Genomic DNA, 113508 nt, shown 5'->3' with positions numbered 1-113508 from the left:
TAGTGCGCGTTCGTTCTTGGGCTGTTGAGACTAAACTTAAACCATTAGGTTTTATCGGTTACAAAGTAGGTATGACTCATGTCATGATTAATGATGCTCGTGCGAAATCAATGACAAAAGGCGAACGTATTTCCATGCCTACTACTATTATTGAATGTCCTCCTATGGTTGTTGCAGGAGTAGTATTTTACGGAAGATGGGGGACTGGTGTACGTAAAATTGGTTGCGTTCTTTCTCCTAAATTACACAAAGATTTAGCTCGTGTTCTTCCTTTACCAAAAAATAAATCTCACTCATTCGATTCCATTAAAGAATTTAGTGATGTACGTCTTTTGGTGCATACTCAACCTTCTTTAATCACTGTTGAAGCTAAAAAACCTAAAGTTCTTGAAGTTGCTCTTGGTGGTGCTGTATCTGAAAAACTAGCGTATGCTAAAGATATTCTTGGTAAAGAACTTAAAGTTGAAGATGTCTTTGAAGTAGGAACTCTTGCTGATGTCCATGGTACTACTAAAGGAAAAGGGTTTCAAGGTACTGTTAAACGATATGGTGTTCCTATTCGACAACATAAAGCGGAAAAAACCAAACGTGGTATTGCTACGTTAGGTTCTTGGTCACCTAAACGTGTTGAATTTACTGTTCCTCAATCAGGAAAAATGGGGTATCATTCCCGTACTGATTATAATAAACATATTCTTAAGATTGGTTCTGATGGTGCAGCAATTACTCCTGCGGGTGGTATTGCTCATTACGGCATTCTTAAACAAACATATGTTCTTATCAAAGGCTCTGTTTTTGGCTCTGCAAAGCGTCCTGTGCTTCTTACGCGACCAATTCGGGCAAAAGGTTTTACGAAAGAGGTACCTGAGATTGTTCACATCTCTCATTAATCATGAAAATCGCTATCCTTAACAAAGAGAAAAAAGAAGTAGGTCATCACGACTTACCAGTTCAATTTAATGAAGAATTCCGTCCTGATTTAATTCAACGGGCTGTTGCTGCATATGCAAGTGCACAACGTCAACCTATAGGTGGTTCTCCTTTAGCTGGTCTTCGTCATTCTTCAAAGTTAAGTAAACGCCGTCGTAATTATCGTGGCTCATACGGTTTTGGCATCTCACGTGATAATCGTAAAATCATGTCTCGACGAGGTATGAGAATGAATTGGGTGGCAGCATATGCTCCTCATGTACGTGGCGGTCATCGTGCTCATCCTCCTAAAGCTCAGAAAGATCTCGTTGAACAAATTAATGTTAAAGAACGACGTAAAGCTATTCGCTCCGCTATTGCAGCAACTATGGATTTGGCAGTAGTAACTAAACGGGGTCACAAAGTTCCTACAGGTTACCCATTTGTTATTGAAACCTCATTTGAATCAATTTCCAAAACAAAAGATGTTGTTAGTGCACTTACTGCTCTTGGTTTTAGCGAAGAACTTGAACGCAGTGGAGTGAAAAAAATTCGTGCAGGCGTTGGTAAATTGCGTAGCCGCCCTTATAAACGTAAAAAAGGCGTTCTCGTAGTTGTTGGTGAAAAATGCCCTCTGCTTCATGCAGCACGCAATATTGCTGGTCTTGACATTGTTTGTGCAAATTCCCTTAATGTTAATTTACTTGCACCTGGAGCATTACCTGGACGAGTTACTCTCTGGACTGCTTCTGCACTTGAAATATTAGAAAAGAAACGTTTATTTATCTAAACCATGGCAACTACTACTCAAACACAAACTCAATCGGATCGTTTTGCATCATTGCGCGAAGCTGGCTTTGATCCTCATCAAGTGTTGCATCATCCTCTTTCCACAGAGAAATGCATTCGACAAATTGAGTTTGATAACAAACTTTCATTTGTGGTTCATTCAAGAGCTACCAAGTTAGATGTAAAAGTTGCAGTAGAAATGCTCTTTAAAGTTAAAGTATTAAAAGTTAACATTCAAAATTCCATTCGAGGAGAAAAACGAGCTGTTGTTCGTTTACATCCTTCGACGCCAGCGTCAGATATTAGTTCTGACTTGGGATTAATTTAGGTATTAAAAATGGGTAAAAACTTAGTTCAACAACGCCGAGGACGCGGCTCACCAACATATCGATCTGCTAGTTTTAAATTTGAGGGAGCAGTTAAATTGTATGACGGTGAAGGTGCTGGTCAAGTTGTCGAATTAGTTCATTGCGCAGGTCACAGTTCTCCTCTTATGAGGGTTGCTTTTAATTCAGCTACTAATTTGAATTCTACTCTTGCTTTTGCTCCAGATGGTATCAAAGTAGGGGATATAGTTCAAGCAGGTCAAGATGCACAAGTTAGTGCTGGGAACATCCTTTTACTAAAAGATATCCCTGAGGGTACTCTTATTCATAATATTGAACTACGTCCGGGAGATGGCGGAAAATTAGTTCGTGCAAGTGGTGCTTTTGCTCGTATTGTTTCTCGTGGACAAGAAGGTGTTCGAGTTCTTCTTCCTTCACGTAAAGAAAAATTATTTTTACCGACTTGTCGTGCTGCAGTTGGTGCTTTAGCTGGTGCTGGTCGACCTGACAAGCCCTTCCTTAAAGCAGGTAATCGCTATAAGAAAATGCGTGCACGCAATAAACTCTATCCAAAAGTATGTGGTATTTCAATGAACGCAGTAGACCATCCATTTGGTGGTAAATGCTCTCACATTAAAGGACGACCTACTCAATCACCTCGTGGTGCTCCACCTGGACGTAAAGTTGGTAAGATTGCTCCTCGACGAACAGGACGCAAGAAATGAGCAAACTAGCTCATTTCTGCGCAGAAAACAAATCGAAGTTTGTTTTCTTGTGTAAGAAATGAACAAACTGGAATAATTAAAAATTAAATCGAATAATAATTCAAACTTAAGGTGCAAACAAAATGGCAAAAGGATTCATGTGGAAAGGACTTACGGAAGATCAAATTGTTAAGCTAGATCTAACCACTTTTGCAGGAATGATTAATGCTCGTCATCGTCGCACACTTAAGCGTGGATTTACTCCAGAACAAAAGAAATTACTTGCCTCTCTTGATGCAGGCAAAGATAATATCAAAACTCATTGTCGTGACATGATTATCCTTCCAAAGATGGTAGGTAGAACACTTAAAGTATATAATGGGAAAGAATTCATTCCTGTTTCCATTACTGCAGAAATGCTTGGACATTACGTAAGTGAATTTTCCCATTCACGAAGAGTTGTTGCACACAGTGCAGCAGGTATTGGCGCAACGCGCTCAAGTAAATCTGTTTCAGCGAGGTAAACTCGATACATTACGATCGACAAAAAATAACACATGGCAAAAACCATCGAATTGGATGCAAGTAAATGCGCAAGCGCAAAATCATTTAACCTTCCTATTTCCTCTCGTCAGAGTACAGAAATTGGTCGCTTCTTGCGTTATCGAAGCGTAGAATTTGCAACACGAACACTCCAAGAAGTTGTTGCTTTGCGCACTCCTGTTCCTTACCGACGCCATGTATTTGATTTAGGTCATAAACCTGGTATTGGCCCTGGTCGTTTTCCTCAAAAAGCAGCTAAAGAATTTTTACGAGTTATACTTGGTGCGCAAAAAAATGCTCAGTTTAAAGGTCTCAATACTCAAAGTCTTAAAATTGTTAAATTAATTTCCCATAAAGCTTCGATTCCGCCTATGGCTGGTCGTCACCGTCACGCAGGTCGTCGAACTCATTTAGAAGTTGTCGTAGCAGAGATGAAATCTGCTCCAAAAGCAAGTTCAAAGTCAGCTACTCCTAAAACCTCCAAAAAGGCAGCTGCTCCTAAAGCAGCAAGTGAAGGTGTACAACAATGATTGAGAGAGAATTCATCGCACAGAAAACAAAAGAGTTTTACATAAAGAAATTCGTTCGTGAGCGCCTTAAAAATGCAGGTATTTCCCAAGTAACTCTTAAGAAAATTCCGTTAGGTGAAAAAATAATTGTTCACGCAAGTCGACCAAGCGTCATTGTTGGTTCCAAAGGTGGAAATATTCGCGATTTGACTAAGATGCTTAAACAAGAGTTTAAACTTGAAAATCCTCAAATTGAAATTACAGAAGTAAAAGATATTTTCCTTGATCCAGTAATCGTTGCAGAACGTATTGCTTCCTCATTAGAGCGGTTTGGTTCAGCTCGTTTCAAAGGTATTGGTCATAAAGTCATGCAAAATGTGCTTGGTGCTGGTGCTCTTGGAGTTGAAATTATCATCTCTGGTAAAATTCCTGGTGCTCGTGCAAAAAGTTGGCGTTTTTATCAAGGTTATTTGAAAAAATGCGGAGATGTAGCAGTAGTTGGTGTTCGACATGCTCGTGCTAGTGCAGTCCTTAAAACAGGAGTTATTGGCATTAAAGTTTCCATTATGCCTCGGGATCTTATACTTCCTGATCATATTGATATTTTACCTGAACCAGTGGAACAAATAGAAGCAATCACTGAAGCAGCAGGTGCTTTAGACGAGGATCAAGCTAAAAAAGCTTCTCCTAAAAAAAGAGCTCCTGCAAAAAAGAAAACATCTTCAGAAAAAACTGATAAAGCTGACAAAAAAGCTCCACCTCGTAAAACAACCAATACTAAAGCATCAGCTTCCCCTGAAAATGCAAATGAAAATGCTGAATTAAAAGGTGAAGAAGCATGAGAACTACTAAAGAAATTTCCTCTCTCTCAGTAACAGAGATTCGTGCTCGTCTCGAAGAATTTAAAAAGGAACTCTTAAAACTTAATACTCAGGTCGCTTCAGGAGCAAACACTCAAAATCCTGGACGATTACGACAATTAAAGAAAAATATTGCTCGGGCATACACATTCCTATCAATGAAAGAAGAAGAGGTTTCCTCTAACAAATAAACATGGTCGGTGTATGTAACCAATGTGGATTGCCTTCGGACCTTTGTGTCTGTGAAGCAATTGCTCGTGAACAACAAAAGATCACGGTCAAAATTGAAAAACGAAAATTTGGAAAGAAGTATACAGTCGTTTCCGGGATTCAAAAGGAAGTAAATGTTGACGACCTCTTCAAGAAGCTCAAATCCAAATTCGCCTGCGGGGGGACTGCGAAAACCGGTCAAATCGAACTTCAAGGCGATCATAAAATTCGTATCAAAAAAGCACTCATCGAACTCGGTTTTCCCGACGAGACCATTGAAATAGTTTGATGTCAAGCTTAAAACTAATCATCATCAAAATTAAACATCATCAAGCATCAAAACAATTGTTTTTGGTGTAGGAAACACAATTACGGTAGCTATGGTATACAAAGGCGAACTAATCGGTCAGAATGTACTCATTCACGACTTGAATAGTGGTTGTCAATGGCAAGGTCGAATTATCGATGAAACCAAGCATACTTTATGTGTTACAAAGTTAACAAAATCTCTTCGAGTTTTTAAAAAAAACATCGAATTGAGTTTAGTTGATCAAAAACAAACTCTCAAAGGGGTTGACTTAATCCGTCGTCCTGAAGAGCGAATGAAAGAGTAAAAAATTACAGTTAAAAAAATACAAAAAAACAATCAAAAACAACCTGCCTTTATGGGGGGAATTCAACAAAATGAAACAAAATGTGTTTGGCATCAAGGCTCCAGTGAAGTCTGATCAGTACGATAAAAAGTGCCCTTTTTACGGAGAAATTAACGTAAAAAAAGAATTCCTTACAGGAGTTGTTATCAAAAAAGATACTAATCGCTCAGCAACAATCGAGTGGCACAATTCAATTTCAGTGCCAAAGTATGAACGTTTTACTACTAAACGATCTCGTATTCGTGTTCATAATCCTGCAAGTATTAATGCTCAAGTTGGTGATCAAGTTCGTGTTGCACGAACTCGCCCTTTAAGTAAAACAAAGCATCATGTTATCATCCAAGTATTACGACATGGTTCCGTTGCTGCGTCAACTCTTGCTCAACAAGAACAACAGCAACAAGTGAAAGAACTTAAAGAAAAGCAAAAGAAAGCAGAAAAAGTTGTCAAGAAAGATCGTAAAGAATAAATCATGAGTTGATGATTAGACTCATTGATTCATCAATAGATAAAAAATATCAATAAGTAAAAATAAAAAATTCAAACAAAAAACAATTAGGAGTGTAAAATTTCACCATGAAAGCATTAAAAGGTCGTGTTGTGCGAGCAATTCCTTCGCAAGCGTGGGTTAACACCTGTGATAACTCTGGTGCAAAAGTACTCAAAATTGTTTCCGTTAAAGGGCAAAAAACAAGTATTGGTCGAATTCCAGTTTGTGGAGTTGGTGACTTTGTACTTGCTTCCGTTAAGAAAGGTAAATTAGAAATGCGTAAAACTGTCGTTCCTGCTATCATTGTTCGTCAAAAGAAAGAGTATCGTCGTCCTGATGGAACTCGTATTTGTTTTGAGGACAATGCTGCTATTGTCTTAAAAGATGATAAAGGAAATCCAAAAGGAACTATCTTTAAAGGTCCTATCGCAAAAGAAGTTGCTGAACGCTGGCCTGCTGTTGCAAAAGTTGCAAGTATGGTGGTATAAGCGTATACAGGTGAACTATGACTCAATTAAAATTTTCAACATCCTGGAACAAAAGTATTCAAGCTCGTAAGCAACGTAAGTTCCGCTATGCTGCACCTTTACATGTTCGTCAAAAATTTGTTCATGTTCATCTTTCCAAGGATTTACGAGCAAAACATGGTGTGCGAAGCACACAAATCCGTAAAGGAGACAAAGTGCGTGTTTTACGTGGTCAATTTAAAAAACGAGAAGCGCAAGTAGAACGCGTCTCTCTTCACTTTAGCAAAGTCTATCTTAGCGGTCTTGATGTTGTTAAACGGGATGGCTCAAAAGTTCAAGTAGCTCTTGAACCTTCAAATTTAGTCATAGTAGAATTAGATTTGAAAGATAAACGACGAAAAGAAAAACTCGAAGCTGCTAAAACTAAAACTGTAATTCCTCAGTCACAATCAAAGCCAGTAAAAACAGTGGTTAAGAAAGCCACTACGGTAAAAAAATAGTTAAGAATAATCAAAAATAATTAAAACAAACACTAAAACGATTCAAAATGAAAAATCACTTAAAACGCATTGCATCGCCTCGAGCTTGGGTTATTGCTCGTAAGCACCGAACATTTACCCTTCGTCCTCATCCTGGTGCGCATCCTCAAAATATGGGGTTACCTTTAGGTGTAATACTTCGGGATATGTTAAAACTTGCAACTACTATGTCTGAAGTAACTAAATTGCTTCATGCAAATGAAGTTTTAGTTGATGGACGTCGTCGTCAAGATCATAGGCATTTGGTTGGTCTTTTTGATGTATTAACTATTCCCTCTCTTCAAAAATATTATCGTATGAGTGTTGATGAGAAAGGTCGATTAGTTCTCCTTTCTATTCCTGTTGCAGAGAGTACTACTAAAGTATGCAAAGTTCTTGGAAAGAGTGTTGTTAAAGGTGGCAGTGTAATGCTTCGTTTACATGATGGTCGAACTGTTCCAAGCTCAGCTAAAATTAATATCGGTGATAGTGTTGTTATCTCTCTTCCGGATCAAAAAATTACAGAATCAATCGCTTTAGGTGAGGGCGTTCACATTTTCCTTGCCCAAGGTAAGCATGCAGGTTCTCAAGGAACTGTTCGTTCACTTAAAGAGACGCAAGCAGTATATGCTGATTCAGAGAATAATGAAGTACGCACTTCAAAACAATACCTTTTCGTTGTAGGAAAAACGAAACCACTTTTTAAGGTGGTAGCATAAGACTATGGCAAAAGCAACAATGACTCGCGATTTGAACCCCATGAGGGAGATTCGTATTACTAAATTGACTCTTAATGTTGGGGCAGGAAAGAATGAAGATCATCTTAAAAAAGGTCTTAAATTACTTGAGAAACTATCTCCACTTAAACCTGTCAAAACAACAACTTCCAAACGTATTCCTGGTTGGGGCCTACGTCCTGGTTTGGCAATTGGGTGTAAAGTAACTGTACGTAAGGGTGCAAAAGAATTACTGAAACGTCTCGTTGTTGCAAAAGAAAATACTTTGTTAGCTCGAAATTTTGATGCTCAAGGAAGTTTTTCATTTGGTGTGCCTGAATATATTGACATTGAAGGATTAGAGTATGATCCTGAACTTAAAATCATGGGGTTAGAAGTTGCAGTAACTTTAGAACGCCCAGGTTATAGTGTTAAAAAACGGAAAATTCATACTTCCTTAGTTGGAAAGAAACATATCATCACTAAACAAGAAGCAATTGCATTTGTGCAAGGTTTAGGAATTAAAGTTCAAGAAGAACAGTAAGAAAATAGCAGTAAGAAAATAATAATATAACAATTAGGAGATTACAATGACAACAAGCGATCATCGGAAAATGTTTACGCAACTGGATGCTAAGCCAGTTAAGAAGGCGAAATACCTTAAGTTTAACTCCCTTCGTAAACGATCTTGTGGTAAAGCTCTTCGTCACTGTAAAAATTGTGGACGTCTTGGCGGTCACATCAACAAATATGGACTCAACTTGTGTCGTCAATGCTTTCGTGAAATGGCACTTGAACTTGGGTTCAAGAAATATAATTAGGTGAATCAAAATGCTCAATGATCCTCTTGCAGCGGCCCTCTCAAAGGTTATCAATGCTGAACGCGTTGGAAAACGTGAGGTTGTTATTAAACCTGCATCGTCTTTAATTAAAAGAATCCTTACACTTATGAGTGAGCACAATTATATTGGCTCATTTGAAGAAATTGAAGACGGTCGCGGTGGCGCTCTTAAAATCTTATTGCTTGGTAATATCAATAAATGTGGTGTTATCAAACCTCGTTTTTCAACAAAATCAAATGGTTTTGAAAAATGGGAAAAACGTTATTTGCCTGCAAAAGATTTTGGAATCCTCGTTGTTTCCACTCCACAAGGCATTGTAACTCATTTCAAAGCAAAAGAACAGAGTACAGGTGGCAAGTTACTTGCATACTGTTACTAAATTGAGTCATTAAAATGAAAGAAGATATTACTCGACAAATTCCACTGGAAAAAGGCGTCAATGCTACTATAGTTAATAGTGTGTTAACTCTTAAAGGACCTAAAGGAGAAGTTTCACGTGACTTACGTCATCCTCGCGTAGCAGTACGAGTTGAAAGTGCAATGATTGTGGTCTCTGCAGTTAAAGGAACAAAAAGAGAGAAGACCGTAGTAGGTTCATTTGAATCACATGTTGCTAATATGGTTAAAGGCGTAGTTGAACCGTTTGTTTACAAACTTAAAATTTGCTCTGGTCACTTTCCTATGAATGTAGCAGTAGTGGGTCAAGAATTTGTGGTTAAAAATTTCCTTGGTGAAGCTGTTCCTCGTCGTGCTAACCTTGTTAAAGGAGCTACTGTTAAGATTGAAGGAACTGAAATTACTGTTACAAGCTGCGATAAAGAACTTGCAGGTTTAATGGCTGGTCGTATTGAACAGCTCTGTCGAATTACTAATCGTGATCGACGTATTTTCCAAGATGGATGTTATATGACTGAAAAAGCAGGTAAGAGTGCATAATCATGACACAAACAAAACAATTATTAGCTGTACGTTCAAAATCGAATGCTCGTAAGCCTGCTTTCGTTGTTAAAGAATCACGTTTTGTTAAACGTATTAAATTACGTTGGCGTAATATGCATGGTCGTCATTCTAAAGTCCGTCAAATGCATAGTGGTCGTCCTGCTCGTCCAACTCCTGGATATGGTGCTCCTGCCGCTGTTCGAGGTTTACATCAATCGGGATTAACTCCTGTTATTGTTGCCACTCCAGCTCAATTAGTAGCTATCAAACCAGCTCATGAAGGTGCTGTACTTGCAGCAAAACTGGGTGCAAAAAAACGCCTTGCTTTAGTTACTCTTGCTCAACAAAAAAATATTGCTCTTTTAAATATTAAAAATCCAACGAGTTTAATCGAAAAGATTAAGAGTATGGTTTCAACTCGGCATAGTGCTCGCACTGTTCGTACTAGTAAAAAAAGCAGGCAAGAACAAGAGAATCGCCGTCGAGCAGAAGAGAAAAAAACATCTTCCGAAGAGAAAAAACAAACTGCAAAAGCAAAGAAAGCTCAACAGAGCTCTTCTGATGTTGCTGAACAATAAAATACCATATAAACAATAACTATAATGTGTGAATCCCATGACGAGCAAAAAACGATTAGCCGCAGAAGTCCTTAAAGTAGGTCTTGACAAAGTTCGTATCCGAACTGATGCACTAGAAGATGTTTCCAAAGCAATTACTCGTTCAGATATTCGTGGACTTGTAGCTGTTGGTAAAATTTATGCAGCAACGCCTAGTCTTCAATCTCGTGGTCGTGCTCGTCATATTGCTGAACAGAAACGAAAAGGTCGTCAGAAAGGTCACGGTACTCGTAAAGGCGCTGCGTACTCAAGAGTTACACGAAAAGACCGTTGGATGGCACGTATTCGTACTCAACGTGTATTCTTGCGTGAATTACGTGAGAAAGTGATTATCACTCCTAAAACGTATCAAGCTCTTTACCGAAAGTGTAAGGGCGGTTATTTCAGGAATCGTCGTCACATTAAACTTTATATCACTGAACGTAGCCTAGCTCTACAAAAGAAACAGGAAACTTCAGAGAAACAAAAATAAGTTTAAGATCAGTATAAAATAAGTGTTTAACTAAAAACCAAATTAAAAAACAAAATTAAGAAAGTCAAATAATTAACAAAATCAAATTAAATATCGAGAAAACTAAAATGACTCATCCAAAAACAATTCATTTCCGTCGTAAACGAGAAGGACGTACTAATTATAAGAAACGTCTTCATCTACTTTTAAGTGGAAAACCACGAGTAGTAGTGCGTTTCACAAATCAACAAGTGATTGCGCAAGTTCTCAATTTTACAGGTCAAGGAGATATTGTCGTTACAGGGGTTAGCTCATTTGAACTTCGTAAAATGGGTTGGAAATATTCTTGCAAAAATATTCCTGCTGCATATCTTACTGGTGTTTTAGTTGCTAAACGAGCTTTGGCTGCAGGATGCTCCTACGCCATTCTTGATACTGGTTTACTTTCTCCTCTCCACAAAGGGCGAGTGTATGCCTTCTTAAAAGGAGTTTTAGATGGGGGATTAGAAGTGCCTAATACTGAAGAAGGGATTTTTCCTTCTGAAGAACGTCTTAGTGGAAAACATATTGAAAATTACGGGCATGCCCTTGCTCCAAAAGCAGCAGCATATACTCATCAATTTTCGCAATATTTAAAAAACACAGCAAAGCCTGAAAATATCTCTGCTGCTGTTAAAACAGTAAAACAAAAAATTCAAGGTCAATAAGAATGGGTAAAGAAGAATCATCTCAAAAAAAACGAACACGCCGCGACAATCGTAGTCGTGACGACGCCGCTTCACGTGATGCAGCACCACGCGCAGAATGGAAACCGGTCACTGAATTGGGCAAAAATGTTAAAGAAGGTAAAATTACCGATATCGATCAAATTTTTGATAACGGTCAAAGAATCCTCGAATCTGAGATTGTTGATACGTTACTTCCAGATGTCACTGAAGATCTCCTTTTAATTGGTCAAGCTAAAGGTAAGTTTGGCGGTGGTCAACGTCGTATTTTCCGTCAGACTCAAAAGAAAACTAAAGAAGGTAACAAAATCCAGTTTACAACGTGCGCTGTTGTTGGTAATCGCAATGGATATGTTGGTGTAGGTATGGGTAAAAGTAAAGAAACCGTTCCTTCTCGTGATAAAGCAAAACGTCAAGCTCGACTTAACTTAATTCGTATCCGTCGTGGATGTGGTAGTTGGGCAACTGATGCTCGCGAAGCTAACTCTATTCCTTTCCAAGTAACTGGTCGTTGCGGCTCAGTTCGAATTACATTAATCCCTGCTCCTCGTGGTACAGGTTTATGTGTTGAGAAAGAGTGTGCAAAAGTTCTTTCTCTTGCTGGTGTTCGAGACGTCTGGAGTAAAACCTCTGGTCAAACCAAAACAAAACTCAATTTACTTAAAGCTCTTCTTGATGCTCTTCACAAACTCTCAGAGGTTAAAATCCAACCTGCAGATGTTGCAAAATTAGGTATCATTGAAGGAAGAGTTAAAGAATAATAAAAAAATAATTACAATAACTACAAATTAGAATAAACATACGAGATAATTACTATGGCATCACGCACTCAATCAACATCTGTACCTGCAACCAAAGCAAGTGCTAAGACTAGCGCACCAGTTGCAAAAAAAGCTTCTACTCCAGAGGGCATCTCAAATGCTTCAAAAAATGCTTCTAAAGCAGGACAATTAGTCGTTGTTCTTGTTCGTGGTTTTGTTGATATGCCAGAACCTATTTTTCGAACTCTTTCCATGTTGCGTCTAACTCGAAAAAACTTTTGCGCAGTAGTTCCTAATACTGCAATTTACCAAGGTATGATTACTAAAGTTAAAGATTATGTTACTTGGGGGGAAATTAGTCCAGAAACATTTGCTGAACTTGTTCGCGTACGCGGTCAAGCATTTATCTCTCGTAAAACTGATGCTAAAGAATTATACTCTTATAAAGTGCTTACTGTTAGCGGAAAAGAATACAAACCCTATTTTCGTCTTAATCCTCCTCGTAAAGGGTTTGGTCGCAAGGGTATCAAAGTTGCTTTCGTTGCTGGTGGCGCATTGGGATATAGAGGAGAAAAAATTAATGATCTTATCATGAGGATGCTTTAAAATGGTAGTACGCAGACGTAAAAAAGTTGGACATTATCGAGGCTCACATCGTACTCACGGTGGTGGTCATCCTAAAAAACGCCGTGGAGCTGGATCTCGTGGTGGACGCGGTAATGCGGGTACTGGTAAAAAAGCTGGTCAGAAAAAAGCAGGAATGCGTTACAAATTAGGTTCACGTGGATTTTTACCTCGTCGTGGTCAAATTCCAGATCGTTCTATTAATGTAGGTGTACTCTCTTCTCGAGTTGCTCGTCTTGCACGTGAAGGAAAAATCACCAAGCAAGGTGAACTTTATATAGTTGATCTTTCTTCATTAGGCTATACAAAACTGTTGGGAACTGGAACTGCATCTTGTAAGATGAAAGTGACGGTTGAGCATGCAAGTGCAAAAGCAACAGAACGTGTAAGTGAAGCAGGTGGGGAAGTTATATCCACTGCTCCTGCAGCAGAATAAAAGAGGAAGAATAATTCCTAGTCTTTGCAGAGAAAGCGTGTTTGATTATTTTTAGGCGCTTATGTGAAGATACTTAGAATTAATCTGATATTTGGTGTGAACAATGACATTCCTAGAGAAAGTGTATTCTATTTTTCCTGAAGTTGCGGGTCCAGCGCAAAAAAAACTGCCTTTTGGTGATAAATTAAAGTGGACGTTAGTTACACTGGTGCTCTTTTTTCTGTTAGGGTTAGTTCCTCTTTTTGGTTTGGGAGAAAACGCATTGCAACAGTTTGAATTTTTGTCAATTATTCTTGGCGCTTCATTTGGAAGCATCATTTCTTTGGGTATTGGTCCGATTGTGACTGCTTCAATTGTGTTGCAGTTACTTAATGGGACTGGTATTCTCAAATTTGATTTATCTAGTCATGAAGGACGACGTAGTTTTCAAGGTTTGCAGAAAATTATGTCGGTATTTTTCATTATTTTCGAAGCTATGATTTATGTTTTCATGGGTGGTCTTGCCCCAACTCCTGTTGGGGGAGAGATTGCTAGCGGTGTTGCAATGACTTCATCGTTATTTTTGCAGTTTGAAATCTTACTCATTATTCAGTTAATTATTGGCGGATTACTCATTATGTTTATGGATGAAGTTGTTTCAAAATGGGGTTTTGGTTCTGGTTTAAGTTTGTTTATTGCAGCAGGCGTTGCGCAACAAATTTTTATTCGAGCATTCAATTTTCTGCCTTCACCAACCAATCCAGATGTGGCAGCAGGGGCCATTCCTGCGTTTGTTCAGTTTATCTCTCAAGGTAATGTTACTGGCGCAATGTTGCAGCTCGCTGCTGTTGTATCAACATTAATTGTGTTTGCGGTGTGTGTCTATGCGCAAGCAATGAAAGTAGAGATTCCTCTTACATTTGGCAAAGTACGTGGTTATGGTATGCGTTGGCCACTTAACTTTTTGTATACTTCCAACATTCCAGTCATTTTAATTGCGGCATTACTCGCCAATGTACAATTGTTTGCTCGTTTGTTAGAAAGCTGGGGATATCCTATTTTAGGTACGTTTGCAGGGCAGAGTCCTGCAAGTGGAATTGTGTATTGGATTAGTCCGCCTAATCTTGTTGCAAGTTTAATTCAGGGGAGTTTTACTCTTTCACAATTGGGTCAAGCTGCTGTCTATATTGTGTTGATGGTTGCTGGTGCAATTATCTTTAGTATATTTTGGGTGCAAACGGCAAATATGGATGCTGGTAGTCAAGCTCGTCAAATTATGGCTTCAGGATTACAAATTCCTGGATTTCGCCGAGATGAACGTGTTCTTGAGAAAATTTTGGAACGATATATCTGGCCATTAACGATTGTTGGTGGGGCATCGATTGGAATTTTAGCTGCGTTTGCTGATCTTACTGGTGCGTTATCAAATGGGACAGGTATTTTGCTTGCGGTTATGATCGTGTATAAGTTGTACGAAGAAATTGCCAAACAACACATGATGGACATGCATCCTGCTCTTAAGAAGATGATGGAGTAAAAGATAAAGTAAAAATAGTTTTTTTTAAATTCTCTTTTTGGTGTTTGTCATCTTTCTTTTTTTGCGTTTTTCTTTAATAAAGCTTAAAAGTCGTTATCAAACATTCATTTTTTATGGTTAATTCTGCGTTTCATTATGGTATGATCGGTGAGAGTGATGCAATGAAGATAGTCTATGATGGGATAGATCGAGTTGCTTCAAGTAAAGTGACGGTCTACATCGTAGGAGAAAGTGGTACTGGTAAAGAACTGGTTGCAAAGGCACTGCATATGCAGGGAAAACGCCGTGAGAAACCGTTTGTTGGGGTCAGTGTCGCCGAACTTGGTGAGGGTGATTTACTTGAATCACACTTATTTGGCGTTAAAAATAGAGTAGCAACTGGTGTTGAACAACGTAATGGGCTCTTTACTCAAGCTGAAGGGGGAACTTTATTTTTGGATGAGATTGCTGAGATGAGTCCTCAGGTTCAGGTCAAGTTATTAAGAGCAATTCAAGAGCATGCAATTGTTCCCGTTGGGGGAGATTATAGCAAACCAGTTCCGTTTGATGTTCGTTTTGTTGCAGCATCGAGTCGACCATTGGAGGATTATGTTCGAAAGGGTACTTTTCGACAAGATTTGTATTATCGTCTTCGACAAGTTTATCTGTTTCTTCCAGCTTTACGTGAACGCGGTGATGATATTTGTTTGCTCGCAGATCATTTTCTTGCGAAGGCAAATCAGCAAGAAGAAAAGTCAATACGGTTTGCTGATTCAATGTATCCTTGGCTATTAAGTCAAGAGTGGCCAGGAAATATTCGTGAGTTAGAGAATACAATTTATGGCGCTGTGGCGTGGAGTCGGGAATCTGTTCTTGCGCCAACTGATTTTTTATCGTACAAACCTGTAGTTGCAGAGTCTGTTTCCCAAGATTCGTTTGTTCAAAGTATTCCACCTACAATGACTCTTAATCAAATTCAAGAAAGAATTGGAACATTATCAGATCGTATTTTGGGTCAAATCATCCAGATTCGTCTTGCATCTTTTGAAGGGAATGTTGCTCAGACGGTTCGTTCTTTAGATCATGAACGGTCAAATTTTAGGCGGTTATGCAGGAAATTAGGTGTTGTTCTTCCTAGTGATCGGGTGGATTAGATCTTCTATTTTGTTTCTATCACCGCAATCTTTTAATAGGACTTGTTTGGTTTTCTTTTTATGTCTGATGATACTACTCTGCGAATGCCGACACTTCCTGATGTTACTCGTTATGCTCGGACAGGAAGTTTATTTGTCCCTTTACCGCTTGAATCGATTACTCCAACACCTGCAGAGGTTGATTCAAATTTAGATTTATTACGAGGGACAGTTCGTTCTAGTGCAAAAGCATTTTCTTCTTTGCGAGACATTGCGTATCAGGTCCCTCATCAGTATGAAAATGGGATGTTTTTTCATGATATTCCATTTCATTTTAATGCGAAAACTGGTTTAATGGAAAAATTGAATGATCCTTGCTCTTCTAGAGGGGGATATGTTGTGGCTCAACTTGTGTTTTATCATAATTCTGCTTTACAAAGACCACAGGCAGAAAGTACGGATTTAGAGTTAAAGATATTGGATGGTGCAGATAGTGGAATTGTCCAAGCAGTAGTACTCCCAAATTCAGGATTTCGTACTCATACGCGTGCGTCTGCTGAAGCAGAATATGGCGAAGCTTTGGGTGTTTTGGCAACGACGTTTACTCTTTATAATGATCAAACTGCTCGAGATGTTAGAGGATTACGAGAGGCGATAGAACAAGGTCGCCAATCTCGTTAATCGTAGTCTCATCCACCAACAATTTTATAAATACAAAGACGTGAGTTGTGATTATGTCATTTTTAGACCCAGTTTTTAATCCTATATTTCAACCACTCTTACGAACCATTGGTTCGTTTTGGACTATTTTTATTATTGCTGTTGTGTATTCTGTGTACGCAACGTATGTGTATAAGTATCTCACAAATCAGGTTCGTCTTAAAGAGATTAAAGATCGTCAGAAAGAGTTGCAGAAGGAGTTGCGTGCAGCGGGTAAAGAAAATCCTGAGAAGATGATGAGTATTCACAAAGAACTTATGTCGCTTAACAAAGATTACATGTTTCAGGCGTCGTTTAAGCCAATGGTGATGATTGCGACTATGATTCCTGCATTGATCATTTTTACATGGATGGCCGGCGCGCTTGCGTATGAACCAATTGTTCCAGATCAAACGTATACGGTGTTGGCTCAATTTGCTCCGGGTGTTGGAGGAGAGACAATGTTGCTGGTTGCTAATGGCACTCAAGTCATGGGGAATGCATCTGTGCCTATTGTTGCAGGTGAAGATGCGGGTCTTGCACGATGGAATCTTAAAAGTTCGCAAGGGTTACATAATCTTACTGTGCGGGTGGGAGAACAAACTCAATCTAAAGAAATTTTAGTTGTTTCTGATGAACATACTTATGCTCCTGCAGTAACTATGTTTGCAAAATCTGACATTAAGTCAATAAGTATTGAGTATGCTAAACTTCAACCTTTAGGAAGCACGTTTAACATTTTTGGTTGGTATCCTGGCTGGTTAGGGATTTATGTAATTCTTTCGTTAATCTTGAGTATTGGATTGAGAAAAGTGTTCAATGTGTATTAGATTATTATTATTATTATTATTATTTCTGTTTAAATTTGCAAAACCTTTATAAAAACCCCATGTTCTTTCGTACTATCTCCTTCATGGAGGGTATCGATACGGCAACGGCGATCAAGAATGACTCATCAATGGGACTCTCTTTTTCTCTGGTTGTTAGTTAGATTAAAAAACAAAATAAACAACTATAGGTGAACACACATGCCACGAGGTCAATATAAATCAGGGCGTTTTAATAAGATTAAAGTTAAAACTCCTGGCGGTAAAACAGTTATTCATTATCGAGAGTCAAAACCTGCTAAAAAAGTATGTAAAGTATATGGGACAGTTTTAGCTGGTGTTCCTCATGCGAGTGCAACACGCACACGTAATATGCCTAAATCACATAAGCGACCTGAACGTCCTTACGGTGGAGTGCTTTCTTCTAAAGCTATGCGTGAAACATTACGCGCGAAAGCTCGCAGTACTGCATCAAGCAAACGAGGTGAAGCATAATGGCACTTTTTGAAGTTGGACGCGTTTGCATGAAAATTGCAGGACGTGATGCAGGTAAGCACTGTGTTATTGTTGAAACTGTTGATGATCGTTTTGTTGTTGTTGATGGTCAAACTCGACGTCGCAAAGTAAACATTCTTCACTTAGAACCTCTTGGTCAAACTCTTTCACTTGGAGCAAAGGCGTCTCATGAACAAGTCGTAAAAGCGTTTAGTGGTCTTGGTATTACTGTTGGTACTTCAAAACCTCGAGCAACTCCTGCTCGCGTTTTACAACAACGTAAAGGTACACAGAAGTCTGCTGCAGAAGAGAAAGCACCTATCAAAGAAGCTAAACCTGCTGCGAAGAAAGCAGCTCCTAAGAAGAAAGAATAGGTTGGAAAGCATTCTTTCTTTTTTATTTTAATTTTCTTTTTTATAAAAAGTATGGTTAGTCGTTATTCCTTTCATTATTCCTGATTCCCATGAATGACTACGATTCATTTTTGTCTAATTGTTCTTTGGAGAATATTCGTCTTTTAGTTAAAGCGTCACAATTAGCTCCTTCTCAAGAGAAACGAATTCTGCATTTAGCTGGAACTGATCCTGAGAAGGCTCTTGCACTTTTATATTCTTTAGATAGAGATGATGGCGCAGAGAGTATCGATACGTTTCGAGCACAACGGTTAAATCATCCCGTAACGGCGGAAGGCGCATCTTTCTTAGAAAAAGTGGCTGCTGCTCCTGCGCAATCTTCTGTGGAGGAAATGGTTCTTTTACAAAGACAGCTTGAACACTTGCCCCTCAAAGATTCTTCACGCGAACTTCTTTTTACTCTCTTAACAAGGGGAGATGGAAACGAGCAGGGCAGAGAATACGTTTCTCTTCTATTAGATGGAAATATGGCTCAACTAGATTTCCAAAGACTTTTACACAGATTAGATCATATTGCAGATGCTTTAGAACGAGAGAACGGCATTGTCATTCCTCAATCGATAACACGGGTTTATTTTAGCGAAGGAAGAGTTCATATTCCCACCAGAAGACGTCGCTGGCAACGTCTTGGGGAGAGTGCTCTTGGTGTTTTTGAGCAAATGTATGGTCAAAGAACAGATTTAACGCGCCGCAACTTTCGCGATCTTGATCGTGGTCTTCATGATGCGCTGTTGGAACGTAAGGAATTAGATTTGGTTTTGCCGCGTGAACGAGGATTGACTCCTCATCAAATACAGTCAGTCATTGTTACTTATTACCTTGTTCAAGGAAGACCTGTTTTGGCTAGTCATCTTCTTCCTTATGATCGAAGACATATTCGTGAATTATGGCTAAAACTGGGTTTTGCGGCACGTACTACTTCTTCTATTACTCATGATCAATGCCGAGATTTTGCAGAAAAAAACCATTTTAAAGATATTTACAATGCTCCTCTTTCTGTTTTAGAACTTGCGGTGGAGCAAGGGGTTCGTCGTGAAGCTGTCGTGAGTGCATGGAGAAGATTAGGGCTTGTTGATTGCGCGAAAGAGTATAAGATGTATACAACCTACGATGAACCGTTGACTATTTTTGCTCAAGCATATGGTGCTTGGCCAGATTTAACGAAAGCAGAGCTAAAAATGATTGATCCTTCATTTCATCGACTTTTATTGCGTCGGGGTTTGTTGGATCAAGCCATCACTCAAACAAGGGGATATTCTTCAACTGATCGCGAAGAGATTCTCACTTCTTATCATACATATCGAGCAAATGCAGTTGCAGCAGCAGAAGGATTAGATAGACCACGTAGAACAATATCTAAAATTTGGCATGATGCAGGTTTGGTGAATTCACGAGAATATGAGCAACTTGAAAAAGAAGGCAGATTAAATGAAATAGTTATTCCATTACAGAGAGGGTAATTACTTTTTCACTGCATTAAACAAACTTTCCACATTAATTTCAAATGCAACTACGGGTGTTACAATTTTCCAATTCTCTAGTACTTGCGGATGAATTTCTCCTATGATGCCAACTTTTTCTTTTCCAAGATAGATCTCGCCCACACGACCTTTAATGAAACTTGGATGGGCAGTCTCTTTGATTTTGATTTCTAATCCCAAAAGAGTGAAGAGAAGATCTAGTTGTTGACGAATTTGAGTAAAATCAGCTTTGTCCTGACAGATAGCGACGCCGAATGTTTCTACTTCTTGCACTCCTGTTTCGGTTGGCGCTGGGTAGAAAATATGTCCGGTTTCAAAGATGTTCTGAGGGTATTCGTTATGCTGATTTTCACTGAGTGTTTTAAGCAGACTAGGAATAATACTATGGCGCAAAGTATTATGTTCTCCTACAGCATTTTTGAGTGTGATTCCACCGTTTTCTTGAAGCATCCATTCATTACATTGTTCTTTTTGTAAGAGGTGGTAATTTTTGATTTCGATGAAACTGCCTCCTACAAAGAGTTCACGCAGCACATTGATGAATTTTTCTAATGGATCTTCTTCACCAATGGTTGAAACATTAGGAATTTCCTCTGGGAAATTTTCGTAACCATACGCAATGGCAATGTCTTCAGCAAGATCAACTTGATGAAGAATGTCAGCACGATAGGCCGGAATGAGAACAGTCGCTTTTGATGATGCGGTGCTTGCTTTTTCGTAGCCATAACCCATTTTTTCGAGCATCTCTTTAGCTTGTTTTTCGTTTAGAGTGAGTCCTAACCATTTGTTGATGTAGGCGAGATCGAAAGGCATTTTTGTTGGCGTGAGGTTTGGAGTTATGATGGTTTTATCAGGATAGACTATGTCCAGAGAATATACTTCTCCTCCCATGTCTGCAAGAGTGGTTGTTATCATATTCAATGCAAATTGAACATTGGTAAGGTCGTTTCCGGTACATTCAACAAAGACTTCTTTTGTTTTGGTAGTTACCTTGCCCGTATCATGTGAGTTGGTGAATGGTAACATGCACATAATATTACTTTTAGCATCAATAAAGAAAGGATATTTTTTCCAACCTTGTGTGAGATGCAAGTATGCTTTTCCCTTAGGATGAAGTTCTGGAACTTGCGCGGCAATGATCTCTGTGTCAAAACCTAATGGTCGAAATGTCACTTGCGAGGGATCTTTGGCGATGTAACTAATAGGAAAATTAATACTCTCAAGAGGATAAATACCGTACGCTGATTTTTTACGATTACGTCCATGCGTGGTGGCAAGTTTTTCCTGGACCTGCATAATTTCACGGATACGTTCATCATCAAAGTGGAGATTTTTAACAATGGCACAGGCAGTGTATGGGCGCATGGTTACGGATTTGTCAACAATTACTTTGAGTCCGCTTTTTTTAACATTGTAGTTTCGCAATCCTGTTTTTACGCCAATGAAACTGCTAAATGCTCTGGCGAACCCTTGTTCTGAAAGCATATCGGGGCGGTTAGGGAAAATTTCCACTTGAATTTCATCCCCTTCAATACTTTCAAGATCAGTTCCTAACATACTAATGCGATCTTTGAGCTCTTCGAGAGGCAATTTCTTTCCGACGAGTTGTTCAAAGACTGGTTTATTCAGAGTTACGGTTGGCATGGTTTGTGGTATTATTGTTTAATTAGTTTAGTTTATGGTTTTATTATTAGTTATTATGGTGTGATGAGAGCTGAGGCAAGGAAGGCAAAATAAATAATGAGGAAGATAGTACTGAAGATAAATACGGGTACGAGTACCACTGCAACACTTTTGCCAACACTAAGTTGATGGCGTTTATGGACACCCATTCCTTGTAAAATTAAGCTATATGCGCTTGCAGCATATCCTACAAGGGGAATTAATGCAATAACACTTGGCGCCATTGAATAACAATTGACAATATACGTTTCTTTAAATCCTTGTTTTCCACCAAAGAGGAGAACAAAGAGGTGAGTGATAGCAGACCAAACATAAAGCATTCCCCAGGTAAATACTATTAACAATGGAAACGCAGCGATGGCAATAAGAAGAATAATTCCAATTCCGATGCCTCCAAATAGACCTATTAAATTAGTACTTGTTCCACTCAGTAATGCAAGAAAAAAGAATCCAATCACTAAGAGGAAAAAGTATAGAGTTACTAAGACGATTGCTTGTGTTTTGAGCGCAAAGATCGTTGGTTGCTTATATCCCATACTTTGTGGAATTTTTTCATAAAAATTCATGGGGTCGCTAATAACATTCCACCACGTTTGAAAGTACCCTTTTGGTTGAGTTGATTTGTCTTGAACTTTAGATGTTGGGGTCTGAGTCACTTGTTTTTTTACCGCAGCCATAGTTTTGCCTCTCGTAATTGTTTTAAGTCATTTTTGTAAAGATCGCGAATATCAGTAATGTTCCAATATTCCATGATGATGCGTCCCATGCCTTGTCCCCAGGCGAGAACTGGACATTCAAAACCGAGTAATGGTTTGACTACTTCAGGGCGGAAAATGCCTGCGCCTCCTAATTCAATCCACTGTTTACGACCAGGATGATATACATCTACTTCCATGGATGGTTCTGTGTAAGGGAAGTGGGCAGGTCGCATGCGAACTTTTGTGTAGCCCATTTTCTTATAGAAGCGGCTTAAGTAGCCCTTGAGATGTTTTAAGTTAGCATTGGGGTCAATGACAATCCCATCAACTTGATAAAATTCGAAAAGATGTTTCCAATCTAATGCTTCATTGCGAAAGACTTTTCCTACAGCGAAAAATTTTGCAGGTAAATCTTCTTTTTTAAGTTTGGAAAGAGTTTGCGCCGAGAGTACAGTTGTATGTGTTCGCAGGAGAATTTTTTGCGCTTCATCTTGAGAGAAAGTATATCGCCAGCCAATGCTTCCTGTATTTGCACCATTTTCATGTACCTCTTTGATTTTAGTCCAGATTGGTGGGAGTTTCGCTTTTCCTTCAAGATAAAAAGTATCTTGCATTTCACGAGCAGGATGGTCTTGCGGCACGAATAATGCGTCAAGATCCCAAAATGCTGATTGTACATAATTTCCCGTCATCTCTTTAAAGCCCATGTCTAACCAGATACGTTTGATATATTGTAATGCATCATTATCAAAATGTCTGCGACCTACGCCAGTTTTAGGGACGTTAATTTCAACATCATAAGCGCGAAAATTTTTCTTTTTCCATGAACCGTCTTTAAGCATGGCTGGCGTGAGACGGTTAATTACTTCTGCACCTAAATCTGCGTTGGCAAGTTGTTTTCCGATAGTGGTAAGGGTAACGGTAATGTTTTTTTGTTCGTCTGTATGTAGGATCTCTTTTCGCTTACGCAACTCTTCGAGTACAGTTTGTTCCTGCTTAGTCAATGAGTCATAGGGAAGGGGAAATTGTTTGGTGAGGAGAAGTTCTGCAGGAGATTTTTGTTTTTGCAAAGTTTTCCCATTTACTGTGATTTTAATGTAGAGCTGATCTTTCTTCTCAATTTCAATAGCTTGTTGTTGTTTAAGTAATCCGATAACTGCGTTACATTCTTGTGTGTCAAGAGAGGTTTTGTCTTGGAGTTGCTGCAGGGATTGGAATTGGTCTGTGAGGACTTGTAAGAGTCGTTTCTCTGGCAGACCATGTTGTTGAGCAGCTATGCCATTTTTATCAAGAATGACTACTTTGTATTTGTCGGTGATAATTTTGAGCGCTTCTTTATTTTCCAACCATTGTAAACCGCGTATCACTTCAATTTCTTGCAAGCCTGAATGTTCGATAATGTGTGCTAGCTTTTGATGAGTTTTGAGAACTGGAAGGACTGCTCGTTCAAACGGATGAAGTTTGGCAATGGTGCTGGAGAGGTCCATCTGTTTGAAGAGTGGAGGGTGATTTATAAAGTTAATTCCCGGTTCTGGTTTGAGCTTGTTATCGTCTTGCATGTGATTGCTTGATTTGAACTAGAACTTCTTGGACGCGTTGATAGATGCGACAATCGTCGTTACTTGTTACTTGGGCATGTCCTCTACTTTCGCGATCAAGATAGCATAAACCTGATTCACGTAGTGCGTAACACCTATTTGCTTCTTTAAGTGAACAGTTGCCGACGGCTGTTCCTTGTTGCATTCTATCTGTGATATCTCCCGCACGTCTTTGTGTAATTTCCTCTACTTTTCCTGGAACTTGATATCCTTCTCGTCTTCTTTCATTTACTATTGGATTATTTGAAATTGCATAGGTCATTTTTTCTCCGTTTATAGTCTGCTGACTTGGTAGCGAGGTCTAAGAATTCCCGAGTTTTGTTTTCAACGCAGATTGGGTTTCACGCCAGGCGTATGAAGAAAGTTATTATCGGGGCAAGCGAAGCCTAGAAGCTAAAGAAAAAGTTAACACTAGCAGATTTCAGGATGTTGTTTTTGCTAGATTTATCCATGATATAGATTAACAAGCAGAGGTTTATTTAAAGTTGTTGACAAAAATGAGCAAAAATGAGGGATGTTCTGTCATGTTTGTCATGTTTTTCTAAATGATCTAACAAAAGAGTTATAAACCTGCAGTAACATTAAAACCTACAAAAGATGGTGTTTCCAAAGTCTAGATCTAGGTACTTAAAGAGCAAATCTATCTCTCTTAAAAAAGAAAGTTTTTCTCTTAAGAAATGGACACCTTTACTTATTTTTCTAAGTCTTTTTGCAATATTAGTTTTAGCAGCAGAGGGTGATGAAATTGTTTCAGGTTGGAATAAGACCTTTAACAGTAATTTAACGGGTTATGATTCTTTAACAATAGCTACTGATGAAGCGTATGACATCACGGCAGATAGTTCTGGTAATATTTTTGTAGCAGGGTATGGTGCAGGGTTGGAAAATCAGTGGAATAGTGGTTCTTCTGACTGGTGGATTAAAAAATTTAATGCAGCGGGGACCAGCCAGTTGTGGGATATCTACATAGATGGTGGTTTTAATGCTTCGGAGCAGGTTAATGCTATTGATACTGATTCAGCGGGTAATCTTTATGCTGTAGGAAATTGGGTAAATTCTAGTGGTGCAGTAAGTCGTTGGAATATCAAACGGTATAACTCATCTGGGGAGGGTAATAATACCTGGAATATTTCATTTTATGATAGCTCCTCGTCTTCTACTGCGCGTGATGTTGTTGTTGATTCAACTGATAATGTTTGGGTCATAGGTGATGGATATAGTATCAATAACACATATACAGGTTCACAGGGTGATTGGCATTTAGAAAAGTATAATACTAACGGTGTCAAAACTTGGGATTATAATCATACTTCTGTAAATACTAGCCAAGATGTCGCCTATGCAGCAGCATTGGATGGAAATAATAATCTCTATGTTGCAGGAACGGAGGGATATCTATTTGGTGAGCCCCCATTTGATAATTTTGGGTTATTAACAGGGGGCAGTAAAGAGGATTGGCGGGTGCTTAAGTTTACTAATACCGGTAATATAAATTCAACTTGGAATGTGAGTTATAGTAGTGATTCTAACTCTAGCGATTATGCTTATGATATCGCATTAGATTCGACAGGAAATATTATTGTTGTTGGCTCTGCTGTCGCTATAGTGAATCAAACGCCTGGTCAGTTTGGGCTTTTAGGTAGTGGTGATGATTGGTTAGTTCGTAAATATACTTCTGCAGGTACATTATTATGGTCGTTTAATTATTCTCTTCAGCTTCAAAATGCTGCCGATGTTGCGTACTCTGTGGTGGTAGATAATAGTGATAATATTTATGTGGGAGGATATACTACTAATTCTACTGGATATGTTAGTTGGCACATTAAAAAATTAGATAGCAATGGTATTGAAGATAATACTTGGAATAAAACAGTTCAAAATCCCCAATTAGCAGGATCTGGTCCTAATGCATATGCTTACTCTTTGTTGTTAAATAGTACTAATCTCTACGTAGTTGGATCTGGAACGAACCTTTCTGCCGATCCTACTAGTGGGACTGATTGGTGGATTAAGAAATATACTGCGACAACGGCAGTAGAAGTTGTCACTAATTGGAATAAAAATTTTACGGGAAATCGTAGCGGGCTCTCGACTCTGACGGTACCTTCTGATTATGCTTATGGTCTTAGCGCTGATAGTTCTGGTAATATTTTTGTGGTAGGGGATGGGATGGGTTTAATTGGTGGGGATGAGCTTTCAGCAAAGACGGATTGGTGGATTAAAAAATTTACATCTGCGGGCACAGAAGATACTACAAATTGGAATATTTACTTAGATGGAGGTATCAACCTTTCTGATACGCCTTATTCTCTTGATTTTGATTCGCTGGGAAATTTATATGTGGTGGGGGTTTGGACTAATGATACTACGGACGGTGGTGCTGGTCGTTTTCATCTAGAACGGTTTAATACTTCCGGAAATCGAAATATGACCTGGTCAAGTTCGTATTATGAAAGTTCGAATAGTGGTGGTTCCAAAGCATATGATGTTGCAGTAGATTCGACCAATAATGTGTGGGCAATAGGTTATGGGACCGCACTTAATGCTAGTTATTCTCAAAAAGATTGGCATCTTGAACGATATGCTACAACTGGTATTAAGAATTGGGATGTTAATTATTCTTCACATTATAATGGATCGGATGTAGCTTATGGCATTGCTTTAGATGCTACGGGTAATGCCTATGTTGCGGGGAGTTCAGTTCATTTATTTAATGCTCCTTTTGATTTCTTTGGTATTCCAAGTGGAGGTAGCGGGATTGATTGGTTAGTTCGTAAATATAGTAACGCGGGTGTGTATAACTCTAGCTGGAGTGTGAGTTATGATAGTTCTAGGAATGCTACTGATAATGCTTATGATATTGCAGTCGATTCTGAGGGGTCAGTGGTAGTAGTAGGAAGTGGTTTTGCTCTTGCGAATACTTCATTGGACGGAACAGGTCAGGGTAGTGGAACGGATTGGTTAATTCGAAAATATGACTCTTCTGGTGCGTTATTGTGGTCAATAAACTATTCTTATGTGGTACAATCTGCTTATACCGATGAGGCGTTTGCTGTGGCAATTGATAATAATAAATCCATCTATGTAGGCGGAGATTTTGCCAATTTAACTGGTTCGTATTGGCATGTTAAGAAGTTTAATGGGAGTGGCGTGGAAGATTCGGATTGGAATAAGACTATTGTTCCTTATGAGGATGCAGCTACGCATACCCTTCGCACTCTTCTTCTTAATGAGACTTCATTGTATCTTGGTGGTGCGCGTTATCGTGTTTCAACAAGTTTTGATTGGGGAATTAAGAAATACAATACCTCTGCTGTTGCAGCAAGTGTTGATATTCCTGAGTTTAGTGATTATGCTATACTAGTGATTCTGGTTAGCGTTGTGGGTGGTTTCTTTTATATGAAACGACATGAAGAGAAAGAGTAAGATTAGAAATAAAAAACAGAATAAATGGTTTGGGTATTTTCTGGCTTATTTTTCGATTTGCGTTGCCATATCTTTTAAGATTTCATAGGCTGCTTGCTGTCGTTCTGCTGGTGTTTTTGGTGCAGTGATTGCTCTTCCTACAACGAGTATTGATGAGCCTGCAGCGACTGCTCCTGAAGGAGTGGCGACACGAGCTTGATCTGATCCTGCGGAAGTGTTGACTCCTTGGATTCCTGGAGTGATGTACATGAAGTCTGATGGCAAGTGAGGTTTGATATAGGTTAGATCTTGTGCTGAGCAGACGATACCATCAAGACCTGCTTGGTGGGTGAGTTGAGCTCGTCGAAGAACTTCTTGGTTGAGACTTCCAGCAATATTTAATTCATTGTTCATGGTTTCTTCATCAATACTTGTAAGAACGGTGACGCCAATGACATAGGGTCGCTGCGCTCCTGCAGGAGTTCCTGCTATTGCCCCTTTCATTGCTGCTTGCATCATTTTTTTCCCGCCTTCTGCGTGAACATTGAACATGTATACTCCTAAACTTGCTGCTGCTTTGCTTGCGTCTTCAACAGTTGCAGGAATATCGTGATACTTCAGATCGAGAAAGACATTAGCTCCATATTCTTGGACGAGACGAACTACTTCTGGTCCAAAGCGGCTAAAAGATGCTTTGCCAACTTTGAACAGACCTATGTAATCATGTAATTCTTCGACGCGTTCTCTAACAGCTTCAAGTGTTTCGAGTCCGTCGAGAGGAAGGCAGAGGCGTTGTCGGGCTTGTTGTTCTTGGAATGTTAATGTCATTTTCTTTTCACCTATGTTGTGTTTTATTGCATTTTGAGAATTTGGAATAGAAGAACCTAGTTCTAATTTAATATTAGAATTTTCAAACTCTTTTTCTACTTTTAGAAGAATCTCTGGATTGATTCTTTGTGTTTTGGCAACGAGGGGCAATACTGTGAGGGCATTACTTAATGCGAAATAAGGTATTCCCAACTCTTTGATTGCTTCTTCAACAGTTTTTCCGTCGTCACGTTTTTCATTGCGGTTGGTTAAACCATATGCGGCAATAATACATAATCCGCTTTCTGTTAGTTGCTTAATGGTGTTAATTAATGAACCCCCAGTCGTTGTTACATCCTCAATAACAATAATTTTTAATCCTGGTTTTCCCACGAAATATCTATCTTTTGGATCGCCATGTTCTTTTGGCTTTGCTCTTCCAATCATCAAGGGGTGTGATCCTTGGGTAAGATTATGCTTTTTTGCCCATTCAACTTGTGTTAAAACTCCTAATGGTGTTGCTCCTTCTGGGACTCCATAAAATTGGTCAGGGTTAAGATTGAGTTTTTTTGTAAAGGCAATAATTTGTTTGGCTACATATAATAAAGAATGTACGTCAGAGGCAATTGTTCGCCAGTTTACATACCAATGTGATACTCTTCCTGATTTAAGGGTAATTGGTTGTTCTTTGAATCCAATAACTTGGTTACGAATTACAAATTGATTAAATTCTTCCTGATCAAAATTATCACAAGAACAGTTTTCCATGAAGTTTCTTAAGTTACTCTGTTTTTACTTGTACCATATAAATCTTTTTATACCATTAACTATACATTCTAAGTATGGATGTCCTTCTGCATAGCGGGATGGTGTATAGTTCTGTTGCTGGTGATTTTATTCGCGCAGATGTGCGAATTCATGAAGATAAAGTAGTAGATATTTCTCTGGGAATTTTGCCTCGTGCATGGGAAAAAGTTGTTGATTGTTCTGGGAAACATATATTACCTGGATTAATTGATGTTCATGTGCATTTTCGCGAGCCTGGTGCGACACATAAAGAAGATTTTCTTTCTGGTTCAAAAGCGGCAGCAGCAGGCGGAGTGACTACTTTTCTAGACATGCCCAATAATTCTACTCCCACCACGACACGCGAACGCTTGGAAGAAAAACGGAACTTGGCAAAAGCAAAATCAATTGTCAATTATGGGTTTTATATTCTTGGTTGTGAAGAAAATGCTAATGATCTTGCGGAATTTGATGATGTTGCAGGTATCAAAGTGTATTTAGGAAGCAGTACGGGAAATTATTTGACTGATGATTTAGGGGTGTTTGCGATTATTTTACAAAATGCGAAACGTCCTGTGGTTGTTCATGCAGAAAATGAAGGGTTGTTGCGTTATTTTGCGGCTAAATATCGTGAGGGTCAATTACATCATAAGATGCGTGATAATTTATGCGCAGCAGTAAGTGTTGCGGAATCAGCACTTGTGGCACGTCATTTCGCAAAATCGTTTCATATTGCTCATCTTTCTACTAAAGAGGAGTTGGCACTATTGCGGTTGTTTAAGACACCCCTGATTACATGTGAAGTCTCTCCTCATCACTTGTTTTTGAATGAGGAATTTTTTTGTTCTCATGGTGCGTATGGGAAGATGAATCCACCTCTACGTTATAATGCGGACCAGTTGGCTCTTTGGGAAGGAATTCGTGAAGGTCTGGTTGATATGATTGCAACAGATCATGCGCCGCACACACATGAAGAAAAGCAAAAAAATGTGATGGAAGCACCATGTGGCGTTCCTGGTGTTCAGACAATGTTGCCGTTGTTGTTACAGGCGGTTTCTGATGGACGATTGGAATTACGCGATGTGGTGCGTTTATGTGTGATTAACCCTGCTAAAAAGTTTGGTATTAAAGATCGTGGTGTGATTAAAGAGGATGGATTTGCGGATTTATGTATTGTTGATCTTTCTAAAGAAGAGATTATTTTACGTGAAACGCAGCATAGTCGATGCGGTTGGACTCCTTTTGAAGGGATGATTACGAAAGGTGCTGTGGTAATGACTGTGGTCAATGGCAATATTGTGTATCAAGATGGGATGTTCTTTGAGGATGTGAAAGGGAAAGAAGTGGAGTATGAGGGAGTTAAATAAGGAATTTTATTTTCATTTTAGATCATTTTTTCTTCTCTGAGTTTCATGAATAATTTGGTGTAGAGGTTTTTAGGAAAAGGGGCCATCTTTTTTTCTATCTCTTCCCATGAAAACCATTTTATCTCCTCAATTTCACTTGAGGGTGTTGGTGTGCCTTTGATTTCAACAAGATAGTTATGTTCTGTTTGTGGATGCTTTCGTATTTCGTTTGTTGACTGATAGCTAGAGTGAAATTCTGTTTTTATGGTGTCGACATTGAGTTCCTCTTTGAGTTCGCGTTGTATTGCTTCTTGGTGCGTTTCGTTGGTTTCTATGCCGCCACCGGGAGGATAGTAATGTGCTGCATCTCTATCTTTGACGAGGAGAATCTTTTTGTCTTCGAGAATGATACATTGGACACGTTGTCGCATGGTTTAATGGAGGAGGTTCGATTATAAAATTGTTTGTGAATAAAGAAAGAAATTATAAAAAATAAAACTCAAAAAAAATACAAAAACAAGAATTTATCCTTGTTTGCTGTCGTTCCAGAGGCGGTTAAAGACGTTGTCCATAGCTCCGGTGAAGTATGGGGTTTTTACCCAGACTCCTAGATCGTAAGATGGATGGACATCTTTGTCGTCAAGGGTCATGAAAACCATGTCTTTGCCATCAACGGTAACAAAACGAGAATTAACTTTGTCGTTATGACGAACGTCAGCAATACCTTTGAGCATGTCAACAAACTTTTTGTTGTCTTTGGTAATAGGAGCAGAGATACGTACAGTAACGCCACGTTTTCGTGCTTTTTCAAGACTTGCTTTAAGACCTTCTGTTTTACGCATGAAACCCGTGTCAGAAGTCATAATGTTGACACTTTTCTTTGAGTCTTTAATTAAAAGATCAAGATGATTATACAAATTGTTGCGTCCACGTAAGCAGCCACTCATTTCAGCTGGTTCAACAAGAGCAATACCTTGAGTATGAAGTGTTTCAAGTTCTCCTAGAAGAGGTGAACCTTTAACGGTTTCAAGGCGTTTAATTTTCTCAGCTGCTTCGACAGTCATGTTCTTCTTAACACGGTCAACGACTTCACTTGGTGGAATTGCAATGTATTTGATTGGTTTGCCAATTTTCATAATGACAAAGCCTTTTTTCTCAAGTGATTCTAAAACATCGTAACTACGAGATCGAGGAACATCAGCAATGTCTGAGAGTTCTCCTGCAGTTGATACACCGCGAGAGAGAAGCGCTGTCCATAATTTTACTTCATATAAATTAAGATCGAAGTAACGGCGAAGTTTATTTAGTAATTCATCTTTCACAATCATTTTCAAACCCCCTTTTTTGCTAAACTTACTCTTTTTTGGAATGTGGATTTCTCCTCATTTTTCGTGACTATTTTACGAGAGTAAATTTTTGGTACTCACTAACTAGTAATTGTGACTACTATTAAAAGGTTGCGGTTCTGCACTAAAATTAAGAGTAACACATCAGATACTTTTTTTGTCGTCTTTAAAAAATTAAATTTAGTTTTGCAATACTTATGTTTCAATTTATACTCTATATGCTTTTTTCTTTCATTTCTAGTTGACTTAGAATTAGTTTTTTAGTATGTTTTGTAACGTAAAATGGCGGCAATTCCACCTAAGCCATCTAATTTTGTTCCAGCGTCATGTTGAGAGGAGATGATATGAATTTTTCCTCCGGTTTTTTCAACAACACTCATGGCGTCTTCTAATTCTTGAAACGTATTTTTTTCTTTGCGTGTGCGTAAATATTGTTCTGTGATAAGGAGGTCTTGCGCTGCTCCTTGATTGATACTGTCTAGTACTAGTTTCCATCCATAACTGGCTTTGCCTTGGGTATTAATCTCTTTAAGCAGTTGGTCTACTAGAATTTGTTCTTGATGCGCTCGGCTGTTTTTGAGCACTGCAGTAAGTTCTGGTTGTTTAATGATATCATTTAACGCGGCTTGAGTTACATCATAACACGTTGCGAGAACAAGTTTAGATTTGATTGAGGGAAGAGTGATGCGCGCAGCGAGGTCTTCTTTATAGAATGCGGGTGACGCAAGAATGATGTGTTGGGGTTGGTAGCGTTGAGAGTATTCTTCAATATTTTTGATTATTTCTTGGTAGAAATCTTTGCTCACAGGCTGTGCGTTTTCTTTTTTGGCAACATCGCCTTGAATGGTACTTAGAGTTTCAAATCCATACTTTTTAGTGATGGCAAAGAGTGCTTCTTCTCGATCAAATAGGCAGAAAAGATAGAGATATTTTTTTTGAGCTGATTCTTCGAGTTGTTGCTGCTGATAGGAAAGCCAGCGAGGTTTTGTGATGGTGGCTTCACTGCCTTCTTCTAGAGAGATAGCTTGATAACTTTCTTTAGGTAAATCATCTGGGCCTTCTTTGATTTTTCCATTAATGCGCAGACTGGTTGCCGTGGCACCAAATTCAATGGTTTCTGCTTGGATGGTAAGAGTAAGAGTTTTCTTTGTTACTGTAGCGTTTTCACTATCGCCAATTTTGACTTTGCGGGTCATTTTGCCACGCACGAGGTCGCCAGTTTCAAGAATGCCATGTAGGTACCATAAGTCATCAAGGTTGTTGATGCGTATGGTTACTATGCCTTTTTTGAAATCATGTTGGAGAATGTCCATGGTTTGGATGAGGGAATGATTTCTATATAAATTTAGTTAGACTCAAGTTGAGGGGGCACTTTTCTTCCATAGAATATAACATTACGACAAAGATCAGGTTTGTAGAGGGGGTGGGATGGTGCTTGTTCGCCGCGTCTTAACCGGGCTTCTAGGCGGTTTCGTTCTCCTCGTCGTACGGTTGCTGCTGCTTTCAAATCGCCTTGTTCAGTAAAAGGATCAACAAGAACTGTGAGCATGCCATACCGATTGCCAAATGCTATATCAGTAAGGGTGCGATCACCAAACATACAAAAATAAGATAGATCTTTGATTTGGATGCCTAACTGTTGGGCAACTGCTGCACCTCCTGCAGGTTTTTTATGGATGTGACGCAATACGGGAAGACCTGTGGCTTCTTCAATTTTTCTCGCTTCTTGATATTCTGGGTCATCACGGGTGCCTGCTGAGTTTGAATCAATTAAAATGGAGTTTGGAAAGACCATTCTGGCTTCTTTTAGTCTTTCTTCTATTGAAGGATGAATCTGATGTTGATAGGGTCTGGTAAGGGTATTATCTTTATCAAATACTGCTCCTCGAAATCCTGCTTCTTTTAATGCGTAAAAATTAACATTATCAATACTTCTAACGACAAAATGGGGAATACTTACATTTGAAAAATAGGCATAAGGGGCATACCATAATGCTGCAAGATTGATTAACTGACTCATGGTTCTTTTGACTGATGTCTTTTTTTAAACTCTTTGGGGCTTTTTCTTTATACTTCAATCATATATTCTCTTCCGATTTGTCTTTTGCTGATTCTGTTTTTTCTTTTCTTCACTGTTGCACAACAGAATACTTTATATAGAAGAATCGGCTACCATTTCCTGATAGATATGCTTACTAAAAGAGGTCAACAGGGTGCAGCTGGTGGAGCTGCGGTTCTATTAGTTGTGATTGCCGCGCTGATTATTGGTTTTGTAATTTTAATTCCTCCTGCTGATCGTGCTGAATTATTAGGAACACCTACGGGTACTGGCAGTAACAATTCTGCAGGTGTGGCGATCGGTGATCGTTTACTGGATGTAACTCCTGGTCGCATTGATTATCTTTCTCAACGAGTAGTTGAACATCCGCTTCCAGTAGTTAATCTTTTTACGAGTACTGAGAGTCGAGTGCTTGAGGAACGTGGAACCCTTTTAACTAAAAAAGGAATTTTTACGAATGATGAAGCTCAACTTCGGTTTGCTTTAGATAATCCTTCTACTACTGATCGGGTTTTACTTGGGTTTACGGTGCGTGAATCCAAAGGGCCTTTGGAAATTTTACTTAATGGTGAACGCGTGTTTGAGGGAGAACTCAAAGTAGGAAATGTTGCTCCCGTAAGTCTTGCTAAATCAATGCTCACAGCAGATAATACTCTTACGTTTCGTTCAGGATCAGTTGGTGCAGCGTTCTGGCGAACACACAAAGTTACTCTTGATGCGGTTAAAGTGCTTGCAGATGTGACTCAACTTGATGCTCAATTTTCACGTCATTCCTTTTTAGTCTCTGATACTGAGAAAGCAGCTCTTGAACGTCTTGTTCTTAAATTTCAACCTGATTGCATTTACACTCAAGTCGGAAGGTTGAGTGTTATGGTTAATGGTCGAGAAGTTTACAACGCTGTTCCTGATTGTGAAGTTGCAATGGTTCCTATTGAGTTTGGTTCTGCAACGGTGAATGCGGGGGAGAATGAAGTAGTGTTTCGTGCTGAGAGAGGATCTTATTTGTTATCACACATTGTTTTGGAATCACATTTGAAAGAAATTGATTATCCTACCTATTATTTTGAATTATCAAATGAAGATTTTAATGCTGTAGAACGAGGAGATCGAAAGGTTCATGTGACAATGTTCTTTGTGGATGTTGTTGAGACCAAAAAGATGGATCTTCTTGTCAATGGTCATATTAACCAGTTTGAATCAAATGAACGGTCATATAGTTTTGATATTAGCGATGATATTGAACAAGGAAATAATGCAGTTAAATTAAAACCTCGTCGTAGCGTGGAAGTACGACGTATGGTTATTGAGTTGGTCAAAGATTAGTTAAGTTCTTTTGAGTTTTTTAGATTTTTTATGGTGGTTTGTTCTCTTTTTTTGTTAACTGGTAGGAATGTTTTTATAGTCGTTTTCTGTTATATTGATTAAAAGAGGTAGATGATGGAAGGATATTTTAGGCGTTCTTTATTTGACCGTGAACCACGTACTCCTGATGTAGGTGGTGTTGCTCGAAATTTAGGTAGGGTTGCGGATGCTGAAGAACGTGAAGCAAAGGCAGAAGAAAAGCAAACTAAACAACAGGGGAAAGCTTCTTCAAAGAAAGATGACTCTTCTTCTCGTTCTTCTGAGTCTTCTTTTGGTACTGCTAAATGGCTTACTATTTTCTTGATTGTCTGGGGTTTGATACATTATCTGGCACGGGTAAATAATATTGGGGCAGATGGATTTATTCTTACATCTTCGATAATTCTGTTGGCATGTGGTATTTGGGCATTGGCATTGAGGTGCCAAGGGAAACGTCTAGCAGTGTTAATGCCGATTCTATTCTTCTTTATTTGGTATTATGTATATGATAGCAATTATAGTCCAGCATTTTTAGGTGTGTTTCTGGGAACTTTTGTTGGTGTTAGTCTTATTATTGCTTTTTTTGCCAAATGGGAAAGTATTACGCCCGAATTAGTGGGGTTTGTTCCCGTTTTATTTTACTTTGTCGATGCAGGACTACTTCATTTCATGACTATTAAATTAGAACTTACGGTTACACCGATCTTATCAACATTGATTAATGATATTCCTTGGTGGACGTTGTATGGGTTATTTACCATTCCAGATGGGGCAATTAAAGGAAAATGGTTTGAATCTTTTATTGGAATTGGTCGGGTTATTGCAGGTCTATTTTTGATTTTTACACTCATTACGCCAATGATTGCGGGGTTTGGGTATGAAAAAAATTCGCTTCTGCCTGGAGTTGCGCAATTAGAAGCTGCGCGAAAGAATGTGGAAAAAAATATCCCTCAAGGTGAGCAGCCTGCTTGGTCAAACATTGTTTGTATGGTTAATGATCCTCAAAATGTTGCTTCGTGCGTTGCGCAGCGTCAAGAGGATTCGCAGATAAGAAGTTTTTGCAAACAACAAGTTGCTCAAGGAGTTTATGGGATACAAGAAGTTTGTGAAGAAGAGCAGAAAAAAATCAAAGAAGAAGAAAAAATGGCTGCACGTAGTTCTACGGCAACGAATTTTGATAAAGTGACGAAAGCTACGTTTAAGATTGATACAGAAAATGATCCGTTTTCTAAAACTTTTTCAGGTGTACTTATTATTGACAATCCACGAGAACAACCTCTTAGTGTGAAAGCGTCTTGTCATTTGAAGCGGGGAACAGAAGATAAAGAACAAACGATTAGTCTTTTTGGTAAAGGTAACGAACCTATTGGATTTCGTGATGAAGTGAAGGAAATTCCTTTTACTTGCACTCTTGCTCCAGATACACCTCTTGGGAAATATGAACTAGAATTTAGCGCGCAGATTAATGGTCTTAAAACAACATCGTGGGTGAAGCGAACATTTTTTGCAAGTGAAGAGGAACGCAAACGATACAAAGATCAAGTGATGCAGGATCATTATCATTCAAAAGTAGAGACTCTATCTCAGGCTCCCGCTGAGTTTGCCCGACTTAATGTTGAATTTGGCACGTTACGGGGAAATCCGTTAATCGTTGCGGGACAGCCAGTTCTGGCATGGGTCTCTTTAGAGAATATAGGGAAAGGGCAGGTGCGGTCCGTTCATAGTTATGAATTAACCACGTTACGTGAAGATGGATTTAGCATTAAAGAAGGTGATGCAAATTGTCTTGAGGGAAGTTCACTGGATTTTCCAGAAGAGTATACTAAAAAATTAACGGGGAATATTTTATTTGCAAAACGCTGCTTTTTGACTATTCCTTCCGGTTTTGTTGATGTGAGCGGAGATGGTAAGACCAAAACATTTTTAGCAAATGTAATATATGATTATATCATTACTGATAAAATCGCAGTGGAGTTAAAAGAAGTGCCATCTCTCGAAACATCTCTACCTGCATCACCTGGGGTGTCTTGATCATGAGATCACAATCATATCTTCTTATTGTCGGACTTTGTCTTTGTGTATTGGTTCTTACAGTACTTACATCGTGTGGTACGGATACTGGTTCTTCAGTTCAACGAAATTTTCGTCAGGGGATACTTTCTCCCGATATTACCAATCCTCTTCCTCAAGAAAAAGTCTATGAGGGAAGACCTCTTTATGTTCCGTTTCAGTTTGTGAATAATGCTGCATATCCGCTCAATCACGTTGTTGTAACATACACTCAGATAGATGAAACTTTTGTGAATGTGTATAATAAAGAGTATCCTCTCTCAGGACCAATTGAGGGTGTAAATCAATTTAGTCCTATCCCCGAACCGTATGATATTGCGTTAGAAGGCGACATTGGGTATCTTCAAACTCAAACTGGTGAGAGTTTTCGTGATATCCCTTATCGAATTAAAGCAAAGTTTGATTCTACATTTACTTTCAATCCCACGGTATGTATTGGTTCTTCTTCAGGATATGATTTTGAGACGGGAAGCGGTTGTAAAATTGGTGATGACCCAAGTTCATTTAGTGGACAAGGCGCACCCGTAGGTGTTGTGAAGATGGAGCAAATTTCGTATGGTCAATTTGGTCCGCAAATTGAATTTCGTATGACGGTTGCGAACCGTGGTCCGGGTGAATTGTTATCTCTCAAAATTCAAGGAGCTCGCATTGGCAATGATGCGTTGCGTTGTGTCTTGCCTGATTCACCAGATCCTGAAAGTGTTACACTAAAACTAAAACCTGATCAAAAAGAGACGACTGTGCTTTGTGTTTACGATATTGGGGCCGCTACTTCTTATCGTACTCCTTTGTTGGTTGATTTTTCTTATGAATATGAATTTAGCGAGAAGTATAATCTTAAAATTATAAGAACAGGAAGAATCGTCGAGTAAGACTAGTCAAGTAGGATTATTTTGGTGTAATGGTTTTTGTATAAGAATTTTTTTAATTTAAAGTTCTTTTTTTGACTGTTTGATCTTTTCAACTTCTTCTTGTAGTTCTTTTTGCAATTCTTCTTGTGAGTTATATTCCCTGATTTTTATTTTGTTTAACTCAAAGATTGAGGGGGAGGGGTTCTTTCCTTTTTTGTAAAATACTATAATGGGGATGTTACAATAGTCAGCCCAGCCTAATTCGATACCCATACCTGTGCTAGGATAGGTGACTTCAGCGAGGATTAGGTCAGATGTTTTAATGGTTTGTTTTGAGTTTAGTTCTCGTTTTCCTTCTTGATGAGGGAGGATTAATTCATGTTTTTCGGCTAGTGTTTTTCTGAGAGGGAGATACCATTCTTCTAGAAAATTAAAAGAACGAGAATGACTAACGTATATTTTCATCTATTTCACTTTTCCTACAGCTTGCATGAGTTGTGATTCATTAAATCCTATGACAATTTGTCCGTTCACATCTACAACGGGCGTGCTCATTTGATTTGATTTTTCAAGTAGTTCGTCACGATATTTGTCGCTTTCCATCACGTCAAGTTCTTGAAAAGAAAATTTGTTTTTTTGAAGCCATTCTGTGGTCTTTTTAGACCAAGTGCAGTTTGGGCTTACGTAAATTTTTATATCCATCATCTATCATTTTTGTTAAAGAAGAGGCTGTTTTTATATTTTTTGGCATATAGGGGATATAGTTTCTAGGGGTGTAATGGATATTTCATGGTTTTCGTGGTTAAGTGTACAGATGTGTCCCGGTGTGATTTCTTGCCAAATCATATTGGGCAGCAAGTGAAGTTGTTCGGAGCAGATGATAGTTTGATTTTCGTTTGTGGCAAGATACATAGTATAATACTTTGGATAATGAGAATGGGCGAGAGCAATAATACTTTGTTTTTTAGTAGTTAAAATAATATTTGTACCATGTGAGGAAGGATATTGATGCAATATTCTGGTCACTGCGTTTTGCGGGTTGGTGTCAAAATCGTCTTCACTACAAATGGAGTATAAGAGCTGTTCTGAATCGGTAGTTCCTTGGGCGATAAATTGAGTATTATGGGTTATTTGATGCGGAATTTGTCCATTATGGGCAAAAAATATTTTTTGTTGTTGGTGATTAATTTGGAAAGGGTGGGTGTTTTTGGTGGAGATTTCCCCTTGGCTTTTTCGTCTTACATGAAGCAGGATGATGGAGGGGGAACTTGGTACGTTTTTAAGAGCATAATCATTAGGAAAAGGAAAAATTGATTTGGCGTGTGACCATTCGCCTTCATCTTCGCTTTTTGTTGATTCTTCTTCTTCTGTGGGTTCTCTTTTAGATTTTTCTTTGATGTATGCTGCATACCCCCATCCATCATGATGAGTGTATGTACCTTGTGGATAGATTTGATGCCACTCGTGCTGCTGGGTTTGATCGTTAGCAATGAGTTTCATTGATTCTAGAAGGGGGTAGGTTTGGATATTTCCTACGGCAAGAAGCATGCGGCACATAAAGTTCTGATTTCTTCTCTCTTTATGTTCTTTTCGAGTTTTGTGTCTTTCACTCTTCTCACTTTCTCTTTCTTTATTCTCTCTTTATTCTCTCTAAGAAGTATATAGTTAGTTTATCTGATTTTACTCGACCTTACTTTGTCCTACTTGATTTGCCAAAAGCTTTTTAAATAGACTATTGATCTACGACTATATCTACTTAGGAACTATGGTCAACTTCCAAGAATATTGGGTTGTTGTCAAAGATAATTTTGTTAAGAAAATAATTAAAAAAAATAATTAAAAATAATCATCAAAGGTGCATTTCATTATGGCAAAGGAAAATGTGAAAAAAGAATCAAGTGCTAAGAAAATCAAACGTAAAGTTTGGTATAGAATTATTTCCCCTAAAATTTTTGGTCAACGCGAAGTAGGTGAAACCTATATTGAGAATCCTGAACAAGCTGTAGGGCGCAGTGTTATGATCAACCTTAAGGAACTTACTGGTAATGTTAAAGATCAAAGTTATGACGTTATGTTCAAGATTACCCGCGCCGATGGCACTCAATTGCGAACTGCAACCATTGGTTATATCCTTTCTCCAACTTATGTAAAACGAGTTGTGCGAAAAAATAGTTCACGTCTTGATGATGTTATGACTATCAAAACTCGCAGTGGTCAAGATGTTGTCCTTAAGAGTTTCACAGTTGTGGCTCATCGTGTTCAACGTTCTGTTCGCAGCGCATTGCGTCGTGAAATTGTTGCTTTCTATACTGAAGAACTTGCTCGATCTACGTTTGATGGATTTATTGCTAATTTGGTTACTCGCAAACTTCAATCTGCTCTTAAAAAACGCTTAAGTAAAATTTACTTAACAAAAGAAGTTTCTGTACGAGTTCTTGAACTTAAAGATGCTCCTATCGATGGTGAAGAACCAATCGTTGATGAGCCCGTTCGCGCTCCTGAAGCTGTAGATCAACAAGTTTCTGCTGATGCAGAATAAGAAGAATTCATTTGAATTCTTATTTTCTTTTTTTCTATGAAATTTCTTACGTTTACTGATATTCATCAGGATCGGGAAATGCTCGCTTGCTTGGTTGAACGCGCGGCGAAACCTGATATTGATTTTGTTCTTTGCGCAGGAGATATTTCTACTTTTGGCAGGGGATTACAAGTTGTTCTTAAAGCATTTAATGATCTTGAAAAACCATTTTATGTTATTCCTGGTAATCATGAAGAAGGCGGGGCGTTATTATCTTCGGCAGTTGAATTTTATCCTTATTGTGTTAATTTGGATCGGAAAGCGCTGGAGCTTGATGGTTTTGTGTTATTGGGATATGGTGGCGGCGGTTTTGCGCAGGAAGATGCTGTGTTTAGGGCAGTAGCGAGAGAGTGGTATAGTTTGTATAACGGGAGAAAAATTATTTTCTTTACACATGGTCCACCGTTTGGTCTTAAAGTAGATTATTTGTATGATCGCCATGTGGGAAATAAAGATTATCGCAAATTTATTGAGAGAATTAATCCTAAAGTGGTGGTGTGCGGGCATTTACATGAGACGGCTGGGGTGATTGAGAAGTTGGGGCATTCGATTATTCTTAATCCTGGACCAAAAGGAAAAGTAATTGAAGTAAAATAAATTGAAGTAGAATAAATTGAAGTAGAATAAATGGTGAAATCAAATAAATAATCTTCACGTTTTTCTTTGACTTTTTCTTTAGCTTTATTGGTTTGTGTTTGACACTCATTACAATCAGGACAGGGCTGAAAGTTACTAAATTTTTATAAAAGAATAATCTATCTACTTCTCATGGTGATTTAATGAATACGAAATGTATCCTTTTTGATGTTGATGGTGTGGTGATTACCAAAAAACGGTTTAGTATTCCATATAGTGAAAAGTATGGTATTGAAGAAGAGAAAATGCTTCCATTTTTCAAAGGTCCATTTCTTGATTGTGTTGTGGGAAAGGCTGATTTGAAAAAAGTTATTGCTCCCTATCTTGCTGGTTGGAATTTTGATGGTACGGTGGATGAATTTTTAGAATTTTGGTTTCATGCTGAAAATAATCCTCATCAGGAACTTCTTCGCTTGGTTGGTCTATTACGTTCTTTAGGTGTTAAATGTTTTTTAGTTACGAATCAAGAGAAATATCGGGCTGATTATTTGCGTCATGAGATGAATTTTAGTGAACTGTTTGATGGAATGTTTTCTTCTTGTGATTTAGGTGTTGCTAAGCCCCATTCTGCTTTCTATGAACACGTTTTTTCCAAACTCAATACGTTAGGGTATGATTCTGAAGAAAAAGTTCTTTTCTTTGATGATACCTCTTCTAATGTTGAGGCAGCAGGAGAATTTGGGTTTGCTGCGTATAAATATACTACATTCGAGGAATTTGTGAGAGTAATTGAAGGATATTTTCCAGATGTATTTGAGGTTGTTCAATCTTTTAATGAAGAAAGTGATGAAAAAGATTAGTACTAATTATAAAGATTTAACTCCGTTTTTGGGTAGTCTGTAACTATTCAGTTTTTTCTTCTTTTGGTTTGATCACTGGTTCCATAAAGACTTTTTGCACTTTAATGGCGATGCCTTTTTCTTTAGTATTTACTTCTACGGCAGACATTAAAGCTTCGCCGATGCAAACAAGCTCGCCTTGCAAGGTAAGTACGGCGACAGTTTCTGCTTTGCGGAAATTTTCTAATTTGCTAATGCCGGGAACGGCGACATCACGTCCATGGGTAACACTTTCAATAGTTGTGTCGAAGATCCAGCATTTGGCGATATGGGTCAGCGCGTTTTCAATAGGTTGGATGCAATATCGAAGGAAGGTATCATTTCCATTTTCTTGATAAAAGAAATATGCGTCTTCTAGATCGTTGAGTGTAACTAGACTATCTTTTTCAGTAAAAGGGCCAGCTTGCGTACGACGTAGTTGGACCATGTGGGCGCCACATCCTAATTCCTGACCGATATCGTGGCAAATTTTTCGAATGTAGGTTCCCGCTTGGCATTTAACGCGGTATAATACGTCTTGGTCTTTGATTTCAAGAACTTCGAGTTCATAAATCTCTCGAGTGCGTAATTGGCGTTTTACTGCGCTTTTGATAGGGGGGAGTTGTTCGATTTTACCTTTAAACTTTTCAAGAGTTTGATGGAGTATTTCTGGTTCAATGAGTTTATGCAAGTGCATAAGGCAGATGTATTCTTTTGGTGCAGTGAGAAGGAATTCAGTTATTCTGGTGGCGCGACCAATGCCTACGGGTTGCACGCCAGTTACTTGGGGGTCAAGAGTTCCAGAATGACCAGCTTTGGTGATATGAAGTATTTTTTGCACCATGTCTGAGACTTGGTGGCTTGTTGGTCCTTTTGGTTTATCAAGGTTGATAATACCATAGGTACAGAGTTCTGTGGTTGAACGTTGCTGTGGTGATTTGCCGAATGTTCCTGTTTCAGCTTTTTTGATAAAAATTTGGCGTTTGGGAGTGAGAGAATTCATTTTTTAAAATTTTAATTTTGCATTTTTTTTTTGTAATTTGTGAATGTTATGTTATAGATTTATGATTTAGTTATATTTTTGTATATTGACTTTGACTCTGTTGAATCTAGTGTATTTTTAATACTTTAGTCCACTTTAACTACTTTAGTAAAAATGGTGCTGTTGTTTCATATTGGTTAACAAAAAGGTTAGACAATTAATGTAGATTTGTGGGGCATGTTGCCAATATTTCTAATGCTTGTCTAAATCCCTCTTTGTTTCTTTTGCTCGGGTCTTCTACAACCGAGTAGCTAATGGCGGATTGTAGCGCCAGTTTTCCAGTTTGAGAAAGATAGTGAATTGTCTCAATACGATCTAGTAGGGTTTGTGTTTTTGATGCATCGAATTGTTGCATGGGTTGATAATCCCTTGCAGGAAATGCTTGTGTTCTCATGAATGTTTCCCATACCGTGATGCCTAAACTAAAATAGTCAGATAAATCTGTGCCGATGCTTTGCGCACGCGCAAGTTCTGGGGCAGTATAGCCATAGGACCCTATCTCTTGTAATTCTTGAGGTTTGGTGCCTTTTTGTTTTAGTGAGGATCTCATAATGGCATATAATTCTGAAGTGAGTCCTATTTCTGGGCAAGGTGAATAGAGCCGGGGAGGTATTGTTGCAATTCCAAAGTCGATAAGATGCGCCTGTACTGCGTCTGTTGAGGAATTAGTTGGCGCAGAGGTACTTGATGCAATAACTATGTTATCTGGTTTAATGTCGTGATGAACTATGCCGTTTTGATGAAGTCGTTCTAATTTTTCGATGAGTGAGAGGAAAATTTTTGCAGAGGTTGAGACATATCTTCGAGCAAGGGAATGGGGCGTACATAGAAAAAGATATTTTAACGCAAAGTCAAAATCATTGACATATTCACGCAAAGTATAGCCTGGAATAAACTCTTGTTTTAGAACACCGCACAATTGTTGTTGCAGGTCAAAGGTAAAATAAAAATCATGAACTTTTTTTGGTGTTGCTGGTGATACTTGCGCGGCAGCGTTTGTGAATGCTTCTCGTATTGATTGTTGAAACCAGTAGGTCGATTGGTGATCAAGGACTACAGGGTTATCGTCTATCTTGAGTAATGAAGCTATAGGTGTTACAAGATCGACTTTGACTTCGAGCTTTGTTCCTGGCGAGGGGGTCTGCATAGGTGTATCTTTTTGAATTACTATTACCTTGTGCCCGATATTTCCCTGATAGTATATTTTTCCCATTCCTGATTTTGCATCTACTGGTTTTCCTAAGAAATTGATATCGGGATCAGCGATTTTACTTACAGAAAAAGCTTTGTTGAATGGGACTTGTGTCATGGTTTACACACCGACCCACTCTTCATTAACTAAATTAAATTCATTGCTCGGTTACTGCTTCTTTTACTTGAGCTGCTTTTTTGACTGGCGTTTTTTTAGCAGGAGCTTTCGCTTTTGGTTCTTCTTTTTTTAGTCCAAATAATTCTGCTCGTACAACACCTTTGTCATCTTTCGTAACGGTTACTTTGATGTGATGAGGAGGATTACGAATACCATGTTGCCAGAGTAATTCATTTACTTCTTTACCTACTTTAACGTCTTCTGATTTCATATGCTTTTGAAGAAATTCTCGAAGTGCGTTAACTGCTTTTTTGGTTCGTCTCCAACGAGGAGATTTTTGATATTCTTTACGTAGAGGAACATTGTATACGCGTTCAAGAGTAGGTTTGCTGGTTGCCATGGTATGTATTTATGCTTTCGTTTTAGTTCTGCGCCAGTTGCGTTTGATTGCGGTGTGGCGAGACGGGTGGACTTTTTGTCCTTTTCCGTTAATCTTAAAGACGGTCCAGAAAGGAGCCCATTTGGTTTGTGTACCAAGTTTGATTAAGCGTTTTTTACGAGAGGGATGTTTGTTTGTTGCCATACGACTTGCCTATTGCTTTTGTTCTTTGTGTTCTTCTTTTGCGATTTGCACTGCAATTTTATCAACAAGAGAAGTGCCTTTTGGTGTCAAAATGCGACCTTTATGTACTCCTTTATCTGCTTGTTTGATGAGTTGCGCTTTTTCAAGTTGTTGAAGAATGTGACGAATGATTGAACCGGATGCTTTGTAAGTTTTGCCTGGTTTATGGCCACGGTTTTTCTTGCCACCATATTTGGTGCGAAGTTTTTCGGTACCAACTGGACCAAGTTTTGCAATTGCACGTAAAATTGCTGCTGAACGGAAGTACCACCAGTCTGGGCTATCAGGGGTTCGTTCTTTGTGATGACCAGTTTTAACAAAAGCAGACCAGGTTGTCGGTTTGACAAGCTGTTGTTTTTTGAGTTCCGCTGCGACGCGGCTGTTTAAGCGAGATGGGTTGACTTGCAAAATATGTGTCATAGCGGGTTGTCAATGGGGGTTATTTATAAAGATTTCGGGATGGGTGGTAAAATTTCTATTTAAATCCACTACTTCCAATTGTAGTCAAAACCTGTTTAATCTCTTCTATTACTCTCTGTTGTGCTTTTTTATCTGACATTCTTACGAACATAATTAGGAGCTCAATTAGTTCTTTTTCATTAAGGCATTTCAATTTGAAACCATCAACAATAAAATAGAAACGAAAGCCGTTATATTTGATTTCTTTAATGAGAATGCCCGCTACCGAACATAATACTTTTCCTTTATGTGGGTTGTCTCCTATCTCTTCAATTAAGTCGAATACCTTCGATGCATCTCGTTTGAATTTCTTCTCTATTTCTTCAAATAGGCTTTCAACGATCTCTATTCTTGCCATCGTTCTTTATGTCGTTTTCGTGCTTCTTCAAGAGAGATAGTATTTTTTTGAGAAAATAAGAAATCGCGTAACTGTTCTTTTACAGCAAGATCATACATTTTTCTTAGAATAGTGTCATATGTGTCTTCCTTAGTTCCAAATGTATTAATGAGGTCTTTTGTTTCTTTACTAAGTTGGATTGTGGTGTTCATATAGCAGCTATAGTGGCTATAATTTATAAATTTTTGCCGAAAAATTGGTTGTTCTTTGTGTTTTGTTTTTTTAGACGAAATCTATTTAAAATAGTTATCACTTGCGAGTAAAACATGGTTTCCTATATTCAATTTCGCAGCGGGGTTGTAGAAGATAATGAAGGTCAACAAGCGTTGCTTAAGTCAAGTTTTCAAAGAGCTTATGATGCTTGGAAAGGCGATGGTTCTCGACATGTTCTTCTTGATCCAGTCGTTATTAGTGAGAGTGTTCCTGCGTTTGAAGGCGTTGTTGATCGTTGGTTTGGTCAGGATTTTGGAAAAGGACCAACGGATAAATCATATTCTGTTGCACGAAAACATGCTAGTCCTACCGAGAATCGTTTTTTAGGTGTTTTTGATATTTATATGCATCAAGCTGAGGGAAGAAAGGGTTTTGGTCATCGTCAAACTGCTCCTTTACCAGCTCTTTTTCGTAATACTAAATTAGATCATTATTTAGGTGGGTTTGATCATGCTGCTCTTGCTTCTTCGATACTTTCTTCTGATACTGCTCTGGATGAAGTTTTGCTTAATTCTTTAGGTGAACGAGGTCAGAGAGTAAGACAAATTATTGCCACAGCACGGGCAGTTCCTGCACAAAGTAAGGGTGCTGCTTTGGCTCGGCTTACGGGGGAATCTAGTCCTTTACTTTATAATGGGTCTTTTGGTGTTGTTGTTATTCGTTCAGGGTTTGGGCAAGAGGCTCATGATCTTGCAGAGCAATTAACTCTGCTTTATCCCCATTCAACATTTTTTTATGTTGATAAAGGGCAAGAAAAGGATCTTTCTGCGTTATGTAGCACTATGTTAGATTTTGCAACAGCTCCTTTTGTGAGAGGAGAGCAGAATATGCCTGCATTATATCGGAAAATGGCAGCAAGATTAGATTTTGATTTTTTGAAAGTTCAGGAATATCTTAAAAATTTAGCAGGTACTGGGCCGTCTAAATAGTTTTCTTAGCTGTATTGGGTCGTCGAAATCTTTAAATACCTTGTTTCTTTCATTTTGATTTAATTAGAGGTGTATAGATGACTCAACGTGTTTCAACGTTTTTGGTAATTACTCTTTTAGCTTTATCATTATTTTTAACGGGTTGTCCTCTTGGTACTACTCCTGCTGCTGCTGGCACTCCGAATGCGTTTCAAGAATTTTTACAGCTTACTTGGTTGCAAAAAATAGGGTTGCTCGATGCTCCCGTTGATGCCCCAATGGGTTTTGTCATATTGTTAATGTTGCTCATTCTTGGTGTTGCGGCGTATGGTCTTTCTTTTAAAGTGGGAATCCCGCAAGGGTATTGTTTCATGATTGCGTTTTTTGTCGTTGCGTTAAGTGCAGTTCTTATGCCTCGCACAATTATTTTTGTTGCGGGTGCAGAATATGTTACTTTATTTTCGTTTATCTTGATTGCGTTACCTTTGGTGCTTTTAGGGATTGCGTATTGGTTTTTAGATGAAATGCCGTGGGCTCGGTTCTTTATTATCCTCCTTATTATTGTGTTATGGTTACAATCTCGTTCTATCTTTAATGGTGCTGCGTCTGTGGGAAGTTCTACGGGGCTAACTGGTCCTGCGTATACTACTATTAAAGATACTTTATTTTCCGGATGGATAGTTACCGTGATGGTCTTTGTAGCATTAGGTTCATTTTTGGCAGCACTGGGCTCACATAGTAAACCGGGTGTGAATGCAGATGCTGGTTCCATTATGGATCGATTAAAGAAAGCCAAAGAAGGGTTTGGGAATGCGATGCGTGGACCAAGAGAAGCAGGAGCTGCAGGCGGACATGGTGGGGCTGCTGCGGGGCATGGGGTTGCTGGGGAGGCAGGACATGCTGCATTAGTGGTCGAGAATAAAAAATTAGAGAAGAGAGTGAGAGCAGCAAGAGATGATGCTCAACGTGCAGAAGTGAGATTGGTCAAAGAACAAATTCTCGAAAATGATGAAGTAGTTTATATTCAACAATTACAGCATGCTTGGGGAGCAGTAAAAGAGGGATTACAAAAAGGAATTGCTACTCTGAATCAAGAATATAGCAAAGCAACAGCTGGTACTAATTTACAGGTTTGGGATCCAAAAGAGTTAGAAGATCCATTTAGTCAATTGGAGAGCACTCTTGGTCAAGCTCTTGATCGACTTGATAGTTTAGAACAGATTACTCGACGTCAGGAAAGTACTGGGTTTGCGTTTATTGAAGATGCGGAGGGTATTCTAACCTCTAAACAGTCTTCAGATTTGAAAGCCAAAGAAAGATTAATTCTTGTTGAACATAAAAAAGTCAAAGATAATCTTAACGCGTTACATACAGAATATGAAAAACATATTAGAAAAGAGTGGGATGAATTACTCAGATTGATTAAAGTATTAAAAGGTAAGACTTCTGCTGATTATGCTCGAGTGGCTGATGTTCAAACGAAAACTCAACATGTTGGTGGTAAACTTACCTATCCTAATGCAGATAACGCAGCCATAACCTTGAAATTACAATTTGATGGGGTTATAGAAAGACTTGTTAAATTGTGGGCTAGTTTTAGAACTGAGGATGGGGAAAGGCTGATTGAGAAAACAGAAACAGCAGAGAAAGAGGCTGATAAGCTGGTAATTAGTCTTGAGGCTGACTTGAAAAAGTTTTTAGAAGCTACAGCGTAGGTTTTATTTTGTTTATTATTTAAGAATTATTTTTATTGATTATTTTCATTAACATTACGTATTTCTTCTTGTAAATTCAATTACTTTATGGGCATACTCTGATCTCGCATGGTTTCATGATATATTTGTGTGGGTAGCAGTTTCTTTTTACGGTTCATTTGTTTCTAACACCATTTTCTCTTTCCCTAAAAGTTTAAATACCCTAAAAGAATCTTTTTGTTACTATAAAGAGGACAGATAGATGATAAAGCGTAGTGTATCTTTAGTATTACTCTTACTGCTAGTTGGTTCGCTGTTTGTTCCCTCTGTTTTAGCAGCGGTTGGTGATCCAACTGATCCTTTTACGTGGGTTGCGCATGCTCTTGGTCTCTCTGCGTCTAATGCGGATAATTTTCTTACTCTGAATTGGCTTGTTGATATTGGTCTTTTAGATAAACCAGTCATTCCTCAAGTTGGTCTGGTCATTCTTGTTATTTTGGGTATTCTTGGTGTTGCTGCGTATGGTATTTCTGAGAAAGTAGGTATTCCTCCTGGATATGCGTTTATTATTGCGTTTGCAATCGTGAGTTTAAGTTGGGTGTTGATGCCCATGAATGTTATTTTTGTTGCGGCAACAGAATATGTTACGTTGTTTTCAACAGCGTTAGTGGTGCTGCCATTTATCATGTTGGGGTTGTTATATTGGTTCTTTGATGAGCATCCTTGGGTTCGTGCAGCAATTATGGTTACGATTGTGGTTATGTGGTTCTGGGTACGTAGAACTTTTGGCGCAGCAAGTGGTGATTCTGCTGAGCTTGCTCAATTTTTAGAGGGTACTGTATTCTCTGGATTAACTGGGGCTGGTTTGGTTATTCTCGCTTTGGTATCCATTGGCTCTGCGTTTAGCACGCACGCGAAAGGGGGAATACATGAAGACCATAATATTCCTGCAGCGTTTGATAAAGCTAAAGAGGGTATAGGTAGTTTGTTTAAGAGAAGAGGTATCAATCCGTTGGATAAAGATGCTGCGGCAAAAGCGAAAGCTCAAGGGGCAAGTGATGAAGAAGTTGAAGCTATTGAAAGTGCAGAGGAAGATCTTGGGGAAGGAGAAGACAGAGAAGAGAAGAATCTTTTGAATGAGTATCTTGAAGAAGTGAAGATGACCAAGCTGCTAAAGGAAATTTATGATCTTTTGAGTGATGAAAATTTGGCTGTCTTTAATCCAGTTGAAAGAACTGGTCGTGTTACATATATTAATTTTAAACCGGGAAATGAATATCTCAAAAAACTTTTAGATGAAGTGAAAAAAGCTCATCGAGCAGTAGACCGAGGATTTTTTTTATCTGGAAGATTGACTCGCAGTACTGCTCGACAAGAAGAATCAGCACAACAATTATTACAAAAATTATTAGAAGATGGGGCGATTACGCAGGAGATTCATGACCGAGCAGAAGTTCCACTCCAGGAGATACTTCGTGTTCATGAAGAACTTCGGCAGCAGTTAGGTGGTATCCTCACTCATATTGATAAAAGTAAAAAATGGTTTGAAAAAGCGTTTAAACCTAGATTGGGTATTTCTACCTCTCCAAATAAAGAATTGAGTGAGTTAATTGATGAATTAAAATACATAAGAGATAATTCTCTTCGTGATCTGGCTACTGCTGAGGAAAGGGCAAATATTAATATCCAAGGATTAGTATCAATTTTAAATGGGGTAAAGCATTCTGGTGGTTCTGCTTAATTGTCTTGAAGTGATGCCATGGGATTGTTTAGAAAAATACCTGAAAGAGAAAGATGGAAGGGTGGTGTTGGTGAAAGTGCTTTAGGTGGTGCATCTTCTAGATTGCAGCGAGAAACGGCTGTTCGTGCGTCTGCAACGCTGTCTCGAGAGTTGAAACTTACGTTGAGCCTCTATCTTACTGAGCAGGAAATACTCACTGCGGTTCGTCATTTTGAGGCGTATTGTTCTGTTTTTCTGATTCCTATTCGTAATTGTGCTGATTCTGATATTCCTATTGTGGATGTTGATCAGCTTGCCGCGGCGTTAGGTGAGAAAGGTATTGTTGGTAAAATTCGGGAAGTAATACAAAAAGTAGAGAGTTCTCGTTCGAGGAGAAATCGTTCTCGTCAATATGAAACATCTACGCTGCTGGAGAATCAATTACATGATGCCGGTCTTTTAGATAAAGCAGATCGTTTGAAGATCGAGACTTATGAACGGTTGATTCTGGAGAAGCATGCAGAGTTAGAGACGATTTTACGTCATATTCAAGACATAGTGTTAAATGCTGATCCTTTTCGTCATGTCAGAACATGGAGTGAGAAAGTTTTAGTTCAAAAAGGAAATGCTGGTAAAAAAGTAGCTAAGCCTCGCCGTGGAGAAGATCCCACTTATTTTAGTACGTTGGTGACTGATTGTTTGGTGATAGTGGATACTTTTTCAAAAGAGGAGGGGGTACTAGGTTTGGTTCAAAAGGCAGCACAAATCGAAAAAGATATCAATACAAATGTACGTGAATTACTTGTGATTTACAGGAAGTTTGAACATCATCTTCCTGAACATAAAGTCTGGTTTAAGTTCTTCCCTCGCCGTGAGGTGAAAGATGTTCGAGGGTAACTCCCATAAATCTTATATAGTTCTTTTTACTCATTGGGTGCTATAAGAGGTTGATGATGGGATTTTTGCGTGCAGTTTTTGGTAAGGTACCGTTAGTTAGACGTTTGTTTAAACCTATCCCTGTTTCTACTCCCGTAGATACTACTTCTCCGGCTGGTGTTGCTAAAAAGAAAGCTACCAAAAAGGCAGCGAAAGCTGCAGCAAAAGAACTCGATCGTGAACAGAAGCGACTTTTATCTGAATATATTGAAGAGATGAAAGAATATAAGATGGTTGAGAATGTGAAAAAATTTCTAAAAACTCAATTTGTAACGCCATTCGAGAATGCAGTGGATAATCAAAACACTCGGTTTGATTTTCGACAGATGAGTAATGTTCGAGAACGGTTTATCAATGAATTAAATGCAGCGGAACGTGAGTTAGTTGGGCGAGTGAATCGTGTGACACGTGTTCAGGAATCAGAAGCAAAACGAGCTATCGCTGCACTTCAACAAACAGGATTACTTGTCAAGAAAGATCTCGATGCAATTGAGACGCAGGAAGCGGCTATTCTTGCGGCTCATGAAGAGATTAAGAAAACTTTTGTTAAGATGAAAGATGTTGTTTTAGGTAATACCATTGTGAGATGTTTTAAAATTCTTCATCTATGTCTCGGGTCTTTTATATACCATAATGAAGGCCCAATGAAAGACCCGTTAAAAAAGATCTTTGAGGGTGATGGTCAAACAATCAGAGCATATGATAATACCACGTTACAAATGACTAAGGCTGACATTGAGAGCATGGCTACACAAATTATTTCTTATGTTTATAATGTGCTCATCAAAGTCGACTTAGCTGCGGTGGAAAAACAAGAAGTCAAAATCAACACGGCGTTACGATCTCTGCTGGTGGTGTTTAAGAAGTATCAGAAAGATTTGAGTTATCTGAAAGTGTGGGGACGGTTGGAAGAAGAGATACCAAAAGAAGAAGAGAATCCAAAAGCAGCTGCGACTTCGTAGTGTTGAACTCATCTGTTAAATTTAGGAAATCTTATATACTCATTTTTCTTCCTTTGTTCTCATGAAAAGAGGCTGGGTTGTATTTGTACTTATTCTGATGCTAGCAGTGCCTTTTGTTATGGCGCAGTTACCAGCTCCAACATCGCCAACATCTACCGGTTCTGGGATGTCGGGAATTTTAAGTGGTATTGGTCAAAAAATTTTGATGGTAGGCAACCCTACGGCGTTAGGTTTGACCGGCAATACGCTGATTTGGTTTACACGCATTTTGTTTGGCTTAGTCACGTTTATCCTTTTCTTTGCAGTTATCACGGGTCTAGGTGGTAAAGATGGCAAAGCGCCGATGATGTTTTTTAGCAGAAGTCATGCGACGTTAATTTCACTTGCATTAACTATTATTAGTATGTATTTTATGCCAGATCCAGTTGTTTTGGCTGCAGGAACGGGTTGGACAACAGCCATTGCATTTTTACTGGTTGGCGCTCCGATTGTGGGTTTGTTTATGTTGGCGTGGAAATATCCTGCTGATAAGAAAGATGAGACACGCGGCACGGTGTTTATGAAAATAGTGTTGTGTTTCTTGTTATTATGGATTTTAACTGCGATGGCAAATGTATTACTGGGATCGCCTTCAACAGGGGTTGCATTTGCGTCACCTTTAGTTGGATCTTTAGCTGAATTTATTTATTATTCGGAAGCAATTGTGGTTATTGCGATTATTTGGTATATTCTCAAACTCTTTGTTGTGGAAGGTCCTGACAAAGCAACACGTGATGCTGAGCTTGCAAAACGACAGGAAGGGGTAGCGAAGTGGTTTGAAACACAAAGTGAGAAGAAAAAGCATGCAAAAGAACATGCTGAGCATCAAGTGCATGAAGAACATGAACGTCATGAAAAAGAGCATGCTGAGCATAAAAAACATGAAGAACATGAGAAACATAAGAAACATAAAACTCACGAGGCAGCAGGAGTGTTGGGGCATTTAGTTAATGCTCAGAAGAGTATGGATGAGGCGTTGCAGATGCTTCATTTAGTTGCACAGGATAATCAAGGTCATCATAAGCAACAGCTCCAAACTCATTTTAAGCAATTTCTCCATGATTTTGATCAAGCGTGGCGTCAAATGCGTACCATGCCAAGTAAATTTCATGCGCATCCGCAAGATCGAGCAGAGTTATCACATATGCTTGCGGAACTTGAAGCAGTACGTGTTTATTTTTTGGATCATATTCATCATCATAAAATAGAAGGAACACCAGATGAGATTTCTGCCCAACTTAAAGTGCTTCGGGATCATATCAATAAAGCACGTGCAGGAATTCATGCTTTTTTTGATAAGATACAAGATTTTACACGTAAGTAAGTTTGTAGTAAATCTCTTAATTTTTCTGGAATTAGGGAGAATATTCTTATTGAGTAAATTTGTGTAGGGGAAAAACCAAAAATAAGATTTAGAATCTAGTTGAAAAAAGTATTTAAAAAATTATAAAATTTTAACTTTCTGACCGAGAGCTTGACCAGGTAAACCAGCTTCTGCAAAAATAGCTCGAACATTGCCATTGCGACCGTGAAGGGCGGAAATGGTGCCTTTGAGCTCTTTGCCAGCGGGTGAGGTCCACACGACTTGTTTTCCTACAACGCGTTTTGCTTCGTCAGCTGATTGTGCAATATGCAGAATCATTTGATGAGTGTTTTGATGATGTCGTCCTTGACGAAAATGCATGACAATTGCTTCCATATTGAGCTTAGAAATAGGGTCTGTTTATAAAGATTTTTGTTTGGAATTGTAATCCTTTCTCAACCCAAATCATTAAAAACCCATTCGTCTCTGGAAATAGCTATGATTAAAGGGCAGGTGGTATGGGGTAACTTTTCAACGATTTTGATGCGGGTTAAAGCAGGCGAGAGGGTTGAATTAGGGGAGTTGTGTGTCATTGAACATGAAGGCAAGAAGTTTATCTTGCAAGTATATGATCTTTCGTATGGCAGCCAAATTTCCCAACAAAATCTTGAAATGGTTGCAGGAATGAATTTAGAAGAGGAACAATTTTCCCTTCTTGATCCAGCGTTACGAAATTATCAGGTAGCATCACTTAAACCCCTGTTAGTTATTGAATCAAAAGGATCTATTTCTTCTGCTGCGTTGTGTAAAATGCTTCCTCCCTTCTTTTCTTCAGTGCGAAATATTGTCAAAGATGATTTATCTTTTATTACCCGTCCGCAGTCTCCTCTGTTTTTAGGGTCTTTACGCAGCGGTAGTCAGGCGTTAGATTTTTCTGTTGCTCTTGCAGGTAAAGACGTGTTGTCACATCATATGCTGATTGCAGCAAGCACAGGTAAAGGGAAAAGTAATTTGATGTCGTGTTTATTGTGGGATGTTGTTGGTAAAGAATATGCGGGAATGGTGGTGCTTGATCCGCATGATGAATATTATGGCCGTACAGGATTGGGTCTTAAAGATCATCCTTCTAAACAACATGTAGTCTATTATACTCCGTATAGTCCGCCGGTTGGCACACGCACGCTTAAATTAAATTTAAGTAAACTTAAACCAGAACATTTTAGTGGGGCGATTGCTCTTTCTGAACCACAACGACAGTGTTTGTATGCGTATCATAAACGGTTTGGTGACGAGTGGATCAAATGCATTCTTGAGGAAAAACGCATTGAGGGCGTCGCATTTCATGAGGACACTATTGCAGTTGTTAAACGTAAACTCGTGTCGTTGCTTGATTTAGAATTAGATCATGGTCAATTGCGAGCACGCGGGGTTTTTGATGCTATAGCAGGAGAGAACACGATTACTGAATTATGTAATGAAGTGGAACGTGGTAAAATAGTGATTATTGATACTAGTTATTTTTCTGGATCACTTGAAATTATGATTGGCAGTATTATTGCGAGTGAATTATTTGATCGCTACAAATACTATAAACGTGAAGGTCGTCTTGATGATAAACCTGTCATTTCTATTGTTCTTGAAGAAGCACCGCGAGTATTAGGAAAGAAAGTGTTAGAACAAGGTTCGAATGTTTTTGAGAGTATTGCACGCGAAGGACGTAAATTTAAGATTGGGTTACTGGCGATTACGCAGTTGCCTTCAGAAATCCCGAAAAGTATTCTGGCAAATATGAACACCAAAATAATTCTTGGTTTAGAGATGGGTGCAGAACGTCAGGCGATTATTGAATCGGCACCGCAGGACCTTAGTCAGGATACTCGCACGATAGCTTCGTTAGACAAAGGGGAAGCATTAGTTACCTCTACATTTACACGATTTGCGTTGCCTGTTAAAGTACCGTTATTCTCAGAATTTTCACAAAAAGAAAAGAAAAAAGAATATCGTGTGGATGACTCGTTTTTTTCGTAACTACGAGTTTGCGATTAGATTTTGGGTAATGATACAAATCCTTGTTCTAATCTGTTCGCATAACGCTGTGCAACATTGGCGTATTCCATCATTGTTGCTCGCGCGTGTTGTAATTGGTCTGGATTTGCACGAGCAAAGGCAGTGAGGCTTTGGTCTAATGATGCTCGTAGTGGATTTTGGCTGTCTCGTACTGCGTAATTTACAGGGAAAAGATCAATAAGATCCATTGCGGTGTCATATCCTCTTGTTGCGAGTTCACTTGTTGACGCACCCTGTCGAAGGATGGTATACGCATTTTCAACAACGTGACGCAGACTTGTTACATATACTTCACGCACATCTTTGATTCCAAGAGTTTGGTCAAAGCGTTGAGGATCATTTCGCGCCATTTTGCCAAAATCTGCCATAGCATAGTGGGTTAAAGTGTCTCGACTGACTGCGGGGGCATATTTCATTGTAGGTCCAGTTTGAGACGGTATCTCTGTCTCTTGTGGAAAAAGCATCATATCACCAATTTGACTAATGTATATTTCGGGGTTTGAATCCATGTTTGTTCACCAATTTTGTTCAAGAAAGAGCGGGGTATTAAGGAATAGTTTCCCCTAGTGGGGGAGAGTTAGGATGGGGGGAAAATTAGGGCAGAGAATCTCTATTGGCACGCACGCTAAAGCACCTTAATCACAACGCTTTTAAAAGAGTCTTCTTTCTGTTTTAGTAATGAAACATTCTATTCCCGTTACTTTGATTTTACTCGTGCTCTTTTTGTGTGCTCAATATATTGGTATTGGCATTTTGGTTACGTATATTGATCCAATCGAGAGTGCAATTCAAGGTGAAGTGACTTTTTATCCCACCCCGCTTTTTGAGAGACCAGACGATATTAAAGGCGATTTTTCATTTGTTCCGATTATGATCTCTATTTTGGTGGGAACTGTACTCTTACTTATTTTGATGAAGTATAAATTAAGAAAAGTTTGGAAGCTATGGTTCTTGCTGTCTATTGTGATATCCTTAACTGTCGCATTAGGTTCTGTTCTTCCAGCATTTATTGCTCTAGGCTTAGCGCTTATTCTGGGTATTTGGAAAATATTTTTTCCTAATATTTGGGTTCATAACGCAACAGAATTATTGTTATATGGCGGTCTTGCGGCAATTTTTGTGCCTCTGCTTAATCTTTTTTCAGTTAGTATTTTACTGATCTTAATTGGTATCTACGATGCGTATGCGGTGTGGAAATCAAAGCATATGATAACCCTCGCGCAAGAAACTACGAATGCGAAAGTGTTTGCGGGATTGTTCATCCCTTATGGTAAAGATAATAAGAATGGGTTTGGTAAAGAGAAATCAAGTGAATCGAAACATGTTGATGGAGATAAACATCATTCGGAGAAAAATCGTTCTACTCTTAAAGTTGCAGAGAATAAACATGAATCTGCAAAAAATCCTCTTCCCCCTCCAAAAGAATCACGAACTGCGATCTTAGGTGGCGGAGATATTGCGTTTCCATTGCTCTTTGCTGGTGTTATTCTCAAAGATATGGGGTTGTGGCAGAGTTTAATTATTCCTGTATTTGCTCTGGTTGGGTTAGGATTATTGCTGTGGTATGGTAAACAAAATAAGTTTTATCCGGCGATGCCATTTATTGGTGCTGGTTGTTTTGTTGGATTAGGGGTAGTGTGGCTGATTCAACTTTTGATTTGATTTTTTTAATGAGTATTCGGTTTCAGTTTTGATACACTATTTTGAGGGTTCTGTATTCATTTTTTACTCGGACTCAATAATTTTTATAAAATACGTCCCATATTTGGTTTTGATATCATGGCAACAATTACACCACGCATTCTGGATTTAGACAAAGCATTCGAATCTCTTGCAACATGGGTGGTACAAACGGCCCAAGATTCTTCAGGTTTGGTTGTAGGTCTTAGTGGCACAGATTCAGGATTAACCTATCTTATTTGTTCTCGAGCTGCGCAGATTGCTGGGAAAGAGAAAGGGTGGGTACAAGGTATTCATTATGGTGAACAATTTGCATTTGCCGATTGGTTTAGACAGTATGGGGCTGTTGAGGTTATAGATCTTCCTAAGAATACTGTTCTTGATGAAGACACATATCGGTGGGCAGCAATTGGGTCATATGGAATTCAACATAATCTGTGGGTTGTCGGATCTCGAACACGTACTGAGCAAACATTAGGAGATTATAGTAACGCATCTAGAATTGCTGTTATGCAACCGGTCGTAGGATTATGGAAAAGTGAAGTGATGGATTTAGTTGAAAAACTTGAAATGCCTAAGAATCTTGTCGCAGCAGGGTGGCTTGGCGATCCTCGTTGCACATGTCATCGTCCTGGATTAATGGGTCGTTTGAATGCTGTTGAAACGGTTCTTGCAGCACGGGCTGGTGAGATAGATTTAGAAGGTAGGGAAAGAGAAGGTTGGTATGTTGACGCAGTTAATTTTATTGATAACATTTTTGTACCTGGAAAAGAATTCAAAGCAAAAATTCCTTACGTTCCTTCTCATGCTGTTTTGCAAGAGGCAATTACGCCTCATCCTCTTTACACAACTTCACCATGAGCACTATTAATCCTATTTCTCAATTACTTCCTACAGCCCTTAGTGAAATACGCGGCGAGCTTTCTGATTATCATGCCATGAGCCGTCTTGTTCCTTACTTAGTTCATGAAAAAGATGCTATTACTGCCGATACACTATTTGGGGAGTTAGATCGAAATCGTCCACATTGGTCTCGTGAGAGATTTCCATATGAAGCCGAAGCTATGACGTTGTTACACATAGGATATGATGAACCAGAACGAGTACAGCGGTGGTTATCGGCTCTTACACAACATGATGATCTAGGTGAGATGCTTGGTGAAAAAATTGATGATGTGGCTTATGCACTCGAGAGAGCTGGTGTGATGAGTTTTTCTTTTCCTCTCTGGCGTTTTATGGCCCAGCGCTTTGGAGATAGTTATTCTCTTCTTGAGGTTGTGGGAATGGAACGTTTACTACGTGATTCAGATAAGAGTAAAGGTACATCCACAGACTGGTTAGGAACTGGTTTTATTGCTAAATATCGGGGTGTTGAAGTTGAATATCGACGTTCCTATTTACGTGTGTCTCATCCTGAAAATGGCACTTTGTTGATCCGTAATTCTTCCCATTTCTGGGGACGTGATCGATTTGTACATCCTGCGTACTTTAGTCCTCTTGATTTTGATACTCAAAAGATACGAGATCTCACACCTGCGCAGGTTGATGAACAGGGTATATTTACCGCATTAACTTCTTCAAATTTATGGGATAATAAAAGAGGGAGCTCGGCGTCTAGGGTTCGCTATTTAGTTGATGCTCTGGATGCATTTGAAGATCGACTCTCTGCATGGCTTTTTGATAGTTTTACTTTGAGTGCGCATAAAAATTGGAAAAATGCAGTTGTTGATTACTCTACTGGTTTTGAGTTTCTTGTTGAGAATCTTTCTCGACGTTTAGTTTCTGACAAACCTATATCTTTGCCTACTCTTGCTTTTATTGATCCAGATTTACCACCTTGGTTTGTTGATGCTCATCTTACAATAGATTCAGGAGTCGTTGAGGGGTTATCTTTATTGAGCAAGGGCCAGGATCCACTTAATGATTCTGTGGCTGACTTTTTTGAAAGAGGAATTGCACGACGAGGCAAATTAGCACTTCTTTCAGGTTCACGAGGGGACTTTCCTCTAAAGATGGATTAAAATCTTTTGTGAGAAAAAGTATACAGAAAAAAAATAATTTTTATACAACTGGTCTTGGCACATCATTACCAAAGCCTTTGATTGGCGCTTTATAGCTTCTAAATCCTTCTGGTGCAATCTTGAGTCCATCGGTTGCGGCAATGGTTTGCACTCCGGTTGCGCTTTGAATAAGACGTGCTTCTTGTAAAGGATCAGCTTTAAGCATATCAATGCTAAAATGGGTCAAAACTACTAATTTAGGTCGCACTTGGGCAACTAATTTTGTAGCTCGATCTCGGTCTAATGATGGACCCTGCGCTTTGTCAGCGGGAAATGGGCAATTGATAATCAACAGATCGCAACCTTGTAAGGATTCACTTAATTCACTGGTAAATGCAGTGTCACCAACATAACCAATGGTGAAATTGGGAAAGTGAAATTTGAATCCAGTAGAATTGGGATCTGGGTTTTGCAATGGCACTGCGCTGATTTCAACAGCATCAATTCCGATTCGATGATTCTTTTCAAAAGGGATTACTTTATCAACAAGATTTTGATAAAATTTAGTAATGAAAGGATACCCTGTTTCTGTTCCTTGAAGAACAGTTTTACTTCCCATAATTAGGCCGTGTCGTTCAATTCCGCCATGGGTCATAGCATCAATGATGATGTTGATATCATTACAATGAATGATGTTATTATCTGAAACTAAAATAGCAGTAGTATTGTGGGGATTTATTCCGTATTCTTTACATTTAGTAATTGAACCAGGACCAGGATCAAGATGAAATTGAAGTTCTTCATATTGAATCACAATGCCACCCGATCCACGAGCTTGTTTGGTTACGGCAGCGTTTGTACCTGCAGTACCTAAGAATGTAATAGTTGTCATACGTTCACCCTCTTTTTGAAAGGTTTTGCGGCAGAAGTGCTTAATAAAGATTGTTGTATTAGGGTGGTAGGGTTTTGGAATTGAAGGACTAGTGTGTTTCTATCAATCTGGCAAGAGCAGTTGCAGGATTAGTAATAACATTTCTATGTAACAAAGTTCTGAGATGAAGTTCATCACTTTCATGATATATTAATGCGCTTTTGAGGCTTCGTTCTATAAGTGCTCCTGGATGTTTTCTCTCTTTGACATTTACTCCCTGGCGTCTTACCATTTCGCACATTAGGTTATTGTGACGATAATAAGCGATACGTTTTGCTCCATCATATCGATCATAATCTCCACCTACTACATATCCAACCATAAATCTTCTTGAGAGATGGCTCTGTTTTTCGAGTTCTAGAAGGAATTCTTGAAGTCCTAGATGGGCAGTATTTTTTATAATATCAGCAGCATGACAATGCCATAAGCCCAGTGTTGTACCAGCACCGAGTCCTATTGCCACACATCCTTCCAAATTAGTAGTATAAAGGGGGGATTTTGAAACAACGTACTTATTATCCGGAACATATTGTGCAGTCGTAACTAGGTTGTCCATTCATCTCATTTTTCCACATAATCTTTATAAAAACTTTGTAGCCCTGTTCATCTAGGTGGGGTTTTACAATTATGACACAGCCAATTCAACCAATATTTATTCTTCCAGAAGATACAAAACGATCTGCAGGACGTGATGCGCAACGTAATAACATTGCGGCAGCAAAAGCTGTTGCTGATGCTGTGCGTACAACATTAGGTCCAAAAGGGATGGATAAGATGATTGTCGATGCGAGCGGTGATGTTACTGTTACTAATGATGGTGTAACGATTCTGCGTGAGATGAATGTGGAACATCCAGCTGCGCGTATGGTGGTTGAAGTTGCTAAAACACAAGAGCAAGTAGTGGGCGACGGGACTACCACGGTTGCGGTGATTGCAGGAGAGTTGTTACGTAAAGCTGAGGAGTTACTAGATCAAAATATTCATCCAACGATTATTGCAAAGGGGTATCGTGCGGCAGAGGGGTTTGCGCAGACGTTATTACGATCTCATGCTAAACCAGTAACGTTGCAACATCATGATGTTTTACATAGCATCGTGTGTACTGCCATGACGGGCAAAGGCGCCGAAGCACATCGAGATCATTTAGCGAATCTTTTACTTGAAGCAGTCAATCATGTGGCGAGTTCTGCTGTTGATAATACGGATATTATTGAGAGTATCAAGATTGAAAAAATGACGGGAGAGAGTCCGCTTGCGAGTTCATTAGTGAGAGGGGTTGTTTTAGATAAAGAGAGAGCCCATAGTTCTATGCCGCGTCGTGTTGATATTGCGCGAGTGGCATTGCTGGATTGTCCACTTGAGATAAAAAATACTGAAATTGATGCGAAAATTCAAATCAATGATCCTACCCAATTGCATGCATTTCTTGATCGTGAAGAGCATTTGTTGCGAGAGATGGTAAATGTGATTGCACAAAGTGGTGCGAATGTCGTTTTATGTCAACGTGGTGTTGATGATTTAGTGCAGCACTTTTTTGCGAAACGAGGAATTCTGGCCGTTAGACGAGTTACTAAAAGTGATATGGAACGATTGGCACGAGCTACGGGTGGTCACATCGTGAGTAGTTGGAAAGAGTTGAGTCCTGCGGATCTAGGAAGCGCAGGTTGTGTACGCCAAGAAAAGATTGCAAATGAAGAGATACTTTTTGTAGAAGAATGTCCTGACCCTAAAACCGTGACGCTGCTTGTTCGAGGGGGAACGAGTCATGTTGCTGATGAGATCAAACGTGCTGTAGAAGATGCGTTAGGCGATCTTTCTGCTGCATTACGTGACGGGTTTGTGATTGCTGGAGCAGGTTCAATGGAGATGGAATTATCTTGTTCATTGCGAGGTTTTGCGCGTACGTTACAAGGTCGCGAACAACTTGCGGTAGAAGCGTATGCCCAGGCACTTGAAGTGATTCCTCGAACTCTTGCCGAGAATGCTGGGCTTGATCCTATTGATGTTCTTGCTGCTTTACGTGCTGCTCATGAACAGGGTATGATTTGGGCTGGCGTGAATATTTTTACTGGTGAAGTCATGGATGCGTGGGCTGCTGGTGTTTTGGAACCGTTGAAGGTGAAGACACAGGCATTATCATCTGCGACACAGGTTGCGGAGATGATTTTGCGTATCGATGATGTGATTATGAATGCGCAGGCAGCGAAGATGACTCGACGTGGACCGTCAAGTGAAATGGATGGGATGTAGATAGATTTGATCTTGATTTAATTTTTTGTTTTCTATTCTGTCAAATACATTTCAATTCTCTCTCGACCTTTGCCTTTGTTGACTCTGACAAGTTTGAGTAGACCGATCTCACTGGTGTTTTTGACATGCGTGCCACCGCAGGGCATTTTCCAGCTTTTTTCTTTGATTTCCCACCACCAAAGATCGGGTTTATGTGGGTCGACGTAGCGTTGGATGTGGTGGTTTTCTTGGATGAATTTATTGGCCGCTTCTTCGATTTGCGGGAGAAGATCAGTAATGGGGGTATCGTAGCCAAAATCCATACGAGCTTTTTCAACTTGGACTTCGGAGCCATTGATCTTTACTTGTCCTAGTTTTTCGACAACGATGTAATAGACAACGTGTGCGGCGGAGTGGAGGCGACGTAGTTTTTCACGGCGAATGGGATCAATTTTGACTTCTACTTTGTCTCCTACGTTAAATGTTGGGGGATGTTCTAGCGTGTATTCAATATCTACAATATCTTCTTTGTCACCTTGTTTGACGGCTTCAAGAACTTTGAGGCCACCAATAGTTCCTTCGTCAGAAAGTTGTCCTCCAGAGAATGCATAGAAGATAGTTTGATTAAGTTTGACTTTGTTATCGTTGATTGCGGTTACGGTTGCAGTGCAATGAGTTTGGTAAGGGTCTGTCCAAAATAGCTTTGTAGTTGACATGATGTTATTTTGAGTGGAGTGAGTTTATATTTTATTACTGCCGGCATATGCTGAATTAGAGACCAATTCCATTTCCTACCATTTCCATGATTTTACTCTCTGCTTTGCGTAGATGTTCTTGGAAGGTGCTGCGTGGAATTTTGTTACGTTTTGCGAGTTCCTCTACAGAAATTTTACGTGGATGGTGATAATATCCTGAATCTCGGGCGAGCATGAATACTGCTTTTTGTTTTGGTGTTAGAGAGGGAAGTGCTTGATGGATGAAGAGTTGTGGGGTTTCGTTTTGGAGTTTGAGTAATTCTACTTTCATTTCCGTTTTGATTTTGTTGTAAAATGTAAGAAGACGATCACGTTCCCAAGATCCTAATTCCCAATATTCATAGCCTTTACTGGTAAAGACAGGATTGACAAAGAAGAGGGCAGGGTCATAATGGTTTGTGATGAAGTCGTTGCCTTCAATGAGTACGAAGATTTGGTCGCCGCGAATATCGATTTTTTTGACATGTTTATCTTTTTTGATGGCGGCGATAAGTTTCTTTTTTTCTTGTTCGCTGCCTTGCAGAAAGTCTACTCCTGTATGATACTTCTTGCCGTTCTTAGTGTATGAACTTAATGGGATACCAAATGTTGAAACATTGTATTTTGCTGTCTTTGGAGTTATCCAGCAGGTGTCATGTTTGATTTTGAATTTGGCAACCCACATTATGAATCCCTCTTGTTAGGAATGATATACGCAGGGGTACTAAAAGCAATAATTGTAATGATCGAAAAATGAGACATAGTTGATGTGAGCACGAAAAGCCTTTTAAACTTTCTTTTCTTTTGTGAGGATATGTTCGCGCGAAGAATTATTACATTTTTTCGTGTTCTTTCGTTGCCGTTGATTATAGTTCTCGTTTTAGCGCAAGCTCCTTCTGCTGTAGTGGGTGCTTTATTCGTGCTGGTTTTAGCATTATTAAGCGATCTTTTAGAGGGGGCACTTCATTATGCTCAACACCATGCTCGTTCGTTTTTTGCTCCGTTTGCTGACAAAGTGCTTGTAAGCGGGTTGTTGCTTTTTTTTACTCTCTTTGGTTCATTTTCTTGGTTCTTTCTCGTTTTTTTTATTATTCGTGATATTATTGTGAGCATTGTGCGCTGGCATGCAGGACGTGAAGATGTCCAAATACAAGGAGAATGGTATGGTCGAGCTCTTATATTTTCAGAGTATTTTATTGTGCTTTTTTTACTGATAGATGAATTTATTGCGTTGCATTCAGCGGGGTCACAAGGAATTTCTTTGTCATTGGTTGATTTTGGGTTGGTGACTGCTACTGCAATTAGTTTAGGTATTGCTGCTGTGAGTATTCTTCATTATATCTTCTCGTTTGGAAAAATTATTAGAGCTCGTCGACGTGAAGGAAAGCGTCTTGCTCATTCAATTCCTTTGGTTGTTTTTACGAATCAGAAGTCGCGTGGCTATAATAATACTTATCGCCGACGTCTCTTAAATGTCTTTGTTCGTAGACGTAAAGCGCAGATGATTTTTTTGCCATCTGAGGGAAATTTATTCAAAGTGGCATCGCAACGCTTTCGATCTGCAGATCATATTGTTATTGCAGGAGGAGATGGAACTTTTGAGAGCGCGTTAAATGACCCATTTTTTGCATCGAAGAGTATTGGTTTTTTTCCGTTAGGTGCGGGAAATGCGTTTTATTCTTATTTTTATAAGGGTAAACGCTTTGAGTATTTACGTTCTCGATTCCCATTTCGTGAAAAAACAATGGATGTCTTAGAAATTGAATGGGACAAGGGAAAACGTCAAACATTGTTTGTGGGTATTGGTATTGATGGAGAAGTCATTCGCCGTAGTTCTCCTCGCACAGCGTATGGTTTCTTAGATTATCTTAAAGGAAGTTTTTCTACTATTTTTCATGTGAAAGGGTCTTATCATTTTACTTGTACTGTTGATGGGGTGTCCCATTCTTGGAAAAAGTGCGTGAATATTATTATTGCTAAAATCCCCTATTATGGGTATGGTGTTCGGTCGCTACCTGGGCACGTTGATGCAGCAGATGGTATGGTTTATGGTACGGCGTGTGTTAATACACATTCTACCTTGTTTAACAAACCGTTGCGATTATGGTCGTTAGTACTGCCAATGTTTGGTTTTAACAAAGCTCCTCTTATTGCGTTGAAAGGTGAAGAAATAGTTCTTACAAGTTCTGAGCCATTCCCTTTTCAAGCAGGAGGAGAATTTATTGGATATACTAAGAAATTACGGGTGCGTGTTGTACGGCAGCAGAAAGTGCTGGTGGTATAGCTAGTCCGCAAACATTTTTAAAGAATCTTCAGATTTTTCATAATATTGACGGTCGTCGTATAACGGTTAGTATGTGGCTCTGTGGAAGCCATGGAGGGGGTTCAACTCCCCCCGACCGTCCCATTTTTTTTATTTATGCTTCTTGCCTCCCTTTTGTTCATACCATGCAGCGATAAAAGCTGCAATAGAAAATAGTACGGCAAATGAACAATAAATAGAGGGAAACATAATTCGCAGATCAGGTAGTAGAGTAATGAGAATAAATGCAGCTCCAAGACTCGTAATTAACGCAATAGATACGACTGTTTCTGCTACTTTTCTTTTACCAGAATGTTCTTGGTGTATGTGGGGGATTATAATTAGGCAGGGTATGATAACGTATGCTAAATAATAAGCCATGTATAAGACTGTCAAAACGGGGTGGGCCTGAATATTAAAAAAGAGAGATTGAACGACAACTAAAACAGTACTACAATATGCCTGTGAAACAAAATTGGGATAGGAAATAGCGATTAATGACAATATCGATGCCGGAAGATAATAAATAATTAGGTAGTCATTCTTTTTATGTGTGTATGCTAGAGTGAAGTGGAGTCCAAGTGGGGGGAGAAAAGTATAGGTAATAAATCCAATAATTGCCCAGAGTTGAGGGTTTTGAGAAGTACAGAGGAAATATTGGGTAAGTTGGTAGAACCCTAACAGAGCTATAAAGATAGAAGAGAATTTAGTAAGAGTCGTTCTACGAAAATAGGTAATCAGAAGGATTGCTACAATAAATTCAATAATGGCTATGGTCAGAGAGACGGCTGGCGCAAAACACATGTTTGAGATATTTTCTTAAGGGTTATAAATTAATTCTTTTGGTTGGGGTGGGCAAATCGATTGCTTTAAATACTTGTTTTTCATTCTCTAGGTTATGGTGATAGAGAATTTTCGTGAGATAATATCTCCTTTAGTTATGGTTTGTGCGGCTACATCTGCAATTAGCGGAATTATTGTTTTACAGAAATTATTTCATAATCGACTTAAAGAACTCTTTGATGATTCAAACTATTTTATTTTTCTCTTTATGGTGTTAGGGTATTCTTTGTATGCGTTAGGAGAAGTTTCTCTTTATTTGATGGAAAAGATTGAACATACTGATGCATCTATTGGTATGGCTGATATTTATTGGGCAGCAGGAGCAATATTGCTGGTTGTTTCTTATATTTCGTTAGTACATTCATTGCTTAAGAAAAATAAAGATTCATCTCTTCCTCTTAAGTTCTTTGGATTGGGAGTAGGTATTGTTGGGGTTGTTTCTTATTTTCTCTTTATGATCATTGCTCCAAGCGGAGCAGAGATTTCATTCTTTAGTTATTTTTATCCTTTTATTAGTTCAATTATTGTATCATTGGCGATGAGTAATCTCTTTTTTAGTCGTTATATTGGTGATTTTGCTCAACCGCTAATGTTCTTTTTTATTGCAAGTTGTGCAATTCTCGTAGGGGATGTTTTGTTTACGTTGACAACTGCGCAAGGAACGTATCTGGAAGGATCAATGGGTGCTATCACAGATTTGTTATATATGGCTGGGTATCTTCTGGCAGCAGGCGGGTTTTGGACGCTTCGTAAATCAATGCATGCATTGGCAGAGAAGTAAGTGTTGTTTCTTTTCAGTGATGATTAAGAAAGATTTAAATAGAAGTTGTACTTTTGTGTTAATATGAATAATCTCAATGGAGTTGATTGTCGTCATTGTTGACGATGTAATTTTTTCTAGTTCCAACTCTGTTGTTCAAATTGTTGAAGTGCAGCGTGATTTTTTTTCACGAATTCTTATTATTGTAGTATCGTTGTATAGTATTCATCATCTTTAGGCTTTATGCCCTTAGCATTGATTATTAGTTATTGCTTGTGGTAGTGTTAAAGGCTAGCACACGCGACTGTGATATTTCTTTTCTGCAGATCTCGCGAAGTGAGAGTTCGATTCTCTCCCACAGGCCTCAAAATGTGATAGATACAAAGTCGTCTGGACTTTAAACAGGGAAATAAACAAATATGGAACAAACAGAATTAAACTCAGGTGCAGGAGCTTTGGTACGGGAACGTGCTGGTTGTCGGCATTGAAAGAAATGATGATTCATTTCAGGTTTTGTCAACTATTGCAAGAGTAAGTGGTGCAACATATGATGCTCTTCCTGATCTTGTGAAAGGATGGAGAAAATTTAAAGGGGGATTTTCTCGTTTAAATGAACCTCTCAGTTCAGCTGAGGAATTAGCAATGGCTCAAAATTATCTTTCGCCAATGCTACGTTGTGCAAAACCAGATTCTATTGATCTTCGTAGATGGTTTATCAAATGTCTAAGCAATGATCAGACTGCATTTACTGGGTTTACTTCATTAGTTGATGTTGTTGAGTCTGATACTTTTGGTTATGATGGTGCGATAAGAATTCTACCTTCTGCTTCATTTGTTGAACCATTTGCTGTTGATAAAGCAAGCAATTTCGTTAAAGAGAGACTATTTGAGATAAAAGATCAATTAGATCAGCTTGACTCCACAAAAATTGGACAAATAGATTCTCTACTTAATGAGGCTCAGGCAATATGTCCAATATCAGAGAAAAGAGGTAAAGGCAAAAGTCCTTTGTTTTTTTATGGTGTGTCTGATAAACCTTTTCAACTGTCTGCACCTTTGTATGGGAGGTTAGTAAAAACTGCAAAAGCAGCGTATTCTGCATTGTGTCGCGCAACCGGTGAAGAAGGAAGGGTCGCATTCACTGGTTCAGTTGATATGATGCTTTTTGGTAATGACATCTACGTAATAGATATAGGATCTCCTGCGGTGGGGTATGTTGCGGATATTCTTTGTGCTAGTAAAGCGTTAGGTAGACAGCCAGACGTTGGAATTGAAAAGATTGTCTCAACATTTAACGATACTCTTAGAATTCCTCAAAGTCTAGTTTCTCAGGAATTAGGTTTTTTTAAGTTGGAGAGGGAGTACTTAATTTCACAACTAAGGAAAATGGGAGTCATAGTTGAACAAACAAATGGTCCATTCGATACTTCCTATGAAGTTATAATAAATGGAAAAGGTTTTCCTACTCCCACTTTTGATTACCTTAGTCGAAACCAAATTTTGCGAAATAGAATTCTTGAAAATGATGAGCAACTTTCTAGTTATGGTGCAAGAATTCCAAGTAGTAGGGTATTGATTCCAGATGATTTTTCTTTGGCAAGATTCTATGAACAATCTCAATTGGGAGATAGAGATTATGGTTTATTAGTTAAGAAGAAAGTTTTTTTCAAAGAGTATGAGACTGGGAGTAGTTATTTCAAACCGCTTATTGTTCCTGTTTTTGGTCGTGAAATGAGGATAGATAGTCAAAAAAGCAATCTCTTTGAACAATTCGTTCCAAGTCTTCTGGATATCGATGTTTTAGGTGATAAAAAAGGTAAGCGATGTTATGAAATTCGAATGTATTTTGTAGGCGGTGAGATAAGATGATAAAATGTGTCATTTTTGATTTTAATCGGACGTTGTACTGTCCTGAAAAAGGGGTGATTATAGATGGAGCTTTAGATTTGCTTTCAGATACAACTCGATTAGGAATTAAACTTGCTTTGGTTAGTGCTGGAAATACTAATTTTGAAAATTTTAAAAATAAATCTTTTTTTTCTTTTTTTAGTATTGTTAAATTTGTCAAGCAAAAAGATACTTTGGTATTTGAAGAAACATTGCGAGATTTGGGTTTTTCATCTAGTGAAGTGGTAGTGGTGGGGGATAGAATTCAATCTGAAATCGCAGCTGCGAACGCTTTAGGGATAAAGACTATTTGGTATCAACAAGGAAAATATAGTCGGGAGTTTCCTCGCAGCGAAAGTGAAAAACCTACTTGGGTTGTTGAAAAATTGTATTTAGTGTTTGAAATATTAAAAAAAATTAATCAACCAGAAATAACTAATTCTGGTTAAATTAGGTAGAAAGGAATATAAACATTTAATGAGGTAACTATACCATGGATATGCAACTTGCTAAAGGCGTGCGCGATGTGGCGCCGGCTGAAAAAATTGTGAAAAATAAAGTACTCGAATCTATGCAGCGAATCTTTGAACTCTATGGTTTTATGCCACTTGAGACGCCAATAATGGAACGGTTTGAAACATTAGCGGCGAAAGGGGGAGCAGAAGAAGGAAGCGATTGTTTGAAGGAGACGTTTCAACTTACGGATCAGGGGAGTCGGAAATTAGGATTACGATTTGAATTGACAACTTCATTAGCACGGTATGTGGCGATGGACCCAACATTAAAATTGCCATTTAAGCGATATGAAATGGGTCCAGTATTTCGTGATGGACCAATCAAATTAGGTCGCTATCGGGAATTTTGGCAATGTGATATTGATACGATAGGTTCAAGTTCAATGCTTGCCGATGCCGAGATTGTGGCAATGGTCAAAGCGTTCTTTGATGTATGGGGGCTGGATATTGTTCTTAAAATCAACAATCGTAAACTGCTTAATGGGATATTAGAACAAGCTGGTATTAAAGATGTTAAAGAAGCATTAATTTCTATTGACAAATTAGATAAGATTGGTGTCAAAGGTGTGAGTGATGAACTTATTGGGCGTGGTTACACCAAAAAACAAGTTGAAGGGTTGTTTATATTTTTGAAACCTGGTTTGACTCTTGATGAGATTGCACCACTTATAACAAGTGCTGAAGGTAAGCAAGGTCTTGCTGAGCTTCAGGAAGTATTTGGCTATCTTGATGATTTGAAGATCGATTGCTATCAACTTGATATCTCGCTTGCGCGCGGGCAAGCATATTACACAGGCACTCTTTTTGAGCCGTATCTTGTTGATCCAAAAGAAGGCGAACCAAAATGTTCTCTTGCTGGCGGCGGTCGCTATGATAATATGATTGGTAAGTTTGCCGGCGGCGGTCGTATCATTCCTGCAGTGGGTATCTCATTTGGTATTGAGCCGATTATGGATGTGCTGCGTAGTCGGGGGAAAGTAGGTAATATTACTTTGACAAAAGTGTATGTGGTACCGATTAATACTGCCCAAGCATCATTTGGTATTGTACAGGAGTTGCGTAATGCAGGTGTTGCTGCTGATATTGCTCTGGGTAAGAAAGGTGTAAGTAAGCACTTTGAGTACGCCAATGCGTTGGGAATTCCCTATGTGGTAATTGTTGGTGAAGATGAGCTGAAGCAGAAGAAAGTAATGTTGCGTAACATGACAGACGGAACCGAGCAGCTGTTGGCTCTTAAGGACGTTGTTAAGAAGTTGAAATAAAGGCTACTATGAAACCAATTGTCTTGAAGGGAATCGGTATTTTTTTTATGATTTTAGTTTTGGCAGCGATGGTGCTATTTGCGCTAGGTAGAATTCCAGTTTTAACGTTTTGGATTGTATTGATATTGTGCGGATTGGTGGCGTTTGTTGGGCTGCCATGGTTGAAAAAACGGTTGGTTCAAGAATAAGACGTAAGAGAGACTTTTTTCCTCTACCTTTATTAAGTTCTTTTGTACTTTAGGAAAGATGGGTACTCTTAGCACGTTTCTTGATATTGCTTTACATATTGACAAATATCTTGGCGCGATTATTTCCCAGTATGGTGGCTGGACGTATGGGTTGCTCTTTTTAATTATCTTTGCTGAGACGGGATTTGTTTTTACTCCATTTTTACCGGGTGATTCGTTATTGTTTGCTGTTGGTGCGTTTGCAGCACAAGACTATTTGAACATCTTTTGGATCTTCTTGTTACTTGCTTTGGCAGCTATCCTAGGTGATAGTGTGAATTATTGGATGGGTCGGCACATTGGTGAAAAGCTGTTGGCTAAGAGTAGGTTCATTAAACCAGGATATATGGAGAGAACAAAGTTATTTTATGAAAAGCATGGTAAGAAAACGATTATCCTTGCTCGGTTTATTCCAGTCGTACGTACATTTGCACCATTCGTGGCGGGTATTGGAAAGATGGAATATTTAACATTTATTTTGTATAATATCCTTGGGGGAATTATTTGGGTAGGGTTATTTGTGTGGGGTGGTTATTTCTTTGGTAATATTCCAATTGTTCAAGAACACTTCGGGGCATTCATTATTGGGATCATTCTGTTGTCGTTTATACCCCTAATTGTGGAAGTGGTAAAACATTATAAGAATAAAAAGAAGGAATAGTTTTATGAATGGTGTAATTACGCAATAAACAGGTTCTACATTACTCCTTTCAATAAATTTCCCACAGTTGTCGGGCCTTTAAATTTGTCTGTCTTGGGTCTCTTGCCGTCTAAAAATTGTTTGTAGATGGAGGTAATTTCGAAGACGTCATGGTTGAGATCGAGGAAGAGTTGGGTGATGCCTGCGTTGAGAATCTCTGGGGTGTATTGCAAGATGCCAATTTCTTTAGAATATAACATTTCGGTGGCATGAGAGCCAGTGTGGCGTAAGGCAAATGAATAATTTTTGTGATCGGTGAGTTTACGTTCTGACATTTCTTCACGAAAGGTCATGACAACAGGAAAGCCGTGGGTGAAGTAGAGGAGTTTATCTTTTTGTGAGAAAGCGGCGAGTTCATCTTTATTTAATTCGATGGAGGCAATGGCAGGTATGTTATAGAATGAAAGTTGATTATCATTAAAGATGTTCATTTGGTATCCTAAGATTTTTTTGCCTTTGAAGGCAGAATTGAGGAAGGCATAGTTATTGACCAAAAGGCCGTCGTACTTGAGTGTCGCGAGACGTTTCTGGATCTCTTCTACATCTTCATTGGTTGCGACCATTGGTGTGACAAGATAGAATTGTGCTTTTCCTTTGCAGAGTGCTGATGCTTTAGCTGCATCTGGGGCATACACGTCGTAATAAATATATTCTGCTCCGGCTCGCAGAGCTTGTTCGACGTCGCTACAATTATAGACTCGCACATGGAGTACTTTGGTTGTTGATGCGTTTTTTGGGAATACGAGTGGTTCAACTTTGATAAGGGGGCGTTGGGGTGGCGCGAGTTGAGTAAGCATATGTTCATCAAGTTGCTTGCGCAAGTTGGTCAGAATACTTTTAGGGATAAATGAGGTATCAGTTGTGACATCGATGTGTTCTAATTCAAAAATACTGCTTTCGTATTTGCGCATCTCTGTTTCTAATTCTTCTTTGGTAAGGGGATGTTTAAGTGCTTTAGTCGCTTTGATCGTTTGTTGAGGGTGAATTATTTTATTTTGAATTTTAATAGTTATTTCTGGTTCTTGGTCTTGTTTGATTTTCATTGAAATAGAGAACGGAATTTTATGAACTGGTCCACGCAGATCTTCGCCTTCGTGTTTGAATGTGAGGAATACTTTCGCGCCGTTGATAAAACCAAGTAAATTAAGACGAATAACATCTCCCTTTTGCGCGTTAGCTATTTGTGTTGATCCCCGATATATCTCTCTGACAAAATCACCACTGTTTTCCCCATCTTTGACGAACGCGATGCCATCATGAACTTTTATATCTTCTAGTAATCGTAGATTGTTATTGATGATGGTTCCGATATAAATCCCTCTTTTTGTAGGAATAAGGGGATCAATGATGCTTTTTTCGTTATTGAAGTATCCTGTGGTAAATTCACGGTTAAATGTTAATTTAAGATCGGTGATGGTTTTCTCTGTGATGGGTTCAAGTGTTTTCTTTTTGAGGGCATCGAGTTGCTTGCGATAATATCGTGTGGTTGTAGCAACGTATTCTGCCGGTTTCATGCGTCCTTCAATCTTGAGGGTGTGGATACCACTATTAGCAAGATCTTTGACAGATTTGATGAGACAGAGATCTTTTGCTGAGATAAGATAATTATTCCCGTTGTAGGGTTTGCGACAGGCACTGGCGCAGAGTCCTCGGTTACCAGAGCGTTTGCCGATTAAAGATGAGATGAGGCATTGACCGGAATAAGAGCTACAAAGATGTCCATGCACAAATGTTTCAAGTGGAACTGTGGTGTGGTCATGGATGTTTTTGATTTGTTCTTTGGTGAGTTCTCGCGCTAATACGACCACATCTGTATATGGTTCCCAGAATTGGACGGAAGGTGTGTTCATGATCGTGGCTTGTGTTGAGGCATGAACTTTGAGTTGTGGAAAGTGTTTTTTGATGATGGGGGCAAATGTAAGATCTTGCAAAATAACGGCATCTGCGCCAGCTTGGTAGATCGTGCTTAGTTGATTGAGAAAGGGAGTTATCTCATTATTTTTGATGAGGGTATTAAGTGTGATATAGACTTCGACATGATGAATGTGGGCGTATTGAATTGCTTTGATGAGTTCTTCTTTACCAAAATTTCCTGCGAGACGTCGCGCGTTGAAGAGTTTAGTTCCTAGATAGACAGCGTCAGCACCATTTTGTACAGCAGCGATTAATGTGTCCCAGCCGCCTACGGGTGAGAGAAGTTTTGGGATAGGGTTGGTTTGTGAGGTCTGAATTGGAGAGGTATGCATGTAGGGTCTTGAGAATATGGGTAGTTTAAGAAGATTTCTGGATATTTTTTACCATTCATCTTCTTCGTGTCGAGTATACACGGTCGTTTTCTTGCCAACAATCATGGAATGTTCAAACTGGCTGACCATGCCTCCCGAAATTTCCGCTAAAGGGGGATAGGCAGTGATGGTTTTTGTTTGCAATAAATCACGAATACCAAAAGCGGCTGCACCTTTGCCATATTTACGACTGATCCAGCGTGTGGTGAATGGTAAACTGTTGCGATCTTTCATGTCGTCAATAATTTTTCGGGCATTGGGAGAACGAGCAGCGGCATTTTTTTTCATCATGAAAATTGTCGCTTGACCTTTTTCTTTGATTAAGCCATCACCTGGGGTGACGAATGGTTCAATGGCAATTTGCCACCCTTCTTGTAATACTGTTTTTTCTTTGTTATTAAAACTGGGAATAGAAACACCACCATGAACTTGATATTGATTCAAAGTATGGCCACACAAATTGCGTACGGTAGTGAAACCCAATGCTTGCGCTTCAGACATTTGCGCTTCACCAAGCTCACCTAATGTTCTTCCTGGTTCTACGAGTTTGACGGCTGATCTGAGAGCATTTTGCGCTGCTTTAATGAGATCTGTATGTTCTTTGCTTTTACCTACTTCAATTGTCATGGCGTTGTCAGCAATGTAGCCATCAACGTGCGTGCCGATATCTACTTTAATGAGTTGGCCTTCTTGTGAAACAGATGTATCATCTTCAAGAGGGCAGAAATGAGCTGCAGTGTCGTTGACTGCCATTTGCGCCCAAGCGATTCCGGCGCCTAATTCTTCAATACGTTTTTCACAGTAATCCATGACTTCTAGGTAGGAAGTGCCTGGTTTTTGGAGTTTGAGTGCACCTTCTCTGCGGACTTGGGCAGCAACTTTGCCGGCTTTGAGTATCTTTTGGATGGTTTGATCGTCCATGGCGTTGATGAGAGTAGGGTGGTTTAAAAGATTATTGGGTGGGGATAAGTTATAATTTTATTTTTTCTAGCAGACGTATGATCGGTTTGTTTAGTTTAAGCATGAGTATTTAGCTGAAGGATGGGTACAGTTTGTACATACCCTTTTAATCATTCAAGAATTACATCTCTAACATTTTCTTGAAGTCTTCAACCATTTCCACCGGTTCTGGATTAATCCCATATTCTTGGGCGAGATAATATGTGACGTAGTCGATGAAGTAGTAGGCGTTGATGATTTCAGCGAAGGTGCTGTTGCCTTGCATGGGGATGATTTTTCCAGTGAGATTTTTTTCTTTCATTAATTTCAGGAAGATGTCCATACGTTGATAATTACGGGAATTGGTGAATTTTGATTTGAAGATGATGAAGTATGGTTTCATGAGTAATTTGGTAAAACCGACCATTTCGTTGTGGTTGAGTTCGGGGAAATAGTTGTGAAAGGATTGGATTTTTGAATTTTCATTAAATTTTATTTTGGCAACTCTACCCAGAGAGGTATTATTCTCTGTTGTGTAGATGATGGGAACAAGGTCAATTAATTCTTTTGCGAGGTGTTGTGCGGCAGCTTCATCAAGATGAGTGTTAAGTTCGTTGGCGATAGTGAGAAGTTCCTGTTCTTTGTTGGAAATGATGTTGCAATTTTCGAGTACTTTGATCAGTGCGCCAATAAAATATCCCGTTGAGAGGCGTGGTTGTGTTCCGGTTGGAAAAATAATATAGGGGGTGTTGTGTTTTTGTGCGTGTTCTCTGAGTTTTCCTCCGGATGTGAGAATGAGATGGGGATAGTGATGTTGCTTGATGAGATTAAGTGCAGAGAGTGTTTCTTCTGTATTTCCGGAATGAGAACACACTATGAATAATGTGTTGTTATCAACGCCGGCGGGGAGTCCATATGAACGCCATGGTTCGATTTTTACTTTATTGGTTGGATCACTGTTGAGGTAGTCGTTAAGTAATTCTGCATAGAATGAGCTGCCACCCATACCACACAAAACGATGCGGTTAAAGTTGCCAGCAAGTTTGACGTGAGTTGCTAACTGTATACCTATCTTAAATTGTTCATGGAACTGCTTTATATCGTTGTAATATTTTTGGTTGATCATCATAAACCCTATTTTTTTGTGAGGTTATAAAAGATAATTTTCTTTTTTCTCTTATTGGAAAAATTTTTGAACTTCGTTTTGTAATACTGCGTTGGTTGCAATTGCAGAGGTTGTCTTTCTGGTGATAGGATTCCCTTTAATATCTGTTACTTTTCCTCCTGCTTCTTGAATAATGCACACGAATGGAGCCACGTCCCAAATCTTGAATTCTGGTTCAACAACGATATCGACTTTTCCTTGCGCAAGGAGATGATAATTGTATATATCTCCAAAAGCACGATCTCGATTGGTGTGCGCAATAATGTTATTAAGATTTTCAAGAATGCCAGTATTGAGAAAATGTTTTGCTCCTCCATGACATAACGTGGCACTGGTTAGATTTGCAATAGTACTTACCTGCACTTTTTTACCATTGAGAAATGCACCTTTGCCTTTTTGCGCATAGAGACATTCATGTAATGCAGGAGCAAGTGAGACGCCTAGAATGATCTCTTCGTCTTTCATGAGAGCTATAAGAATCCCAAAGATGGGAATCCCTCGAGTGAAATTCTTCGTTCCATCAATGGGATCGATGATCCAAGTGTATTGTGCTTCTTGATTATGCTCTCCCTCTTCTTCGCCAAGAAAGCCATGATCGGGAAATGCGGCGTGTATTGTTTCTTTAATGATTCTTTCCGACTCGCGATCGGCGATGGTGACTGGCGTGTTATCATGCTTTGTTTCAATTGCAAGAGTAGGGTGTTCATAATATTGTAAAACTACTTTTTCTGCTTTTTTTGCAGCATCCAATGCTACGTGAAGGCATTTTGTTTCGAAGTCCATGGTTAATGATCTGCGAGTGTACCTCCAATGAGATTTTTGAGTTCTGCTAATTTTGCATCAACTAAATCTTTCTGTGTTGCCTCGATATTAAGACGTAATAATGGCTGGGTGTTTGAGCCTCGTACACTGCAACGCCAATCTTGATAGGCAATATCAACTCCATCAGTGTAATCAATAGTCGCGTCATGGTACTTTGTCTCTAATGCTTTGAGTATTTCTGGTTGATTTTGAACGATAAAATTAATTTCTCCACTAATGAAATATTGTGTAAAGAAGGGATCGACGGCTTTGCTTAGTGTTCCATATTCTTCAATTATTTTGAGAACATGAAGGATTGTGAGCATGGTACTTTCGGCGTAGTTGTTTTGTTTGTAGAAAATATGTCCGCTGCATTCGGCGCTAAAGAGTGATTCAACACGGCGCATGGCATCTTTGATTAAAGTATGTCCCACTTTTACTTTATGGGCTGTGGCGCGATGTGCTGCAATAACTTTTCTGGTTGCTTTATAATAACGTGGATCATGGACAATGTGTTCTTGATGTGGGTTTGGTGATTGTTTAAGCATGTGGTTTGTGAGCAGCGCGGCAAGATAATATCCTGGGATGTAGCGTCCTTTTTCATCGATAAAAAAGACTCGGTCGCTATCTCCATCAAGACAGACTCCCAAATCTGCTTTTTGTTCCTTAACTCTTTGCTGACAATCTAACGTGTTTTTTTCTTGAGAGGGGTCTGCGAGATGATTGGGAAAACTTCCATCTAATGTCCAACATTGGTGAATGATGTTTAGATTTAAAGAGGAAATTGTGTTGTCTACTAAAACTGATCCTACTCCATTGCCTGCGTCAATAACAAGGTTATACCTTTTTGAGAAAGAGGTTTTAGAAGCAAGAGAAAAAACATGGCGTTTATAGCCTTCCCATGCATCATATTTCGTGAGTGAGCCGTGCTTAATTTCATTAGAGATAATTGGTTGCGATGCTGCAATATCACGTACTCGATCAAGACCGCTGTTTAAACCGACACATACAGCGTTGGGAAGAACAACTTTGATGCCATTATCTTTTCCTTCATTATGTGATGCTGTGATCATTAATGCGAGATCAACATTAGGCACATATGAACTCACATAGTAGACTAACTCTGTTGCGCAGAGTCCTAGATCAATTACATTGATTCCACGTTCACGAAATGCGTTGGTTAATTGCTTGAATATTTCTGGACTGGAGAAACGCATGTCGTAACCGATAGCAACATTTTTCGGTTTGAAGTGTGTGGCGAAGGCGTGAGCAAGATGATATACTCCTTCACTATCCCACTCTTTATTCCATTCACCACGAATATCGTAGGCTTTAAAGATTGATGGTTTGAGGATCATGGTTGTTGACTCTTTTTTGTGGTATTGATTCAGTTGAGTAGCATCTCTCGGACTTTTTGCTATTTTCTTGCAGCAACGGTCACGCCCCGCAGGGGGCACAAGAAATGAAGCAACAACTTCATTTCTGTGCAGAAATACGATGTTCCTCGTATTTCTTGCAACCCCCTGACCTCTTCTCTAATTTTCTTACTTAAGCCTCGCCCTTGTGATGCTACTCAAGTAAAATGAACTCTCTCCTAATTAGGTACGAAATTATTTGCTGCATTCGTATATTTCTCTAAAGTGTCGGTGGGATACCATTGCCCTTGGTGATGGAATGCATAAACTTCTCCACTGGGCGCAACTTTTTCAAAGCAATCTCGTTCGATAGAGGATTTTCCTTTTGGTAAAATAGAAAGAACTGATGGTTCGATGATATATGCGCCGGCGTTGTTGAGATTTGTTGGTGCTTCTTCGCGTTTTGGTTTTTCGATGAATTGGACAAGACGTTCGCCTTCTAATTTAGCAATACCATATTGAGTTACGTCTTCTACTGGATAAAGTGCGATGGTAATTTTTGCGTTGTTTTTGTTATGTAGGTTGATCATTTCTTTGTAGTTGAAATCACCGAGATTATCTCCATTAAGAACAATGAATGGTTTGGTGATGTGTTCTGCTGCTTTTTGAATCGCACCGCCTGTTCCCAATGGTTCTTCTTCAATGCAATATGAAATGTTAACTCCAAGGTGTTTTCCATCTTTGAAATGCTCTTGAATTTGCTCCGCTTTATATCCAATGGAGAGAATGATATTGTTGACGCTGTGTTTTTTGAGATTATTGACAATATGTTCAACAATGGCTTTGCCATAAATGGGAAGAAGCGGTTTTGGTGTTGCGTCGGTTAATGGGCGTAGACGAGTTCCTAAACCACCTGCGAGAATAATAGCTGTATCAACCACGGTTTGTTTTGGGTAGAGATGGTTTTAAAAGGTTGTGGAAGAAGAGATCTTGGGGCTAGGCAAGAGCTCTTAAGAGAATTGTTTCTAATTCTGTTTTAATTTTCCTTGAATTTTTCCCATTTGTTAGTATTATTACTTCTCCTCGTACTTCAAGTGCAGCGATGACTTCCATGAGCTTTAGTGTTAATTTTTCTGCAAATTCTTCATGGTTTTTTGCACTAAACTCCTCTTTATTTTTTCTGAGAACTGACATTATTGAAGCTTTTGGTTTAGCTTTAACTTTGTGTTGATCTAGCCAGTAACCAATTCCTATTTCTGCATCGATGTACTTTTTTTCTGCTGACTTATTAAGACCAAAAATGAATTCTGCAATTCTCATACTTAATTTGATCTTTTTCTCATTTAAAATACTTTGGTGCACCTGCGGAGTAGCAGAATGGGGAAGGTAACATTAATAAGTGTGAAAATTATTTCTTCTTTATGGCACATGAACACCGTACTCCTATTGCTGCATTATCATATGTTTTGATTGGAATTATTTGGTATTTTGTCGATGAAGAGGCCAAGAAGGACCAATTTGTGCGATTCCATGTGCATCAAGGTGTTGTGTTTTTGATTGCTGCGGTTGTCTGGGGTATTCTCTTGCAAATTGTGCTAGGCGTATTAGGTCTTGTTTTTGGTTGGATTTTTGGGATTGGCGCATTAATTTTGCTTCTCGTTGGTTTGCTGAGCTATGTTCCTCTCATTTTCTTGATTATTGGTATTATTAACGTCTTGAACGGCAAAGAAAGAGAGCTGCCATTGATCGGGCATTGGGCAAGAAGATTTAGGTTCTAGGGTCTTTTTTACAGAAATCTTTATAAATAAGTGGCTGGTCTAGCATTTTGGACGGCCAGAGGAGCAGGGTTCCACCGGATCCCGTTTCGATCTCCGAAGTTAAGACTGCATCCGTATCGGGTTGTACTGCATTACGTGGGAACCCCGGTAAGCTGTCCTCCTTTTTTCTTAGGTGATTATTTTGTTTACGAAAAAAATTGATTTCATTTCTTCTTAATGAGTAAATCCGTTTTGCATAATCCTTTTAAATGCAAATTAAGATGTTTCTTCTATGAACGCAATCATTCTCGCTGCAGGGTATGCTACTCGTCTAGGTGCACTTACTGCCAATACTGCCAAGCCACTCTTACCTGTGGCAGGAAAACCAATTATTGAACATATTGTTGAAAAGATCCTGATATGTCCCAAGGTTGATACCATTACTGTTGTGACAAATGATCGTTTCTATGGTGACTTTGTTTCTTGGGCAGCAGGTTTTGGTAATAAGCATATTCAAATCTGTAATGATGGTACTAATACTGTTCAAAATCGACTTGGTCCCATTGGCGATATGGCATTTGTCGTTGAAAAGAATAAATTGGATGATGATTTACTTATTGTGGGAGGAGATAACCTCTTTGATGAAGATCTACGCGATTTTATCACATTTTTTGAGCAACATGGTTCGTCAATTATGTTGCATGATGTTAAATCTCTTGATGTAGCACGTCAATTAGGAATTGTGACACTTGATGATCAATTTCGTATCGTAAAATTTGAAGAAAAACCGCAGCACCCTACCTCTACTCTTGCATCAACTTTAATTTATGCAATTCGACGTCAAGATGTTTTGTACATTCACAAAGCACTTGCCGAAGGGTTTGCGGATCGTTCTGGTGATTTTGTCAAATATCTCTCGGAACGCGTGCCCGTTTTTGGTAAGCATCTTACGGGTTCTTGGTTTGATATTGGTAGTGCTGAACAACTTGAACAAGCTAGTCGCAAAGTCATGAACAATAATATCACTGTTTTTGGTACTGGCTATGTTGGATTAGTTACTGGTGCAAGTTTAGCGGCAATGGGTCATAAAGTGTTATGTTATGATATTGATGCAAATAAAATTCAACGTATTGAACTCGACGAGATTCCATTCTACGAACCGGGATTAAAAGATTTAGTTCATAAAGGAAGAGAAAAAGGTACTCTGCGTTTCACAACTGATCTTATTGAGGCAGTTTCGTTTGGCGGTGTTATCTTTAATTGTGTTGGTACTCCAAGTAAAGACGATGGTGGGGCTGATTTGCAATATGTTTTTGCAGTTGCACGTAATGTGGCACAGCATGCCCAGGGGTACAAAGTTTTGATCAATAAGAGTACCGTTCCTCCAGGAACGGCGGCAGCATGTATGTCACTAATTCGCGGCGTTAATCCTGCTGCTCAAGTTGATGTGGTATCAAATCCTGAGTTTCTTAAAGAAGGAAGTGCAGTTCATGACTTTTCTCATCCAGATAAAATTGTCATTGGTACGCCAAGCATTAAAGCAGCACAAATTGTTCGACGCGTCTACATGGGTCGTGTACGTGCATACATTCCCGTCATTGAAACAGACTGGGCAACAGCGGAGATGATCAAGTACGCAAATAATTCATTTCTTGCAACCAAAATTAGCTTCATTAATGAGATTGCTAATATCTGTGATCGTACTGGTGCCGATGTGAAGCTCGTTGCGCAAGCGATGGGACTCGATTATCGAATTAGTCCTAAGTTTCTTAATCCTGGTGTAGGGTATGGTGGAAGTTGTTTTCCAAAGGATGTAAAAGCATTAGCGTATACTGCACGACAAAAAAATCTCGATCCAGTTTTGCTTGATGCTGTTCATACTCTTAACGAGAACCAAAAACATGTTCTTATTGCGAAAGTTGTAGAACGGTTTGGTAAATCACTTGAAGGGCACACTTTTAGTGTTTGGGGATTGTCGTTTAAACCTAAAACCAGCGATATGCGTGATGCACCATCGTTAGTCATCATTGATGATCTATTATCATTGGGTGCTCGGGTTGTAGTTTATGATCCTATAGCAATGCATGAAACAAAGATGATTATGGGTGATAAGATAGTTTATGCTCACTCTGCTGAAGATTGTGTCATCGGAAGTAGTGGTATTCTGCTTGTTACCGAATGGGATGAATTCTGGACGATGCGTTTTGATGAAATTGGCAAAAAGATGAAACACCAAGTGCTCTTTGATGGACGTAATATTTATGAGCCAGAATTAGTGCGTGAGGATGGTTTTGAGTATTATGGTATCGGAAGAAAATGAATATAATAATGAATTTAATTAGATTCTTTAGAGGATTTACTTTATGAATATTCTTATTACTGGTGCAGCAGGATTTATTGGCAGTCACTTGGCTCGCGCATTGATTCGTCGAGGTCATAATGTAATTGGCATTGATAATTTTAATTTCTACTACGACCGACGTTGTAAAGAGTGGAATGTTAATCTGACCGATTTGTGCGCTAAACATGAACCGCGTTTTCCTATTACGGGAGAAAGTAAAGAGTTAAACGAAGTTTCATTTTTGTTAGAGAGTTATGATGTGGTAGATTTACTTAAACGTGGTTCGTTTACATTTTACGAAGGAGATATTACTAATCCAGCATTTATTGAAACTGTTTTTTCTTTGCAGCAATTCGATGTTGTGATTCATCTTGCAGCAATGGCAGGAGTTCCCTATTCCTCTAAGATGCCGGCGTTGTATACGGCAGTAAATATTGATGGGACTTCACTTTTACTTGAGGCAGTTAGGCGACATCGCGTTGCTAAATTTGTTTTTGGATCGTCATCTTCAGTCTATGGAAATCGAGAACGAGAGCAGGTAGATGAAAAAGATGCGTTAACTCCTGTTTCAGTGTATGGAGCAACAAAAGTTGCCGGAGAAATGTTGTGTCGAAGTTATGCTTTAACTTTTGGTATTCAGACGGTGATCATTCGCATTTTTGGACCAATCTATGGTCCGTTACAGCGTCCACATGGCATGGTGCAACAGCGTCTAATTAATTATGCTTTTAATAATAAAGAGTTTCAAGTGTATGGTCGCAATGGATTAGATACAGCTAAAGATTCAACCTACATTGATGATGAAGTAGATGGATTTTTACGTGCGATAGAGTATCATGGTCCATTTGATGTGTTTAATATTGGTACAGCGCATCCTCATCCACTGCGTGATTGGATTTCTATCGTGCAAGAGATCTGCGGAAAGACAATTGCCGTGCGTAGTGTGGATAAAGATGAAACAGATGTGATTGCTAATGCTAACATTACCAAAGCTCAACGGTTGTTAGGATATGCACCACGTTTTAATCCCCGCGAGGGAATTCGACGGCAAATAGAAGTGTTTAAGATGATGCCAAAGTGGTATCAAGAGTTGAAAGAAGTATAAAGTAGTGAAGTTTAAATAAAACTATGGTGAGTGATATTCGTGGCAAAACAAGAACTCGTTACAACATGGGAAAAATGGACTGGTCTTACTGAATATACTAAAGATTATCATATTACAAAGAAGCGTAAAAAACTATTCTTGGAATTTTTGAAAACGCAGCCAAAAGGTGCGCGCGTTTTAGATATCGGCTGTTATGTTGGTGATGTGGTTAATGAATTTCATTCTCTTGGGTTTGATGCGTATGGTGTTGATATTGTTGCAGAAAGTATTGCACAAGCCAAGAAAAATTATCCTTACTCTACATTCAAAGTTGCTGATCTAAACGAAGGCGTACTACCTTTTGAAGATGGTTTTTTTGATGTCATTTGGGCGGGCGATATTATCGAACATATTTACAATACGATTAATCTTTTTTCACAGTTTAATAGGGTGTTAAAGAAGGGTGGTTATTTGGTATGTTCAACCCCTTACCATGGAAAGTTGAAGCTGATTGCTGTGGCGTTAGTGGATGCAAAACGCCATTTCCATCCTGAACATCCTCACGTTCGCTATTATACTGATAAAAGTTTACGAGCAATTTTAGAGAAGTATGGATTTGATGTTGAATCTGAGAAGTATTTGGGAAGGGTACCAATGTTATCGAATAACATGTTTTTTGTGTCGAAGAAGGCAAGGGAATTGGATTGGTCGAAGGTGCCAAAGACGTTTCATTGAGACAAATAGACATAATATATTAAGAGGATTAGCAAAATAATTTATGACTTTTATACTATGATTATACGTAATGTCTTTTTTTATGAACTTGGACAGGTTGCGAACTTAGAACGGGTTATCGAAGGGGAACATGCTGCTTCTTTAGTTACATTATGCTCACGTTTTCGAATGCACCCGTCCGGTTTTTATGTTGCAAGAGAAGAGGGAAGAACAGTGGGGTATATTGAATCTTGCCGTTGGGATAGAACTGATTTTGAACGATTTGACGAGATTGAAAATTTTCCGGCTAATCATAATCCTACTAGCAAAACGTCTTATGTTATTTTTGTTGGGGTAGATCCTGCGTATCGTCGACGGGGGATAGGGTCGGCGTTAGTGAGAACTATTCAGCGAGATGCTCAAAGGGAGGGGTTAGAGGGAGTTCAATTAGTGGCCAAAAATGGTTTAGTTGATTTTTATGTTCGTCTAGGGTTTGAAGTAGTACGACCGATGCCTGATTTCTTACCGTATGTTACAGGGACATTGATGGTGTACGATGCAAAACATACCATTAAGAATTTTTAAGAAATTAATTATTTATTTTAACAAATTTAACTTGTTTTTTCCGAACTCTTCTACATGCTCAACCATCCATTTGGTCACATCTACACAATAATCTAGCATCTTCTGTCGCTTAGGGTCGAATTCTTTACGAATAGACTCGCTACTGTGTCTGGCAAATTCTAATGCTTTTGCTAATGCTTCTTGCTGGTTGGTATAGTTGTAGACTAAGCCGAAAAGTTTCTCTTGTTCGTTGGTATAACCGCGTTTGGTGTTGGCAAGATAAATTGAAGGAACTCCTAAACAGGCAGCATCAGATGCGACACTGGCACTTTCTCCAATGTAGAGATGTGCAAAGGCGACGACGTCGCTAAGATGATGTGGTGGTATGGGAAGGACGTATTTTTCAAGTTCAGCGGGTAGCTTGAGGCTCTTTTCAGCACTGATCACTACTTTGCCGTATTTTGAAAGTTTTTCTACAAATGCAGTTTTATCGGCAAAGCCTTTAGCACCTACGTCGTGACTGGATTGCCAGGAAACAAAGCGGAGAAGGAAATATTTCTCTTTTGGATCAAGACCAAGAGATTTGATATGGTTAGGATTTGGAGTAAAATAATTTGGATGAAGATAGGCTAATTCATGGTATCCATGATAAGTGATGTGATGTTTTGGGACTTTTTGTTCGTAAGAAGTGGAAGTGATGTATTCATCGCAGAGACGGTACACAAAGCTGTTGGTGAGTCCAGCGGTTTCGTTGTTATAGAAAACAAGGACGGGAATTTTGTTGAGTGATCCTACTATGGAGATAGATGGACCCATGACGCCTAGAAGCAAATCTGGTTTCTCTTGTTTAACAATTTGGTTTAATTTTTTGGTGCGGTGGAGAAGTTCAAGACCAAGATTAAGAAAACCTTTTTTGAGGGTGCTAAGGGATGTATACTTAATGTGATAGGAATCAAGAAGATTTGTGGCTACGTCTTTTTCTCGTGCGGTGACAACGATAGTATGTCCACGTTTTTCCATCTCTTTGATGAAGTGGTGGAAAAAATTTACGTGTGCAGGATGAAGTATATCAATAAGTAGTTTCATGGTGTTTCACTTAATGGAATTTTTGGTTGTTGATGTTCAGGTGGTTTAATGAGCAGTGCGGTGATGAAACCAAACGAGTATTGGATAAAAAGACCAATGAAATAACGAGCTGCGGTAATATATGGGCTTATGCCTGCTGCGGTAAAGACATAAATTCCTACTGCTTGTTTAATTCCTAATCCATTGACGGTGAGAGGAACAAACGTACTTAACGTCTCGATTCCTCCCACTAATACAAGGGTGATGAATGGGACATCTGTTCGCAGAGCAAGAAACATGAATTTAGCGCTTAACGCGATTACGAATATACGGATAAGCGTGATTCCTATGTTGATAAATGTGATTCTTCGATGTTCTTTGAGATAGGAAAAGAGTGTTGCACTGAATCCATCAAAATGGTATGCATATTTGCGCAGAATCCATTTTTTGATGAATCGTCGAACTGCAGGTATAAGTAAAAAGCACAACACTGCTGCTGCGGCAAGAACATACGCAAAGATGGTGAGGATATTTTCTCCTCCAAGAATGGTGTAGAATGCAATGAGTCCGATGACTAATGAACAGGCAATGGTGGTAAGTTTATCTGTAAGGACTGCTGCCATGCCTCGACCAAGATTGATATCTTCTTTTTCCAAAAAATAGGTGATGGAAAATTCACCTAGTCGTCCAGGAAGAATTAAAGAGGTGATGCGACTGAGTAAAAAGTATTTGAGGAATGGTTTTTTTTCAAGTTTTTTAAGCGGAATGAGGACGAGATAGACATTTACGGCTGCGATGGCAATAGAAAGAATGAATGTGATATACGCTAGAATAAAGAACAGAGGGTCTGTTGTGGTAAGGATGTTGCTTAAATGGTCTAAACCCATTTTGTAAAACAAAAGGAAAAGAACTAAAGGTCCCGCGATATATTTGAGGATACGAAAAAAATACTTGTAGCCTTTATCGATAAATTCCATTGATTTTGGGTCAATTGTACCCTTTAAAATGGTTGTGGAGCAATATTAATAATCTCCGCTTAGAAAGAAATCAATGCTAGACCTGGCTTTTTCATCTTTTATGGTATTTTCTACTACATCATTGTTGGTGTATTTAAAACGAAAAAATGGTTGTAATGTTGGTGCGATTTCTAATCCAACATCTGTAAGCACAGCGACACCGTTTACGTTTCTTTCTTCATCGATATTTATGGCTACAAAAGGGTTACACCAAACAGGTCCTGTCGTAAGATCAAAAACACCAATTCCTATCCTGGTTTGATCTACCTTACTTTTCCCACTAAAGTCGACATCGTCTCCTATAGTTAATTGGATGTTAGTTCCCTGAATTTTGAGCAGGGTATTGGTTTCAAGGTAATTACCATTTACTGTAGGATAAAGACTAAACAGCGGTGGAGTTATTCTAGTGATACCAACATCTATTCCTAATGGTTGATGTGATCGATCGCCAGTTATCACATAATTTGCAAGGGTCACAACACTCTCAATAGTTCGTAGTGAGGCAATTGTCGTTAAAGCTACTTGAGTGGTATATTGTTCTGGTCTAAGATTAATTTTTCTTTCATGAAGATGATCAATATGAAATTGAGGATCAAGTTTTTCTCCTTCATGCTTTGTAAGGGGTGATATTCTATCTCGAGTATGAAGTGCTGTTGGCACATAGATAATATCTAATTGGCTAAAAAGGAAAAAAACACTATCTCCTATATTCCATTGTTCACGTTTGTTGATGTATAACTCATGAGCATTTACTTCATCTTGAACTAGTCCTGCTATTTGCATTTGATGGTAATCTTTATCATTGGGACAATTAGCTTTATAGCGGGCATTATGTGCGACATTCCAAAGCCCTTTAAGATCTTGTAGCGCAAACCCGCCTGACACATCACAATGCTTTTGTGCTTGTGCAACGTGAGCCATTTCGTGAGATGTAATCTCTGACCACATTGATGTAAATGCTTGATAACCAACTAAAGCCACACGACCTGTCAAGAAGTTGTCTGTGCCTAAAGCTCCTAATTCAAGATTAAGTCGATAACTTAATTCATTAGTTGTTCTAAATAGGGCGCTGTTAGCCTCATAGTTGCTAAACTGGTCACCTACGCGAAGAGAGTAATGTGTGCTTGGTGGGGCTGCTAATGCTGCAATAAGCAGAGGGGCGATCATAGTTGGAAGAATCAGAATCTATTTTAAAAATGTTATCACTGATTAGGGGCATCTCAAATAAAGCTAATTACGAACGTAAAGTGATCCTTCAAGATACCAACGTTTCGTATTAAATGATACTTTAGGTGGAGTTCTCTCTATTGTAAAAGGAAGTTGAGGTGGATCAATGCAGTGGTAAGATACTGGTCCTTTGAGATCGAGATGAAAAAGACCACGAGCAGCAGTTTGAGGGTCGCATACTCTACCTATTGCTCTTGTGATCGATGCGTAGTGAGGAACACGAGGATAATGCGTCCATTCTTGAGGCGAAATACGATCTTCAACTACCCATACTAAATCAGTTAATTCTTCTCCTATGGCGAGAATGTGAGGGGTCCACCCTTGGCTTTCTAAGTACGATTTTGTTTGTAGTTCTTGGGTCATGGGTTGAAATAGGTTAGGATGATTTGCATTGCTTGCTCAATTGTGTTTTCTTTGGTTTTGATATGAATCTCTGGATGCGATGGTGGTTGGTAAGGGTTTTCTTTGGCAACACCAATAAAATTTTTGATTTCACCTTTTAGAGCTTTTTGATAATGACCTTTAACGTCTCGTTTGATGCATTCTTCTAATGGTGTGTCAATGAATACTTCAATGAAATCAGGTTCAAGCAATGCTCTTGCTTTGTTACGGTCTTCTCTGAATGGGGAGATGATAGGAACGATGATAAAGTCGTACTCTTTTGCGTTATCTTTTGCTAGTTGTGCAATAAGGCGATTGTTTTCATGGATATCATCTGGTGTAAAACCTAGATTTTTGTGGAGAGTTTCTCTTACAACGTCGCCATCAAGGGTGAGAACACGTCTATTTTGGTTTTTGAGATGTTCTTCTAGTTTAGTGGCGATGGTGGTTTTTCCACTGCCGGAGAGACCAGTGAACCAGAGGATTTTTGCAGTCATGTTTTGGTATTATGTAAAAAAATATAAAAAATGATGAGGGGGATTTTATTTTTCTAGGATTATTGGTAGAACATTTCGTAGATCTGAGTTAGGTCCTTTTGGATCCACAAAATGAATTCTGTTTGCGAGGTGAGGTTCTGTGGCTATTCTTTCTCGCAGATATGTTTCCAGTGGGGCGTTGTAATTGAACGCAATACCTGTGCCGCCCATGCGAGCAACACCAACGATTCCGCCACTATCACCCATGGTATCTCCTATATGGACTAACTGCCGTGGTTGGACTCCTGGGAAATGTTGAGCTACATATGCTGCAAGAAGTTCTGCTTTAGCATCTTCGTTAGCAATACCTAGACGTACTTCTCCGGTTGCTTGAATGCAATCATAAATGGGCCATGTGGCATAGCTTGGATCACTAAAATATTTCCTTATTTCTCCTTCTAAATCTTGATCATTAATCTCTATTGAATCTAATCCATACATTCCAAAGACAAGATTATTGCCAATTTGGCCATGAATTTTATCTAGACCGACCTGAGCACGAATTGCGTGAATAGAAACTGAATAACCTGTAGAGTTGACAATTAATGGGATCTCTCCTTGGGCGAGTTCACCTACAAATTCATGAAATCCATCTACATATTTCATGTTGGTTCTCGTATACTCGATAGCTTGTCGTAGGGTGAGTCCTCGAGTAAGTGGTCCGGCATTGCCGAATGCTTCTTCCATAGTTGCGAGTCCAGAAGTTTGACGTTTGAAGACGGGCTCTGCTTTAGCAAATTTCTCAGCACCAAGGTAAATTCGAATCATGTCACTCATGGTATGCTGATGGACAAGAGTTCCGTTCAAATCAGATGAAACAATTAATCGTGGGTTTGGTGCCATAGTATAGTTCTCCATTTATTTTTTCATTGTCTTATCTTTTGGTGTATTTACAGGTGCTTCTTTTGGCACAAATACTTCTTCTCCTCTTGCTACTGCATCAATAATCTGCTGTGAGATCTCAGGACGCATGAACCACGCTGGCGGCTGCTCGCCACGTTCAAACATTGCTCGTGCCTGCGTGCCGCTAATTTCTAATTTATCATCAGCAGGATGTTCAATCTCTGCAATTTCATGCACGTGTTCGCTGCGTTTTGGGGAGTAGAAAATCTGGTTAAAACGAACAGCTTTAATGCCAATATCTGGAAACTGGTCAAAGATGCGATGGGATGCCAGCGGATGATAAAAGTTTCCTACTCCTGTATGATCACGACCAACAATGAAATGACTACAACCAAAATTCTTGCGACATAATGCAGTGAAGAGTGCTTCGCGAGGTCCAGCATAACGAGAATAGGTCGAGAACACGGAAAAGATAACTTTATTCTTTGGGTAAAATTCTCTCATCATGGTTTCGTAGGCTTGAACGATATATTTTGCATTAAAATCTCCTGCTTTTTTCTTGCCTACAACAGGATGAACAAATAGGCCATCACAAAATTCTTGTTTCATCGCTTGTAGTTGAATAAATTCATGGCTGCGATGAATGACGTTACGGGTATGAAAGCCGACCACTTTACTCCAACCACGTTCTTCAAAGAGGCGGCGAACTTGTTTAGGAGTAAGTTCATGTTCTTTGATGTCAGAACTACGACGTTTAAGTAGAGTGATTTTACCTGCAAGAAGCACAGGATTCATAGAATCAATCATACGCACTCCTGGATGATCTGTACTGGTAGTATTGTACATTTTTTGTTTCATATTTTCTTTATCAAACAAGTATTTTTCAGTGAGATGAAGAATTGCCATGGTCTCTTCGTTTTCGTTGACGAGTGCCACGTCGCTGCCTACGTTAAGATAATGAGCTTGATCTACTGAAACATCAAGAATGATAGGAAGTGGCCAGACCGTTCCGTTGGCTAAACGCATGGTAGAGAGGACACTTTCAAAATCAGCTTTATCCATGAATCCTTCAATCGGGCTGTACGTGCCAACAGCAATTTGATCCACATCCATTTGTTTGTTAATATCAAGATGAACTTTAGGAAGTGCAGCAAGATATTCTTTTGCAGGTTGTTCTTTGCTGATGCGATTTACTAATTTTCCGCCATGCGGCGGGATAAGAACCGTGGAAGTTCTACCACCAAGATAGTTTGTTTTTTCTAGATGTTGAACGACTTTTTCTTCTTTATTGCGAATGTCTTCCAATTCTATTGCTTGCTGTGCGTGAGTTCGAAGACGATTGATCATGTTAATACATTCGAGGGGATATTTTCCTATAGCCGTTTCTGCTGAGAGAACCACACCGGATGCACCATCCATAATGGTATTGATAACATCATGAACTTCAGCTCTGGTAGGTTTACGTTTGTCAACCATAGTTTCTAGAAAGTTGGTGGCGACAAACACGCCAACATTACGTTTTCGTGCTTTTTGTAAAATAAGTTTTTGGGTAAGGGGGATTCTTTCTAGAGGTATCTCTTTACTTAAATCGCCACGATCAATGAGTAAGTAGTCGGAGTTCTCAATAATTTCATCAAGATGTTCTAATCCATCTACACATTCAATTTTAGAAATGATTTTCATCTTGCCTTGGCAGGCACGACGGACTTCATCGATAGTTTCTTTGCTTCGAACAAATGAGACGGCAATGTGCTCTACACCATAACGAAGTCCCATACTAATTGATTTGTAATCTTTAGGTGAGAGAGGGGGAAGTGAGAATGTTTTGTCTTGGGAAGGATCTACTACTATCCCTTTGTTTTTTCCCATAAATCCTTTGGAAATGGCTTTAGCGAGGATGTATCCTTGGTTTTTGGTTGCGATACTGCTAACACGCAAGATTAGAGTGTCAAAATCAACATGAATTAAGTCACCTTCTTCAAGTTGATCTATAATGTAACCTGGTGTGAGAGAAATTTTAGTTTTATCTCCTACAATCTTTTCTTTGTAGAGTTTGATTTCTTCGTTTTCTTCAAGTTCGATAGACGGGTGGCAGAGGTCTCCAGTCCTGATTTGCGATCCTTCTGTATCAATGATAAATGGTATGCCTACTTCTTTTGCGCGTTTGATGCATTGTTCTAATTCTTCTAATGAAGAATGAGACATATTGGTTCGTACAAAATCCACTTCATGATCTTTCATTATTAGAAGATCGTGCTGTGTATTGGTAGAAGGTCCTAATGTTACAATGAGTTTAACTTGTTGCGCATTCATCTGAGGATAACATCAATTTTTTCACTAAACTCTTTTATTAATTCGGGGTACTGTTGCGCGATATTGTGCAGTTCTTGAGGATCTTGTTCAAGATCATAGAGTTCAATATCTGCTCCATGTACAAGATGACACTGTTGGCATATTCCCTGTCCAATCGTTTTAATAAACTTGTGTTTTAATGTTCTAATGGCTGCTTTATCTTGATAGTAATTCTCTTCGCTATAGAGGTCGTCTCGCACTGCTTTCACGTTCTCTTCCATTAATGGCACAAGGTTGCAACTATCAGTTTTGGGGGTATAGGGAATGTTGGCAAGATGAAGAAGTGTGCTAAAAATATCAGTAGTACAGGTTAGTGCAGCGATGCGTTTGTTCTGTGGGACGCATTTTCCTGCAAAAATTAAAGGGACATGCAGTGATGGATCATAGAGCCCATGATGATCAAATGATATACCATGTTCTCCAAGGCTCTCTGCGTGATCTCCTACAACGACAATGATAGTATCTTCTCCTGCTGCTTCGAGTATTTGGGCAATCTGGGTGTCAACTGTTTGAATCGCGTTGTCATAGCACTCTGTTGATCGTTTGTTTTCTACGTCAGGGCAAGTATAAGGTTTGTGTACGCCCCAATAATGCACAAAGAGAAAGTAAGGGTTTGTAGTTTGCTGTTCTAAATTCTTTTGTTGGTGTTCGTTGATGAGTTCAATAGCTTTTGCAGTAGTATCAATATCTTTTGGATACGCATCAAATCCACCAAAGAGTTTACGAAATGTATTGGTATGGCTTATTTTTTTGAAAAGTGGTTTGATATGGAGAAATTTGAAGAGTCGGGAGATGCGATTTAATTGTCGTTTACGTTTCGTACGATCAATTTTGAGCTCTGGGTAGTAATCATACCCGCGCATATGCCAACGGGCGAGAAAATCAAGCGCATATGTGTTGTATCCGTGATCTTTGAGAATTTGTTGTAAAAATTTGACGTTACGTTGATCGAGATTTTTAAGTTCTTTTTCGGGTACTTCATAACTATGATGGAGAATTCCATGGCTGCGAGTATACATCCCACTCATTAACGAAGTGAGGGCGGGATCACTTGCATTTGTGGGGGAAAAACATTTTTCAAACGTCGTGCCACGTGCGGCAAGTTTGTCAAGCGTTGGCGTAATGGGTTTGGGATAGCCAAACGATCCTAAATTTGAAGCGCGTAATGCATCAACAAGAATAAACACAATATTAGGTTTTGTGTGAGTTGTCATGGGTTATAATTGATTAGTGTTATCATTAAATTTGGTTATTATTGATCTATCTTTTCATATCAGCTAAAAAGCCAAATAGGATTACTTGAATGCCAATGACAATTAAGAGCATGCACAGAATTGCTGAGGGTACTTTACCAATACGACCATACATGATGAATCTTCCAACAAGCCAGAGTCCAATCGCAACGCCTGCGCCTAGAAAGGTAAGACCAATCCTGCCGAAGAATTTAAGGGGATTGTAATCTCGATAGATTCGTAAAATATTAATCCATGCTTTGATGGCGTATTCAAATGGATTTTTGAAGAGGCGTGAGGCGCGAGTTTTTCTTGCTCGGATGGGGACTTCAGTAATACGAAAACCCATTTTGGCGGCTTTGATAATTTGCTCTTGAGTATAAGTGAATGTGTTGATGAATTGAATTTCACGAGCAACTTCTGGTGTGAAAGCACGAAAGCCGGTGGTGGAGTCGGTAATTTTGACACCAGTTAACGAGGTGAGAACTTTTGAAAATGCTTTGTTTCCCCACCATTTTAACAGGGGCATGGATTCGATTTTTCCACTAAAGCGACTGCCTAAGACAAGATCATATCCTTGCTTTACCTTTTTAATCATAGGAATAATCCCACGAGGGTCATATTGTCCATCGGCGTCAGTATGAACGATTATATCTGCTTTGAGTTTGAGACATTCTTCCATTTCACGTTTAAAAGTTTCAGCAAGACCGCGGTTGCGTTTATTTGAAATAACTATAGCACCATGCGCTTGAGCAACGTCTATGGTTCTATCTACTGATCCATCATTGAGAACGAGAAATTGATAGGAATCTTTTGTGGTATTAGGGTTAGAGTTAAGGACTTCTTTGATCTCAGTAAGCACACGAGGAAGTGTTTTTTCTTCATTATATGCTGGAATAGTTATGATGATTTTCATAGGTGTATTTCCTGAATAATAGTAAGAAAAACCCATTTCATAACATTTATAAAGATTATGCAACCGTTTTTGACTTAGAACAGAGGGAAATTTCTCTTTTCTATCAGGTGGTTATCCATGAATTTATCGTTAGTTGTTCCCGCGTACAATGAAGAACAGCGTATCATTCCGACCTTGGAGAAATATTGCTCTTTTTTTCCTTCTATTACGCAGAATCTTGAAGTGATTGTTGTAGTCAATGGTTCTACTGATGCCACTCTTACTAAAGTAAATGAGTTTCGTCAAAAGCATTCGTTTGTTCGTACGATTACCGTTGCTGAAAAAATTGGTAAAGGCGGGGCATTGATAGTGGGATTACATGCTGCTCAATATGAGATAATGGGTTTTTTAGATGCTGATGATGCATTTGATTTAGAACGATTAAAACCATTGCTTTCTGAACTTAACGCTGCAAAAATTGATGTGGCTATTGCTTCAAAATGGAAAGGTCGTTCGTTTTGGCAAGTAAGCGAACCATTCACGCGTAAAATTATGAGTCGAGTATGGAATTGGTTGACTCGTGTTTTTCTTCATGTTCCTTTTCGCGATACGCAAGCCGGTGCGAAGTTTTTTCGCCGTGATGCATGGGATTCTATTCCTAAAAACTTTATCGGTCGCGGGTTTGAGTTTGATATCGATTTACTAGATCGCTTTTGGTATCAAGCGTATCGTATCAAAGAGTTTTATGTTCCTAGCAAACACAAGCAATTAAGCACATTTTCGGTCAAACATACGTTTTCTATGTTTGTAAATTTAATTCGTATTGCACGTCAAAAACGTCCTCAATCACCTGCGCATTATTATCGAGCATATTCACGCGGTTCTGATCCTGCACATATTTTTTATCGAGTGAAGATGAACAAAATTTTATCGTTTATTCCTGCTGGTAAATCTTTTTTGGATTGCGGTTGCGGATCGGGAGTATTGCCTTATTTGGTTTCTAAGAAAAAGCAGGGCGTGGTTTGGGGCACAGATTTACGTGAGGATCAGGTTGCGTTAGCTCGACGTTTGTGTCCGCAGGGTACATTTAAACAGGGAAATTTACTGTCGCTTAATCTTGGGCGGAAGTTTGATGTGGTGAATTGTTCTGATGTGATTGAGCATTTTACTCCTGGAAAAGAACGTACTGCAGTTCTCGAAAGTCTGGATCGGCATGTTGCTGCGGGAGGCAGACTTATTACGGTTGTGCCATCATGGTTCTATATTCGCATTTTTGAACGAGTGTGGAAAGTTGTTCGTAATAAAATACTGCATCCGTTTACGTCATTTGATGATGATCACATTCATGAAGTTGTACCTCCTAAACTGTTGGTTGCATTCTATAAACAAAAAGGGTATAGAATTGTGTATCAACGTAAAATCTTACTTGGTCTATTGGAATGTGTGGTGATGGAGCGAGCATGAAAAGTCTTGTTTTGACTTTTGATACGGAAGAGTTTGATTTACCAACGGAATTTGGTTTAACTATTTCTCATGAGGATCAGATGCGTATTGGTCGTGAAGGGACACTGCGAGTGTTGGCGATGCTTGAACGCAAGGGATTAAAAGCAACCTTTTTTACCACCGGTAAATTTACTGTTGAATGCGCTGATTTGTTTTCTTCGGATGCATTTTCTGGACATGAATTAGCCATGCATGGTGCTGCTCATCATCATCATTATAATTCTATGAGGGGTGATGAGGCGTTGACAATTCTTCGTGGATCAAAAGCGGAGATGGAGAAAGTGACGGGGCGTCGGGTAGTGGGGTTTAGAGCTCCTCGATTTGAAAAACCAGCTTTGTCTGTGGTTCGCGAGGCGGGATTTTTATATGACAGTTCATTACATCCCACCTATGTGCCTGGTCGATACAATCATTTTTTTAAGAATAGTAAACCACATCTTGTTGATGGGTTAGTCGTGTTTCCTCTTTCTGTTAGTCCGTTATGGAGAGCTCCTCTGTCGTGGATCTGGTTTAGGAATATGCCGTTAGTGTATAGCAAAGGACATGCGCGACTCTTAGGGTTGAGTGATGACTGTTTGCATCTGTATTTTCATCCGTGGGAATTTGTTGATTTATCTGCGTGGAAAGGGAAGATTCCTGCATCGATTATTCGTAAGACTGGCGTTGAGTTTGAGAAGAAGGTTGAGGAGTTTATTGGTTGGTGTCTTTCACGTGGGATGGTGAGTGAAACGGCGGAAGGTTATTTGAGAAGGAAAGGATTAATCGAATAATGCAAGGTAAATAATCCCTCCTAGCAACTGGCCAGCCCCTCTTCTTGATCCTTCTTTTATTTTAAATCCATAAGGATTATATGTTTGCCAACATTCATCAATGATTCTAGGACTTAGTTCTTGGGACATTCCATCAAGAGTTACATTCGTAATTTCATAGCCCATTGGTCCAGATCGTTTGAACCATTCAGGTTCTTTTAATGCTGTTTTTTCTAGTGTACATACTACTTTTGCACCTGCAAAGCAACTGCTTTCTAATGCGGTGAAACTATACTCTCGTTTGAGAAAAGAGCTAGTATCTACTTGTAGTGTTGGGTTTCTATCTCTTGCTTTTTCAAGATATGCGGTTCTCCAAGTATTGATTTCACCTGCTGCTAAAGAAGTTTCTGCGGTTAAATATAACCCTGCTGCGAAAAGGCTAGTGTATCCTATTTTACTAAGTGTGTTACTAAGTGTGAGCATACTTTCTTTATAAGAACAGTATTTATAAATATTTTGTCACTTTTTGGTGACATCAATTTTTCGCTTCAAACACAACAATCTCAATATCCTCGAAATCTCTGGATTGCGTCTTTAAATGGGTCTGTTCTAAAATTGCTTCATATTCACTGCTTTCGCCGTTGTCTAGCTTAGAGATGATGAGAACATAGCGTTTATAGGGGTTGATTTGGTCGGTAGGCAGACGGATTTCTTTTTCATGATTCACTCCTTCTTCGTCTTTGATAATTTCAATGTAGCGGAATTTAACCATCTGCTGTTCGATGTTAGGTATTTGTTTATGTGCGTAGTATTCAAACAAGCGATAGGATGATCCGGCGAGTTCAAAGCCGTAAATAGTATTTTGGTCGTTAAAGCCAAGTGCATATTGTGTTGCATGTTTCCAGTCGTAGCGATCAATGGTAGTGACGTTGATGGCAAGCAGGATGAATGAGAAGACAATGAATACGCGGGCTAGGTTCTCTTTATGGTGTAAGATTTTTCCTAGAGTAAGATAGATTAGGGGGAGTAGGAAAAGCAGATAGCGTACAAATGGGTTAGTAGCAGCGAAAAAGTGATAGGTGAGGCTAAAGAAGAGAATCCAAGCAGCAGTTAAGAAGAGGACGTGTTTTTGTAAGAATGTGATGGCTTTTTGGTAGTAGTCTAACAAAGAGAATGAATCTTTTTTGAGTTTGTACAGAATGAGGGTAATCGTTATGATCATTCCTATGCTTGCGCAAATCCAAAATACCACTGGAGTGATTAGTCCCTCGCTATTGAGTGCTAGGCGTTCTAATAAGAGTGGTAAGAAAAGATAGATCTGTTTGATGAAGGGGATTAGCCAAGGGGAAAAGAGTGCGAATGGCAGGAGGAAGGCAATTCCCATAGGCAAAGAGATAACTTCTTTGCGGGGGAATGAAAAGAAAAGTATGGCTGCAGCAATAATTACTGCAACTAAACCAAAGACATGGGTGTAGAGCAGGAGGGTGTTAGCAATAGTAAGTTCGAGCAGTCCTTTGTTTTCTTGTCGAAGTTTAATGAGAGAGTGAATCATCCATAGTACTAATAATACTATAAGAGCATAACTGCGAGTTTCTTGGGAATAGACAAGACCGCTTAACGAGAGGGCAAATAAAGCAGTGATAGGGAGAGGGTTGAGGTTAAGACGTTTGCTGAGTCTGTAAAATAAGTAGATGGAGATTAGACTAAAGATTAATGATGGTAATCGCAGTGCAACTTCACTCGTGCCAAATATTTCCATCCAATAGTGCATGAAAAGAAAGTATAATGGTGGGTGAACATCTTCACGAGTTTGATGTAGGAGATCTGAGGGTGTGGCACTGGCAAACTTGAGTGTCCAAGCTTCGTCACCCCATAACGATTCGTGTGAGATAGTTGCAGTGCGAAGGATGACAGCGAGAAGGATAGCGATGAGAAAAAAAGGAATGATGAAAGATCTTTTGTTTTGTTCCATGGTATCTTTAATGTTTTAATTTTGAAACTTCGTTTACAGCTGCTACAATTTCTTCGAAATGGGTGACTATCTTTAATGGTTTTCCTTTTTCAAGTCTTTCTCTTTCGTGATATCCACATTCTAATGCAATAGTTTGAATATTAACACTTTTTGCTTCAAGGATATCTCCTAATGTGTCAGTAATAAAAATACACTCTCTTGGTGTAAGCTTATATTCGTCAAAAACCAGTTTAAATTTCTCTCCTTTAAGCTTATGGGTTTCAAACCCGTATACAAAGGTAAAGAGCTTTTCTATTTGATTATTCTTGAGAAATCCTTGCAAGCCAGCTTCTCTTGCTGAACTAATAATGCCTAATTGGAATTTTTGCGCTAAGATTTGGAGATTTTTTTTTATGTGTGGGGAGATAGATGCTTTCGATTTATATTCCCCCATAGCATTGTGCAAATCGAAATCTGTTTCTCGACTTTTTAATTTTTCTCGTTGGAGATGAATATTACCGTCGAAGAGCTGTTTGTGCTCTTCACGAGTTATTCCCTTGTATTTTTGAGTACATAATTCATAGTGTTTCTCATAATTATCCATGAGTACGCCATCAAAGTCAAAGATAATGCATTTGAGCATACTTAGTCTGGTATTCTGGCTTTTATAAACTAACTGAAACATCATGATAAAACCTCATGATCTACTGGTTCTTTCTCCATAATCTTTATAAGGGAACTTTGACGTGTTCTGGTTATGAGCATTATTACAATTATCCTCTTTTTCATCTACATGTACTGTTTTGGTATGTCCGCGACGTTTTGGCTTCGTGTCAAGGAAAGTTCTCAGGTTCTTGAACGCTGGGTGATGAGGTTAGGTATTGGTTTGGCTGTGTTTGTGATAGTTGGGTTACTTATTCACACAGTACGTTTGCCGATTGTGTGGTGGCTCTTTTTGCTTTTGAGTGTGGGTAGTGTTCCCTACATCATTTACAAACGAAAAGATGCTATTAAGACTGGTTGGCAGTCCTTTCAATTTTCATCTCTGTTTTCCAAACAACATTGGATGGGGTATGCATTGCTTCTCTTGTTTTTCTTCAATCTCTTTACATATGTTTCAGGTAGCTTCGCGTATCCGTTCTTAGAAGATGATGATCCTTGGACGTATGCTCAAGATATGAAGTATGTCGCGTTAGAAAAAACATTAGAATATGATTATTTTCGGCCTGTTGCGTATATTGATCCGTATCCTCCTGCTTATGTCATGACAATGGCAGTACTGCATCAAACTAGCCCAGAGGCACAATGGACGTTGAAATTTTTTAATAGTTTATTGATTTCGTTAAGCTTTTTGTTCTTTTATTTCATGGTGCGACGATTAAGTAGCCGCGACTCTGTGGCGTTAGCTTCGACGTTTGTACTTTCCATGATCCCTTCGTATTTGAGCCATTTTATCTGGGCGCATACACTTATTCCTCTGTTCTTCATGGTCTTAGTTTATTGTTATATGGTGATGTGGCATGAGGACCAGAAATGGTGGGTTGTTGCATCACTTCTTACCGCAGCGATTTTTCTGACACATACGCGTCAGGTTGTCAAGATTGCTCTTCTTGGTGTCGTCTTTTTCGCAGGATTGTGGTATGCAACCAAAAAATTCCCTTGGAAACTATTGTGGTCTGCTCTTGCAGGGTTTGCCATCTCTTTATTATGGTGGGTGCCTAATTTTTCTGATTTGATGCGTCTCTATATTACGGAAGAAAAAGTATCTAATGCTGCAATTGCAGCAACGACGGGTGGAGTTGATAGCGGGTTCTTTTTTACTGTTAAGAAAATTCTTGCGTATTTACCTCGCGCGTTTAGTTCTACAGGAGGAACAGCAACACGTCCGTATTCGTTTAGCGATTTTTTTGTAGCAAAAGACGCAAACATGATTAATCAACCTATTGGATGGGGAATTGTGATTACACTTTTGGTTATTGTTACGATTGCTTTGCTTCTTTTCAAATATAAGAAACTCTTCAAAGAAGAAAATATATGGCTGCCTATTGTGTTAGGTTGGTTTGTGATCACGTTTTTAATTGTGAACTCTGCAACTTTTGATTTACCGTTAGGTATTGAAGGATTTCGGACGTGGATGTTGCTTGCGCTTCCAGTCTGTATTCTTGCAGGGTATGGGATGATATTACTCAGCGAAATGTTTTCTTCTTCAAAGGCAGTTAAATTGGGTATAATTGTGGTGCTTGTGGTGGCTATCTTTGGAACTGCAGGATATTACAAATATGTTCATAACACGAGTGAGAATTGGCCTCCCGGCGGAAAATGGACGTCTGCTGAGGAGATTTTGGGGTATACTTGGATGAAAGATAATCTGCCTCTTAATAGTGATGTGTTTACGTATACGGTTCAAAACAAAGTAGTCATTGGTTTTAATATGATGAGTTGTGTCTGGTGTGAGTCGTATCGCGCATTTCATCCTCATGTTCTTGAAGAGACTCCTACTCAAGTGTATTATTGGCTTAAAGAAAATAGCTATGAGTATATCGCGTTTGGTGGTATGGAAATGAAATATCTTTCTCGTACGTATGGCGCAAATATGACTGCGCAGAAATTAGATTCGACGATCAAAGAATTTGCTAATTCTCCTGCTCGTTTTGCTGTTGCGTATCAAAATCCAGGATTTATTCTTTTTGAGGTTAAATAAGGATGTCCTACGGGCAACGATTAGTTAAAGGTTTGAGTATCGTATTTTTGATGTCATTTTTGGCATCGGTCGTTGCATATGGTACGAAAGTGTATTTAGCGCGAGTGATGCAACCTGCGGAGTATGGGTTGTTATACGCGGTTTACACTTTTGTTGTTTTCTTCCTTTTCTTTCGTGATTTTGGGTCACATCAAGCGTTGGCGTATTATGTTGCTAAGTTTAAGGTTGAAGAAAAATTTGATGAAATTAAAACGGCGATTGTAGGCACGTTTTTAATTCAACTTGTTACTAGTTTAGTGTTGGTGATTCCTCTTTGGATTTTAGGGGGATTTTTGGCTGAGTCTTATTTTCAGGATTCACGAGCAGAGTATGTTTTGTATGCGTTTTTAGTGTATGTGTTACTTTCTTCTTTTTTTCGTGTGATTAAAGCAGTGTTCTGGGGCTTTGGGGATATGTTTCAGTTCTCTAGCTGTGAGTTATTCAAGAATGCGTTAATATTAATTGCAACATTGGTGTTGTTTCATTTTTCCACAGACAGGGCATTGATGGGGGCGTTGGCGTATGGCATTGTAGCTGCGGTGATGGTGGTTGCGCTTTTGCCCATTATGCTTCGAAAGTATTTTCCTTGGGGGCAGCATAAAGTTGACAATCTTCGTCAAGTAGTTAAAGATCTTCTTGCGTATGGTTTACCGGTTACATTTACGGGAATGGGTGGAGATTTGATTGCGTACGCAGATGTGTTGATGTTAACGTATTTAGCAAATTTGCATGATGTGGGAATTTATAGCGCGATGCTTACAACAGCAGTTTCTATTCTCTTTGTTTCTCGGTCGGTAGTATCCGTTATTTTTCCGATGATGTCAGAGATGTGGGCAAAAGGTGAGAAATGGGAAATGACTCGAATTTTCTTTGTTCTTGAACGGTATGCGTTTTTGTTTGTTTTTCCTGCGTTGATTTTAATTGCGCTTTATGCCCAAGAAATTATTGGTTTATTATTTGGAGCAAGTTATGTTGAAGGCGCATTGGCATTTCAAATTGTCGTTATATCTACTCTATTATATGTTGTGGCGTCGATTTCGAACACTATCATTTCTGCTACTGGTCGACCACAAGATGTGACGAAAGTTATTTTTATTGGTGCGATCGTCAATATCCTTGGGAATCTGATTGCTATCCCTCTCTATGGTTATTATGGTGCAGCAGTCATGACAGCATTAAGTTATTTTGTGGTGTATGTACTTTCTTTGCGTCAAGTAGTGCTACGAGTAGGAGGACATGTGCCTTGGAAACAACATGGATTAATGATTATTGCATTGGGTATTTTTACAGGGATTTTGATAGGTCTTAACAGCGTATTACCTTTTGGTCATGCGATCAATGGATCGATTTCATTTTTAGTAAGTGGTGTTGTTTATTTTCTCTTTTGTCATGTTACAAAACTTATTCAATTTGCTGAAATCAGAAGAAATATTGTGTTGATTCTTCGATTTCGCGGTAAAAAAATACAGCAAGGTGGCAATAATGAATAAGAGAGATGTTCTTGTTAATCTCGTGCGTGGTATTCTAGAAGACTGGAACAAAGCAGGTGTTTGCTATTGTGTATTGCGTAATTATGAGTTTCTGTATGATGTATCTGCGTCACGAGGGAATGATTTAGATCTAGTGGTTGCGGCAAAAGATTTTAGTCGAGCTACTATTGTGTTGGAAAAATATGGGTTTGTTGCTTATCCCACGCAATTCTCACGTCAACATAAAGGATATGGAATCTACATTCAATCAATTCATGAAAAGTTTGGTTTTGATATTCAAATTGGCGGCATTCATTGGAATGATATGTGTTATTTACCTGCAGAATTGCTTTTATCTCATCGTATTAAGAAAGAATTTTTCTTTATTCCATCCAATGAGGACGCGTTAGTGATGTATCTATGTCATTCACTGTTGGGTAAGCGTTTTGTTAAAGAGAAATATCAGCAGCGAATTAAAGAGTTGGCAGGCCATAAACTAAATTGGGAATATGTCCAGCAACGATTATTTCCTGTGTTTGGAACAAGAACGGCGAGTCGTTTTGTATCTTCTCTTAAAGTTCATCATTATCAACTTTTAGAACATAAAGGGTGGGGATATGCGTTGTGGTTTATTTTACGTTCTGCGCGTCGTTGGTGGACAATGTCATTGTTGTCTTTACGTTGGTTGCGTTGGAAGCGTTTTTTTCATTCTTATCCGTTGATTGCATTTATTGGTCCTGATGGGTCGGGTAAGAGTTCGAATGCTCAGCAGATGTATGAACTGTTGTCGAAGACGCGCAAGGTTTCGTTAGTGTATACGGGCCGTGGTAAAAATAACATTTTACCGATTAAACGGTTGGCTGGCGTGTATAAGAAGAAGGAAGGGAAACAAGGGTTGAGTACAGAGAACGCAGTTGGTGAGAAGAAAGGGACGGTTCTTCAACGGTTGCTGTATGGTCTGGCAGCCCCTGTTTATACATTAGATCTGTTGTTGCGATATTTATTGGTTATTTTTCCTAAACGAAAATGTAAACAGATTGTCATTACGGATCGGTATGCGAGTGATATTTTTGTCATGCCGCATGTGCCACTGTGGGAGAAAAAGATATTGTTATGGTTTGTTCCTAAACCTACATTGACATTTTATTTGTATAATGATGCTTCAGTTCTTTTTGAACGACGTAAACAGCAATCGGTGGCGGAGCTAGAGAGGCAGATGAAATTGTATTCTGTTTTGGTTCGTAAGTTTGAGGGAATTAGTATTAAGACCACTGATGTTGACACTGATTTTGCTACGATGGAGAAAGCAGTGTGGGAGTATTTTCTACGAAAGAGATATTAAGTATCTGGCATTTAAACATTACCATGATCATTGATTCTCTCAAAAATGCTGCGCTTTATACTCAAGTGCATGACCGATTTAATCAAGCGTTTATGTTCTTACAAGCTGGACATGTTGCGACACTTACGCTTGGTCGGCATGAAATTGATGGTGATAATGTGTATGCTATCATGGTAGAGGGTGAGCAGAAAGGTCCTGATGCGGTGAAATATGAGGGACATCGAAAATACATTGATATCCATTTTACTGTGTCAGGGACGGATGTGATAGGATGGAAGGATGTTTCTATGTGTATACCTGAAGGTTCGTTTAATGAGAAAGATGATTATACTTTTTTTACAGATAAAGTTGTGAACTGGGTGGAAGTACCTTCTGGCTCGTTTGCCGTCTTTTTTCCACACGATGCACATGCACCCATGGGTGGCAGTGGGAAGGTTAGGAAAGTTGTGATTAAAGTAGCTGTGGAGTAAGTTGTTGGGTGGGTTGTTCTTCTTTGATAAACTTTAAATAGGACTACTTTTAAGTAGCTTCTTGGTGAATTATTATGCAATTAAATTATTCTTCTCCTGTTTTGTTAGAATTACAACGACGCTGGGTTGCTGCACAACCTATTCCTGGTCAGGATGAGGGGACTCATACTTTAGGGCAACTCTTCGTTCAAAATCTCAATAATGGGTTATCTCATTTAGAAGATTTGTGGGCAGGACGTCAAACGCCTTTAGAAAAAGAACAAGGTACTCCTATTCTCTCACCTTTGGAACGTCACCAGCTAGCATGTAATGTTGCTATCGCGCAAGGTCTTCCTTCTGATTTAGTACTCGTTGCTGCGGCAAAACTAAGCAATCAATTACGTCACGCAAAATCAGGTGAAGGTGCTTTAGGTGCATTATCTCTTGCTGCTGGCTATGCAAGTCAAAGAGGTGATCTTGCTGAAACATACTTTGGTGCTGGACAGTTAGCTGAAGAAATAGCTCTTGGCGCGCGCTATGGATTTTTTGGCACAGAAGGACAGTCTTGGCGTGATGTGGTGGCGTTCGGCGCTGCTAATGCTGCGTTGGATCTTTATAAACTAGCTGCGGCAACAGGTGAGGAAATATTTGTACAACAAGATCTTGTTAATCAACTTTTACGTATGTATGGTGTGCGTTCAACCATCATTGGTGATGCTCTTGAATTTAGGGATTTTACTCTTCCGCAAGAATTAGACAAATCATTTGGTACATTTAAAGCGAAAGTCTTGAAACCACTTAGTTTCGTTGGACGTCCTTCTTTAATAGAATATGTTGAGAGCGCAGCGGGCTTATCTTCTTCTCGTCAAGAATTGGGAAAATCTTCTCTTGATGATGCGCGAAGTGAATTGATTGGGCGTGAAAAACAGGGTGACAAGCCGAACTTTTTCCTTGCAACAGCTCGATGTCAATATGCTATTGCGTTAAGTCGAAATGGAAAGCATGATTACGCAGCGGAATTTTTTGATCAAGCTCGGTTTACTGCTGTACAGGCAGGATTAAAACAAGAAATTCCAGTGTATTCATTTTATGCTGCGGAAGGGTTGTGGAGGGCTCGCGCACCTGCTGCTGCCATAGCACCACATCTTGATCTTGTTATTGCTGATGCCATTACTGGTCATCGGCAATGGTCACCTGGCGTTATTAAAACTCTTGCTTCTCGTGTTCAACGTGTTGCTGAATATGTGGGTATTACTAGGTTTGCAGATGCTGAGCTTGTTAACTATCCTACAGAATTAGCACCGTTGTATGCAGGGAAGTAAGCAAATTATTGTTTTATTTTTTTATACAATTCTACAAACTCATCTGCAATAACTGTGTTCTTATACTCTTCTTTCTTTTTGTAAGCGTTTTCTGTAAGTTTTTTAGCGAGTTTATGATCGCCTAGAATACGTTGTATCTGCTCGCTAAGTTTCTCGATGTTACCTGGTGGAGCTATAAGCACATCAACATCTGGTTTCATGATTTCACGTAATTCTGCGAAATCAGAGGTAACGATAGGCACTTTACAAGCAGCTGCTTCGAGAAGACAGGAAGGATTTCCTTCTGTTCCTTCCATGCTGATATAGGGTAAGATAAGAACGTCTGCCATGTTAAGATATTCAACGATATCAACATCATGAGTTTTCCATTGAATTTGATCTTGGATTTCTAATGACTTTGCGTGATCTAATAATTCTTGAGGCACTGCATGACGTGGGCAGGTAATGAGGACTGTGTTACGATCTTCTTTAAGAATTGGCGCGCAGGCTTCAATGAGTTGGTATGAGCCTTTGTTTTTATGCAGGCTACCATAGTAAAATAATACTATTTTATTGGCATGTCGATATTTTTTCTTAAGTACATCTTTATTCATAGGTACAAAGCGATCGAGATTAATCGGTGAGCGAATAACTTGGATTTTACTTTCCTTCGCACCATGGTGGGTTAGAGCTTGTTTGGTAGCATGAGTACTTACGGTGATGAGGTCTGCTTTATTGAGTAAACGAGCAAAATGCAGGCTGCCTAAGAGTTTTTTTGAATAGGATTTGAGGGTATGGATTGTTTTTGTTTTTGGAAATAGGCGTTCTACTAAAAGTGTTTTGAGTACTAATAATGGTGCGGAACTAAAACAGTGGATGATGTCAGGGGTGAAATTGTCTTTCTTGAGCTGTTTTGCTTTCTTGTAGGTTTGTACAAGGGAATTGTTGGGAATTATTTCAACTCTATGGCCTTGTTGTGTGAGAATCTCGGCGAATTCGGTAATGGTAATCTTTGTTGCTTCTTTAAAGCCAGGAAGAAATGAGTTGCACAGGATCAAGATGTTCATAGGTTTGATTTGGGCTTTAATCTCTTTTAAAGGTTTGGAAACAATAAACAGTAACCTATCTCTCTTATCCCTAACAAAAAATGGGTTCTCCTCTTATAAACCAGTTTTTTAGTACATAACCTTTATAACCTCATTTCTGACTTTTATCTGCATAATAAATTGAGGTATTTCCCATGAATTCAAACAGCTGTTCCATTCACAAATCAATGTTTCCTGTAGGTGACTGTCCAATTCAAATAGGCAAGCTTACTGTTGGTCCAGGTTACCCTGTGGTTTTTATTGCGGAAGCCGGTGTTAATCATGATGGTTCGCTTGAAAAAGCAAAAAAACTCATCGATGTGGCTGTGGAAGCAAAAGCAGATATTGTTAAATTTCAAACATTTAAAACAGACAAACTTCTCGTTCAAAATCTTGACAAATGCGCCTATCAAAAAGTAGGTGATGGCGGCGGTTCGTATGCTGATATGATTCGTCGTCTTGAACTTAACGAGCAGATGCATATTGAGTTGATGGCGTATTGTAAACAAAAAGGAATCATGTTTCTCAGCACTCCTTTTGATGAAGAAAGTGTGGATATGCTTGATGAACTTGGTGTGGAAGCGTTTAAAATTGATTCGGGGAACTTGAATAATCCCTATCTTGTGCGACATATTGCATCAAAGCAAAAACCTATTGTTCTTTCAACCGGCATGGCGCGTATCGGGGAAATTGATGAAGCGTTGCAGACAATTTATAGCACAGGTAATCATAGAATTATCTTATTGCATTGCACTTCCAATTACCCTCCAGCAATTTCTGATGTTAATTTGTTGGCAATGAACACGATTAAAATGCAGTTCAATACTATTGTAGGATATTCTGATCATACTCCTGGTATTCCTGTTTCTCTTGCAGCTGTTGCATTAGGTGCCTGTGTTATTGAGAAACATTTTACTCTTGATCGCAGCGCGAAAGGTCCTGATCATCTTGCGTCCGTCGAACCTCATGAACTTAAAGAACTGATTGCGGGTATTCGTATGATTAGTACTGCTTTAGGTTCAACTCAGAAACATCCTGTTCCTGCAGAGAAAGCAGTTGCACAGTCATTACGACGTAGTGTGGTGTCATTGGTTCCTATCAAGAAAGGCACCGTGATTACCAAAGAGATGGTTGCGATTAAACGTCCTGGTGATGGCATTGCGCCAAAGTTCTTCGACTTAATTGTCGGACGAGTGGCACAGAAAGATATCGCTGGTGATACTCCGTTAAGTTGGGATCAGATTTAGGGGGTATATATGGATCAACAACAAATTCTCCATTTCCTCAAAGACAAACCAATTGTTGCCATTATTCCTGCGCGAGCTGGAAGCAAGCGTGTGCCGCATAAGAATGTGCACATTTTCAATGGCAAGCCATTAATCGCGCATACATTTCATGTGGCGAAGCAGTCTACGTTGTTGTCTCGTGTGATTGTTTCTACGGATGATCAAGAAGTGATTGCGTTGGCTCGTAAGGAAGGTATTGATGTGCCGTTTGTGCGTCCTATGCAATATGCTGATGATTTTGCCACTGATAAAGACTGGATTACTCATGCGGTGGAAGAGTTGAATAAGCAAGGTTTTCATCCGTATTATGTTATGATTCTTCGTCCTACTTCTCCCCTGCGAAAAGTTGAAGATATTGACAATGCTATTATGCAGGTTGTGAAGAGTGGTGCTGATTCAGTTCGTTCTCTAACCAAGGCGCAACATCATCCGTATTGGATGAAAAAGCTGGAAGGAGATTTTGCTGTGCCATTTATTGATCTGGGTAAGCCTGATGAGAAATTACGCAGTCAGGATTTGCCGCCGCTTTACCGATTGAATGGTGTGGTAGATATTACTCAGGTTACTAATCTATCGACAGATTCGTTGTATGGCAAGAAAATGAGTTACATTTTAATTGAGGAAGAACGGGCTCTGGATATTGATACATTCGATGATTTTGCGTATGGTGAGTATTTGGTATCGAAACAGAAGAAAGAAAAGGTTTAGTCATGAAACAAATTATTTTGATTGGCGCACGCGCAGATGGACAGGCAGGAGTCGTGTTAGATATTGTTCGTCAGTTCAAAATGTTTGAAGTTGTGGGATTTTTAGATGATAATTCTTCACTTCATGGAACCAAAGTGTTAGGGTTGCCCGTGTTTGGCAGCGTTGCCGATGCAATTAAAGTAGCACACGAACAACGTATTGATGGGTTTCATCTGTGTATCGGTGATAATGTCTTTCGTGAGAAATGTTATACGGCTCTTGTAGAAAATGGGTTGCAGGTTGTGTCTGTGATTCATCCTTCGGCTGTTATTTCTCAATCGAGTCGTCTTGGAGATGGCGTGTTTATTGGGGCGAATGTGGTGTTAACACATAATGTCTCTATTGGTAATAATGTGATTATCAATACGGCGTCAACGGTGGATCATGACAACGTACTTGAAGATCATACTTTCTTAGGGCCGGGCTGTCATCTTGCTGGACGAGTCAAAATTCGGCAGGGTGCTTTTTTAGGCACGGGGGCAAGCGTTATTCCTGATGTTGTTATTGGGGAGTATTCTATCGTTGGAGCAGGTGCAGTGGTGATTCGCGAGGTGGCTGCAAGAACGAAAGTTGTGGGTGTGCCAGCAAAGGGAATTTGAGAAAATTATTCTTTAGGTTGCGCAACCATGAACTCTGCATCATCTCCATTTTCAAAATAAGATGGAAAAGCAAAAACCTCTCTAAAACCAAGCTGGTGGTTGATACGGAACAGTTGATGACTTTCACCCGACCAACATGTTGTCCATAATTGTCTGCCCATACCAAAAGCATAATCTCGTGCCGCTACTGTTACAAGTTTTATTGCAAGATCATTATCTCCAACTGTTATTGCTTCTTGGAAATCTATTGGACGAGGATAAGAAATATCTGATCCCTCAAGGTGTTTTTTTAATTTTGCTTGAAAATTTGACCATTTTTCACCAGTGATATAGAATACACTATTCTCTGAATCTCCAAAGAGATATGCTGCTTGAAGTCTATTTTCCTGATAAACTACAGCCCCATCAATATTTTCATAATTAAACCCAGGATGACTTGCAAATTCTTCTAGTGTCTCTGCTGCTGTCGGTCTTGCATATCTTGCAAAACCTTGTTCCATAATCTGTTTAAAATCACGTTTTCTATCGAACGGTTGGACGCCTAACTCTCGCAGGACTTCTCTTACAATCATTTTTTTAAATCTTATTTAGTTGTTTAAATAAATTATGATGCTAATTATATTTGAGATGTTATTAGGTTATAAACCTAAACTATGAATCTAAACTAGGGGATAATTAAGCTCACCATTCCACAATCTTTAAAAAGCCAGTTTTGCCCTGATTTTCTATGAAAATACTGGTCACTGGGGGTAGCGGTTTTATTGGCAACTGTTTCATTAAACTGCTTTTGGAAAAGTACCCTGATTATCATGTCATCAATCTAGATAAGCTCACGTATGCTGGCAACAAAGATAATCTGCGTGAGGTCGAACAAGACCCTCGTTATACTTTTGTGCATGGTGATATTTGCGATACCCATTTAGTTAATAGGCTATGTCAACAAGTAGATTGGGTGGTTAATTTTGCTGCGGAGACTCATGTTGATCGTTCTATTATTAGTTCAGATTCATTTGTACGTACCGATATTTTTGGGATGTATGTGCTGCTTGAAGCAGTGAAACGGCACAATATCAAAAAGTTCTTGCACATTTCAACTGATGAAGTGTATGGTGATATTCTTGAAGGCAGTTTTAAGGAAACGGATCGGATGTTGCCTAGTAGCCCTTATTCTGCGTCGAAAGCAGCAGCAGAGATGCTCGCATTAAGTTATCTTCGCACTCACAAAATTCCATTACTCATTACGCGTAGTTCTAATAATTATGGTCCATTTCAACATCCAGAAAAACTTATTCCTTGTTTTGTAACTCGTTTGCTGCAGGGTAAAAAAGTGCCGTTGCATAATCCTCATCCTATTCGTGACTGGATTCATGTACGCGATAACTGTGATGCGGTTGATTTTGTCTTGCATTATGGACAAATTGGTGAAATTTACAACATTGGTGGCAATAATGAGAGAACTAATCTTGAAGTTACGCAGACGATTTTACGCGCATTAGGTAAAGATGATGGTTGGATTGAACGGGTTGCTGATCGTAAGGGTCAGGATGTGCGTTATTCTCTTGATTGTTCTAAACTTCACTCTCTTGGTTGGAGACCAAAAATTCCGTTTGAAGCTGGTATTGAAAATACTATTGAGTGGTATAAATCTCATCCTCAATGGTGGAATAAAATAAACAAAATTGTTATTGCAGGGGCTAATCGCGCAGGTCATGCGGGTGTTGTGTTTAATACTTTATCATTATTAGGAGATCATGCTATTGCGGGGTTTCTTGATAAAAATCCAGCTGTTGAGAGACCAGCTGACCATCCTATGTTGGGAAGCACGGAAGAAATCCCTGATTTAGCAGGAATTGAAGGGGCTGTTGTGGCTATTAGTGAGAATGCAGGTCGCGCTCAAGTGAGTCGTAAACTCAAAGAAAGAGGTTTAAAGTTATTGACTCTTATTCATCCTCATGCGTTCTTAAGTCCTGGTGTGTTGGTGGGAGAAGGAACGTTTATTGGTCCTGGCGCCGTGATTAATGCTAATGTTAAGATTGGTAATAATGTGATTATTAGTGCGGGATGTGTGATTAATAGCGAGACGGTTATTGAAGATACAGTTTATGTTGGTCCTGGTACTTCGATTGACTCTCGAGCCATACTGCGTGAAGGGTGTTTTATTGATGCAGGACATCGAATTAAGATGGATGAAATCGTTGCTGCGGGAGAGAGAAGGTAGAAACTGACAGTTTGAACGTGGTAATAAAATATTTTCCCGAACGAGATATATCTAATTTTTCTAAATCTATTTCGTTTTCATCAATACCACATTCTTTGCTCGTGTTTTTTTTGGCGTTTCTTTTTTGCCGTCAATTGTTTCTAAAATCACATTCACGATACGTTGGGGTGCGTTGCCGTTCATGGTAGAACAGTGTTCATGGACAAAGCGTTCTCGTTGTTTTTTGAGAGTTGAAGGAAAATCCAATGTTTCTTGCACACAGGCAGTTATGTCTGCGTCATAGCGAACTTTAGATGTTGCGTCGCTTTCACGGATGAATGTGTTGAATGGGTTTTTACCTTCGTCAAAGGGATCGATGGTTACAATAGGTTTGCCTAGCATCATGGCTTCAAGGGCAGTGGTTGAGCCAAAGTTAAGGAACGCGCTACAATTGCGAATTAATTCAAAGTGGCGTTCTCGTGTGCTTTCAGTTGAAATAGTAACATTATGCATTCCTAATTCTTGGGCTACTCTTTGATATTCATAGGCGTATTGTTCTCGTGGATGTAGCTTGATAGTGATAGGCAGGTTAGAGAGGGGAATTAGCTTTTCCAAAATAATTTTGATACGTTTAAAGTATTCTTCTTTGCTTAAAAAGTTGTCCTCAACGACGGGAGAAGTCATGAACAGAAGACTTTGATTTTGCTGAGAGAGATTCTGGTCTTTTGATTTGTTACTCAGTTCATAATTAGATTCGTTAGATCCGTTATTAAGATAAGGGATAATTTCATCAAAAATTAAAGGGCCTGTAACTTTAATAGTATTTTCAGGGATATTTTGATTGAGAAGGTCTTGTTTATATTTTGGTCCCATGACGCAAAAGGTAATAGAGAATAACGGTGCAATATCATTATTGGCAAAGCCAGTGGCAATTCCGTGTTGAACCATATATGAATGAATGCGTAATGATGAAGCTGCGGCGAGCAGGCATTTTTCGTAGAGGCTACTAATGGCTGTTAAAACTACGGCTTTGGTTTGATGCTGTTGGAGATATTCTTTGAATCCATAATAATACAAATGGGTAAGATACATAAATTCGTAGGAGAAGAGGAATTGAAGATAATTTTCAATGTAAGGATATAATTTAATGTAGTGGATGGTAAGCAAGTCTTGTTTTATTTTCGGTGAGATTTGTTTCCATTGTTGATGTTTTTGTTTTGCGGCAATAGCTGCTTGTTCGCGTATCTGTGTTGTGAGATAAGGATAGAGGGTTGCAACTTTGGTTAAGAGAGTATTCTCTTTGGCGTTGGGATTGGCAATAACGATAACTTCTGTTGTTTTGTCAGAATTTTTTTCAAATGCGTTAAGCAGATTATCTAGGCGAAAAAAAGAGATGTTTGACATGTTTTTTTCTTGGCGGACTTGGGTAAGATAACTTAAAAATACGATGTCTTTGGTTTCTCTTTGCGTACTTTGTGTTTCGTGGTTTATTTCAAACTTGATTTTATGATATTTAGAATAGAGACGAGCATTTTTTTGTTCGTGATATATGAGATAGCGTTGAAAGAGCAGGCGTTTTGTTTTTTTTTGAATTTTTTTGAATGTTGAATCTTGTTCTTGGCTGTTAATTAGATGCAGCATTTGTTTCATGTTGTTTTCAAATGGAAGAAAGTTTATTTCTACAAGACGTTCATAAAACCACCATAATGGCACGTTTTCAATATTGAGAAGATCATCAATGACGATGTTGTCAATTTTCTTTGCGGTCCACGTTCGAAGAATATGTTCAAATTGTTTCTGGGTTATGGATGTCATGGTTGTTTTTATTTAGCATTTTCTTCTTGTAAACGGTAGATTTTTTTGAATGCTTTTATTGTTTCTTTATTATCTATTTTCCGTTTCATTTTTGGAATAGATGTGGTGGTGAGAAGAGTCATGATTTTGTGTGCGAGTTGATCGGGATTTTGAGGATCTATCAAGAATTTTTCAGGGAAATATTCGGCTACGCCGCCAACTTTAGTGCTAATAAATGCAGTTCCAACTTGAATTGATTCGATTAATGAAATGGGAACTGAGAATGTTTCTTGCGCTCCATGTACGGGATAAAGATAGATCCATGCTTTGGAGAGTTCTTCTTGTGAAT

At 39.0% G+C, this 113508-nt stretch carries 123 protein-coding genes, 1 tRNA gene and 1 rRNA gene (2 of these 125 only partly in view); 76 read left to right on the top strand and 49 right to left on the bottom strand.

The genetic code is table 11. The features are described 5' to 3' along the window. From HYV86_05205 to HYV86_05055, 31 genes are all read left to right on the top strand, one after another. Nucleotides 1–890, top strand: the 3' portion of a protein-coding gene (locus HYV86_05205) for a 50S ribosomal protein L3 (GenBank protein ID MBI2573232.1). The gene continues 70 nt to the left of window position 1, outside the view; 890 of the gene's 960 nt are visible here — the last part of the coding sequence; the start codon falls outside the window, past its left edge; the stop codon is at nucleotides 888–890. A gap of 2 nt (nucleotides 891–892) precedes the next feature. After that, on the top strand, nucleotides 893–1699 hold the full coding sequence (locus HYV86_05200) for a 50S ribosomal protein L4 (GenBank protein ID MBI2573231.1): 807 nt from the start codon (nucleotides 893–895) through the stop codon (nucleotides 1697–1699). Nucleotides 1700–1702: 3 nt separating this feature from the next. Continuing rightward, nucleotides 1703–2026, top strand: coding sequence for a 50S ribosomal protein L23 (locus HYV86_05195; protein MBI2573230.1), 324 nt, complete (start codon nucleotides 1703–1705; stop codon nucleotides 2024–2026). A 9-nt stretch (nucleotides 2027–2035) separates the two neighbouring features. Then, on the top strand, nucleotides 2036–2749 hold the full coding sequence (locus HYV86_05190) for a 50S ribosomal protein L2 (protein ID MBI2573229.1): 714 nt from the start codon (nucleotides 2036–2038) through the stop codon (nucleotides 2747–2749). Between the two features lie 122 nt (nucleotides 2750–2871). Then, nucleotides 2872–3252: a 30S ribosomal protein S19 gene (locus tag HYV86_05185; protein ID MBI2573228.1), complete on the top strand. Its 381-nt coding sequence runs from the start codon at nucleotides 2872–2874 to the stop codon at nucleotides 3250–3252. A 33-nt stretch (nucleotides 3253–3285) separates the two neighbouring features. Beyond that, a complete protein-coding gene (rplV, locus tag HYV86_05180; GenBank protein ID MBI2573227.1) occupies nucleotides 3286–3801 on the top strand; it encodes a 50S ribosomal protein L22 in 516 nt (171 codons plus the stop codon). Further along, the gene (locus tag HYV86_05175) at nucleotides 3798–4622 is read left to right on the top strand and encodes a 30S ribosomal protein S3 (GenBank protein ID MBI2573226.1); all 825 of its coding nucleotides are present in this window, start codon (nucleotides 3798–3800) and stop codon (nucleotides 4620–4622) included. Before rplV ends, HYV86_05175 begins: the two co-directional genes overlap by 4 nt. Continuing rightward, on the top strand, nucleotides 4619–4831 hold the full coding sequence (gene rpmC / locus HYV86_05170; protein MBI2573225.1) for a 50S ribosomal protein L29: 213 nt from the start codon (nucleotides 4619–4621) through the stop codon (nucleotides 4829–4831). Before HYV86_05175 ends, rpmC begins: the two co-directional genes overlap by 4 nt. A gap of 2 nt (nucleotides 4832–4833) precedes the next feature. Continuing rightward, on the top strand, nucleotides 4834–5139 hold the full coding sequence (locus tag HYV86_05165; protein MBI2573224.1) for a translation initiation factor: 306 nt from the start codon (nucleotides 4834–4836) through the stop codon (nucleotides 5137–5139). 91 nt (nucleotides 5140–5230) lie between these two features. Then, on the top strand, nucleotides 5231–5464 hold the full coding sequence (locus tag HYV86_05160) for a ribonuclease P protein subunit (GenBank protein ID MBI2573223.1): 234 nt from the start codon (nucleotides 5231–5233) through the stop codon (nucleotides 5462–5464). A gap of 70 nt (nucleotides 5465–5534) precedes the next feature. Next, nucleotides 5535–5972 carry a 30S ribosomal protein S17 gene (gene rpsQ, locus HYV86_05155; protein ID MBI2573222.1) on the top strand — a complete coding sequence of 146 codons (438 nt, stop codon included), beginning with the start codon at nucleotides 5535–5537 and terminating at the stop codon, nucleotides 5970–5972. A 107-nt stretch (nucleotides 5973–6079) separates the two neighbouring features. Beyond that, nucleotides 6080–6481, top strand: a complete 402-nt coding sequence (locus HYV86_05150; protein ID MBI2573221.1) for a 50S ribosomal protein L14 — start codon at nucleotides 6080–6082, stop codon at nucleotides 6479–6481. A 17-nt stretch (nucleotides 6482–6498) separates the two neighbouring features. Next, nucleotides 6499–6960, top strand: a complete 462-nt coding sequence (locus HYV86_05145; protein ID MBI2573220.1) for a 50S ribosomal protein L24 — start codon at nucleotides 6499–6501, stop codon at nucleotides 6958–6960. A gap of 47 nt (nucleotides 6961–7007) precedes the next feature. Then, entirely contained in the window at nucleotides 7008–7697 is a 690-nt protein-coding gene (locus HYV86_05140) for a 30S ribosomal protein S4e (GenBank protein MBI2573219.1), read from the top strand. Nucleotides 7698–7728: 31 nt separating this feature from the next. Further along, nucleotides 7729–8238 carry a 50S ribosomal protein L5 gene (locus tag HYV86_05135; GenBank protein MBI2573218.1) on the top strand — a complete coding sequence of 170 codons (510 nt, stop codon included), beginning with the start codon at nucleotides 7729–7731 and terminating at the stop codon, nucleotides 8236–8238. 70 nt (nucleotides 8239–8308) lie between these two features. After that, complete coding sequence (locus HYV86_05130) at nucleotides 8309–8515, top strand: 30S ribosomal protein S14 (GenBank protein MBI2573217.1); 207 nt, start codon at nucleotides 8309–8311, stop codon at nucleotides 8513–8515. Between the two features lie 10 nt (nucleotides 8516–8525). After that, nucleotides 8526–8915, top strand: a complete 390-nt coding sequence (locus HYV86_05125) for a 30S ribosomal protein S8 (GenBank protein ID MBI2573216.1) — start codon at nucleotides 8526–8528, stop codon at nucleotides 8913–8915. A 14-nt stretch (nucleotides 8916–8929) separates the two neighbouring features. Beyond that, nucleotides 8930–9472 (top strand): 50S ribosomal protein L6, encoded by a 543-nt coding sequence (gene rpl6p, locus HYV86_05120; protein MBI2573215.1) that lies wholly within the window; start codon nucleotides 8930–8932, stop codon nucleotides 9470–9472. Nucleotides 9473–9474: 2 nt separating this feature from the next. Further along, nucleotides 9475–10053 carry a hypothetical protein gene (locus HYV86_05115; protein MBI2573214.1) on the top strand — a complete coding sequence of 193 codons (579 nt, stop codon included), beginning with the start codon at nucleotides 9475–9477 and terminating at the stop codon, nucleotides 10051–10053. Between the two features lie 37 nt (nucleotides 10054–10090). Next, nucleotides 10091–10564, top strand: a complete 474-nt coding sequence (locus HYV86_05110; GenBank protein ID MBI2573213.1) for a 50S ribosomal protein L19e — start codon at nucleotides 10091–10093, stop codon at nucleotides 10562–10564. A gap of 107 nt (nucleotides 10565–10671) precedes the next feature. Then, nucleotides 10672–11250 (top strand): 50S ribosomal protein L18, encoded by a 579-nt coding sequence (locus HYV86_05105; GenBank protein ID MBI2573212.1) that lies wholly within the window; start codon nucleotides 10672–10674, stop codon nucleotides 11248–11250. 2 nt (nucleotides 11251–11252) lie between these two features. Further along, nucleotides 11253–12029 (top strand): 30S ribosomal protein S5, encoded by a 777-nt coding sequence (locus HYV86_05100; GenBank protein ID MBI2573211.1) that lies wholly within the window; start codon nucleotides 11253–11255, stop codon nucleotides 12027–12029. Between the two features lie 54 nt (nucleotides 12030–12083). After that, on the top strand, nucleotides 12084–12635 hold the full coding sequence (locus HYV86_05095; GenBank protein ID MBI2573210.1) for a 50S ribosomal protein L30: 552 nt from the start codon (nucleotides 12084–12086) through the stop codon (nucleotides 12633–12635). Nucleotide 12636: 1 nt separating this feature from the next. Next, the gene (locus tag HYV86_05090; GenBank protein MBI2573209.1) at nucleotides 12637–13089 is read left to right on the top strand and encodes an uL15 family ribosomal protein; all 453 of its coding nucleotides are present in this window, start codon (nucleotides 12637–12639) and stop codon (nucleotides 13087–13089) included. A 103-nt stretch (nucleotides 13090–13192) separates the two neighbouring features. Next, nucleotides 13193–14605: a preprotein translocase subunit SecY gene (secY, locus tag HYV86_05085; GenBank protein ID MBI2573208.1), complete on the top strand. Its 1413-nt coding sequence runs from the start codon at nucleotides 13193–13195 to the stop codon at nucleotides 14603–14605. 113 nt (nucleotides 14606–14718) lie between these two features. Beyond that, the gene (locus HYV86_05080; GenBank protein MBI2573207.1) at nucleotides 14719–15738 is read left to right on the top strand and encodes a sigma-54-dependent Fis family transcriptional regulator; all 1020 of its coding nucleotides are present in this window, start codon (nucleotides 14719–14721) and stop codon (nucleotides 15736–15738) included. 60 nt (nucleotides 15739–15798) lie between these two features. Further along, the gene (locus HYV86_05075; protein ID MBI2573206.1) at nucleotides 15799–16398 is read left to right on the top strand and encodes a hypothetical protein; all 600 of its coding nucleotides are present in this window, start codon (nucleotides 15799–15801) and stop codon (nucleotides 16396–16398) included. Between the two features lie 53 nt (nucleotides 16399–16451). Further along, nucleotides 16452–17246 carry a DUF106 domain-containing protein gene (locus tag HYV86_05070; protein MBI2573205.1) on the top strand — a complete coding sequence of 265 codons (795 nt, stop codon included), beginning with the start codon at nucleotides 16452–16454 and terminating at the stop codon, nucleotides 17244–17246. A gap of 198 nt (nucleotides 17247–17444) precedes the next feature. Continuing rightward, nucleotides 17445–17738, top strand: coding sequence for a 50S ribosomal protein L34e (locus tag HYV86_05065; protein ID MBI2573204.1), 294 nt, complete (start codon nucleotides 17445–17447; stop codon nucleotides 17736–17738). Beyond that, nucleotides 17738–18112: a 50S ribosomal protein L14e gene (locus HYV86_05060; GenBank protein MBI2573203.1), complete on the top strand. Its 375-nt coding sequence runs from the start codon at nucleotides 17738–17740 to the stop codon at nucleotides 18110–18112. The genes HYV86_05065 and HYV86_05060 overlap by 1 nt, the downstream gene beginning before the upstream one ends. Before the next feature lie 89 nt (nucleotides 18113–18201). Then, entirely contained in the window at nucleotides 18202–19611 is a 1410-nt protein-coding gene (locus tag HYV86_05055; GenBank protein ID MBI2573202.1) for a hypothetical protein, read from the top strand. Here HYV86_05055 and HYV86_05050 read toward each other — a convergent pair whose 3' ends face one another. The 4 genes from HYV86_05050 to HYV86_05035 are packed head-to-tail and all read right to left on the bottom strand — an operon-like array spanning nucleotide 19612 to nucleotide 23873. Beyond that, nucleotides 19612–21276: a phenylalanine--tRNA ligase subunit beta gene (locus tag HYV86_05050; GenBank protein ID MBI2573201.1), complete on the bottom strand. Its 1665-nt coding sequence runs from the start codon at nucleotides 21274–21276 to the stop codon at nucleotides 19612–19614. Between the two features lie 53 nt (nucleotides 21277–21329). Beyond that, nucleotides 21330–21992 (bottom strand): YIP1 family protein, encoded by a 663-nt coding sequence (locus HYV86_05045; GenBank protein ID MBI2573200.1) that lies wholly within the window; start codon nucleotides 21990–21992, stop codon nucleotides 21330–21332. Next, complete coding sequence (locus HYV86_05040; protein MBI2573199.1) at nucleotides 21980–23500, bottom strand: phenylalanine--tRNA ligase subunit alpha; 1521 nt, start codon at nucleotides 23498–23500, stop codon at nucleotides 21980–21982. Before HYV86_05040 ends, HYV86_05045 begins: the two co-directional genes overlap by 13 nt. A 58-nt stretch (nucleotides 23501–23558) precedes the next feature. Continuing rightward, nucleotides 23559–23873, bottom strand: a complete 315-nt coding sequence (locus tag HYV86_05035; GenBank protein MBI2573198.1) for a hypothetical protein — start codon at nucleotides 23871–23873, stop codon at nucleotides 23559–23561. 335 nt (nucleotides 23874–24208) lie between these two features. Between HYV86_05035 and HYV86_05030 the strand changes: the two genes are divergently transcribed. Next, nucleotides 24209–27037 carry a hypothetical protein gene (locus tag HYV86_05030; GenBank protein MBI2573197.1) on the top strand — a complete coding sequence of 943 codons (2829 nt, stop codon included), beginning with the start codon at nucleotides 24209–24211 and terminating at the stop codon, nucleotides 27035–27037. A 45-nt stretch (nucleotides 27038–27082) separates the two neighbouring features. Here the strand turns inward: HYV86_05030 and pyrF are convergent, their stop codons facing one another. Continuing rightward, nucleotides 27083–28591 carry an orotidine-5'-phosphate decarboxylase gene (gene pyrF, locus HYV86_05025; protein MBI2573196.1) on the bottom strand — a complete coding sequence of 503 codons (1509 nt, stop codon included), beginning with the start codon at nucleotides 28589–28591 and terminating at the stop codon, nucleotides 27083–27085. 74 nt (nucleotides 28592–28665) lie between these two features. On the opposite strand from pyrF, the gene pyrC reads away from it, so the two are divergent. Further along, the gene (pyrC, locus tag HYV86_05020; GenBank protein MBI2573195.1) at nucleotides 28666–29976 is read left to right on the top strand and encodes a dihydroorotase; all 1311 of its coding nucleotides are present in this window, start codon (nucleotides 28666–28668) and stop codon (nucleotides 29974–29976) included. Between the two features lie 17 nt (nucleotides 29977–29993). On the opposite strand, the gene HYV86_05015 is transcribed toward pyrC, so the two are convergent. The 4 genes from HYV86_05015 to HYV86_05000 all read right to left on the bottom strand — a co-directional run bounded on the left by HYV86_05015 (nucleotide 29994) and on the right by HYV86_05000 (nucleotide 33321). Continuing rightward, on the bottom strand, nucleotides 29994–30386 hold the full coding sequence (locus HYV86_05015) for an NUDIX domain-containing protein (GenBank protein MBI2573194.1): 393 nt from the start codon (nucleotides 30384–30386) through the stop codon (nucleotides 29994–29996). Nucleotides 30387–30479: 93 nt separating this feature from the next. Further along, nucleotides 30480–31283: a hypothetical protein gene (locus HYV86_05010; GenBank protein ID MBI2573193.1), complete on the bottom strand. Its 804-nt coding sequence runs from the start codon at nucleotides 31281–31283 to the stop codon at nucleotides 30480–30482. 278 nt (nucleotides 31284–31561) lie between these two features. After that, a complete protein-coding gene (locus tag HYV86_05005) occupies nucleotides 31562–32614 on the bottom strand; it encodes an mRNA surveillance protein pelota (GenBank protein MBI2573192.1) in 1053 nt (350 codons plus the stop codon). Nucleotides 32615–32646: 32 nt separating this feature from the next. Next, nucleotides 32647–33321, bottom strand: a complete 675-nt coding sequence (locus HYV86_05000) for a YqeG family HAD IIIA-type phosphatase (GenBank protein ID MBI2573191.1) — start codon at nucleotides 33319–33321, stop codon at nucleotides 32647–32649. Nucleotides 33322–33489: 168 nt separating this feature from the next. Here HYV86_05000 and HYV86_04995 point away from each other — a divergent pair, with 168 nt between their 5' ends. From HYV86_04995 to HYV86_04985, 3 genes are all read left to right on the top strand, one after another. Continuing rightward, nucleotides 33490–34683, top strand: a complete 1194-nt coding sequence (locus HYV86_04995; GenBank protein MBI2573190.1) for a hypothetical protein — start codon at nucleotides 33490–33492, stop codon at nucleotides 34681–34683. A 111-nt stretch (nucleotides 34684–34794) separates the two neighbouring features. Then, nucleotides 34795–36732, top strand: a complete 1938-nt coding sequence (locus HYV86_04990; GenBank protein MBI2573189.1) for a hypothetical protein — start codon at nucleotides 34795–34797, stop codon at nucleotides 36730–36732. Nucleotides 36733–36734: 2 nt separating this feature from the next. Further along, nucleotides 36735–37643: a hypothetical protein gene (locus HYV86_04985; GenBank protein ID MBI2573188.1), complete on the top strand. Its 909-nt coding sequence runs from the start codon at nucleotides 36735–36737 to the stop codon at nucleotides 37641–37643. A 57-nt stretch (nucleotides 37644–37700) separates the two neighbouring features. On the opposite strand, the gene HYV86_04980 is transcribed toward HYV86_04985, so the two are convergent. From HYV86_04980 to HYV86_04970, 3 genes are read right to left on the bottom strand one after another with little or no spacing between them, the layout of a single operon-like run. Then, the gene (locus HYV86_04980) at nucleotides 37701–38087 is read right to left on the bottom strand and encodes a hypothetical protein (protein ID MBI2573187.1); all 387 of its coding nucleotides are present in this window, start codon (nucleotides 38085–38087) and stop codon (nucleotides 37701–37703) included. Beyond that, nucleotides 38088–38327: a glutaredoxin family protein gene (locus HYV86_04975; GenBank protein ID MBI2573186.1), complete on the bottom strand. Its 240-nt coding sequence runs from the start codon at nucleotides 38325–38327 to the stop codon at nucleotides 38088–38090. A 30-nt stretch (nucleotides 38328–38357) separates the two neighbouring features. After that, a complete protein-coding gene (locus tag HYV86_04970) occupies nucleotides 38358–39179 on the bottom strand; it encodes a class II glutamine amidotransferase (GenBank protein MBI2573185.1) in 822 nt (273 codons plus the stop codon). A gap of 310 nt (nucleotides 39180–39489) precedes the next feature. Here HYV86_04970 and HYV86_04965 point away from each other — a divergent pair, with 310 nt between their 5' ends. The 3 genes from HYV86_04965 to HYV86_04955 all read left to right on the top strand — a co-directional run bounded on the left by HYV86_04965 (nucleotide 39490) and on the right by HYV86_04955 (nucleotide 41636). Next, entirely contained in the window at nucleotides 39490–40161 is a 672-nt protein-coding gene (locus HYV86_04965; protein ID MBI2573184.1) for a hypothetical protein, read from the top strand. 36 nt (nucleotides 40162–40197) lie between these two features. Then, entirely contained in the window at nucleotides 40198–40797 is a 600-nt protein-coding gene (locus HYV86_04960) for a metallophosphoesterase (GenBank protein MBI2573183.1), read from the top strand. A gap of 182 nt (nucleotides 40798–40979) precedes the next feature. Beyond that, the gene (locus HYV86_04955) at nucleotides 40980–41636 is read left to right on the top strand and encodes an HAD-IA family hydrolase (GenBank protein MBI2573182.1); all 657 of its coding nucleotides are present in this window, start codon (nucleotides 40980–40982) and stop codon (nucleotides 41634–41636) included. Between the two features lie 43 nt (nucleotides 41637–41679). On the opposite strand, the gene HYV86_04950 is transcribed toward HYV86_04955, so the two are convergent. From HYV86_04950 to HYV86_04920, 7 genes are all read right to left on the bottom strand, one after another. After that, entirely contained in the window at nucleotides 41680–42657 is a 978-nt protein-coding gene (locus HYV86_04950; protein ID MBI2573181.1) for an RNA-guided pseudouridylation complex pseudouridine synthase subunit Cbf5, read from the bottom strand. Nucleotides 42658–42853: 196 nt separating this feature from the next. After that, nucleotides 42854–44005, bottom strand: coding sequence for a hypothetical protein (locus tag HYV86_04945; GenBank protein MBI2573180.1), 1152 nt, complete (start codon nucleotides 44003–44005; stop codon nucleotides 42854–42856). A 40-nt stretch (nucleotides 44006–44045) separates the two neighbouring features. Continuing rightward, a complete protein-coding gene (locus HYV86_04940; GenBank protein MBI2573179.1) occupies nucleotides 44046–44405 on the bottom strand; it encodes a 60S ribosomal protein L31 in 360 nt (119 codons plus the stop codon). A gap of 9 nt (nucleotides 44406–44414) precedes the next feature. Next, complete coding sequence (locus HYV86_04935; protein ID MBI2573178.1) at nucleotides 44415–44588, bottom strand: hypothetical protein; 174 nt, start codon at nucleotides 44586–44588, stop codon at nucleotides 44415–44417. 9 nt (nucleotides 44589–44597) lie between these two features. Further along, nucleotides 44598–45047: a 30S ribosomal protein S19e gene (locus tag HYV86_04930; GenBank protein MBI2573177.1), complete on the bottom strand. Its 450-nt coding sequence runs from the start codon at nucleotides 45045–45047 to the stop codon at nucleotides 44598–44600. Nucleotides 45048–45102: 55 nt separating this feature from the next. Then, the gene (locus HYV86_04925; GenBank protein MBI2573176.1) at nucleotides 45103–45444 is read right to left on the bottom strand and encodes a hypothetical protein; all 342 of its coding nucleotides are present in this window, start codon (nucleotides 45442–45444) and stop codon (nucleotides 45103–45105) included. After that, the gene (locus HYV86_04920; GenBank protein ID MBI2573175.1) at nucleotides 45432–45635 is read right to left on the bottom strand and encodes a hypothetical protein; all 204 of its coding nucleotides are present in this window, start codon (nucleotides 45633–45635) and stop codon (nucleotides 45432–45434) included. The genes HYV86_04925 and HYV86_04920 overlap by 13 nt, the downstream gene beginning before the upstream one ends. Before the next feature lie 114 nt (nucleotides 45636–45749). Here HYV86_04920 and HYV86_04915 point away from each other — a divergent pair, with 114 nt between their 5' ends. From HYV86_04915 to HYV86_04890, 6 genes are all read left to right on the top strand, one after another. Further along, nucleotides 45750–46625, top strand: coding sequence for a hypothetical protein (locus HYV86_04915; GenBank protein ID MBI2573174.1), 876 nt, complete (start codon nucleotides 45750–45752; stop codon nucleotides 46623–46625). A gap of 77 nt (nucleotides 46626–46702) precedes the next feature. After that, entirely contained in the window at nucleotides 46703–48319 is a 1617-nt protein-coding gene (locus tag HYV86_04910) for a hypothetical protein (protein ID MBI2573173.1), read from the top strand. A 241-nt stretch (nucleotides 48320–48560) separates the two neighbouring features. Continuing rightward, entirely contained in the window at nucleotides 48561–50039 is a 1479-nt protein-coding gene (locus tag HYV86_04905; GenBank protein MBI2573172.1) for a hypothetical protein, read from the top strand. Nucleotides 50040–50057: 18 nt separating this feature from the next. Further along, entirely contained in the window at nucleotides 50058–50915 is an 858-nt protein-coding gene (locus HYV86_04900; GenBank protein ID MBI2573171.1) for a hypothetical protein, read from the top strand. A 53-nt stretch (nucleotides 50916–50968) separates the two neighbouring features. Further along, nucleotides 50969–51916: a hypothetical protein gene (locus tag HYV86_04895; GenBank protein ID MBI2573170.1), complete on the top strand. Its 948-nt coding sequence runs from the start codon at nucleotides 50969–50971 to the stop codon at nucleotides 51914–51916. Between the two features lie 61 nt (nucleotides 51917–51977). Then, nucleotides 51978–53279 (top strand): hypothetical protein, encoded by a 1302-nt coding sequence (locus tag HYV86_04890; GenBank protein ID MBI2573169.1) that lies wholly within the window; start codon nucleotides 51978–51980, stop codon nucleotides 53277–53279. 120 nt (nucleotides 53280–53399) lie between these two features. On the opposite strand, the gene HYV86_04885 is transcribed toward HYV86_04890, so the two are convergent. After that, nucleotides 53400–53654 (bottom strand): 50S ribosomal protein L35ae, encoded by a 255-nt coding sequence (locus tag HYV86_04885; protein MBI2573168.1) that lies wholly within the window; start codon nucleotides 53652–53654, stop codon nucleotides 53400–53402. A gap of 105 nt (nucleotides 53655–53759) precedes the next feature. On the opposite strand from HYV86_04885, the gene HYV86_04880 reads away from it, so the two are divergent. Then, entirely contained in the window at nucleotides 53760–55286 is a 1527-nt protein-coding gene (locus tag HYV86_04880; GenBank protein ID MBI2573167.1) for an ATP-binding protein, read from the top strand. 14 nt (nucleotides 55287–55300) lie between these two features. Here HYV86_04880 and HYV86_04875 read toward each other — a convergent pair whose 3' ends face one another. Next, nucleotides 55301–55834: a hypothetical protein gene (locus HYV86_04875; protein ID MBI2573166.1), complete on the bottom strand. Its 534-nt coding sequence runs from the start codon at nucleotides 55832–55834 to the stop codon at nucleotides 55301–55303. Between the two features lie 169 nt (nucleotides 55835–56003). Between HYV86_04875 and HYV86_04870 the strand changes: the two genes are divergently transcribed. The 3 genes from HYV86_04870 (at nucleotide 56004) to HYV86_04860 (ending at nucleotide 59026) form a co-directional block, all read left to right on the top strand. Beyond that, a complete protein-coding gene (locus HYV86_04870; protein ID MBI2573165.1) occupies nucleotides 56004–56987 on the top strand; it encodes a hypothetical protein in 984 nt (327 codons plus the stop codon). Nucleotides 56988–57104: 117 nt separating this feature from the next. Next, nucleotides 57105–57866, top strand: a complete 762-nt coding sequence (locus HYV86_04865; GenBank protein ID MBI2573164.1) for a hypothetical protein — start codon at nucleotides 57105–57107, stop codon at nucleotides 57864–57866. Continuing rightward, entirely contained in the window at nucleotides 57863–59026 is a 1164-nt protein-coding gene (locus HYV86_04860) for a hypothetical protein (protein ID MBI2573163.1), read from the top strand. The genes HYV86_04865 and HYV86_04860 overlap by 4 nt, the downstream gene beginning before the upstream one ends. 40 nt (nucleotides 59027–59066) lie before the next feature. Here HYV86_04860 and HYV86_04855 read toward each other — a convergent pair whose 3' ends face one another. Together HYV86_04855 and HYV86_04850 are read right to left on the bottom strand one after the other, a co-directional pair. Continuing rightward, nucleotides 59067–59897, bottom strand: coding sequence for an MBL fold metallo-hydrolase (locus HYV86_04855; GenBank protein ID MBI2573162.1), 831 nt, complete (start codon nucleotides 59895–59897; stop codon nucleotides 59067–59069). A gap of 88 nt (nucleotides 59898–59985) precedes the next feature. Next, nucleotides 59986–60492 carry a hypothetical protein gene (locus tag HYV86_04850; GenBank protein MBI2573161.1) on the bottom strand — a complete coding sequence of 169 codons (507 nt, stop codon included), beginning with the start codon at nucleotides 60490–60492 and terminating at the stop codon, nucleotides 59986–59988. Nucleotides 60493–60563: 71 nt separating this feature from the next. Here HYV86_04850 and HYV86_04845 point away from each other — a divergent pair, with 71 nt between their 5' ends. Next, a complete protein-coding gene (locus HYV86_04845) occupies nucleotides 60564–62186 on the top strand; it encodes a TCP-1/cpn60 chaperonin family protein (protein ID MBI2573160.1) in 1623 nt (540 codons plus the stop codon). 32 nt (nucleotides 62187–62218) lie between these two features. Here HYV86_04845 and HYV86_04840 read toward each other — a convergent pair whose 3' ends face one another. Together HYV86_04840 and HYV86_04835 are read right to left on the bottom strand one after the other, a co-directional pair. After that, entirely contained in the window at nucleotides 62219–62881 is a 663-nt protein-coding gene (locus HYV86_04840; GenBank protein MBI2573159.1) for an alanyl-tRNA editing protein, read from the bottom strand. 55 nt (nucleotides 62882–62936) lie between these two features. Then, nucleotides 62937–63584, bottom strand: coding sequence for a helix-turn-helix domain-containing protein (locus HYV86_04835; protein MBI2573158.1), 648 nt, complete (start codon nucleotides 63582–63584; stop codon nucleotides 62937–62939). Between the two features lie 129 nt (nucleotides 63585–63713). Between HYV86_04835 and HYV86_04830 the strand changes: the two genes are divergently transcribed. Continuing rightward, complete coding sequence (locus tag HYV86_04830) at nucleotides 63714–65183, top strand: hypothetical protein (protein MBI2573157.1); 1470 nt, start codon at nucleotides 63714–63716, stop codon at nucleotides 65181–65183. Between the two features lie 48 nt (nucleotides 65184–65231). Then, a tRNA-His gene (locus HYV86_04825) sits at nucleotides 65232–65306 on the top strand. Nucleotides 65307–65312: 6 nt separating this feature from the next. Here HYV86_04825 and HYV86_04820 read toward each other — a convergent pair. Further along, nucleotides 65313–66005 carry a hypothetical protein gene (locus HYV86_04820; protein MBI2573156.1) on the bottom strand — a complete coding sequence of 231 codons (693 nt, stop codon included), beginning with the start codon at nucleotides 66003–66005 and terminating at the stop codon, nucleotides 65313–65315. 94 nt (nucleotides 66006–66099) lie between these two features. On the opposite strand from HYV86_04820, the gene HYV86_04815 reads away from it, so the two are divergent. From HYV86_04815 to HYV86_04785, 7 genes are all read left to right on the top strand, one after another. Next, complete coding sequence (locus HYV86_04815; protein MBI2573155.1) at nucleotides 66100–66825, top strand: hypothetical protein; 726 nt, start codon at nucleotides 66100–66102, stop codon at nucleotides 66823–66825. Nucleotides 66826–66901: 76 nt separating this feature from the next. After that, nucleotides 66902–67042 (top strand): hypothetical protein, encoded by a 141-nt coding sequence (locus tag HYV86_04810; protein MBI2573154.1) that lies wholly within the window; start codon nucleotides 66902–66904, stop codon nucleotides 67040–67042. 206 nt (nucleotides 67043–67248) lie between these two features. Further along, entirely contained in the window at nucleotides 67249–68673 is a 1425-nt protein-coding gene (locus tag HYV86_04805; GenBank protein MBI2573153.1) for a hypothetical protein, read from the top strand. Then, nucleotides 68670–69140: an HAD hydrolase-like protein gene (locus HYV86_04800; GenBank protein ID MBI2573152.1), complete on the top strand. Its 471-nt coding sequence runs from the start codon at nucleotides 68670–68672 to the stop codon at nucleotides 69138–69140. The genes HYV86_04805 and HYV86_04800 overlap by 4 nt, the downstream gene beginning before the upstream one ends. A gap of 44 nt (nucleotides 69141–69184) precedes the next feature. After that, the gene (hisS, locus tag HYV86_04795) at nucleotides 69185–70468 is read left to right on the top strand and encodes a histidine--tRNA ligase (protein MBI2573151.1); all 1284 of its coding nucleotides are present in this window, start codon (nucleotides 69185–69187) and stop codon (nucleotides 70466–70468) included. 8 nt (nucleotides 70469–70476) lie between these two features. Beyond that, on the top strand, nucleotides 70477–70656 hold the full coding sequence (locus HYV86_04790) for a hypothetical protein (GenBank protein ID MBI2573150.1): 180 nt from the start codon (nucleotides 70477–70479) through the stop codon (nucleotides 70654–70656). 58 nt (nucleotides 70657–70714) lie between these two features. Further along, on the top strand, nucleotides 70715–71356 hold the full coding sequence (locus tag HYV86_04785; GenBank protein ID MBI2573149.1) for a DedA family protein: 642 nt from the start codon (nucleotides 70715–70717) through the stop codon (nucleotides 71354–71356). Nucleotides 71357–71391: 35 nt separating this feature from the next. Here the strand turns inward: HYV86_04785 and HYV86_04780 are convergent, their stop codons facing one another. From HYV86_04780 to HYV86_04750, 7 genes are all read right to left on the bottom strand, one after another. Continuing rightward, the gene (locus HYV86_04780) at nucleotides 71392–73641 is read right to left on the bottom strand and encodes a U32 family peptidase (GenBank protein MBI2573148.1); all 2250 of its coding nucleotides are present in this window, start codon (nucleotides 73639–73641) and stop codon (nucleotides 71392–71394) included. Nucleotides 73642–73689: 48 nt separating this feature from the next. After that, complete coding sequence (locus HYV86_04775) at nucleotides 73690–74601, bottom strand: type II methionyl aminopeptidase (protein ID MBI2573147.1); 912 nt, start codon at nucleotides 74599–74601, stop codon at nucleotides 73690–73692. A gap of 160 nt (nucleotides 74602–74761) precedes the next feature. After that, nucleotides 74762–75748 (bottom strand): bifunctional phosphoglucose/phosphomannose isomerase, encoded by a 987-nt coding sequence (locus HYV86_04770; GenBank protein ID MBI2573146.1) that lies wholly within the window; start codon nucleotides 75746–75748, stop codon nucleotides 74762–74764. A 48-nt stretch (nucleotides 75749–75796) separates the two neighbouring features. Then, nucleotides 75797–76567 (bottom strand): inositol-phosphate phosphatase, encoded by a 771-nt coding sequence (locus HYV86_04765; GenBank protein ID MBI2573145.1) that lies wholly within the window; start codon nucleotides 76565–76567, stop codon nucleotides 75797–75799. Nucleotides 76568–76569: 2 nt separating this feature from the next. Then, the gene (locus HYV86_04760; GenBank protein ID MBI2573144.1) at nucleotides 76570–77943 is read right to left on the bottom strand and encodes a phosphomannomutase/phosphoglucomutase; all 1374 of its coding nucleotides are present in this window, start codon (nucleotides 77941–77943) and stop codon (nucleotides 76570–76572) included. A 236-nt stretch (nucleotides 77944–78179) separates the two neighbouring features. Beyond that, nucleotides 78180–78881: a nucleotidyltransferase family protein gene (locus HYV86_04755; GenBank protein MBI2573143.1), complete on the bottom strand. Its 702-nt coding sequence runs from the start codon at nucleotides 78879–78881 to the stop codon at nucleotides 78180–78182. Between the two features lie 55 nt (nucleotides 78882–78936). Continuing rightward, complete coding sequence (locus HYV86_04750) at nucleotides 78937–79260, bottom strand: hypothetical protein (protein MBI2573142.1); 324 nt, start codon at nucleotides 79258–79260, stop codon at nucleotides 78937–78939. 101 nt (nucleotides 79261–79361) lie between these two features. Here HYV86_04750 and HYV86_04745 point away from each other — a divergent pair, with 101 nt between their 5' ends. The 6 genes from HYV86_04745 to HYV86_04720 all read left to right on the top strand — a co-directional run bounded on the left by HYV86_04745 (nucleotide 79362) and on the right by HYV86_04720 (nucleotide 84421). Continuing rightward, nucleotides 79362–79718 carry a DUF4870 domain-containing protein gene (locus tag HYV86_04745; protein MBI2573141.1) on the top strand — a complete coding sequence of 119 codons (357 nt, stop codon included), beginning with the start codon at nucleotides 79362–79364 and terminating at the stop codon, nucleotides 79716–79718. Nucleotides 79719–79765: 47 nt separating this feature from the next. Then, nucleotides 79766–79879, top strand: a 5S ribosomal RNA gene (gene rrf / locus HYV86_04740). Nucleotides 79880–79989: 110 nt separating this feature from the next. Then, complete coding sequence (locus tag HYV86_04735; protein ID MBI2573140.1) at nucleotides 79990–82017, top strand: nucleotide sugar dehydrogenase; 2028 nt, start codon at nucleotides 79990–79992, stop codon at nucleotides 82015–82017. A gap of 43 nt (nucleotides 82018–82060) precedes the next feature. Beyond that, a complete protein-coding gene (locus HYV86_04730; protein ID MBI2573139.1) occupies nucleotides 82061–83143 on the top strand; it encodes a GDP-mannose 4,6-dehydratase in 1083 nt (360 codons plus the stop codon). A gap of 39 nt (nucleotides 83144–83182) precedes the next feature. Further along, nucleotides 83183–83857 carry a class I SAM-dependent methyltransferase gene (locus HYV86_04725; GenBank protein MBI2573138.1) on the top strand — a complete coding sequence of 225 codons (675 nt, stop codon included), beginning with the start codon at nucleotides 83183–83185 and terminating at the stop codon, nucleotides 83855–83857. A gap of 57 nt (nucleotides 83858–83914) precedes the next feature. Then, a complete protein-coding gene (locus HYV86_04720; GenBank protein ID MBI2573137.1) occupies nucleotides 83915–84421 on the top strand; it encodes a GNAT family N-acetyltransferase in 507 nt (168 codons plus the stop codon). A gap of 12 nt (nucleotides 84422–84433) precedes the next feature. Here HYV86_04720 and HYV86_04715 read toward each other — a convergent pair whose 3' ends face one another. The 9 genes from HYV86_04715 to HYV86_04675 all read right to left on the bottom strand — a co-directional run bounded on the left by HYV86_04715 (nucleotide 84434) and on the right by HYV86_04675 (nucleotide 94004). Then, entirely contained in the window at nucleotides 84434–85486 is a 1053-nt protein-coding gene (locus tag HYV86_04715; GenBank protein MBI2573136.1) for a DUF354 domain-containing protein, read from the bottom strand. Next, a complete protein-coding gene (locus HYV86_04710; GenBank protein ID MBI2573135.1) occupies nucleotides 85483–86442 on the bottom strand; it encodes a flippase-like domain-containing protein in 960 nt (319 codons plus the stop codon). The genes HYV86_04715 and HYV86_04710 overlap by 4 nt, the downstream gene beginning before the upstream one ends. 45 nt (nucleotides 86443–86487) lie before the next feature. Then, complete coding sequence (locus HYV86_04705) at nucleotides 86488–87648, bottom strand: hypothetical protein (GenBank protein MBI2573134.1); 1161 nt, start codon at nucleotides 87646–87648, stop codon at nucleotides 86488–86490. A gap of 63 nt (nucleotides 87649–87711) precedes the next feature. Further along, a complete protein-coding gene (locus HYV86_04700) occupies nucleotides 87712–88071 on the bottom strand; it encodes a hypothetical protein (GenBank protein MBI2573133.1) in 360 nt (119 codons plus the stop codon). After that, complete coding sequence (cysC, locus tag HYV86_04695; GenBank protein MBI2573132.1) at nucleotides 88068–88586, bottom strand: adenylyl-sulfate kinase; 519 nt, start codon at nucleotides 88584–88586, stop codon at nucleotides 88068–88070. The genes HYV86_04700 and cysC overlap by 4 nt, the downstream gene beginning before the upstream one ends. Nucleotides 88587–88631: 45 nt before the next feature. Further along, nucleotides 88632–89468 (bottom strand): hypothetical protein, encoded by an 837-nt coding sequence (locus HYV86_04690; GenBank protein MBI2573131.1) that lies wholly within the window; start codon nucleotides 89466–89468, stop codon nucleotides 88632–88634. 15 nt (nucleotides 89469–89483) lie between these two features. Continuing rightward, entirely contained in the window at nucleotides 89484–91781 is a 2298-nt protein-coding gene (sat, locus tag HYV86_04685; protein MBI2573130.1) for a sulfate adenylyltransferase, read from the bottom strand. After that, a complete protein-coding gene (locus HYV86_04680; GenBank protein ID MBI2573129.1) occupies nucleotides 91778–93034 on the bottom strand; it encodes a sulfatase in 1257 nt (418 codons plus the stop codon). Before HYV86_04680 ends, sat begins: the two co-directional genes overlap by 4 nt. A gap of 46 nt (nucleotides 93035–93080) precedes the next feature. After that, nucleotides 93081–94004, bottom strand: a complete 924-nt coding sequence (locus HYV86_04675) for a glycosyltransferase (protein MBI2573128.1) — start codon at nucleotides 94002–94004, stop codon at nucleotides 93081–93083. 81 nt (nucleotides 94005–94085) lie between these two features. Between HYV86_04675 and HYV86_04670 the strand changes: the two genes are divergently transcribed. Continuing rightward, on the top strand, nucleotides 94086–95411 hold the full coding sequence (locus HYV86_04670; protein ID MBI2573127.1) for a glycosyltransferase: 1326 nt from the start codon (nucleotides 94086–94088) through the stop codon (nucleotides 95409–95411). Continuing rightward, nucleotides 95408–96220, top strand: a complete 813-nt coding sequence (locus HYV86_04665) for a polysaccharide deacetylase family protein (protein MBI2573126.1) — start codon at nucleotides 95408–95410, stop codon at nucleotides 96218–96220. The genes HYV86_04670 and HYV86_04665 overlap by 4 nt, the downstream gene beginning before the upstream one ends. On the opposite strand, the gene HYV86_04660 is transcribed toward HYV86_04665, so the two are convergent. From HYV86_04660 to HYV86_04650, 3 genes are read right to left on the bottom strand one after another with little or no spacing between them, the layout of a single operon-like run. Next, nucleotides 96209–96682 carry a hypothetical protein gene (locus HYV86_04660; protein ID MBI2573125.1) on the bottom strand — a complete coding sequence of 158 codons (474 nt, stop codon included), beginning with the start codon at nucleotides 96680–96682 and terminating at the stop codon, nucleotides 96209–96211. The two genes, HYV86_04665 and HYV86_04660, sit on opposite strands and share 12 nt — an antisense overlap. Nucleotides 96683–96734: 52 nt before the next feature. Next, nucleotides 96735–98171, bottom strand: a complete 1437-nt coding sequence (locus HYV86_04655; GenBank protein MBI2573124.1) for a glycosyltransferase family 39 protein — start codon at nucleotides 98169–98171, stop codon at nucleotides 96735–96737. Between the two features lie 7 nt (nucleotides 98172–98178). After that, nucleotides 98179–98793 (bottom strand): HAD family hydrolase, encoded by a 615-nt coding sequence (locus tag HYV86_04650; protein MBI2573123.1) that lies wholly within the window; start codon nucleotides 98791–98793, stop codon nucleotides 98179–98181. A 114-nt stretch (nucleotides 98794–98907) separates the two neighbouring features. On the opposite strand from HYV86_04650, the gene HYV86_04645 reads away from it, so the two are divergent. The 5 genes from HYV86_04645 (at nucleotide 98908) to HYV86_04625 (ending at nucleotide 105472) form a co-directional block, all read left to right on the top strand. Then, nucleotides 98908–100851 (top strand): glycosyltransferase family 39 protein, encoded by a 1944-nt coding sequence (locus tag HYV86_04645; GenBank protein MBI2573122.1) that lies wholly within the window; start codon nucleotides 98908–98910, stop codon nucleotides 100849–100851. Nucleotides 100852–100853: 2 nt separating this feature from the next. Then, on the top strand, nucleotides 100854–102380 hold the full coding sequence (locus tag HYV86_04640; protein ID MBI2573121.1) for a flippase: 1527 nt from the start codon (nucleotides 100854–100856) through the stop codon (nucleotides 102378–102380). Beyond that, complete coding sequence (locus tag HYV86_04635; protein ID MBI2573120.1) at nucleotides 102373–103701, top strand: hypothetical protein; 1329 nt, start codon at nucleotides 102373–102375, stop codon at nucleotides 103699–103701. Before HYV86_04640 ends, HYV86_04635 begins: the two co-directional genes overlap by 8 nt. Before the next feature lie 23 nt (nucleotides 103702–103724). Then, nucleotides 103725–104171: a YhcH/YjgK/YiaL family protein gene (locus tag HYV86_04630; protein ID MBI2573119.1), complete on the top strand. Its 447-nt coding sequence runs from the start codon at nucleotides 103725–103727 to the stop codon at nucleotides 104169–104171. A 74-nt stretch (nucleotides 104172–104245) separates the two neighbouring features. Then, a complete protein-coding gene (locus tag HYV86_04625) occupies nucleotides 104246–105472 on the top strand; it encodes a hypothetical protein (GenBank protein ID MBI2573118.1) in 1227 nt (408 codons plus the stop codon). 5 nt (nucleotides 105473–105477) lie between these two features. Here HYV86_04625 and HYV86_04620 read toward each other — a convergent pair whose 3' ends face one another. Continuing rightward, nucleotides 105478–106518 (bottom strand): glycosyltransferase family 4 protein, encoded by a 1041-nt coding sequence (locus HYV86_04620; protein MBI2573117.1) that lies wholly within the window; start codon nucleotides 106516–106518, stop codon nucleotides 105478–105480. A 206-nt stretch (nucleotides 106519–106724) separates the two neighbouring features. On the opposite strand from HYV86_04620, the gene neuB reads away from it, so the two are divergent. Genes neuB through HYV86_04605 form a run of 3 tightly spaced genes read left to right on the top strand, consistent with a single transcriptional unit; the run spans nucleotide 106725 to nucleotide 109168 of the window. Then, nucleotides 106725–107783: an N-acetylneuraminate synthase gene (gene neuB, locus HYV86_04615; protein MBI2573116.1), complete on the top strand. Its 1059-nt coding sequence runs from the start codon at nucleotides 106725–106727 to the stop codon at nucleotides 107781–107783. Nucleotides 107784–107792: 9 nt separating this feature from the next. Further along, entirely contained in the window at nucleotides 107793–108530 is a 738-nt protein-coding gene (locus HYV86_04610; protein MBI2573115.1) for an acylneuraminate cytidylyltransferase family protein, read from the top strand. 2 nt (nucleotides 108531–108532) lie between these two features. Further along, nucleotides 108533–109168, top strand: a complete 636-nt coding sequence (locus tag HYV86_04605) for an acetyltransferase (protein ID MBI2573114.1) — start codon at nucleotides 108533–108535, stop codon at nucleotides 109166–109168. Nucleotides 109169–109173: 5 nt separating this feature from the next. Here the strand turns inward: HYV86_04605 and HYV86_04600 are convergent, their stop codons facing one another. Further along, nucleotides 109174–109740, bottom strand: a complete 567-nt coding sequence (locus HYV86_04600) for a hypothetical protein (GenBank protein ID MBI2573113.1) — start codon at nucleotides 109738–109740, stop codon at nucleotides 109174–109176. Nucleotides 109741–109895: 155 nt separating this feature from the next. On the opposite strand from HYV86_04600, the gene rfbB reads away from it, so the two are divergent. Then, the gene (rfbB, locus tag HYV86_04595; protein MBI2573112.1) at nucleotides 109896–111386 is read left to right on the top strand and encodes a dTDP-glucose 4,6-dehydratase; all 1491 of its coding nucleotides are present in this window, start codon (nucleotides 109896–109898) and stop codon (nucleotides 111384–111386) included. 66 nt (nucleotides 111387–111452) lie between these two features. Here the strand turns inward: rfbB and HYV86_04590 are convergent, their stop codons facing one another. Both HYV86_04590 and HYV86_04585 read right to left on the bottom strand, forming a co-directional pair. Then, nucleotides 111453–113180: a UDP-N-acetylglucosamine 2-epimerase gene (locus HYV86_04590; protein ID MBI2573111.1), complete on the bottom strand. Its 1728-nt coding sequence runs from the start codon at nucleotides 113178–113180 to the stop codon at nucleotides 111453–111455. An 8-nt stretch (nucleotides 113181–113188) separates the two neighbouring features. Continuing rightward, on the bottom strand, nucleotides 113189–113508 hold the final stretch of the coding sequence (locus HYV86_04585) for a glycosyltransferase family 4 protein (protein MBI2573110.1). It continues 685 nt past the right edge of the window; the window shows 320 of its 1005 coding nt (coding positions 686–1005); its start codon lies off the right edge, out of view; the stop codon is at nucleotides 113189–113191.

It is taken from the genome of Candidatus Woesearchaeota archaeon (genome assembly GCA_016188115.1).
Taxonomy (GTDB): domain Archaea; phylum Nanobdellota; class Nanobdellia; order Woesearchaeales; family GW2011-AR9; genus JACPIK01.
This window is presented reverse-complemented; position numbering and strand designations above follow the sequence as displayed.

Excerpts from the sequence above, each read along its gene's own strand:
- HYV86_05200 (MBI2573231.1), top strand. The coding sequence starts at position 893 with ATGAAAATCGCTATCCTTAACAAAGAGAAAAAAGAAGTAGGTCATCAC.
- HYV86_05195 (MBI2573230.1), top strand. The coding sequence starts at position 1,703 with ATGGCAACTACTACTCAAACACAAACTCAATCGGATCGTTTTGCATCA.
- HYV86_05190 (MBI2573229.1), top strand. The coding sequence starts at position 2,036 with ATGGGTAAAAACTTAGTTCAACAACGCCGAGGACGCGGCTCACCAACA.
- HYV86_05185 (MBI2573228.1), top strand. The coding sequence starts at position 2,872 with ATGGCAAAAGGATTCATGTGGAAAGGACTTACGGAAGATCAAATTGTT.
- rplV (MBI2573227.1), top strand. The coding sequence starts at position 3,286 with ATGGCAAAAACCATCGAATTGGATGCAAGTAAATGCGCAAGCGCAAAA.
- HYV86_05175 (MBI2573226.1), top strand. The coding sequence starts at position 3,798 with ATGATTGAGAGAGAATTCATCGCACAGAAAACAAAAGAGTTTTACATA.
- rpmC (MBI2573225.1), top strand. The coding sequence starts at position 4,619 with ATGAGAACTACTAAAGAAATTTCCTCTCTCTCAGTAACAGAGATTCGT.
- HYV86_05165 (MBI2573224.1), top strand. The coding sequence starts at position 4,834 with ATGGTCGGTGTATGTAACCAATGTGGATTGCCTTCGGACCTTTGTGTC.
- HYV86_05160 (MBI2573223.1), top strand. The coding sequence starts at position 5,231 with ATGGTATACAAAGGCGAACTAATCGGTCAGAATGTACTCATTCACGAC.
- rpsQ (MBI2573222.1), top strand. The coding sequence starts at position 5,535 with ATGAAACAAAATGTGTTTGGCATCAAGGCTCCAGTGAAGTCTGATCAG.
- HYV86_05150 (MBI2573221.1), top strand. The coding sequence starts at position 6,080 with ATGAAAGCATTAAAAGGTCGTGTTGTGCGAGCAATTCCTTCGCAAGCG.
- HYV86_05145 (MBI2573220.1), top strand. The coding sequence starts at position 6,499 with ATGACTCAATTAAAATTTTCAACATCCTGGAACAAAAGTATTCAAGCT.
- HYV86_05140 (MBI2573219.1), top strand. The coding sequence starts at position 7,008 with ATGAAAAATCACTTAAAACGCATTGCATCGCCTCGAGCTTGGGTTATT.
- HYV86_05130 (MBI2573217.1), top strand. The coding sequence starts at position 8,309 with ATGTTTACGCAACTGGATGCTAAGCCAGTTAAGAAGGCGAAATACCTT.
- HYV86_05125 (MBI2573216.1), top strand. The coding sequence starts at position 8,526 with ATGCTCAATGATCCTCTTGCAGCGGCCCTCTCAAAGGTTATCAATGCT.
- rpl6p (MBI2573215.1), top strand. The coding sequence starts at position 8,930 with ATGAAAGAAGATATTACTCGACAAATTCCACTGGAAAAAGGCGTCAAT.
- HYV86_05115 (MBI2573214.1), top strand. The coding sequence starts at position 9,475 with ATGACACAAACAAAACAATTATTAGCTGTACGTTCAAAATCGAATGCT.
- HYV86_05110 (MBI2573213.1), top strand. The coding sequence starts at position 10,091 with ATGACGAGCAAAAAACGATTAGCCGCAGAAGTCCTTAAAGTAGGTCTT.
- HYV86_05105 (MBI2573212.1), top strand. The coding sequence starts at position 10,672 with ATGACTCATCCAAAAACAATTCATTTCCGTCGTAAACGAGAAGGACGT.
- HYV86_05100 (MBI2573211.1), top strand. The coding sequence starts at position 11,253 with ATGGGTAAAGAAGAATCATCTCAAAAAAAACGAACACGCCGCGACAAT.
- HYV86_05095 (MBI2573210.1), top strand. The coding sequence starts at position 12,084 with ATGGCATCACGCACTCAATCAACATCTGTACCTGCAACCAAAGCAAGT.
- HYV86_05090 (MBI2573209.1), top strand. The coding sequence starts at position 12,637 with ATGGTAGTACGCAGACGTAAAAAAGTTGGACATTATCGAGGCTCACAT.
- secY (MBI2573208.1), top strand. The coding sequence starts at position 13,193 with ATGACATTCCTAGAGAAAGTGTATTCTATTTTTCCTGAAGTTGCGGGT.
- HYV86_05080 (MBI2573207.1), top strand. The coding sequence starts at position 14,719 with ATGGTTAATTCTGCGTTTCATTATGGTATGATCGGTGAGAGTGATGCA.
- HYV86_05075 (MBI2573206.1), top strand. The coding sequence starts at position 15,799 with ATGTCTGATGATACTACTCTGCGAATGCCGACACTTCCTGATGTTACT.
- HYV86_05070 (MBI2573205.1), top strand. The coding sequence starts at position 16,452 with ATGTCATTTTTAGACCCAGTTTTTAATCCTATATTTCAACCACTCTTA.
- HYV86_05065 (MBI2573204.1), top strand. The coding sequence starts at position 17,445 with ATGCCACGAGGTCAATATAAATCAGGGCGTTTTAATAAGATTAAAGTT.
- HYV86_05060 (MBI2573203.1), top strand. The coding sequence starts at position 17,738 with ATGGCACTTTTTGAAGTTGGACGCGTTTGCATGAAAATTGCAGGACGT.
- HYV86_05055 (MBI2573202.1), top strand. The coding sequence starts at position 18,202 with ATGAATGACTACGATTCATTTTTGTCTAATTGTTCTTTGGAGAATATT.
- HYV86_05050 (MBI2573201.1), bottom strand. The coding sequence starts at position 21,276 with ATGCCAACCGTAACTCTGAATAAACCAGTCTTTGAACAACTCGTCGGA.
- HYV86_05045 (MBI2573200.1), bottom strand. The coding sequence starts at position 21,992 with ATGGCTGCGGTAAAAAAACAAGTGACTCAGACCCCAACATCTAAAGTT.
- HYV86_05040 (MBI2573199.1), bottom strand. The coding sequence starts at position 23,500 with ATGGACCTCTCCAGCACCATTGCCAAACTTCATCCGTTTGAACGAGCA.
- HYV86_05035 (MBI2573198.1), bottom strand. The coding sequence starts at position 23,873 with ATGACCTATGCAATTTCAAATAATCCAATAGTAAATGAAAGAAGACGA.
- HYV86_05030 (MBI2573197.1), top strand. The coding sequence starts at position 24,209 with ATGGTGTTTCCAAAGTCTAGATCTAGGTACTTAAAGAGCAAATCTATC.
- pyrF (MBI2573196.1), bottom strand. The coding sequence starts at position 28,591 with ATGGAAAACTGTTCTTGTGATAATTTTGATCAGGAAGAATTTAATCAA.
- pyrC (MBI2573195.1), top strand. The coding sequence starts at position 28,666 with ATGGATGTCCTTCTGCATAGCGGGATGGTGTATAGTTCTGTTGCTGGT.
- HYV86_05015 (MBI2573194.1), bottom strand. The coding sequence starts at position 30,386 with ATGCGACAACGTGTCCAATGTATCATTCTCGAAGACAAAAAGATTCTC.
- HYV86_05010 (MBI2573193.1), bottom strand. The coding sequence starts at position 31,283 with ATGATTGTGAAAGATGAATTACTAAATAAACTTCGCCGTTACTTCGAT.
- HYV86_05005 (MBI2573192.1), bottom strand. The coding sequence starts at position 32,614 with ATGGACATTCTCCAACATGATTTCAAAAAAGGCATAGTAACCATACGC.
- HYV86_05000 (MBI2573191.1), bottom strand. The coding sequence starts at position 33,321 with ATGAGTCAGTTAATCAATCTTGCAGCATTATGGTATGCCCCTTATGCC.
- HYV86_04995 (MBI2573190.1), top strand. The coding sequence starts at position 33,490 with ATGCTTACTAAAAGAGGTCAACAGGGTGCAGCTGGTGGAGCTGCGGTT.
- HYV86_04990 (MBI2573189.1), top strand. The coding sequence starts at position 34,795 with ATGATGGAAGGATATTTTAGGCGTTCTTTATTTGACCGTGAACCACGT.
- HYV86_04985 (MBI2573188.1), top strand. The coding sequence starts at position 36,735 with ATGAGATCACAATCATATCTTCTTATTGTCGGACTTTGTCTTTGTGTA.
- HYV86_04980 (MBI2573187.1), bottom strand. The coding sequence starts at position 38,087 with ATGAAAATATACGTTAGTCATTCTCGTTCTTTTAATTTTCTAGAAGAA.
- HYV86_04975 (MBI2573186.1), bottom strand. The coding sequence starts at position 38,327 with ATGATGGATATAAAAATTTACGTAAGCCCAAACTGCACTTGGTCTAAA.
- HYV86_04970 (MBI2573185.1), bottom strand. The coding sequence starts at position 39,179 with ATGTGCCGCATGCTTCTTGCCGTAGGAAATATCCAAACCTACCCCCTT.
- HYV86_04965 (MBI2573184.1), top strand. The coding sequence starts at position 39,490 with ATGGCAAAGGAAAATGTGAAAAAAGAATCAAGTGCTAAGAAAATCAAA.
- HYV86_04960 (MBI2573183.1), top strand. The coding sequence starts at position 40,198 with ATGAAATTTCTTACGTTTACTGATATTCATCAGGATCGGGAAATGCTC.
- HYV86_04955 (MBI2573182.1), top strand. The coding sequence starts at position 40,980 with ATGAATACGAAATGTATCCTTTTTGATGTTGATGGTGTGGTGATTACC.
- HYV86_04950 (MBI2573181.1), bottom strand. The coding sequence starts at position 42,657 with ATGAATTCTCTCACTCCCAAACGCCAAATTTTTATCAAAAAAGCTGAA.
- HYV86_04945 (MBI2573180.1), bottom strand. The coding sequence starts at position 44,005 with ATGACACAAGTCCCATTCAACAAAGCTTTTTCTGTAAGTAAAATCGCT.
- HYV86_04940 (MBI2573179.1), bottom strand. The coding sequence starts at position 44,405 with ATGGCAACCAGCAAACCTACTCTTGAACGCGTATACAATGTTCCTCTA.
- HYV86_04935 (MBI2573178.1), bottom strand. The coding sequence starts at position 44,588 with ATGGCAACAAACAAACATCCCTCTCGTAAAAAACGCTTAATCAAACTT.
- HYV86_04930 (MBI2573177.1), bottom strand. The coding sequence starts at position 45,047 with ATGACACATATTTTGCAAGTCAACCCATCTCGCTTAAACAGCCGCGTC.
- HYV86_04925 (MBI2573176.1), bottom strand. The coding sequence starts at position 45,444 with ATGGCAAGAATAGAGATCGTTGAAAGCCTATTTGAAGAAATAGAGAAG.
- HYV86_04920 (MBI2573175.1), bottom strand. The coding sequence starts at position 45,635 with ATGAACACCACAATCCAACTTAGTAAAGAAACAAAAGACCTCATTAAT.
- HYV86_04915 (MBI2573174.1), top strand. The coding sequence starts at position 45,750 with ATGGTTTCCTATATTCAATTTCGCAGCGGGGTTGTAGAAGATAATGAA.
- HYV86_04910 (MBI2573173.1), top strand. The coding sequence starts at position 46,703 with ATGACTCAACGTGTTTCAACGTTTTTGGTAATTACTCTTTTAGCTTTA.
- HYV86_04905 (MBI2573172.1), top strand. The coding sequence starts at position 48,561 with ATGATAAAGCGTAGTGTATCTTTAGTATTACTCTTACTGCTAGTTGGT.
- HYV86_04900 (MBI2573171.1), top strand. The coding sequence starts at position 50,058 with ATGGGATTGTTTAGAAAAATACCTGAAAGAGAAAGATGGAAGGGTGGT.
- HYV86_04895 (MBI2573170.1), top strand. The coding sequence starts at position 50,969 with ATGATGGGATTTTTGCGTGCAGTTTTTGGTAAGGTACCGTTAGTTAGA.
- HYV86_04890 (MBI2573169.1), top strand. The coding sequence starts at position 51,978 with ATGAAAAGAGGCTGGGTTGTATTTGTACTTATTCTGATGCTAGCAGTG.
- HYV86_04885 (MBI2573168.1), bottom strand. The coding sequence starts at position 53,654 with ATGGAAGCAATTGTCATGCATTTTCGTCAAGGACGACATCATCAAAAC.
- HYV86_04875 (MBI2573166.1), bottom strand. The coding sequence starts at position 55,834 with ATGGATTCAAACCCCGAAATATACATTAGTCAAATTGGTGATATGATG.
- HYV86_04870 (MBI2573165.1), top strand. The coding sequence starts at position 56,004 with ATGAAACATTCTATTCCCGTTACTTTGATTTTACTCGTGCTCTTTTTG.
- HYV86_04865 (MBI2573164.1), top strand. The coding sequence starts at position 57,105 with ATGGCAACAATTACACCACGCATTCTGGATTTAGACAAAGCATTCGAA.
- HYV86_04860 (MBI2573163.1), top strand. The coding sequence starts at position 57,863 with ATGAGCACTATTAATCCTATTTCTCAATTACTTCCTACAGCCCTTAGT.
- HYV86_04855 (MBI2573162.1), bottom strand. The coding sequence starts at position 59,897 with ATGACAACTATTACATTCTTAGGTACTGCAGGTACAAACGCTGCCGTA.
- HYV86_04850 (MBI2573161.1), bottom strand. The coding sequence starts at position 60,492 with ATGGACAACCTAGTTACGACTGCACAATATGTTCCGGATAATAAGTAC.
- HYV86_04845 (MBI2573160.1), top strand. The coding sequence starts at position 60,564 with ATGACACAGCCAATTCAACCAATATTTATTCTTCCAGAAGATACAAAA.
- HYV86_04840 (MBI2573159.1), bottom strand. The coding sequence starts at position 62,881 with ATGTCAACTACAAAGCTATTTTGGACAGACCCTTACCAAACTCATTGC.
- HYV86_04835 (MBI2573158.1), bottom strand. The coding sequence starts at position 63,584 with ATGTGGGTTGCCAAATTCAAAATCAAACATGACACCTGCTGGATAACT.
- HYV86_04830 (MBI2573157.1), top strand. The coding sequence starts at position 63,714 with ATGTTCGCGCGAAGAATTATTACATTTTTTCGTGTTCTTTCGTTGCCG.
- HYV86_04820 (MBI2573156.1), bottom strand. The coding sequence starts at position 66,005 with ATGTGTTTTGCGCCAGCCGTCTCTCTGACCATAGCCATTATTGAATTT.
- HYV86_04815 (MBI2573155.1), top strand. The coding sequence starts at position 66,100 with ATGGTGATAGAGAATTTTCGTGAGATAATATCTCCTTTAGTTATGGTT.
- HYV86_04810 (MBI2573154.1), top strand. The coding sequence starts at position 66,902 with ATGGAGTTGATTGTCGTCATTGTTGACGATGTAATTTTTTCTAGTTCC.
- HYV86_04800 (MBI2573152.1), top strand. The coding sequence starts at position 68,670 with ATGATAAAATGTGTCATTTTTGATTTTAATCGGACGTTGTACTGTCCT.
- hisS (MBI2573151.1), top strand. The coding sequence starts at position 69,185 with ATGGATATGCAACTTGCTAAAGGCGTGCGCGATGTGGCGCCGGCTGAA.
- HYV86_04790 (MBI2573150.1), top strand. The coding sequence starts at position 70,477 with ATGAAACCAATTGTCTTGAAGGGAATCGGTATTTTTTTTATGATTTTA.
- HYV86_04785 (MBI2573149.1), top strand. The coding sequence starts at position 70,715 with ATGGGTACTCTTAGCACGTTTCTTGATATTGCTTTACATATTGACAAA.
- HYV86_04780 (MBI2573148.1), bottom strand. The coding sequence starts at position 73,641 with ATGCATACCTCTCCAATTCAGACCTCACAAACCAACCCTATCCCAAAA.
- HYV86_04775 (MBI2573147.1), bottom strand. The coding sequence starts at position 74,601 with ATGGACGATCAAACCATCCAAAAGATACTCAAAGCCGGCAAAGTTGCT.
- HYV86_04770 (MBI2573146.1), bottom strand. The coding sequence starts at position 75,748 with ATGATGATCAACCAAAAATATTACAACGATATAAAGCAGTTCCATGAA.
- HYV86_04765 (MBI2573145.1), bottom strand. The coding sequence starts at position 76,567 with ATGGACTTCGAAACAAAATGCCTTCACGTAGCATTGGATGCTGCAAAA.
- HYV86_04760 (MBI2573144.1), bottom strand. The coding sequence starts at position 77,943 with ATGATCCTCAAACCATCAATCTTTAAAGCCTACGATATTCGTGGTGAA.
- HYV86_04750 (MBI2573142.1), bottom strand. The coding sequence starts at position 79,260 with ATGAGAATTGCAGAATTCATTTTTGGTCTTAATAAGTCAGCAGAAAAA.
- HYV86_04745 (MBI2573141.1), top strand. The coding sequence starts at position 79,362 with ATGGCACATGAACACCGTACTCCTATTGCTGCATTATCATATGTTTTG.
- HYV86_04735 (MBI2573140.1), top strand. The coding sequence starts at position 79,990 with ATGAACGCAATCATTCTCGCTGCAGGGTATGCTACTCGTCTAGGTGCA.
- HYV86_04730 (MBI2573139.1), top strand. The coding sequence starts at position 82,061 with ATGAATATTCTTATTACTGGTGCAGCAGGATTTATTGGCAGTCACTTG.
- HYV86_04720 (MBI2573137.1), top strand. The coding sequence starts at position 83,915 with ATGATTATACGTAATGTCTTTTTTTATGAACTTGGACAGGTTGCGAAC.
- HYV86_04715 (MBI2573136.1), bottom strand. The coding sequence starts at position 85,486 with ATGAAACTACTTATTGATATACTTCATCCTGCACACGTAAATTTTTTC.
- HYV86_04710 (MBI2573135.1), bottom strand. The coding sequence starts at position 86,442 with ATGGAATTTATCGATAAAGGCTACAAGTATTTTTTTCGTATCCTCAAA.
- HYV86_04705 (MBI2573134.1), bottom strand. The coding sequence starts at position 87,648 with ATGATCGCCCCTCTGCTTATTGCAGCATTAGCAGCCCCACCAAGCACA.
- HYV86_04700 (MBI2573133.1), bottom strand. The coding sequence starts at position 88,071 with ATGACCCAAGAACTACAAACAAAATCGTACTTAGAAAGCCAAGGGTGG.
- cysC (MBI2573132.1), bottom strand. The coding sequence starts at position 88,586 with ATGACTGCAAAAATCCTCTGGTTCACTGGTCTCTCCGGCAGTGGAAAA.
- HYV86_04690 (MBI2573131.1), bottom strand. The coding sequence starts at position 89,468 with ATGGCACCAAACCCACGATTAATTGTTTCATCTGATTTGAACGGAACT.
- sat (MBI2573130.1), bottom strand. The coding sequence starts at position 91,781 with ATGAATGCGCAACAAGTTAAACTCATTGTAACATTAGGACCTTCTACC.
- HYV86_04680 (MBI2573129.1), bottom strand. The coding sequence starts at position 93,034 with ATGACAACTCACACAAAACCTAATATTGTGTTTATTCTTGTTGATGCA.
- HYV86_04675 (MBI2573128.1), bottom strand. The coding sequence starts at position 94,004 with ATGGGTTTTTCTTACTATTATTCAGGAAATACACCTATGAAAATCATC.
- HYV86_04670 (MBI2573127.1), top strand. The coding sequence starts at position 94,086 with ATGAATTTATCGTTAGTTGTTCCCGCGTACAATGAAGAACAGCGTATC.
- HYV86_04665 (MBI2573126.1), top strand. The coding sequence starts at position 95,408 with ATGAAAAGTCTTGTTTTGACTTTTGATACGGAAGAGTTTGATTTACCA.
- HYV86_04660 (MBI2573125.1), bottom strand. The coding sequence starts at position 96,682 with ATGCTCACACTTAGTAACACACTTAGTAAAATAGGATACACTAGCCTT.
- HYV86_04655 (MBI2573124.1), bottom strand. The coding sequence starts at position 98,171 with ATGGAACAAAACAAAAGATCTTTCATCATTCCTTTTTTTCTCATCGCT.
- HYV86_04650 (MBI2573123.1), bottom strand. The coding sequence starts at position 98,793 with ATGCTCAAATGCATTATCTTTGACTTTGATGGCGTACTCATGGATAAT.
- HYV86_04645 (MBI2573122.1), top strand. The coding sequence starts at position 98,908 with ATGAGCATTATTACAATTATCCTCTTTTTCATCTACATGTACTGTTTT.
- HYV86_04640 (MBI2573121.1), top strand. The coding sequence starts at position 100,854 with ATGTCCTACGGGCAACGATTAGTTAAAGGTTTGAGTATCGTATTTTTG.
- HYV86_04635 (MBI2573120.1), top strand. The coding sequence starts at position 102,373 with ATGAATAAGAGAGATGTTCTTGTTAATCTCGTGCGTGGTATTCTAGAA.
- HYV86_04630 (MBI2573119.1), top strand. The coding sequence starts at position 103,725 with ATGATCATTGATTCTCTCAAAAATGCTGCGCTTTATACTCAAGTGCAT.
- HYV86_04625 (MBI2573118.1), top strand. The coding sequence starts at position 104,246 with ATGCAATTAAATTATTCTTCTCCTGTTTTGTTAGAATTACAACGACGC.
- HYV86_04620 (MBI2573117.1), bottom strand. The coding sequence starts at position 106,518 with ATGAACATCTTGATCCTGTGCAACTCATTTCTTCCTGGCTTTAAAGAA.
- neuB (MBI2573116.1), top strand. The coding sequence starts at position 106,725 with ATGTTTCCTGTAGGTGACTGTCCAATTCAAATAGGCAAGCTTACTGTT.
- HYV86_04610 (MBI2573115.1), top strand. The coding sequence starts at position 107,793 with ATGGATCAACAACAAATTCTCCATTTCCTCAAAGACAAACCAATTGTT.
- HYV86_04605 (MBI2573114.1), top strand. The coding sequence starts at position 108,533 with ATGAAACAAATTATTTTGATTGGCGCACGCGCAGATGGACAGGCAGGA.
- HYV86_04600 (MBI2573113.1), bottom strand. The coding sequence starts at position 109,740 with ATGATTGTAAGAGAAGTCCTGCGAGAGTTAGGCGTCCAACCGTTCGAT.
- rfbB (MBI2573112.1), top strand. The coding sequence starts at position 109,896 with ATGAAAATACTGGTCACTGGGGGTAGCGGTTTTATTGGCAACTGTTTC.
- HYV86_04590 (MBI2573111.1), bottom strand. The coding sequence starts at position 113,180 with ATGACATCCATAACCCAGAAACAATTTGAACATATTCTTCGAACGTGG.